The following is a 114,484-nucleotide window of genomic DNA, read 5'->3' on the forward strand; positions in this document are numbered from 1 at the left end:
TACCTGTTACTGTTTTCGGTCTCTCTCGAGACCGGTCGCTCACTCAAAGCTGACAGGTTCTGAATAAATTCAAAAACCTGACTTACTTTAGTGTGAGACTCTTGATACTTTTGCTGCTCCCGATATCGCTCCGAAGAACCACATCAGGCCGCCACCGCATCAAGCGCCCACACTTATCGGCTGTAAATTTTTAAAGATCGATCGCGAAGTCGCCGCGCAGTTTCGTTCAGACAACCACTCAACTACCGGCTTCTTTCTGCGTTGCTGCGTCAGCAGCAGAGAAACGAGATTATGAAGACTGTCTGGCGATCCGTCAACAGGTTTTTTTACTTCGTTCAACCTGCCGCTTAACTTCGAATCACCCGCAGACCCAGTCGCCACAAGGCTTTCGCCTGGGCTTCCCGTCTCCCCGCGCCTTCATCGAAAGCGCGAAAGACCGGAATTCTAGTCACGCAGGTGACATCTTGCAAGCGGTTTTTTGATGGGCTAGCAAAATCGGGCTAAACACGGCTCGCCTGCTCCATATTGCAGTCGCCGTAGTGCTTCCGGCCGATGCCTTCTGGCTGCACAGCAACGACGATCCCGCATCGCGCCCAGGCCCATCTGGCGCGCTCCTGCTGCCCAATTCGATGGCGCGCACGGAACCGACTAGAATATGGGGTTCTCTGCACCCCAACTCACAGATTTATGCGCTCGCGAATCGCCAAACGCCTTCCTCCTGACGCCGACAAGCTCGTCGGCCTCTCGCTCGCCCTGTTCGCCTCGGGCAGCCGCACCGAAGACCGCTTCTGGGAGGCAAAGCTCGACACGCTGCTAGCGAAGGTCGTGCGCAACGGCAATCAGACTACGCTCGACGCCGCGCTCGATCATCTGCAGCAGAATCATCCGGACGCCTACGGCGCGCTCGCCGACATGGCGGAGACGCACAGCGAGTCGTTCATCGTCGAACACGACGGCGCGCAATACGAGGCGCTGCTCGTCGCCGCGCCAGTGCTGGCCTGGACCCGCTATGTCATCCCTTCGGGCCCGCTGAAGGTCGAGGGAGCAGACGCCCTGCGCACCCATCTTCAGGCCCACGTGCTCGCGAACGGCACGCGCGTGGCGATGGCCCCCTATCTCTACAGCATCGACCAGTTGCCGCGCCACCATGTCGAAACCTGGCGACTCGCACAACAGCTTACGCAAGCGGCGCTGAGCGGCGCGCCGGCGAAAATCAGCTCGGGCGAACTGCCGGAAACGTCGCCGATCCTCGCCGATCCGCGTTTCCTGCTCGCCGTCGTCGCCGCACCTGTTGGCGCGCCGCTCTTCCGCTGGCAGGAAGAGGAGCACGGCTCACGCATCGAGCGCGGTCAATGCCTGGAACAATGGGCCACCCAGGGCGGCGCCAACCTTGCCGTCGTCATGCCGGGCTGCGAGTTTGAGTGCCTGCTGCCGGACGCCTACTACTCCGCCTGCCGCGACGCGGACGAGCGCGTGCGCCCGCACACGATCCGCACCGCCGTGCGCTATCTGCTCGACACGATCGGCGCAGGCGCTCAGGACTTGCGCGCGGTCGTCGCCGGCTTCGGTGAGCGCCGTATCGACGAATACCGCATCGCTTTCACGAAACGCGGCAGCAACGATGTGCTATATGGCGTGGTCTGGCCGCTCTATGGCCGCGAGAACGGCGACGCCGAGATCGACGAAGAACCGACCGAAGAGAATGTCAGTAGCGGTCCGCTCGAAGAGATCGTTGCGCTGCTGAAGGAATCGGGCATCACCGACATCCGTCGTCACGCTGGCCGCTTCGAACCGGAATATTGCGATGACTGCGGCGTGCCGCTCTATGCGGATCCGCTCGGCGAGATCGTCCACGCCGAGATGCCAGAAGATGCTGAGCCCGTACAGCCACACTTCCACTAGGACAACGCCCAAATTCCTACCCGGTCCCGCCTGAGTGCGGGACTTTTTTTTGCCCTATGTCTTATGCCTTTTGGACAGGCCGCCAGCGCGCAACCTTTTTGTCATCATGGTGCTGTTGGTCTGGTTCACCGCCGCTTAGAAGCGGTGCGCGTTTCACAACATTGCGAGAGGCCGTCAACGAGAGGAGGGCATATCCATGCGGTTCGTTGTACTCAATCCGGACGCCGAAAGGCGCGAAGGGCTCAAGGCGCTGTTAAGACAAATCGACCGTCGCGCACGCTTCAATGATGCGCCGGACTGGCGCAGCGCTGAGCGCGCCTTGCAACGGTTTACCCCCAACCTCATCGTGATCGACTGGCACGACGGCATCCGCGCCGGCGAACTGCGCCACTTTGTCATGCGGCACCGCAGCTTGCCCGTCGCCATACTGGTTGACAGCACCGAGACGCCAACGACCGTGCGCGCGCTCATCAACGAAGGCGCCCGCGGCGTCATCCGGCGCACAACGGACTTCATCCTGATCGTGAAATTTCTGGAGCTCATCATGCTTGGCGGCGATCATCTGCCGGCCGACGTGCTCGGTCCATGCACGCCATGGCCCCTGCCACCCCGGCGCAATGCCAAGGCCGCCGCACAGGCCCGCAAGGTGCGTCCGAAAGTCGACCTCTCACCACGACAGGAGCAAATCCTGCGCTGCGTCCATATGGGCAATACCAACAAGATGATCGCGAGAGCGCTCGGCATCAGCGAGGGCACGGTGAAAGTCCATCTGACAAGCATCTTTCAGCAGCTCGGCGCGCCCAATCGCGCGGCGGCCGTCGCGATCTACAACGGATTGCTCGCGAACCAGCTGCAGGTGCTGCGCGCGCGATGCGAGCGGGCGGCGAAGCCCAGGCACGGCGAGCACGGTCCGGTGCCATTGCGCACACGCGACGGTCTGGCGCATCGCTATCCGTTGCTGTCAGGCGACAGTGGGGAGGCGCTGCCCATCGCCGCGGAGCCGGTGACGCCTTATGGCGACCCCGTCGCGGCGCAGCAGATACGCCCCGTCGAGGTCGGCGAGGCCAGTGAGAGCGCGGACGAGGAAGCCCTGCTGCTCGCCCGCGCACACGGCTTGCCTTCCAACGAGTAATATGAAGCACATGGGGTTCCTATTTACACCGCTTCCGCTCTGGGTTGCTATCGGTGCCTGGGTTGTCACCGTGGGGCTGCTCGCGCTCGCGCTATGGAAGAACCCCTTCAAACGTCTTCAGGACGCAACGCTCCAGCACGTGTGGCTTGCGATCGTCGTCGCGATCTCCGTGCTGTGGGCAAGCAATGCGTGGCTCGAAGACGGCACCGTGCTGCACCTGCTCGGCGCCACGCTCGTGGTCACGCTATTCGACTGGGGACTCGCGCTCGTCGCCATGGGCGTCGTCGTCGGGCTCGCCGCGCTTGTCTTCGACGCCCCCTGGGAAGGCATCGCCCTCACCTTCCTGATATTCGGCGCCTTCCCTGTCGCAATTTCCGCGCTGCTGCAGCGCGCCTGCACCGCGTGGCTGCCGCGCAACCTCTTCATGTTCATCGTCGGCCAGGGTTTCGTGTCGCCGGCCATCGCCGTTTCGGCTGCGGCCTATCTCGCGCTCGGCACCCATGTCGCGCTCAACGGCGGATCGGCGATCACCGTGCCCGCAGGCTATGCATTCAGCGTATTTCTGCTCGCTTCGGGCGAAGCCTGGTTCACAGGCATGGCAACGGCGCTGATCGCCGTCTACCGGCCGACCTGGGTCACTACCTACGACGTGCGGCGCTATCGCCTGGGCGGCCCGCGAACCTGAGCGCTGCCTCAAGCCACGCCCCACCGCCAGCAACGTGACGACGAGCGCGACGACACGTCGCGATCGGCCTTCGGCCCACACACAGTAGCGGTTGCGCCGATTCCATCGCTCAGGCAGAAGAAAATAATTGTTTCCGGATTGAACTCGACCCGGCCGTGCAGCATCTTACGGTGCCTGACGTCTCACCCCTCATCCCTAGCAAGCAGATGGACTGCAACCATGCATCCCGCCGGCTGTTGTTCGTAGCCGGTCAACTGGCGGCGTGCGCCGCGAGCCTCATGCTCATCGCCGCGCCAGCCGCGCAGGCCGATCAACTCGATCAACACAACGATCTCGTCAATCAGTTCGTCACCCAGATGCACGCGGACCCGCTAGTCGCGGACTGCGCGGCGCATGGCGATTTCGTAGCCAGCACGTCGACGGCGCTCGATCACGTCGAGTTTCCGCCCAGTTCGTTCGACAGCGCACACGCGAGCGTGACGCCGTGGAACGACTCGTTCGACGAAGGCAAGCAGCGCGTGAAGGTCGATACGATCGTGACAGTCGACGGCATCGGCATTCCCAAAGAAAGCGGCAATTCGCCCTATGACCTGAAGTTTCGCTGCGGCTATGTCGGGCAGCAGATGCTCGCGTTCAGCTGGAACGATCCGGTCCCGCCGGCGCACGCACGCAGCGAGCGCGGCACGGCCTCGAGCGGCGCACATGGAAAGGGCAAGCATTCGACCAAGAAGGCCACTGGCAAGGGCTCGAAGAAAGCACCCGCGAGCAAGTCGGGCCACAAGTCGTCGACGAGCAGCACGAAGTCGTCCAGCAAATCGACGACGACGAAATCCACAGCGAAGAAAACGACTTCAAAGAAGAAGACGACGGCGCACTGAACCCGTCGACGTTCGCGAAGCGAAAAAAAGGGGGATGCGGCCTGGCCGCTTCCTCCTTTTCTTCATGTCTGCGTGGCGAAGGCGCGTGTTACGCAAACGCCTCCACGTGATGCAGGATAGCCTGGAGCATCGCAGCGCCAAGCGCGGCGCTACGCTCGCCGTTCCAGCCTACGCGTTCGTCGGGCAGATTGGCGTTGTCCTTGAACGGCATCTCGAGCGTCAGCGACAGGCAGCCATAGCGATGGCCGATGTACTTCGACGCGAGCTTGAGCGCATCTTCGCGGTAGCGGCTCGCCTCGTAGCCGTGCTGATCCTGGAAGTCGGGGCTCGCCACCTTGAACGCCTCGATGAACGCCTTCTGCTCCGTGCGTTGCTGATCGGTAAAGCCCGGCAGCATTTCCGAGCCCGCCACGAACACATACGGAAGCGTCTCGTCGCCGTGGATGTCGAAGAAGAGATCGACGCCCGTGGCCTCGATCGCATCGCGCACGACCAGCACTTCGGGGCTGCGCTGCGCGTCCGGCGCCATCCACTCGCGGTTCAGGTTCGCGCCCACGGCGTTGGTGCGCAAATTCCCGTGCACGCTGCCGTCCGGATTCATGTTCGGCACGATATGGAACACAGCGCGGTCGTACAGCTTGCGCGCGACCGGATCGCCCGCCCAGTCGCCCCAACCGGCGAGCCGCTTGACCAACCCTTCGACGAACCACTCGGCCATGCTCTCGCCCGGATGCTGGCGCGCGATGATCCAGACCGTCTTCTTGGGCTTGCCGTCAGGCGCGGTGTCGCCCGGCATGCCGAGCGAGAGCAGCGACATGGGCCGGCCTTCCACGCTTTGGCCGAGTTCCGTGAGCGCGGCGTGCGGCAGCTGCTGAAGCGCGCCAAGGAACTCCGAATGACGCTCTTCGCTATACGGCTCGAAGTACGCGTAGTAGATGCTGTCGAAGTCGGGCGTGTGGTCGATGACGAGTTCCTTCCCGTCATACGAGGTCGGCACGCGGAACCAGTTCACGCGGTCGTAGCTCGCCGCGGCCTGGTAGTCGCGCCAGCCCTCGGGAAATGCGCAGGCCGACGCGTTCTCGAACGTCATCACGCAACGCTCGCCGCGCGCGCCCGAGAGGCGGAAGTAGAACCATTGCGCGAACTCGGACTGGTTGTCCGCTCGCACGCGCAAACGGATGTCGTCGGCGCGCTCGCACGACAGAACCTCGATCGCGCCCGCATCGAACTGGTTGGAGATGGCAATCGTCATGGTGTTTTCCTTCCCGCTTGCTTGTTCACTTACTCGGCGATGCGCCGACGAAATACATAGGTCGAATCGTTCGATGCATCCGCATCGAACGCGTAGCCTTCCACGTCGAACGCCTTGAGCCCTTCGGGCTCGGTAACGCGGTTCTCGACGGCATAACGCGCCATCAACCCGCGCGCGCGCTTCGCGTGGAAGCTGATGATCTTGTAGCGGCCGCCCTTCCAGTCTTCGAATACCGGCGTGATGACAGGCGCGGCGAGCTTCTTCGGCTTCACGGCCTTGAAGTACTCGTTCGACGCGCAGTTCACCACCACGCGCGCGCCCTTCGCCGCTTTCGCGTGGTTGTGCTCGATCTGCGCATTGATCGCGTGCGTGATGCGCTCGCCCCAAAACGCGTAGAGATCCTTGCCGCGCGCATTTTCGAAACGCGTGCCCATTTCCAGGCGATAAGGCTGCAGCAGGTCGAGCGGACGCAGCAGGCCGTAGAGCCCGGAGAGCACACGCACGTGCTGTTGCGCATAGTCGAGATCCGCCGACGAGAGCGACTTCGCGTCGAAGCCTTCGTAGACGTCGCCGTTAAATGCGAGCACGGCCTGCTTCGCGTTGATCTGGCTGAACTGCTTCGACCAGTCGGCATAGCGCTGGAAATTCAGGCGCGCGAGCGGGTCGGAAATGCTCATGAGCGAACCGATCTGCTGCGGCGAGAGACGGCGCAGGCCCGCGATCAGCTCGGCTGCGTCGTCGACGAAATCGGGGATGGTGTGGGCTTCGATGTGCGCCGGCGTGTCATAGTCGAGCGATTTGGCCGGCGACAGAACGATTATCATAGAGGCTTGCAGGCACGATGTGCCGATGTTCAAAGGCGAAAGCCCGATTGTAGCGAATTCACGAATGACCGGCCTCACGCCCCCAACCGCAGCATCCCCCTCGCCCGCCGCCGCTCGCGCGCTTCCCGTGGTTCTCGACTCGAACGTCTGGCTCGATATCCTCGTGTTCGACGACCCGCACACGCGCCCCATTCGCGCGGCGCTCCAGCGCGGCGCGATCCAGGCGCTGATCGACGCGCGCTGCCAGGCCGAGTTGGCCCACGTGCTCGACTATCCGCAGTTCGCTGGCCGCGGCGTCGCGAAAGCGGACGCGCTCGCGGCGCTGGGCGGGCTCGTCGAACGGGTCGAACTGCCCGAGCTTCCCGCCGACGCGCGGCCCCTGCCCCAATGCCGCGACCGCGACGACCAGAAGTTTCTGGAACTGGCGCGCGCAAGCGGCGCACAGTGGCTCGTCTCGAAGGACCGCGCGGTGCTCAAGCTCGCGAGGCGCGTGGCGCGCGACTTTGGCTTTCGCATTGCGACGCCTGACGCCTTCGTCGCCGAATGCGTGCAAAACGCTGCACAAGCGGCCCAGGCCTGATGCCCCTGCGTGACGGCGCGTGCGCCCGGCCTGACCACCGCAGCCGCGCCGATTTGCCTACAATCGGACTTTGACCCAACCTTTCCCGTCCCAACGTCCGACTCCCGCCCGCGACATGAACGCACCGCATCCCACGCAGAATTCGCAGGACACCCTGCTCACGCCCTCTTTTCCGTCGCGTCTGCCGAACGTCGGCACGACGATCTTCACCGTGATGAGCGCGCTCGCCGCCGAAAAGGGCGCGGTCAACCTGGGTCAGGGCTTTCCCGACTTCGATTGCGACGCGCGCATCGTAGACGCCGTCGCGCAAGCCATGCGCGAGAGCCACAACCAGTACCCGCCGATGACAGGCATCGCCGCGCTGCGCGAGGCGATCGCGGACAAGATCGAGCATGTGTACGGCCGCCGCTACGACGCCAATAGCGAGATCACGGTGACGGCTGGCGCCACGCAAGCCCTCCTCACGGCGATTCTCGCAACCGTGCACGCGGGCGACGAAGTGATCGTGGTCGAGCCGACTTACGACAGCTATTTGCCGTCGATCGAACTGGCAGGCGGCAAGCCCGTGTTCGTGACGCTCGAAGCGCCCGATTACGCGATTCCGTTCGACCGCCTCGCCGCGGCCATCACGCCGAAGACGCGCCTCATCCTCATCAACACGCCGCACAACCCCACGGGCACGGTGTGGCGCGCCGAGGACATGCAGAAGCTCGAAGAGATCGTGCGGGGCACCAACGTGTTGATCCTCTCCGACGAGGTCTACGAGCACATGGTCTACGACGGCCAGCCGCACGAGAGCGTGGCGCGCTATCCGGAACTGGCGGCGCGCAGCTTCATCGTGTCGAGCTTCGGCAAGACCTATCACGTGACGGGCTGGAAGGTGGGCTACGTCGCCGCGCCCGCACCGCTCACGGCCGAGTTCCGCAAGGTGCACCAGTTCAACGTGTTCACCGTGAACACGCCGATGCAGTTCGGCCTCGCGCAATATCTGCGCGATCCGAAGCCGTATCTCGAACTGCCCGCGTTCTACCAGAAGAAGCGCGACTTCTTCCGCGCCGGCCTCGCCAACACGCGCTTCAAGCTGCTGCCGTGCGAAGGCACCTACTTCCAGTGCGTGGACTATTCGGCGATCAGCGATCTGCCCGAAGCGGAATTCTCGAAATGGCTCACCGCGGAGATCGGTGTGGCCGCCATTCCGGTGTCGGCGTTCTATCACGAGGCGCACGAATCGGGCGTCGTGCGCTTTTGCTTCGCCAAGCAGGAAAGCACGCTCGCGACCGCTCTCGAGCGGCTCGCGCGGCTCTGACGTCGTGCGCGCGCGATGAATCCGCGATCGGCAGTGCGTTCCCGATCATCGCGCACAACCATGTGTAAAACCCCGCAATGCTTACGAATTCGCCTCGATATACGCCTTGCGGTCGGCGTTGACGCGCTGCGCCGTCGGGCGTTCACCGATCAGCTTGATATACGACTTCCAGTCGATGCCCACGTCGGCGAGGAAATCGCTGCCGTACACCGCCTGCGTCGCGCGGCCCACGAGCGGCAGGCTCACGAACGCCGCCGCATCGGCCACGCCGAACTGCTCGCCCGCCACGTAAGGCGCGAACTTCGCGATCCGCCTGAAGGCCGCCACGTAGCGGCGCAGGCGCTTTTCCATGGTCGCCTTGACCTCGTCGGTCGCCTTGCCGCCGAAGAACGCTTCGCCGTAAAGCTCGCGCGCGTTCAACTCCAGATGCGTCTCGATGAAGACGATCAGTTCGCGCTCCTTCGCCGCCTGCCACGGATCCGCCGCGAAAATGTGCTTCTCTGGAAAGCGCGCCGCCAGATACTCGACGATCACTTCCGACTCGCACAAGAAGCCCTGTTCCGTTTCGATAAATGGCACCTTGCCGCCCGGCGACTGCGCGAGCACCGCCTCTTCGAGCGGCAGCTTGTTCGGCACCTCCTCGAACTCGATGCCCTGCTCGAGCAGCAGAAGCTTGACCTTGTTGTAGTAATTCGAAAGCGCGAAACCGTGCAGCTTGATCATCCTCGTTGCCTCCTTGAGAGGGGCAGTTCCCTTATCGAAACTGCCGAACCGTTTTCATAAAATTGTACGACCGTGCTATTCTAGGCCAATCATGGAGCCAGGCTTCCAATGACTTCACATCATTTCAACATTGAGACAATCGGCATAGTCGGCACCGGCGCGATGGGCCGCGGCATCGCCCAGATCGCCGCGCAGGCGGGCCTCGCGGTGCGCCTCTACGACACGAATCCGCAGGCGGTCGCCGCCGCGCGCGACTATCTCGCCGACACCTTCGCGAAACTCGCCGCAAAAGGCAAGCTCGACGAGACCGCCGCCAACGCCGCGCTCGAACGCGTGAGCGGCGCGCACACGCTCGATGAACTCGCGGTCTGCGATCTCGTGATCGAGGCGATCGTCGAGAATCTCGAGGCCAAGCGTACCCTCTTTCGCGAGCTCGAAACCGTGGTGCGAGAGCGTTGCCTGCTCGTTTCAAACACTTCTTCGCTCGCCATTACGGCCATCGCCGCCGCATGCAGCGATCCCTCGCGCGTGGCGGGCTATCACTTCTTCAACCCCGTGCCGCTGATGAAGGTGGTCGAGGTGATCGACGGCCTGCGCAGCGATCCCGCCGCCGGCGACGCGCTGATGACGCTCGCGCGCCGCATGGGCCACACGCCCGTGCGCGCGAAGGACATGCCGGGCTTCATCGTCAATCACGCGGGCCGCGGCATGAATACCGAAGGCCTGCGCGTGGCGGGCGAAGGCGTAGCGAGCTTCGTCGAGATCGATCGCATCATGCGCGAACAGGCGGGCTTTCGCCTGGGACCGTTCGAGCTGCTCGACCTCACCGCGCTCGACGTCTCGCATCCGGTGATGGAGTCGATCTATCACCAGTTCTATGAAGAGCCGCGCTTCACGCCCTCGCCCATTACGGGCGTGCGGCTCGCGGGCGGGCTCGTTGGCCGCAAGGCGGGCGAAGGGTTCTATCGCTATGTCGATGGCAAGCAGCAGGTGCCCGACGAGCCCGCAGCGCCCACGGCGCTGCCCGCGCGCGTCTGGGTGAGCCGCCGCAACGCCGCCGCGCGTGACGCCGTGCTCGCGCTCGCGGCGAAAGCGGGTGTGTCCGTCGACGAAGGCGATACGCCGACAGCCGACGCGCTGATCGTCGTCGCGCCGCTCGGCCTCGACGCCACGACCGCCGCGCTCGACGAGCAGCTCGACGCGAGCCGCGTCGTCGCCATCGACACGCTGTTCCCGCTCGACACCGCGAAGCGCCGCACGCTGATGACGACGCCCGCCACCACGCGCGAAGCCCGCGACGCGGGCCACGCGCTCTTCGCCGCCGAGGGTATGCCGGTCACCGTGATCCGCGATTCGACGGGCTTCATCGCGCAGCGTATCGTCGCGACGATCGTCAACATCGGTTGCGACATCGCGCAAAAGCAGATTGCCACGCCCCGCGACATCGACCTCGCGGTCACGCTGGGCCTGGGCTACCCGCGCGGCCCGCTCGCGCTCGGCGACGCGCTGGGCGCGCGCACGATCCTCACGATCCTGCGCAATATCCACACCGTGCTCGGCGATCCGCGCTATCGCCCGTCGCCGTGGCTCGCGCGCCGCGCACAGCTCGGCCTTTCGCTGACGCAAGCAGAAGCAGCAGACATCAACGCATCGAACGAGGCACCGCAATGAGCGCCGAACTCCGCAGCACCCGCCCGCAAGGCCACGAATCGACACTCGTCCTCACGCTGTCGAACCCCGGCGCGCGCAACGCGCTGCATCCCGACATGTACGCCGCTGCCGTCGAAGCCTTCGACGCCGCCGAGCGCGACTCGTCGCTGCGCGCGATCGTCCTCACGGGCGCCGACAACTTCTTCTGTGCCGGCGGCAACCTTAACCGCCTGCTCGAAAACCGCGCGAAGGACCCTTCGGTGCAGGCCGCCAGCATCGACATGCTCGCTGCGTGGGTCACCGCGATGCGCCAGTCGAGCAAGCCGATCATCGCGGCCGTGGAAGGCGCGGCCGCCGGCGCGGGCTTCTCGCTCGCACTCGCCGCCGACCTGCTCGTCGCCGCCGACGATGCGAAGTTCGTCATGGCCTATTCGCGCGTGGGTCTGACGCCCGACGGAGGCGGCTCGTGGTTCCTTGCGCGCTCGCTGCCGCGCTCGCTCGCGTTCGAGCTGATGCTGGAAGGCAAGCCGATCGGCGCGGCGCGTCTAGCGGAACTGGGCGTCGTGAACCGGCTCGCGAAGCCGCAAACGGCGCTCGATACGGCACTTGCCTGGGCCGACGAACTCGCGAAGATCTCGCCGAATTCGGTGGCGCGCATCAAGGGTTTGACGAGCGTCGCGGACTCGCAACCGCTCGAAGCACAGCTCGCTGCGGAGCGCGAAAGTTTCGTCGCGTCACTGCATCACCGCGACGGCCTCGAAGGCATTACCGCGTTCCTCGAAAAGCGCGCCCCTGTCTACAAGTAAATCCGCTTCAATCCGCACGAGCGGCACACCCATGACCGAATATCAGTTGCCCGCGCGCCGGCGCCTCTACGTGATGCGTCACGGCGACGTCACCTACTTCGACGAGACGGGTCGCGCAATCGACCCGGACACCGTGCCGCTCAACGAGAACGGCCGCGCCCAGGCCACCGCCGCCGGCGAAGCGTTCGCCTTGCAGGGGGTGCGTTTCGATCGCGTGATCGTGAGCGGACTGCGCCGCACGGTCGAGACTGCGCAGCGCGTGCTCGCGGCAACTGGTCAGTCGATCGAACTCGAGGTGCAGAGCGCGTGGGAAGAGATTCGCGGCGGCCGTCTCGCCGCCATTCCCCCCGCTGAAGTCGAAGCCGCCTTTCTGCGCGTGTTCGACGGCATCGTGCCGGAAGACACGCGCTTTCTCGGCGGTGAGACCATCGGCGAGCTGCTCGACCGCGTGCTGCCGCCGCTCGATGCGCTGCGCGCCGACCGTTCGTGGGACTCGGCGCTGCTCGTGCTGCACGGCGGCGTGAACCGCGCGATTCTCTCGCATGCGATCACGGCGGGCGGACGCGCATTCTTCGGCCATCTCGCGCAGGCCACGGGCTGCATCAACGCGCTCGATGTCGGCGCCGCGCCGCGAGACTGGGTCGTGCGCATGCTCAACCACGCGCCGCGCTCGCCGCTGCACCGCGACACCCGCAACACGACGATGGAGATGCTGTACGCGCAGTACCTGCGCTATAAACCGCGCGGCTGACGCGCGGCGACCCACAGGAGAATCAGGAGAAGGGAGACGAATATGGCGCAAGCCACCCCGGATGGAGACACGCAAAACAACGCGCAACCGCGCCCCGACTACTCGGCGTTCGAAGGTACGCGCCCGGTTGCCGAGCGCCAGCGCTTCGACACCGAGGCGCTGGGCGCCTGGCTCGCCGCTCACGTGGAAGGCTTCCAAGGCCCCCTCACGATCGAGCAGTTCGCCGGCGGCCAGTCGAACCCGACGTTCAAGCTCGTCACGCCCGGGCGCACCTACGTGATGCGCGCGAAGCCGGGACCCAAGGCGAAGCTGCTGCCGTCTGCGCACGCGATCGAACGCGAATACCGCGTGATGGACGCACTCGCCGCAACCGGCGTACCGGTCGCAAACATGCTCGCGCTGTGCGACGACGAGGGGGTAATCGGCCGCGCGTTCTACGTGATGGAGTTCGTCGAGGGCCGCGTGCTCTGGGACCAGTCTCTGCCCGGCATGACGCCTGAGCAACGCGGCGCGATCTACGACGAGATGAACCGTGTGATCGCCGCGCTCCACAACGTGAAGCCCGACGCCGTGGGCCTCGCCGACTATGGCAAGCCAGGCAATTATTTCGCACGCCAGATCGATCGCTGGAGCCGCCAGTATCAGGCCTCGGAAACGGAGCGCATCGACGCCATGCATCACCTGATCGAATGGCTGCCGCAACACATGCCCGCCGATGCGGGCTCGCGCGTATCGGTCGTGCATGGCGACTACCGCCTCGACAACCTGATCTTTCACCCGCACGAGCCGCGCGTGCTGGCCGTGCTCGACTGGGAGCTCTCCACACTCGGCGACCCGCTCGCCGACTTCTCCTATCACTGCATGGCCTGGCACGTCGATCCCGCGCAGTTCCGCGGCATTGCCGGGCTGGACTGGCAGGCGCTCGGCATTCCCGACGAGGCGCAGTACGTCGCGCGCTATTGCGAGCGCACCGGCCTCGAGATTCGCGGCGACTGGAACTTCTATCTTGCGTACAACATGTTCCGGATCGCGGCGATCCTGCAGGGCATCATGAAACGCGTGGTGGACGGCACAGCCGCGAGCGCGCAGGCCATCGACGCAGGGCGCCGCGCGAGGCCGATGGCGGAGCTCGCCTGGCGCTACGCGCAGAAGGTGCGCTGAATCCGGTTCGAGAACGACTCATTTTTCACTGTCACTGCATCGCATTGCGAGGTTACCGATGAATTTCGATTACTCCCCGAAAGTGCAGGCGCTGCGCGAGAAGCTGCTCGCGTTCTTCGACGAACACATCTATCCAAACGAAGCCGTTTTCCACGAGGAAGTCGAGCGCAATCGCGCGAATGGCAACGCGTGGGTGCCCACGGAGATCGTCGAGCAGTTGAAGGAAAAGGCGCGCGCGGCCGGGCTGTGGAACCTGTTCCTGCCTGCCTCCGAACGCGGCGCGGGCCTCACGAACCTCGAATATGCGCCACTGTGCGAAATCATGGGCCGCGTGCACTGGGCACCTGAAGTGTTCAACTGCAGCGCGCCCGACACCGGCAACATGGAAACCATCGAGCGCTACGGCAGCGAGGCGCACAAGCAGCAATGGCTCGCGCCGCTGCTGGCAGGCCAGATCCGCTCCGCCTTCCTGATGACCGAGCCCGACGTGGCCTCGTCGGACGCGACGAACATCCAGACGCGCATCGAGCGCGACGGCGATGACTACGTGATCAACGGCACGAAGTGGTGGTCGTCGGGTGCGGGCGACCCGCGCTGCGCGATCTACATCCTGATGGGCAAGACCAATCCCGATGCGCCGCGCCATGCTCAACAGTCGATGATCCTCGTGCCCTCGGACTCGGCCGGCATCACCGTGCGCCGCCCGCTCACCGTATTCGGCTACGACGACGCGCCGCACGGCCATATGGAGATCACGCTCGAAAACGTGCGCGTGCCCGCTGCGAACATTTTGCTCGGCGAAGGCCGCGGGTTCGAGATCGCGCAAGGGCGACTGGGACCGGGCCGCATTCACCACTGCATGCGTCTCATCGGCCTCGCGGAACGCGCACTCGAATTCATGGCGAAGCGCGCCCTTTCGCGTGTAGCATTCGGCAAGGCAGTCGCCCAGCAGACCGTCACGCAGGAGCGCATTGCCGAAGCGCGCTGCATGATCGAACAGGCCCGGCTGCTCACGCTCAAGACCGCGTACATGATGGATACCGTCGGCAACAAGGGCGCGCGCGGCGAGATCGCCATGATCAAGGTGGTGGCGCCGAACATGGCCTGCCAGGTGATCGACTGGGCCATGCAGGTGCACGGCGCGGCGGGCGTGAGCGGCGACTTCCCGCTGGCGTACTCGTACGCTTCGGCGCGCACGCTGCGCTTCGCCGACGGACCCGACGAAGTGCACCGCAACGCCATCGCCAAGCTCGAACTCGCGCGCCATATGGACGCGGGAGCGGCGTCGCGCGTAGAGATGCCGGTCACGCGTTCGTAGGTCCGCGCAAGTCCACAAGCGCAGCAGGGGCGCTCTTGCGCCCTCTGCGAGCGACGCCGATCTATGCTAATTTGCGCCAGATCGGGCGTCGCGGAAGACTAGCCAGACTTTCGCGGCGCCTTCTTTCATGGTGCCAAGGAGCCACGATGATCGACGTCTACAGCTGGGCCACGCCGAACGGTCACAAAGTCCATATCATGCTCGAGGAAACCGGCCTCGAATACCGGGTGCATCCGGTCGATATCGGTGCGGGCGACCAGTTCAAGCCCGAATTCCTCGCCATCAGCCCGAACAACAAGATTCCCGCCATTACCGACTCCGAAGGCCCGCGCCGCGCCGACGGCCAGCCGTTCTCGCTGTTCGAGTCGGGCGCGATCCTGATCTACCTCGCCGCGAAAACCGGCCGCTTCATGCCTGAGGACCTCGCCGCGCGCTACGACGTGCTGCAATGGGTGATGTTCCAGATGGGCGGCCTCGGCCCCATGCTCGGCCAGGCGCACCACTTCCGCATCTATGCGCCCGAGAAGATCGAGTATGCGGTCAATCGCTACACGAACGAAGCGACGCGGCTCTACAACGTGATGGAAACGCAGCTGGAAAAGACCGAGTATCTGGCCGGCGACGAGTACACCATCGCGGATATCGCCGCTTTCCCGTGGACGCGCTCCTGGCAAAACCAGGGCATCGATCTCGATTCGCTGCCCAACGTGAAGCGCTGGCACGAAACGATCGCGGCGCGGCCGGCGGTCAAGCGCGGCGTGGAAGTGCTCGCCAATGCGCGCAAGCCGCTCATGGACGACAAGGCGAAGGAGATGCTGTTCGGCGCGACGCAGTACGCCAGGCACTAACTCACTACGCCAAAACCCGCGCAATACCAAAGGGGCGCCTACCTTGCAGCGGAGCGCCCCTTTTCGTTGAGCACGCAACTACCCCTAAAAGTAGTGCCGCGTGATGAACTCGGCCACGCACGCGGGCCGCTCGCTGCCCTCGCGCTCGATGCTCACATCCCACGCGACCTGCACGCCGCCGCCCTCCACGTCGCTCACTTCTTTCACCGCGATACGTGCACGCACCTTCGCGCCCACAGGGACCGGCTGCGTGAAGCGCACGCGGTTGAGCCCGTAATTCACGCCCATGCGCTGACGCATGTGCAGCGTTGCGCCGAGCAGCACAGGAATCAGCGAAAGCGTAAGAAAGCCGTGCGCAATCGGGCTGCCAAACGGCGACTCGCGGCGCGCACGTTCGGCGTCGATATGGATCCACTGGTGGTCACCGGTGGCATTGGCAAAACCGTGCACGTCCGCCTCGCTCACCTCGCGCCAGCCGCTCACGAGCGGCCCCGCGCCGATCAGCGCGCGCAACGCCGCCGCGTCGGCAATCTGCATGACATCGCTTTCGCTCACGTTGCGCTCCCTGGATGGCGAAGGCCGAACAGCGCCTTCGAACGCACGGTCACAATCAGTTCGCCGTGCTGGTTGTGTCCTTCCCACTGCGTTTCGACGATGCCGCGATCGGGCTTGCTCGCCGAAACGCGCTTGCTCAGGATCGCGTTCGTCATCGTCAGCGTATCGCCCACGCGCGTGGGCTTGAGCCAGCGGATCTCGTCGACGCCGGGCGAGCCCATCGAGGTCGAGTCCTTGAGAAAGTTGCGCACCAGCATGCCCATCATGACCGAGCAGGTATGCCAGCCACTCGCGACGAGGCCGCCGAACATCGACGCTTCGCCGCCCGCCTCGCTAATGTGGAACGGCTGCGGATCGAACTGCTCCGCGAATTGGACCACCTCGTCGCGCTTAAACGTGTGGGAACCGATCACATAGCGCTTGCCCACTTCGAGATCTTCGTAACTCACGCCCATCCATATTCTCCGCTGATGTTGCCTGCTGCCGCCACGCGTTACGCTGCCTGCGCGAAACCGGGCAGCGAAGCGAAGCGTTCAAGATGATGATCGACATCACCGAGCGTCGTTTCGATGATCGCGAGACGCTTGAACAGATGCGCGGCCGCCACTTCGTTGGTGACGCCCATGCCGCCGTGCAGCTGCACGGCCTGCTGGCCGATGAAACGCGCCGCCTGCCCCACGCGCACCTTCGCTGCCGAGATCGCACGGCGCCGCTCTTCGACCGATTCGCTACTGTAACGCGCGGCGGCGAGGTAAGTCAGCGAGCGGGCCTGCTCGGCGTGGATCAGCATCTCCGCCATGCGGTGCTGCAACGCCTGGAAGCGCGCGATCGGCACGCCGAATTGTTGACGCGTCTTCGTGTATTCGACCGTTGCGTGATTGAGCGCGTCCATTGCACCCACGGCTTCCGCACAGAGCAGGAACGTGGCGTAGTCGGCAATCTTCTCCCACGTCGTCGCGCCGGCGTGCGCGTCGCCCAGACGGCGCGCGTGCGCTTCCTTGAAGGTCAGCGTTGCGGCGCGCTGGCCGTCGATCGTGCGGTAATCGCTCACCTCGACACCCTGCGCATCGCGCGCGACGACGAAGAGCGCAACCTCGCCCGCGAAGCGCGCCGGCACGATCCAGTAGCTGGCCTGGGCGCCGTGCTGCACGACCGATTTCGTGCCGGTGAGCGCGAAGCCGTCGCCCGTTTCCTTCGCCTGCGTTTCCAGCGAGAACAGGTCGTAGCGCGACTGCGGCTCGTGGAACGCGGCAGCAAGCTTGATCTCGCCCGAGGCGACGCGTTCGAGCAGCGCCGCGTTTTCCGCGTTTTCCGCGTTTTCCGGTTCAGCCGCACCGCCCGCGAGCTTGAGCGCCTCGACGCCCACCGCGGTTGCCCAGTACGGTTCGACCACGAGCGCGCGGCCCAGCTCCTGCATGACGACGAGCATGTCGAACGGCGCGCCGTCGAAGCCGCCCTGCTCCGCCGGCACTGGCAGCGCGGTCAGTCCGAGTTCGACGAAGGCGTTCCAGTGCTGAGCCGAGACGCCGGCGGGTGTCTTCACGATCGCCTGACGCGCTTCGAAGCCGTAGTTCTTGTCGAGATAGCGACGCAGCGCGTCGGCGAGTTGCTGTTGTTCTTCGGTGAAATTGAAGTTCATTGCGCCGCTCCTCAAATCCCCAGAATCATCTGCGAGATGATGTTCTTCTGAATTTCGTTCGAGCCGCCGTAGATCGACGTCTTGCGATAGTTGAAGTAGTACGCCGCGAGCGGGGCCGCGTCGTCGTCACCGCCGGCCGCGTATTCGTGCTCGCCTTCGAGGAAGGCCGGATCGAACGGCGCCGCAAGCGGGCCGACCGCGTCGACCATCAGCTCGGTCAGCGCCTGCTGGATCTCCGTGCCCTTGATCTTGAGCATCGACGCTTCGGGACCGGGGCCGCGCCCGCCCGCCGCGCTCGCGATCACGCGCTCGGCCGTGACTTCGAGCGCCATCAGCTCGATTTCGACGGCAGCCACGCGCGCCGCGAACACGGGATCTTCGAGCAGCGGCTTGCCATGCTTCTTCTGCCTGAGCGCGACGCCCTTGAGGAACGCGAGTTCGCGGTTCGACGCGCCCACGCGCGCAATGCCCGTGCGTTCGTGGCCGAGCAGATACTTCGCGTAGGTCCAGCCGCGGTTCTCCTCGCCAACGAGATTTTCGACGGGCACCTTCACGTCTTCGAAAAATACTTCGTTGACCTCATGGTCTTCATCGAGCGTGATGATCGGACGCACGGTGATGCCGGGCGTTTTCATGTCGATGAGGAGAAACGAAATGCCTTCCTGTTTCTTGGCAGCAGGATCGGTGCGCACGAGGCAGAACATCATGTCGGCGTACTGGCCGAGCGTGGTCCAGGTCTTCTGTCCGTTCACGACGTAGTGATCGCCTTCGCCGCTTTTCACAAGAACGGCACGCGTGCGCAACGACGCGAGGTCGGATCCCGAGCCCGGCTCGGAGTAGCCCTGGCACCACCAGTCTTCGCCGGAAAGGATGCGCGGGAGATAGCGGCGCTTCTGGGCCTCGTTGCCATATTTCATGAGCACGGGCGCGACCATCGACACGCCGAACGGCAGTACCGGCGGCGCGCCGATGCGGCCGCACTCGGCATCCCAGATATGGCGTTGCGTTTCGGTCCAGCCGGGCCCGCCCCACTCCGCGGGCCACGCAGGCGCGGACCAGCCCTGCTTGCCTAGCAGTTTGTGCCAGTTGGCAATGTCGTCGCGCGAGAGGCGTTTGTGGTTGAGAACCTTGTCGCGCATCGCTTGAGGCAGATTGGCCTCGAGCCAGGCGCGGATTTCGGCGCGAAATGCGTCGTCAGCGGGGGTGTAGTCCAGATCCATGCGCAATGTCTCCTGGCCGCGGCCGGTGCGGAGCGTTCCCCGCGCCGCGGCGAAGACCCGCATGGCGTTATTGCAGCGGACCCTTCAACGCGGCCGGAACCGGCAGCGGCATCACATCGATGCCTTCTTCGACGAGAGCTTGCGCATCGTCCGCAGAAGCGACTCCACGGATGTTGCGCGACGGCGCTTCGTTGTAGTGAATGCGCCGCGCCTCCTCGGCGAAACGGTCGCCTACGTTCTCCGTCTTCTCGAGGACCTCGCGGATTACACGCATCGCATGCGCCTGCCATTGCGCTGCCTGCTCGTGCGGCGACGCTTTCGGCGTTTCGCTCGCGCCGGACAGGTTCAGCCGGGGCGCGGACGGCAAGCGGGTCACATGGGTGGCACCGCACATCGGACATTCGACCAGCTTGCGGGACAGTTGCGACTCGAAGTCGTCAACCGATGCGAACCAGCCTTCAAACCGATGGCCGTCTGGACACTGTAAATCGAGGACCTTCATGGGGAATCGAGGCTTGCAATGAGTTTAGCGCAAATCGTAAATTTGTGAACGACCGTTCGAAAAAATTCCTGCGGCCAGCCACCGGGGATTTTCCCGGGGGTTCGATTGTAGCGCCGCTCGGGCGGGCGCGCTGGAGGTGCTTCGAGGCGTATTCTGCTTCCGGTGCGCGTAGAAGCGACAACGGCGGTCACAAGGGCCGCCGTCGATCGGGAATTGGCTGCGCCGCGTAGCGTGTCAGCCCTGCTCCGCCTTCGCGAGCGGCCACGCGCCCGACAGCGCCTTTTCGAGCCAGAACGTACCGACGATCGTCTTCACGTCGGTGATCTTGCCCGTTCGCACCCATTCGAGCAGTTCGGGAACCGTCGCCGTGAAGGTTTCGAGAAACTCGCCGTCGTCGAGTTGTGCCGCGCCTGCGGTCAAGCCGCGTGCGAGGTAAATGTCGATGAACTCGGTCGAGTACGAGATCACGGGATGGATCTGCGCGAGATACACATACTCGCGCGCCGTATAGCCCGTCTCCTCCTTCAGTTCGCGGATCGCGCAGGCGAGCGCGCCCTCCTGCGGATCGAGCTTGCCTGCCGGGAATTCGGTCATCACGCGCGAGAGGGGATAGCGGTACTGGCGCTCCATCAGCACGCGGCCGTCGTCGAACAGCGGGATGACCATCACCGCGCCAGGATGCTGGACGAACTCGCGCGTGGCGTGTTTGCCGTCCGGCAGCGCGACGGTGTCGCGCTTCAGGGTAAGAAAATTGCCCGCGTAGAGCGTCGTGCTTTCCACGCACGTCTCGGCGAGCGCCGGGTCGTGTTGATGATGTTCAGCCATAGTCAGCCTCGTGGGTGCTCAGAAAAATCGGGAAGCCGCGGGCGCGCCGCTTGAAGTGAAATCGGCCAGACTGCGGGTCGCACCGCGCGTGCCGGCCGCGGGCCGGCTACGCGCGTCACGCCGGGCGGCGTTTGACGAGATATTGCCAGGTGAAGCCGGGGAACGCGAACACGACAAAAAGACTGAAGGTGATCGCGTAGAACTGCCAGCCCTGGTCAAAACGATTGCCGGCGCGCGCCTCCAGCAGGAAGCCGAACGTACCGACCACAAAATACAGCACGATCATTTCAGCGATGCGAATCCACGCACTCTTCTTCGGTGCGCGAAGCGGCACGACGCCGAACAATCGCTGGTTGAGGAACGGTAGGTTGGCGCCCGCGAGCGCCAACAGCACGATGAACCAGCCGGCTGCCGACATTAGAGCGGCAGCGTATGCGTGACAGCCTGCAGGCAGATCGACATCAGCGGGCCAGGAATGATGCCGAGCACGAGCACCGCCACGCCGTTGAGCGTGAGCAGCGCGCGGTTGCATGCGTGGCTCTCGATCGGAGCTTCGTCCTGCGGTGCGTCGAAGTACATCAGCTTGACGATACGCAGGTAGTAGAACGCGCCGAACAGCGACGTGATCACGGCGAGCACGGCAAGCCACGTGAGGCCTGCGTTCATGGTCGCTTCGAGCACGGCGAGCTTCGCGTAGAAGCCGACCGTCGGCGGAATGCCGGCGAGCGAGAACATCATGAGCATCATGACGAACGCGAACACCGGGTTGCGCTGGTTCAAGCCCTTGAAGTCGTCGATCGTTTCCGCTTCGAAATCGCGGCGGGAAAGCAGCATGACCACGCCAAACGCGCCGAGTGTCGTGATCAGGTAGACGATACTGTAGAACATGGCCGAGCTGTATGCGCTGGCCGCGCCCGTCGCCTTGTTGTCGACGATGCCGGCGAGCAGGCCGAGCAGCACGAAGCCCATGTTCGAAATGGCCGAGTACGCGAGCATGCGCTTGATGTTGCGCTGGACGATACCCGTAATGTTGCCGACGATCATCGAAAGTGCCGCGAGGATGATCAGCATCTCTTGCCAGTCCACTGCCAGCGGCAGCAGGCCCATCACGAGGAAGCGCACCGCCCATGCGAATGCCGCGACCTTCGGGCCGCCGCCGGTGAGCAGCGTCATGGCCGTAGGCGCGCCTTGATAGACGTCGGGCACCCACATGTGGAACGGCACCGCACCCATCTTGAACGCCACGCCGGCGACGATGAACACCACGCCGAACAGCAGGACGATATCGTTGATGTGGCCCGAAGCCACGGCCTTGAACACTTCGTTCAGTTCGAGCGAGCCGGTCGCGCCGTACAGCATCGAGATGCCATAGAGCAGGAAGCCTGAAGCGAGCGCACCCAGCACGTAGTACTTCATGGCCGCTTCGTTCGACTGCGCCGCGTCACGACGCAGTGCGATGACCGCATAGAGCGAGAGCGACATCAGCTCGAGGCCGAGGTACAGCGTGAGGAAGTTGTTGCCCGAGATCATCGTGAGCTGGCCGAGCAGCGAGAACAGGCCAAGCAGGAAGAACTCGCCCCGGAACATGTCGCGGTCTTCGAGGTACTTGCGCGAGTACACGATCGACACGGCGTAGCCGAGCGTGACCACCGCCTTCATGGCGCTCGCGAACGGATCGACCACGTACATGCGCGTGAAGTAGTAGTACACGTGCGGATCGAACGCGTCCACCGCGAACCAGATACCGGCTATGACCGTGGTCAGCAGCGCGATGAAGTAGGTCGTGCGCCGGTTTTCAGGACCGGTGAACGTGTCGTTGAGCCACGCGACGACGAGGCCGGTCATCACCAGGCCGTCGGGCAGCAGAGCGTACATAGGGGCGTTTGGCATGATCTTTTGTTCCTCCGCTCGGGTATTACTGTGACAGCGGCAGTTTCGACACTGCGACGTGGGAGAGGAGGTTTTCCACGGAAACGTGCATCACATCGGTAAAGGGCTTCGGGTAGACGCCCATGAAAAGCGTAAACAGTGCGAGCACCCCAAGAATGAAGTATTCGCGACCGTCGATGTCCTTCAACTCGCGAACGTGGTCGTTCGCGATGGCGCCGAAGTACACCCGCTTGTACATCCACAACGTATAGGCCGCGCCCAGGATCAGCGTGAACGCCGCCCCGAAAGCGATCCAGAAGTTGTACTTCACAGCCGCCAGAATCACCATGAATTCGCCGACGAATCCCGAGGTGCCCGGCAGACCGCAGTTGGCCATCGCGAACAGCATAACCAGCGCCGCGAACTTCGGCATGGTGTTGACCACACCGCCGTAATCCGCGATATCGCGTGTGTGCATGCGGTCATACAGCACGCCGATGCACAGGAACATGGCGCCCGAGACGAAACCGTGCGAGATCATCTGGATGATCCCGCCTTCCATCGCGAGTTGGCTCGACGGGCCGAACATAAAGAAGCCGAGCGTGACGAAGCCCATGTGGGCAATCGACGAGTACGCGACCAGCTTCTTCATGTCCGCCTGCACCATCGCCACGAGGCCGATGTAGATCACGGCGATCAAGGACAGCGTGATGATGACCGGCGCCAGGTAGTGACTCGCGTCCGGCGTGACCGGCAGCGAGAAACGCAGGAAACCGTACGCGCCGAGCTTGAGCATGATCGCGGCCAGCACGACCGAGCCGCCCGTGGGTGCTTCGACGTGCGCGTCCGGCAACCACGTGTGGACCGGCCACATCGGCACCTTGACGGCGAACGCGAAGAAGAACGCGATGAACAGCAGGATTTGCGGCGTCATGGCGATCTTCGCGGCCTGCCAGGAGGCGAGGTCGAAGGTCCCGGTAATGCGGTACAGGTACAGCAACGCGACCAGCATGAGCAGCGAGCCGGCCAGCGTGTAGAGAAAGAACTTGAACGCTGCGTACACGCGGTTCGGGCCGCCCCACACACCGATGATGATGTACATCGGAATGAGCGTGGCTTCGAAGAACACGTAGAACAGCAGACCGTCGGCGGCGCAGAAAACGCCGATCATGATGCCCGACAGGATGAGGAACGACGCGTAATACTGCGCGACGTTCTTCGTGATGACCTGCCAGCCCGCGATCACGACGATCACGGTGATGAGTGCCGTCAGCACGACGAACCACATCGCGATGCCGTCGACGCCCAGGTGATACGCAATATTGAACCGCTCGATCCAGACCGCCTTCTCCTCGAACTGCAGGGAAGCCGTGCTCGTATCGAAGCCCGCGACGAGCGGAAGGGTGACGAGGAAACTAAGCACCGAACCGATGAGTGCGAGCCAGCGGTCCGCACTCGGGTTCCGACGGGAACCCACTACAAGAACGATGACGCCGAATACGATCGGCATCCATATCGCAATACTGAGAATCGGAGTTGCGTGCATGCGTTTCCTCGCCTTATTTTGCCTTATTTGCCGCCGAGCGTTACAAACAGGGTAAGGAGGCCAAGCATGCCAATGATCATGGCAAATGCGTAGTGGTAGATATAGCCGGATTGCAGGAAACGAATGACACTTGCAAACCAGCCGATAAACTTGGCGCTCCCGTTTACGACGCCGTCGATCACGACGACATCGCCCTCCTTCCACAGACCGCGACCGATCGCGACTGCTCCGCGAGCGAAGACGATTTCGTTGATCTTGTCGAGGTAGTACGCGTTTGCCAGCAGCTTGTAGACCGGCGAGAAAGTGCGCGACACGACGGCCGGCAGTTCCGGGCGCTTCATGTAGAAGAACCACGCCACCACCACACCCGCGAGTGCGAGCCACACCGGCAAGCCCGAGAACGCATGCGCGCCCATCGCGGCCCAGCCCTGGAATTCCTTGCCCATCTCCGCGAGCGCTTCGTGGTTCTCGCCAACGAAGATGACGTTCTGGAACGCCACGCCATGCGAGAAGAAGTCACCGAAGAGCAGCGGCTGGATCGCGAACGCACCGGCGATCACCGAGGGAATCGCGAGCAGAACGAGCGGCACCCAGATGACCCACGGCGACTCGTGCGGCACGTGCACGTGGTGTTCGTCGTGACCGTGGCCATGATCGCCGTGATCGCTGTGGGCAGCATTCGCGGCTTCGATCGCCATCGGCGACTCGGGGTGCTTCGGACCGCGGAAGCGCTCTTCACCGTGGAACACGAGGAAGTACATACGGAACGAGTACAGCGCCGTGACGAACACGCTCGCAACCACCGCGAAATACGCGAAGCCCGAACCCGGCAGGTGCGAGAGCTTCACTGCGTCGATGATCGAATCCTTCGAGTAGAAGCCCGAGAAGAACGGCGTGCCGATCAGCGCGAGCGAACCGATGAGCGAGGTGATCCACGTGATGGGCATGTACTTGCGCAGGCCGCCCATGTTTCGCATGTCCTGATCGTGGTGCATGCCGATGATGACCGAACCCGCGCCGAGGAACAGCAGCGCCTTGAAGAACGCGTGCGTCATCAGGTGGAAGATCGCGACCGGGTAAGCCGAGACGCCGAGCGCCACGGTCATGTAGCCGAGCTGCGAGAGCGTGGAGTAAGCCACCACACGCTTGATGTCGTTCTGGACCACCCCGAGGAAGCCCATGAAGAGCGCGGTAATGGCGCCGATCACGACGATGAACGACAGCGCGGCTTCGGAAAGTTCGAACAGCGGCGACATGCGCGCGACCATGAAGATACCGGCCGTCACCATGGTTGCCGCGTGAATCAGCGCGGAGATCGGCGTCGGGCCTTCCATCGAGTCCGGGAGCCAGACGTGCAGCGGGAACTGAGCCGACTTGCCCATTGCGCCAATGAAGAGGCAGATACACGCAACGGTGAGCAGGTTCCACGAGGTGCCCGGGAACGTCAGCGCGGCGATTTCATGACCCTTCGCGAAGATGTCGTTGTAGTTGAGCGAGCCGCCGAACGCGAGCAACAGGCCAATACCGAGCAGGAAGCCGAAGTCGCCGACGCGGTTCACGAGGAACGCCTTCATGTTCGCGTAGATGGCGCTTTCACGCTTGAAGTAGAAGCCGATCAGCAGGTACGAGACGAGACCCACCGCTTCCCAGCCGAAGAACAGCTGCAGGAAGTTGTTGGCCATCACGAGCATCAGCATCGAGAACGTGAAGAGCGCGATGTACGAGAAGAAGCGCTCGTAGCCCTCTTCTTCTGCCATGTAGCCGATCGTGTAGATGTGCACCATCAAGGACACGAAGGTCACGACGACCATCATGAGCGCAGTCAACGAGTCGATGAGGAAGCCAACTTCGAACTTCAGGCTGCCAACCGACATCCATTCGTAGACAGTCGCGTTGAAGCTCGCGCCGCCCATCACGTCGAAGAACGTGATGAGCGAAAGCACGAACGCAATCGCGACGCCGAGAATGGTCACCGTATGCGCGCCCGCGCGCCCGATCGTTTTGCAAAAGAGACCGGCAATCAGAGAACCGGCGAGAGGAGCCAGCGGGATCGCCAGCAGAAGAGTTTCGTTGAGAGTCGTTGCCATAAAGTCAGCCTGCCTTAGCCTTTGAGCTGATCGAGATCCTCGACATTGATCGTGTCGAGGCTGCGGAACAGGGTCACAAGAATAGCCAGACCAATTGCAGCTTCCGCCGCCGCAACTGTAAGCACGAAGAACACGAAAATCTGTCCGTGAACGTCACCGAGATAATGCGAGAACGCGACAAAGTTCGTGTTCACCGCTAACAACATCAGCTCAATCGCCATCAGGATGATGATGACGTTGCGCCGATTGAGAAAAATGCCAACGATCGAGATCGCAAAAAGGATCGCGCCGAGGACGAGGTAATGGGCCAGTGTCAGCATGGTTCGCTCCTTCGCGCTTAGCTCTTCGTTGCCGGTGCGGCCGGCGCGGCACCTGCCGCAGGCGCAGCCCCGGCCTCGGCTTGCGCCGGTTCCGCCGGCTCCGGCACTTCCACGACGGCCTGCATCTTCACGAGGCGCACGCGGTCCTCGCGACGCACCTTGACCTGCTTCGACACGTCCTGGCGCTTCGAGTCCTTCGGCTCGCGCACCGTGAGCGCGATAGCCGCGACGATCGCCACCAGCAGCACGAGGCCGGCGACTTCGAAGGCGAAGATGTAGTCGGTGTAGATGATCTTGCCGATCAGGTGCGCGTTCGAGATCGCGGCGGCGGCGGCCGGCGTGGTGTCGGGCACCGGCGTGCTCGTCGCGCCGAAGCCGTGCCACAGGATCAGCGCGGTTTCGACCACGATGATCGCGCCCACGATGGTCGCCACCGGGATGAAGCGCTTGAAGTCGCGGCTCAGCACGTCGATGTTGATGTCCAGCATCATCACCACGAACAGGAACAGCACCATCACCGCGCCCACGTAGACGAGCACCAGCAGGATCGCGAGGAATTCGGCCTCGAGCAGCATCCAGATCGCGGCCGCGTTGAAGAACGCGAGCACGAGGAAGAGCGCAGACGCGACAGGATTGCGCGAAGTGATCACCTTCAGCCCTGACAGCGTGAGCAGCAGCGCGAAGATGTAGAACAGGACGGTCGTGAATTCCATGATTACTGGTTCATCGTTGAGGCCTTCGTGAGGCGGATTGCGCGGCGCAGACTGGCGGCCAAACCAGGGAGCGTCGCGCCGCGGCGGTCAGGCTGCGGTATCGCGCGGGCGTTCGGCACACGCGTTCCCCACAGCCGGCCCGAACCGCGGGCCGATGCAGCGTCAAACTGAAAGATCAACGGTACGGTGCATCCGCTGCCTTGTTCGCCGCGATCTGCGCTTCATAGCGATCGCCAACGGCCAGCAGCATATCCTTCGTGAAATACAGATCGCCGCGCTTCTCGCCGTGATACTCGAGAATGTGCGTTTCGACGATCGAGTCGACCGGGCAGCTCTCTTCGCAGAAACCGCAGAAGATGCACTTGGTCAGGTCGATGTCGTAACGCGTCGTGCGGCGCGTGTTGTCCTCGCGCACTTCCGATTCGATCGTGATCGCGAGCGCGGGGCACACGGCCTCGCACAGCTTGCACGCGATGCAGCGCTCTTCGCCATTTTCATAGCGGCGCAGCGCGTGCAAACCCCGAAAACGCGGGGACATAGGCGTCTTTTCTTCCGGGAACTGCACGGTGAACTTGCGCTTGAAGGCGTAACGCCCCGTCAGCGCGAGCCCCTTGAGCAGCTCGGTCAGGAAAAACGTCTTGAAGAAGTTTTGGATAGCGTTCATGGTTGTGTTCGCCCCTTATTTCCAGATGCTCAACGGCGACATGTACCAGAAGCCGACCACGATCAGCCACACGATGCACACCGGAATGAACACCTTCCAGCCGAGACGCATGATCTGGTCATAGCGATAACGCGGGAACGTCGCGCGGGCCCAGATGAAGACCGACAGCAGGCAGAAGACCTTCAGCACCAGCCAGAACACGCCCGGGATGAAGTCGAGGAACGCGAACGGGGCGCTCCAGCCGCCGAGGAACAGCACCGAGGCGAGCGCCGAGATCACGATCATGTTGATGTACTCGGCGAGGAAGAACAGCGCGAACGCCATACCCGAGTAATCGATCATGTGACCCGCGACGATTTCCGACTCCCCTTCCACCACGTCGAACGGGTGACGGTTCGTTTCGGCAATGCCCGAGATGAAGTAGACGACGAACATCGGCAGCAGCGGCAGCCAGTTCCACGAGAGGAACGTGATGCCCCAGTTTGCGAACATGCCGCGCATCTGGCCTTCGACGATCACCGAAAGATTCAGGCTGCCCGACACCATCAGCACGACGACGAGCGCGAAACCCATCGAAATTTCGTACGAAACCATCTGCGCCGCGGCGCGCATGGCGCCGAGGAACGCGTACTTCGAGTTCGACGCCCAGCCCGCCAGAATCACGCCGTACACGCCGATCGACGAGATCGCCATCGCGTAGAGCAGGCCCGCGTTGATGTCGCCGAGCACCGCGCCCGCCTGGAACGGAATCACCGCCCAGACCGCGAAGGCCGGCACCACCACCATGATCGGCGCGACCATGTAGATCCAGCGGCTCGCCTGCGCGGGCTGAATCACTTCCTTGAGCAGCAGCTTCAGCACGTCGGCGATCGGCTGCAACAGACCCGCCGGGCCCACGCGGTTCGGGCCGAGACGCACGTGCATCCAGCCGATCAGCTTGCGCTCCCAGAGGATCAGGTACGCGACGCACAGCAGGATCACCACCGCGACGACGAGAATGCGCACCAGCGCCCAGACGGTGGGCCATGCCAGGCCGAGCAGCTGGCTGCCGCCTGCATTGATCGTATCGAACAAGCTCATTTACGCCTTCTCCACCAGCAGTTCACCGAACAGGCTGCCGAGCTGCGCACCGGCCGGCGTCGCCGCCGACACGCGCACCACCGTCGGCGCAAGATTCGCATCGCGCGTTGCGGGCGCCGTCACCGACAGATCACCCTGGCGCACGCGCACGGCGTCGCCTTCCTTCAGGCCGAGCTGGTCGAAGTATGCCGCCGGCAGGCCGATCGCGTTCGCCACGCGGGCAGCCATGGTGAGCTGCAGCGCTTCGCCGCGGCGCACGATTTGATCGGCGTGGTAGATCGGCACGTCGGCGATGCGCTCGAAGCGGCCTTCCGCCGCCTTCGCGAGGCTGCCGCGCGCCACCGTGGCGCCGGCCTTGTTCGACAGGCGGCCTTCGAAGCTGCCGTCGCCGAGCGCCTTGCGGCGCACTTCCTCGGCGGTGTCGTATTCGAAGCCCTTGGCGCCCAGCAGCGTGCCGAGCACGCGCAGAACCTTCCATGCCGGACGCGTGTCGCCGAGCGGGCGCACGACGCCGTTGAAGGTCTGAGCCGTACCTTCGGCGTTGATGAAGGTACCCGAGGTTTCCGTGTACGGCGCGATGGGCAGCAGCACGTCCGCGTAGTCGAGGCCCGTCTTGTACGGCGAGAACACGGCGACCATTTCGGCCTGCGCGAGCGCAGCGCGCGCGGCGGCCGGGTTGGCCGTATCGAATTCCGGCTCGACGTTCAAGAGCAGATAGCCCTTGCGCGGCTGCTCGAACGCTTCGCGTGCGTTCAGGCCGTCGCGGCCCGGCAGTGCGCCGGCGATATGCGCGCCGACCGTGTTGGCCGCTTCCGTGAGGAAGCCAAGCGTCGCGCCCGTCGTTTCGGCGATGAACTGCGCGGCTGCGTGCAGGCGCGAGAATTCCGGATGCTGGACCGCGGCGTTGCCGAGCAGCACGTAGCGGCGCTCGCCGTTCGCGAGCGACGCGGCGACCTGCTTCGCGGCTTCCGTGGCCTGTGCGCCTGCGAAGCCTTCCGGCACCGCAACGCCCTTCGCCTCGGCAACGGCCGCTGCGATCGAAGCGAGTTCGTCGAGCCATGCCGAAGGCGCGGCGACGATGCGCTGTGCGTTCGGGATCAGCGAGCCGTCAGCGGTGGCCTGCAGGAAGCTGACCTGTGCCCCGCCCTTCGCAGCCTGGCGCAGACGCGCGGCGAACAGCGCGTGGTCGCGGCGCAGGAACGAACCGATCACGAACGCCGAGTCGGCATACGAGAGCTCGGCGATCTTCGTGCCGAGCCACGGTGCGCCTTCGAGCGGTGCCGAGAAGTCGCTCTGGCGCAGGCGGAAGTCGACGTTCGGCGTGCCGATCGCGTCCGCGAACTGCTTCGCGAGATAGAGTTCTTCGAGCGTGCTGTGCGGGCTCGCGAGCAGCGCGAGCTGGTTCTCGCCGTGCTCGTCGCAAATGCCCTTGATGCCCTTCACGATGTATTCCAGCGCGGTCTGCCAGTCGGTCTCGATCCACTCGCCGCCCTGCTTGATCATCGGGCGCGTGAGACGGTCTTCGCTGTTCAGGCCTTCGTAGGAGAAACGGTCCTTGTCCGAGATCCAGCATTCGTTGATGGATTCGTTCTCGAACGGCAGCACGCGCATCACGCGGTTGTTCTTCACCTGCACGACGAGGTTCGCACCCGTTGCGTCGTGCGGGCTCACCGACTTGCGGCGCGACAGTTCCCACGTCCGCGCCGAGAAGCGGAACGGCTTGCTCGTGAGCGCGCCGACCGGGCACAGGTCGATCATGTTGCCCGAGAGTTCCGAGTCCACCGTCTTGCCGACGAACGAGGTGATTTCCGAGTGCTCGCCGCGGCCGAGCATGCCGAGCTCCATCACACCGGCGATTTCGTCGCCGAAGCGCACGCAGCGCGTGCAGTGGATGCAGCGCGACATCTCTTCCATCGAGATGAGCGGACCGACGTTCTTGTGGAACACCACGCGCTTTTCTTCGCTGTAGCGCGAGGCGGACTTGCCGTAACCGACGGCCAGATCCTGGAGCTGGCATTCGCCGCCCTGATCGCAGATCGGGCAGTCGAGCGGGTGGTTGATCAGCAGGAACTCCATCACGGCTTGCTGACCCTGCACGGCCTTGTCCGACATGGTGCGCACGACCATGCCTTGCGACACCGGCGTCGCGCACGCGGGCACGGCCTTCGGCATCTTCTCGACATCGACGAGACACATCCGGCAGTTGGCCGCGATGGAGAGCTTCTTGTGATAGCAGAAGTGCGGGATGTACGTGTCCACGCGCTGAGCAGCCTGGATCACCATGCTGCCCTCGGGCACCTGCACCTTCTTGCCGTCTATTTCAAGTTCAACCATGATGGTTAATCGTCCCTAACCTGTTACCGCTCAATTTCACAGCGGCATTCCCCGTTGCGTCGTGCTACGCGTCGATGTGCGCAACCCGGCACAACGCGCTGTCTTGACTCGCCGTCAGGCGGCCACCGTTTCCGAGGCCGCGTGCGAGCCGGCATGACCGCCGACGAGACAACGCTTGTTGTGCACGTGATATTCGAATTCGTCCCAGTAGTGCTTGAGCATGCCGCGCACCGGCATGGCCGCCGCATCGCCGAGCGCACAGATCGTGCGGCCCATGATATTGCCCGCCACCGAGTTCAGCAGGTCCAGGTCTTCCTGGCGGCCCTCGCCGTGCTCGATGCGGTTCACCACGCGATACAGCCAGCCCGTGCCTTCGCGGCACGGCGTGCACTGGCCGCACGACTCTTCGTAATAGAAGTACGAGAGGCGCAGCAGCGAGCGCACCATGCAGCGCGTTTCGTCCATGACGATGACGGCGCCGGAGCCGAGCATCGAGCCCTGCTTGGCGATGGAGTCATAGTCCATGTCCGTCTGCATCATCAGGTCGCCCGGAATGACCGGCGCCGACGAGCCGCCCGGAATCACGGCCTTCAGTTTCTTGCCGCCGCGCACGCCGCCGGCCAGCTCCATGAGCTTCGCGAACGGGGTGCCGAGCGGGATCTCGTAGTTGCCCGGACGCTCCACGTCGCCCGAGATCGAGAAGATCTTCGTGCCGCCGTTGTTCGGCTTGCCGAGTTCCATGTACGTCTGCGGACCCACGCTCAGCAGGAACGGGACGGCTGCGAACGTCTCGGTGTTGTTGATCGTGGTGGGCTTGCCGTACACGCCGAAGCTCGCCGGGAAAGGCGGCTTGAAGCGCGGCTGGCCCTTCTTGCCTTCGAGCGACTCGAGCAGCGCGGTTTCCTCGCCGCAGATGTACGCGCCATAGCCATGGTGCGCGTGCAACTGGAACGAGAAGTCCGTGCCGAGAATGTTGTCGCCGAGATAACCCGCCTGGCGCGCTTCTTCCAGCGCAGCCTCGAAGCGGCGATACACCTCGAAAATCTCGCCGTGGATGTAGTTGTAGCCCACGGTGATGCCCATCGCGTACGCCCCGATGGCCATGCCTTCGATCACGCTATGCGGATTCCAGCGCAGGATGTCGCGGTCCTTGAACGTGCCAGGCTCCCCCTCGTCCGAGTTGCAGACGAGATACTTCTGCCCCGGGAACTGACGCGGCATGAAGCTCCACTTCAGGCCGGTCGGGAAGCCCGCGCCGCCGCGGCCGCGCAGACCGCTCGCCTTCACGTCGGCGATCACCTGCTCGGGCGGAATCTTTTCTTCGAGAATACGGCGCAGCTGCTTGTAGCCGCCGCGCGCGACGTAGTCTTCGAGATGCCAGTTCTCACCGTTGAGGCCCGCGAGAATCAGCGGTTTGATGTGACGGTCGTGCAACGAAGTCATTTCGAAAGCTCCTCGAGCAGCTGGTCGATCTTCTCGCGGCTCATGAAGCTGCACATGCGGTGATTGTTCACGAGCATCACCGGTGCATCGCCGCACGCGCCCATGCACTCACCTTCTTTCAAGGTGAACTTGCCGTCGGGCGTGGTTTCGCCGAAGTCGATACCGAGCTTCTGCTTCAGGTATTCGGCGGCGCTCTCCGAGCCGCCTTCCGGGCCGAGCTGGCACGGCAGATTCGTGCAGAGCGTGATCTTGTGCTTGCCGACCGGCCTCGTCTCGAACATCGTGTAGAAGGTGGCGACTTCCTGGACCGCGACAGGCGGCATGCCGATGTAGTCGGCCACGAACTGCATGATTTCGGGAGACAGCCAGCCATGCTCTTCCTGAGCAACGGCCAAAGCCGCCATCACGGCGGACTGTCGCTGATCGGCGGGGTACTTCGTCAACGCGCGATCGATTTCTTTCAGGCCTTCAGCTGAGATCATTTTCAGACACGACTCTTTCAATTCCTACCGAACGAAAACCTGCCGCGCGTTCTCATACATTCGCTGCGACAGACGTGGCGTTCCATGCTGCGTGCGCCCGGGACCGGGCGCACCTTGCTGCGCGCCGCCTTAGCGGTCAATTTCACCGAACACGATGTCCTGCGTGCCGATGATCGTGACCGCGTCGGCAATCATGTGGCCGCGCGCCATTTCATCGAGCGCGGACAGGTGGGCATAGCCCGGCGCACGGATCTTCAGACGATACGGCTTGTTCGCGCCATCTGACACCAGGTAGATGCCGAATTCACCCTTCGGATGTTCGACGGCAGCGTATGCCTCGCCTTCGGGCACGTGGAAGCCTTCCGTGAAGAGCTTGAAGTGGTGAATCAGCTCTTCCATGTTCGACTTCATGTTCACGCGCGAAGGCGGCGCAACCTTGTGATTGTCGACCATCACAGGGCCGGGATTCTTGCGCAACCACTCAATGCACTGTTTCGCGATGCGGGTGGACTGACGCATTTCTTCGACGCGCACGAGATAGCGGTCGTAGCAGTCGCCGTTCACGCCCACCGGAATGTCGAAGTCCATCTGGTCGTAGACTTCGTACGGCTGCTTCTTGCGCAGGTCCCACTCGATGCCCGAACCGCGCAGCATCGCGCCCGTCAGGCCAAGCTGCATGGCGCGCTCGGGGCTCACCACGCCGATGCCGACCAGACGCTGCTTCCAGATACGGTTGTCGGTGAGGAGCGTTTCGTACTCGTCGACGCAACCGGGAAAGCGCGTGAAGAAGTCGTCGATGAAGTCCAGCACCGAGCCCTGGCGCGCCTCGTTCATGCGGGCGAGCGCCTTCTCGTTGTGGATCTTCGACGCCTTGTATTGCGGCATTGCGTCAGGCAGATCGCGGTACACGCCGCCCGGACGGTAGTAAGCCGCATGCATGCGCGCACCCGAGACCGCCTCGTAGACGTCCATCAGGTCCTCGCGCTCGCGGAACGCGTAGAGGAACACCGCCATCGCGCCGACGTCGAGCGCGTGCGAGCCGATCCACATGAGGTGGTTCAGCACGCGCGTGACTTCGTCGAACAGCACGCGGATGTACTTCGCGCGGATCGGCACTTCAATGCCGAGCAGCTTTTCGATGGCGAGCACATAGCCGTGCTCGTTGACCATCATCGACACGTAGTCGAGACGGTCCATGTACGGCACCGACTGGATGAACGTCTTGCTTTCGGCGAGCTTTTCTGTCGCGCGATGCAGCAGGCCGATGTGCGGATCGGCGCGCTGGATCACTTCGCCGTCGAGCTCGAGCACGAGGCGCAGCACACCGTGCGCTGCCGGGTGCTGCGGGCCGAAGTTGAGCGTGTAGTTCTTGATCTCTGACATGCGACCCTCTTAGTGTTTCTTCAGACCGCCGTAGCGATCTTCGCGGATCACACGCGGCGTGATCTCGCGCGGCTCGATCGTGACGGGCTGGTAGACCACGCGCTTCTGCTCCGGGTCGTAACGCATTTCGACATAGCCCGAAACCGGGAAGTCCTTGCGGAACGGATGGCCGATGAAACCGTAGTCGGTCAGGATGCGGCGCAGGTCGGGGTGGCCTTCGAAGACGATGCCGTACAGGTCGAACGCCTCGCGCTCGTACCAGTTGGCCGAATTCCAGATCTCGACGAGCGAGGGCACGATGGGCACTTCGTCGTCCGGCGCGAACACGCGCAGACGCACGCGCCAGTTGTTCGCGAGCGAGAGCAGATGCGACACCGCGGCGAAGCGCGGGCCTTCCCAGGCGCCGTCACCGAAGGTCTGATAGTCGACGCCGCACAGGTCGACCAGTTGCTCGAAGCGCAGCGAGGGATTGTCGCGCAGCTCCTTGGCCACCGCGAGGGACTCGCCCGCCTTGACGACCAGCGTCAGTTCGCCGAGCGCCTCGGTAAGGCTGACGATGCGCGCGCCGAGGGCCGCTTCGAGGTTCGCTTTCAGGGTCTCGAGTTTGCTTGCCATATTGTGGGGAGGCACGCGGCCTTTATTGACGGGCGATGGTGCTGGTGCGGCGAATCTTCGCCTGCAACTGGATCACCCCGTAGACCAGGGCTTCCGCTGTCGGCGGGCACCCCGGCACATAGACGTCGACCGGCACGATGCGATCACAACCGCGCACGACCGAATACGAATAGTGGTAGTAGCCGCCACCGTTGGCGCACGACCCCATCGAAATGACCCAGCGCGGCTCGGCCATCTGGTCGTAGACCTTGCGCAGCGCGGGCGCCATCTTGTTGCAGAGCGTACCGGCGACGATCATGACGTCCGACTGACGCGGGCTCGGACGGAACACCACGCCGAAACGGTCAAGGTCGTAACGGGCCGCGCCCGCGTGCATCATCTCGACCGCGCAACACGCCAGACCGAACGTCATCGGCCACAGCGAGCCAGTGCGCGTCCAGTTGATCAGCTTGTCAGCCGTGGTGGTGACAAACCCTTCCTTCAAGACCCCTTCGATACTCATGTGCTTTCCACTCCAGACGGACAGCCCACAGTTTCCCCGCAGTGCCGCCCATACAATCCGGCGATTAACCCATTATTCCCAGTCGAGACCACCCTTCTTCCAGATGTAGGCAAAGCCCAGCAGGAATTCGAGCAGAAACAGCATCATCGACAAGAAGCCCGGCCAGCCGATGTCGCGCAGGGCCACGCCCCACGGAAACAGGAACGCCGTTTCGAGGTCGAAGATGATGAAAAGGATGGCGACCAGGTAGTAGCGTACGTCGAACTTCATTCGGGCGTCTTCGAAGGCTTCGAAGCCGCACTCGTACGGCGAATTTTTTTCGCTGTCCGGCCGGTTGGGACCGAGGACCTTGCCGATTGTCACTAGCGCTATACCCAGACCAACACCCACGAGGAGGAACAGGAGGACGGGGAAATAGGCAGCGAGGTTCAAGGCTATCCTCTATATCGGTTGGTTCTGAGGTTCCGCTGGAACTTGCGTCGCTCCGCGGGAATCACTTCACGTACTTCGCGCTGCGAACAGAAGACGAACACGACGTAAGAAGCAAAAATGCCAGCCGAAGCTGAAGCAAGCGGCTGGCATTTTTTAGATAACATTGGTGCCGACGGCGAGACTCGAACTCGCACAGCTTTCGCCACTACCCCCTCAAGATAGCGTGTCTACCAATTTCACCACGTCGGCACTACATGCAATCCGGGACAACAAAATCTTGCAACCCGCGAATCGCTTCAAGACTTAAATTCTAACTTGTTTCCGTTCGTTGTTCAACGCACAAAACAAGTTTTTCAAACTTATTTCGGAACGTCGCTGCCGGGTTGCGAGGCTGCTGCAGCCGGCGAAGCCGCCGCCGGAGCGGATGCGCCAGGAGCAGATGCAACCGGCGCCGAAGCAGCCGGCGCCGAGGCTACGACCGGGGCTGGAACCGAAGCGCCAAGCAGGCCCGCCGAAGGCTTCGCATGATACGACCCCAGGTAAGTTAACGCAAGGGTGGAGCAGAAAAACACCGTTGCGAGAACTGCCGTAGTGCGCGAAAGGAAGTTCGCGGAGCCGCTCGCGCCGAACAGGCTGCCCGACGCGCCGCTGCCGAATGCGGCGCCCATGTCCGCGCCTTTGCCGTGCTGCAGCAAGACGAGGCCGATCACCCCGAGCGCCGACAGAAGCTGGACGACGATAATCAACGTTTTCAAATACAGCATCACACTCACCTGAGTCCTGGTTGAACGTCCGCCCCTCCCGGAGCAGACGCGTAAGCAGCCCGCACGACGCGTTTTGGTTCGAATGCTTCGTGCGCAAGCCTTTAGCTCGCGACGCTGGCGCCCGCCGCAGCGGCCGCGCAGATCGCGAGGAAATCACCCTCTTTCAGCGACGCACCCCCGATCAGGCCGCCGTCGATGTCAGCCTGACGGAAGAGCTCCGCCGCATTTTCCGGCTTCACGCTGCCGCCGTAGAGCAGCGGCACGTCCGCCACTTGCGCGCCCTTGGCCACGAGGCGCGCGCGCAGGAACGCATGCACCTGCTGAGCCTGCTCCGAGCTCGCACTCTTGCCCGTGCCGATCGCCCAGACCGGCTCGTAAGCGACGACGATACGCGCCGCCTCTTCGACCGACAGCACGGCCAGCACGGCATCGATCTGTGCGCCGACCACGCGCTCGGTCGCGCCCGACTCGCGTTCTTCGAGCGTCTCGCCTACGCAGACGATAGGCGTGAGGCCCGCCGCAAGCGCGCGCTGCGCCTTCACAGCGACGCATTCGGAACTCTCGCCGTGGTAAGCGCGGCGTTCCGAGTGACCAACGATCGCAAACGTGGCTTCGAAGTCGGCAACCATGCCTGCCGCGACTTCGCCCGTATAGGCACCCTGCTCGTGCGCCGAAATGTCCTGCGCGCCCCACTGAACCCGGCTGCCGCCGAGCAGTGCCTGCGCCTGCGCGAGATACGGGAACGGCACGCACACACCAACGTGCACGTCCGGGGGCAGCGGCTGCGCGCCGCGCGCAACGCCTTCTAGCAGTGCCGCATTGGCCGCGAGGCGGCCATGCATCTTCCAGTTACCGACTACGAGCTTCGATCGTTGTTTCGTCATTGTTCCGGTTGCTGTTAAAAGCGGACGCAAAACACATAATTTTACTGCGTGAAATCCAGACGGGTCAAACCGGCCCGCCCGCGATGCACAAAAATACGCGAAAAAAATCCCGAAAAATCAAGCACGAGCGGGTCGCTTGTGCCGATGCGCCGTCAGGGCGCGCTACTCCAGTCGAGCACGATCTTGCCGATATGCTCGCTGCTTTCCATCAACGCATGGGCCTCGGCGGCCTGCGCGGCGGGGAATACGCGGAACACGACGGGTTTGATGCGGCCCTCTTCGATGAGGGGCCAGACCTTCGCCTTGAGTTCCTGCGCGATCTGGGCCTTGAACTCCACGGAACGCGCACGCAGCGTCGAACCGGTCACCGTGAGCCGGCGGCGCAGGATCTCGCCCATGTTGAGTTCGGCCTTGGAGCCGCCGAGCGTCGCGATAAGCACGATGCGGCCACCGGTCGCCAGTGCGGAAAGCTCGCGCGCCACGTAGCCGCCGGCCACCATGTCGAGAATCACGTCCACGCCGCGGTCGTTCGTGAGGGCCTTCACGACCTCCACGAAATCGCTAGTGCGGTAGTTGATGGCGCGGTCGGCGCCGAGCGCCTCACAGGCGCGGCACTTGTCGTCCGAGCCCGCGGTTGCGAACACGCGAAAGCCGAGGGCATGCGCGATCTGGATCGCCGTCACGCCGATGCCGCTCGAGCCGCCCTGCACGAGCAGCGTCTCGTTCTCGCCGCCCTCGCCCTGGCCCAGGTAGGCGCGCTGGAAGACGTTGCTCCAGACCGTGAAGAACGTTTCGGGCAGCGAGGCCGCCTCGACATCGGTGAGCCCCTTCGGCACCGGCAGGCATTGCCCGAGCGGCGCGACCGCGTATTCGGCGTAACCGCCGCCCGCAATCAGCGCGCACACGCGATCGCCTATTTTCAGGCCGAACGGATTGTTCTTCTCCTCGATCGAGCCGCCGACGATCTCGCCCGCCACCTCGAGCCCCGGCAGATCGGAAATGCCCGGCGGCGGCGCATACGAGCCCTTGCGCTGGAACACGTCGGGACGGTTCACGCCCGAGGCGCTCACCTTGATCAGCACTTCGCCAGCCTTCGGCTCGGGAGTTGGCCGTTCGGCCAGCTTGAGCACGTCCGGCGCACCGAATTCCGTAATCTCGACTGCCTTCATCTCGCGTCTCCTCAGCGCTTCGCGCCCCGTCTGGATGGCGCTGCGCACGCGACAGGATTGACTCATGCGCACTGCCATTCACCCTCATTGTCATAAAAAACGGCCGGCGCGTTCTGCACGCTGCCGGCCGTTGGAGCTTACCGCTTTACTGCTGCGGCTCGCCTTGCGGTGCGCCGCCATTGGCTTGCTCGTTGAGCAGCGCCTTGGCGGACAGGCGCACCCGGCCCTTCTCGTCCGTCTGGATGACCTTGACCTTCACAACCTGGCCTTCCTTCAGATAGTCGTTGATGTCCTTGATGCGCTCGTTGGCGATCTCGGAGATGTGCAGCAGACCATCCTTGCCCGGCAGCAGGTTTACGATCGCGCCGAAGTCCAGCAGCTTGAGGACCGCGCCTTCGTACACCTGGCCCACTTCGATTTCGGCCGTGATGTTCTCGATGCGCTTCTTCGCTTCGGCCATGCCTTCGCTCGACGTCGAAGCGATGGTCACGACGCCGTCATCCGAAATGTCGATGGTCGTGCCCGTTTCTTCCGTCAGCGCACGAATCACCGAACCGCCCTTGCCGATCACGTCGCGGATCTTTTCCGGGTTGATCTTGATGGTGATCATGCGCGGAGCGTACGCCGACAGTTCGGTGTTCACGCCCGACACAGCCGAGGTCATCTTGCCGAGGATGTGCATGCGGCCTTCCTTCGCCTGCGCGAGCGCGACCTGCATGATTTCCTTGGTGATGCCCTGGATCTTGATGTCCATCTGCAGCGCGGTCACGCCAGCTTCCGTACCCGCCACCTTGAAGTCCATGTCGCCGAGGTGATCTTCGTCGCCGAGGATGTCGGTCAGCACGGCGAACTTGTTGCCTTCGAGGATCAGGCCCATCGCGATGCCGGCGACGTGCGCCTTCATCGGCACGCCGGCGTCCATCAGCGCGAGGCAGCCGCCGCACACCGATGCCATCGACGACGAACCGTTCGACTCGGTGATTTCCGAGACCACGCGGATCGAGTAGCCGAATTCTTCGGCGCTCGGCAGGCACGCGACGAGCGCGCGCTTGGCGAGACGGCCATGGCCGATTTCACGGCGCTTGGGCGAGCCAACACGGCCCGTTTCGCCGGTCGCGAACGGGGGCATGTTGTAGTGGAGCATGAAGCGGTCGCGGTACTCGCCTTCGAGCGCGTCGATGATCTGCTCGTCGCCCTTGGTGCCGAGCGTCGCGACGACCAGCGCCTGCGTTTCGCCGCGCGTGAAGAGCGCCGAACCGTGGGTGCGCGGCAGTACGCCCGTGCGGATCTCGATCGGGCGAACCGTGCGCGTGTCGCGGCCGTCGATACGCGGCTCGCCGTTCAGGATCTGCGAACGGACGATCTTCGCTTCGAGGTCGAACACGATGTTGCCGACCGTGGCCTTGTCGGCCGCCGTCGTGCCGGCCGCAGCCGCTTCTTCTTCGAGCTTGGCCGACGTCGCTGCGTAGACTTCCTTCAGCTTGGTCGAGCGCTGCTGCTTGTCGCGCAGTTGGTACGCGGCGAGCAGGTTGTCGTTGGCGATGGCCGTGACGCGTGCGATGAGCGCTTCGTCCTTCGGCGCCGGCGTCCAGTCCCACTCGGGCTTGCCGCCGTCACGCACCAGTTCGTGGATCGCGTCGATGGCCGTTTGCATCTGCTCGTGGCCGAACACGACCGCGCCGAGCATCACGTCTTCCGGCAGCTGGTCGGCTTCCGACTCCACCATCAGCACGGCGCGCTCGGTACCGGCCACGACGAGGTCGAGGCGCGATTCCTTGATCTGGGCGCGCGTGGGGTTGAGCACGTACTCGTTGTTGATGTAGGCCACGCGTGCGGCGCCCACCGGGCCGTTGAACGGCAGACCCGAGATCGCCAGCGCAGCCGACGCGCCGATCAGCGCGGGGATGTCAGCCGGAACTTCCGGGTTGATCGACAGGACGTGGATCACGACCTGGACTTCGTTGTAATAGCCTTCCGGGAAAAGCGGGCGCAGCGGACGATCGATCAGGCGCGAGATGAGCGTCTCGCCTTCCGACGGACGGCCTTCGCGGCGGAAGAAGCCGCCCGGGATCTTGCCGGCCGAATAGGTCTTTTCGATGTAGTCGACGGTGAGCGGGAAGAAGTCCTGACCCGGCTTGGCGGTCTTCGCGCCGACGACGGTCGCGAGCACGACGGTGTCTTCGACGTCGACGATGACAGCACCGCTCGCCTGACGGGCAATCTCACCCGTTTCGAGGCGCACGTTGTGCTGGCCCCATTTAAATTCCTTCACGACTTTATTGAACATGGTCATGGTCATGGTCACTCACTCCTTACTCATTTGTTATGCGCCGCCCGCACACGCGGACGATGCGGCAAGACAGGCTCCGACACCGCGCAGGAAGAGGAGTGTTATGCCATTCCAGCGGATCGCGAGGTTGCAAAACGGTTGCAATGCGGCTGTGACGCATCGCCGCGTACGATCTGCTGGAATGACACAAAGCTCTGCCCCCGAGGCCCGGCCCTGCTGCTTGTACTGCTGGTGCTACGTGGTGTTGCCTTGTGTTACGGACCGGTGTTCATCGCATCGAAGCGGCCTGAAAAGCAGCATGAAGCGCACCGTTCAAAAACAAAATGCCTGCATCAGTGGAACTGACACAGGCATCTTTGCGGAAGACCTTCCGATTACTTACGCAGACCCAGCTTCTCGATCAGCGCGCGGTAACGGTCAGCGTCCTTGCCCTTCAGGTAGTCGAGCAGCTTGCGGCGGCGGCTCACCATGCGCAGCAGACCGCGGCGGCTGTGGTGATCCTTCGCGTGCGACTTGAAGTGCGAGGTCAGTTCGTTGATACGCGACGTCAGGAGCGCAACCTGAACTTCGGGCGAACCCGTGTCATTGGTGCCGCGCGCGAATTGCGCGACGACGTCGGACTTCTTGATATCTGCTACGGACATTTTGCTTTTCCTTTAAAACAAACGAGCGGTCACGGAAGAAAGGCCGTGCCGTGGCTTGGTTCTCACTGCGTGATTGCCTTGCCGCAGGTTCGCGACAAGGGGCGTATTGTAGCACAGCCCCGATTTGCCGCGAACCCGCTTGTAAGGGGCGCCGTTAAGGCCGCTTCATCTGGCAGACCGTGGCGGGCACGGTGCGCTGCGCGGGCAGCGCCAGCACCGTGCGAAAGCCATAGCCGGAACCCTCGTTGTCGTTGCGCACGCCGGGCGTGCCCTGCTTGTCCATCTCCATGACGTAAAGGGGCTGGATCGCCTGGTGGTCGTCGGCGCGCATCCACATGGCGTGGAAGCCATTATCGAATCGCATGCCCTCGAGCGCCTTCGCGACCGCGCCGGGGCCGGCCGTGCCCGCCTTCGTCATGGCCTGCGCGAGCATCTCCACCATCATCGACATGCGCAGCACCGGGTAGTCGTCCTTAGCCGCCGGGTAGCGGGCGCGGAACGCCTTGTACCACGCGTCGGAGGCCGCGCCGCCTACGTTCGGGTGCCAGTCGGCCACGGCGATCACGCGCTTCACGCCCGCGTCGCCCAGCGCCGCCGGTGCGCCCAGGCTGTTGCCGTAGAAGGTGTAGAACTTGGTGTCGAGGCCCTGCTCACGCGCGGCCTTCACGAGCAGCGTGAGGTCGTTGCCCCAGTTTCCGGTGATGACGGCGTCGGCGCCCGCGGCGCGAATCTTGGCGATGTAAGGCGCGAAGTCCTTCACGCGGCCAATGGGGTGGAACTCGTCGCCGACGATGGCAATGTCCGGACGGTCCTTCGCCAGCGCCACGCGCGCGAGCGTGCTCACGTCGTGGCCGAAGCTGTAGTCCTGGTTGAGCAGATATACCTTCTTCACCGACTTGTCCCCCGCGATCACGTCCGCGAGCGCGTCCATGCGGATGCCCGCGTGCGCGTCGAAGCGGAAATGCCAGAAGCTGCAATTCGCGTTGGTGAGCGCGGGGTCGTCGGCGGAATAGTTGAGGAAGACTTCGCGGTTCTCCGGATTGCGCGCGGCTTGACGATCGATCGCCGTCACGAGCGCCGCCGCCACCGCCGAACTGTTGCCCTGCATCACATAGCCGATGTGGCGGTCCTGCGCCATGCGCAACTGCACGAGCGCCGCCTCGGGGCTGCCCTTGCTGTCGAGCGTGACCAGTTCGAGCGGATGCCGCCCGTCACGCAGCACGACGCCGCCACCCGCATTGACCCGCTCCACGCCGAAGCGCAGGTTGCGCTCGACGGCCGCGCCCGCATCCGCGAACGGGCCGGACATGCCTTCGATGAGCGCGAGCTGGATCGGCTTGCCGGTCGGCGCCTCATCCGCTCGTGCGCCGGTTGCGGACGCGAGCCCTGCCGCCAGCGCCGTCATGGCGACCATGATCGCCGCCGCACGCGCCATGCGTGCCGTCATGCGCTTTTTTCTCATTGTTTGATGCCAGCCCGATTGTCATTCGAAGCGCGGATCATAGGCCGCGAGGCGGGGCGACGGCAAGGCCGCGATCCTCCGCATGCGCGGACAGGGCTGCCCCGCGAGGGCCTCGCGCCGTGTCAAAATAAGGGTTCCACATTCACGGCGGTCATTGAAACCTTGCCATCGGGGGACATCATGTTCACGCGCCTATCAACCTCGCTCGCAACGCCTGTGCGCCGCGCCTCGCGCCGCTTGCGTCTCGGGCTCCTCGCGGGCGTAGGCGCACTCGCGCTCGCCGGCTGCGCACAGCCGTGGCAGCAATTCCATGCGGGCGACGACGCGCAGGCCGTGATCGCCCGCTTCGGCCCGCCGGCTGAAACCTACGACCTGCCCGACGGCGGCAAGCGCCTGATGTGGCCAACCCAGCCGATGGGCGAAACCACCACCGCCGCCGACATCGACGCCAGCGCCCGGGTCGTGAACGTGCGCCAGGTGCTGCAGCCCAATGAGTTCTATCGCGCGGAAATCGGCAAATGGACGCGCACCGACGTGCTCGTGAACTTCGGCCGCCCGGTCGAAACCTCCTACTTCCCGCTGATGAAGAAGGAAGTGTGGACCTACCGTTACCTCGAAGACAACGTCTGGTACATGCTCTACAGCTTCTACTTCGACGACCAGGGCATTCTGCGGCTCACGCAGAAGACGCCCGATCCGCTGCACGATCCGGATCGCCGCAGCCTGTTCTGATTGTTTTGATCGCGTCCCCGGCGCAGCAACAAACAAAACCCCCGCGCTCTCGCGAGCCGGGGGTTTTTGATTGCCTGGCGATGTGAGCGGGGCAAGACGCCTCGCCACCGCTTACACCGCTTCGGAGCGCTGCGGATTGACCTTGTCGCCCGAGTAGAGCTTGTTGAGCGCGGAGATATACGCCTTCGCCGATGCGGCAACGATATCCGGATCCGTGCCCACGCCATTGACGATACGGCCGGCCTTCGAGAGACGCACGGTCACTTCGCCCTGCGCCTGGGTGCCTGTCGTGATCGCGTTCACCGAGTACAGCAAAAGCTCCGAGCCGCTGCCCACTTCGGTTTCGATCGCGTTGAGCGTGGCGTCGACCGGGCCGTTGCCCGCGGCTTCGCCGGTCACTTCCTTGCCGTCGGCCGAGAACACGACGCGTGCGTGCGGGCGCTCACCCGTCTCCGAATGCTGCGCGAGCGAGATGAACTTGAAGTGCTCCTGATCCTGCGCCTGCGCCGACTCTTCCGTGACGATCGCGATGATGTCTTCGTCGAAGATTTCGGACTTGCGGTCGGCCAGTTCCTTGAAGCGCGCGAACGCATTGTTCAGTTCGCCTTCGCTGTCGAGCTGGATGCCCAGTTCCTGCAGGCGCTGCTTGAACGCATTGCGGCCCGAGAGCTTGCCGAGCACGATCTTGTTCGCGCTCCAGCCCACGTCTTCCGCGCGCATGATCTCGTAGGTGTCGCGCGCCTTGAGCACGCCGTCCTGGTGGATGCCCGACGCGTGCGCAAACGCGTTGGCGCCGACCACGGCCTTGTTCGGCTGCACCACGAAGCCGGTGATCTGTGAAACCAGCTTCGAGGCCGGCACGATCTGCGTGGTGTCAATGCCGAGATCGAGACCGAAGTAGTCCTTGCGGGTCTTCACGGCCATCACGATTTCTTCGAGCGACGTGTTGCCCGCGCGTTCGCCGAGACCGTTGATCGTGCACTCCACCTGGCGCGCGCCGCCGATCTGCACGCCGGCAAGCGAGTTCGCCACGGCCATGCCGAGGTCGTTATGGCAATGCACCGAGAACACAGCCTTGTCCGAGTTCGGAATGCGCTCGCGCAACGTCCTCACGAGGTTGCCGTACAGCTCGGGAATGCCGTAGCCGACCGTATCGGCAATATTGATCGTGGTCGCGCCTTCGTTGATGACGGCTTCGAGCACGCGGCACAGGAAGTCCATGTCCGAGCGGCTGCCGTCTTCGGGCGAGAACTCCACGTCGTTCGTGAACTTGCGCGCGAAGCGCACCGCCAGCTTCGCCTGCTCGAGCACCTGCTCGGGCGACATGCGCAGCTTCTTCTCCATGTGCAGCGCCGAGGTGGCGATGAACGTGTGGATGCGGAAGTGGTCGGCGACCTTGAGCGCGTCGGCGGCGCGCTGGATGTCCTTGTCGTTCGCGCGGGCGAGCGAGCAGATCGTGCTGTCCTTGATCATGCCGGCGATCGTCTGGATCGCGTCGAAGTCGCCGTTCGAGCTGGCCGCGAAGCCCGCTTCGATGATGTCGACCTTCATGCGCTCGAGCTGCTTCGCGATGCGGATTTTCTCTTCCTTCGTCATCGACGCACCGGGCGACTGCTCGCCGTCACGCAACGTCGTATCGAAGATGATGAGCTTGTCTGCTGCCATTTCGGGTCTCCAGGGGGACTTGTTCAGTGTCTAAAACGGATTCTGGGTGTTCGCGCCACCGATGGCGACGCTGACAATGAACGAGGCTTACGGAGGGCGAGCGAGATCAGCGCGGCAGGCGCGCTAGCGCTAGCGTGCCTGGTAGCGCGCCGGCTTGAAGGGAGAAGAGGGGGAACTGGATGCTGTCCATGCCGCCGACTATAGCCGGAATCCGCCGATAGCGCAATTGGAGGAGACCTACGTGGGCGAGCGCAAAAAGAAAAAGGGCCGCGTTCGCGCGCGGCCCTCTTTGCGGCACTCCCCCACCCGCGCCCTAGCGCTCGCGCGGCGACGAACGCGCCGGATTCGAGCGCCCGCGCACGGCCTGGTACGCCCAGAACACATAGCCCGAGAGGCCGTAGAGCACGAACAGGCCGAACAGCATCAGCGGTGGATCGGACGACACCAGCACGAACGCCACCACCACGAGCAGCGTGGCCGCGAACGGCACGCGATGGCGCACGTCGAGCGCCTTGCCGCTGTAGAACGGCGCGTTGGACACCATCGTCACGCCCGCGTAGATCGTCAGCACGAAGGCCACCCACGGCAGCCACGAGAGCTTCACGGGCACGCGGTTGTCGGTGGCGAGCCAGACGAAGCCGGCAATGAGCGCGGCCGCAGCCGGGCTTGGCAGGCCCTGGAAGAAGCGCTTGTCCACCACGCCGATGTTCGTGTTGAAGCGCGCAAGACGCAGCGCCGCGCCCGAACAGTAGACGAATGCCGCGAGCCAGCCCCAGCGCCCGAGATCCTTGAGCACCCACTCGTACATCACGAGCGCGGGCGCCACGCCGAACGACACCATGTCCGAGAGGCTGTCGAACTGCTCGCCGAACGCGCTTTGCGAGTGCGTCATGCGCGCCACGCGCCCGTCCATGCCGTCGAGCACCATCGCCACGAAAATGGCGATAGCCGCCACCTCGAAGCGCACGTTCATGGCCTGCACGACCGCGAAGAAGCCGCAGAAGAGCGCCGCCGTGGTGAACGCGTTCGGCAGCAGGTAGATGCCGCGCTTCTTCAGGAACTCCTGGCGCGCCGCGCGCCGGTTCGCGGCGACGCCCATGGGCTCCTGCACGGCCTTGTTGCGCCGGAACGGCCGCGGCAGCGGGCCGCCGGCGGGGTTACGGGGTCGACGCTGTTTGAATCCGGCCATCGCAGCCCTCCTTTATGCCGATTGGGTCGGCAGTTCGGCGAGGATCGTCGACGAGGCAGACACCTTCTCGCCAATCGACACACGCGGGCGGCTGCCCACGGGCAGGTAGATGTCGACGCGCGAGCCGAAGCGGATGAAGCCATAGCGCTGGCCGCGCGACAGCGGCTCACCGGCACGCACGTAGCAGAGAATGCGGCGCGCGATGAGGCCCGCGATCTGCACGGAGGTGACGGTCGTGCCGTCGGCCATCGTCAGGACCACGGCATTGCGCTCGTTCTCGGTCGAAGCCTTGTCGATGGCGGCGTTCAGGTACGCGCCCGGAAAGTACTCGACCTTGGCGACGGCGCCGTCCACGGGCGAACGTTGCGAGTGGACGTTGAAGACGTTCATGAACACGCTGATCTTGAGCGCTTCACGGTTTGCATACGGGTCGTGCGCGGTTTCCACGGCGACGATGCGGCCGTCCGCCGGGCACAGCACGGCGTTGGCCTGGCTCGGGATCGGGCGCGGCGGATCGCGGAAAAACTGGACGACGAAGATCAGGATCAGCCAGAAGGGCCATGCGAGTCCGAAGCCTGCGACCGCATGGATCAAGAGCGCCACGACGGCCGCAATGGCGATGAACGGCCAGCCTTCGCGCGCGATGATCGGATGAGGGTAATTCATGGTGGCTTCGCTGTTATTTTAAAAACCGTAGGATAGCAAAAGCCGCCCAGGGTTCATCCCACCTGGGCGGCTTTTTCAGGTCTGACTCAGATCAAACTGCTGCGCGACTGCCCAAAACCGCACGCGCAATCAGATTGATACCGTCAGATTAGTTCTTCGACTGGTCGACGAGCTTGTTTGCGGCGATCCACGGCATCATCGCGCGCAGCTTCGCACCGACCACTTCGATCTGGTGCTCGGCGCCGAGACGGCGGCGCGATTGCAGCGTCGGTGCGCCGGCCTTGTTTTCCAGGATGAAGCTCTTGGCGTATTCGCCGGTCTGGATGTCCTTCAGGACTTCCTTCATGACCTTCTTCGTCTCGGCCGTAATGACGCGCGGGCCCGTCACGTACTCGCCGTACTCGGCGTTGTTCGAGATCGAGTAGTTCATGTTGGCGATGCCGCCTTCATAGATCAGGTCGACGATCAGCTTCAGTTCGTGCAGGCACTCGAAGTAAGCCATTTCCGGCGCGTAGCCGGCTTCGACCAGCGTTTCGAAGCCAGCCTTGATCAGGTCGACAGTACCGCCGCACAGCACGGCTTGTTCGCCGAACAGGTCGGTTTCGGTTTCTTCGCGGAAGTTCGTTTCGATGATGCCGGCACGGCCGCCGCCGTTCGCCGCTGCGTACGACAGGGCGATGTCACGCGCTGCGCCCGACTTGTCCTGGTGGACAGCGATCAGGTGGGGCACGCCGCCGCCTTGCGAGTAGGTGCCGCGGACCGTGTGGCCCGGCGCCTTCGGGGCGATCATGATGACGTCCAGATCCGCGCGCGGGATCACCTGGCCGTAGTGCACGTTGAAGCCGTGCGCGAACGCGAGCGCTGCGCCGTTCTTGATGTTCGCGTGGACTTCCTTCGCGTAGACATCGGCGATCTGCTCGTCGGGCAGGAGCATCATGACGACGTCGGCGTTCTTCACCGCTTCGGCCACTTCCTTGACCTGCAGGCCGGCGTTCTCAGCCTTGCTCCACGATGCGCCGTTCTTGCGCAGACCGACCGTGACGTTCACGCCGCTGTCCTTCAGGTTCAGCGCGTGTGCGTGGCCTTGCGAGCCGTAACCGATGATCGTGACCTGCTTGCCCTTGATGAGGGAGAGATCGGCGTCCTTGTCGTAGAAAACTTTCATGTTGGTTCCTTGGCGAGAGTCTGGTGAATATCGGTAATGCTATTAGCTTTTGCTGCACCGGATGCGATTAAGGACGCATCCGGCCAGGTTCCGGTGCAAGATCGACTGTGGTCGGGTCACACCTTCAGAATGCGCTCTCCGCGCCCAATGCCCGAGCCGCCCGTACGGACGGTTTCGAGAATCGCGGTCGCATCGATCGCTTCGATGAACGCGTCGAGCTTCTCGCTCGCGCCCGTCAGTTCGATCGTGTAGGTCTTTTCGGTGACGTCGATGATGCGGCCGCGGAAAATATCCGCCATCCGCTTCATCTCCTCACGTTCCTTGCCGACCGCCCTTACCTTGATCAGCATCAGCTCGCGCTCGATGTGGGCGCCCTCGGTAAGGTCGACCACTTTCACCACCTCGATCAGGCGGTTCAGATGCTTCGTGATCTGTTCGATCACGTCGTCCGAGCCAATGGAAACGATGGTCATGCGCGACAGCGAACGGTCTTCGGTCGGCGCCACCGTCAAGGTTTCAATGTTGTAGCCGCGTGCCGAGAAGAGGCCGACCACGCGCGAGAGCGCGCCCGGCTCGTTTTCCAGCAGAACGGAAATAATGTGTCTCATGATGTGATCCGCGATTTATCCAGTTTGACGAGGCTACCGCCCTCCCCCGCGAACCCGCGCGCCCGTTGTGTGGACGCGCGCCGCGCGAGGTCGAAACGGCGCCGTGCAAATACCGTTACAGGTCTTCCGAGCCGAGCAGCATCTCGGTGATGCCCTTGCCGGCCTGTACCATCGGCCAGACGTTTTCGGAAGGGTCGGTCTGGAAATCGAGGAACACCGTGCGGTCCTTCAAACGCAGCGCTTCCTTGAGCGCCGGCTCGACGTCCGCGGTCTTTTCGATCCGCATGCCGACGTGGCCGTACGCTTCGGCGAGCTTCACGAAGTCGGGCAGCGCATCCATATAGGAATGCGAATAGCGCTTGCTGTATTCGATCTGCTGCCACTGGCGGACCATGCCGAGGTAGCGGTTGTTCAGCGAAATGATCTTCACGGGCGTGTCGTACTGCTTGCAGGTCGACAGCTCCTGAATACACATCTGGATCGAGCCTTCGCCCGTGATGCACAGCACGTCGTCGTCGGGGTGCGCCATCTTCACGCCCATCGCCGCCGGCAGGCCGAAGCCCATGGTGCCGAGGCCACCGGAGTTGATCCAGCGGCGCGGCTGATTGAAGCGGTAGAACTGCGCGGCCCACATCTGGTGCTGGCCCACGTCCGAGCACACGAAAGCGTTGCCGCCCGTGAGCTCCCATGCCTTTTCCACCACGTACTGCGGCTTGATGATCTCGCTCGAACGGTCGAACTTCAGGCAGTTCTTCTCGCGCCAGCCTTCGATATCCTTCCACCAGTCGGCGAGTGCGGCCGTATCCGGGCCGTGTTCGGCGTGCTGAAGCTGCTCGATGAGCTCCTTGAGCACCTCCTTCACGTCGCCGACGATGGGGATATCGACCTTCACGCGCTTGCTGATCGACGACGGATCGATGTCGATGTGGATGATCTTGCGCGGACGCGAGGCGAAGTGCGCGGGGTCGCCGATCACACGGTCGTCGAAGCGCGCGCCGATCGCGATCAGCACGTCGCAGTGCTGCATCGCCATGTTGGCTTCGTAGGTGCCGTGCATGCCAAGCATGCCGAGGAACTTGCGATCGCTCGCGCGGTAGCCGCCCAGACCCATCAGGGTGTTCGTGACCGGGTAGCCGAGCAGATCCGCGAACTGGTTCAGCTCGCGCGACGCATCCGCGAGGATGATGCCGCCGCCGGTGTAGATGTACGGACGCTTGGCCGAGAGGAGCAGCGACACCGCCTTGCGGATCTGCCCCGAGTGGCCCTTGGTGACCGGGTTGTACGAACGCAGCGTAACGTTCTTGATCGGTTCATACGTGCACGGCGTCTTCGACACGTCCTTCGGAATGTCGATCAGTACGGGGCCGGGACGGCCGGTGCGCGCAATGAAAAAAGCTTTCTTGACGGTAGCGGCGAGGTCGCGCACGTCCTTCACGAGGAAGTTGTGCTTCACGCAGGGGCGCGTGATGCCGACCGTGTCGCACTCCTGGAAGGCGTCTTGACCAATCGCGGCGGTAGGCACCTGGCCGCTGATGATCACCATCGGGATCGAATCCATATAGGCCGTCGCGATGCCCGTCACCGCATTGGTGACGCCAGGCCCCGAGGTCACGAGACACACGCCGACGTTGCCGGTCGAACGCGCATAGGCGTCGGCCGCGTGCACGGCTGCCTGTTCGTGGCGCACGAGAACGTGCTGAATCTTGTCCTGCTTGTACAACTCGTCGTAAATATAGAGTACCGAGCCGCCGGGATAGCCCCAGATGAATTCGACCTGCTCGTCCGCGAGCGCCTTCATCAGCACGGTTCCGCCGATGGAGGTATGAGCTTGAGGGTCAGATTCTTGCGAAGGGGGGACCGACGTGGAGAATTCCGCGCTGGGCATGTTCATCATTGACCTTTCGAATTTTCGGCAAAAAATTGATCGGGTGCTCTCTGCCGGGCTTGTGGCTCGGGTTCAAGCGGCGCGTCCAGTTGACAGATGAGCTTCTTGGGCCACATCCGAATTGAGACAAGTCACTTATGTTGCGAACCGTCGAAGATAGCGGCTCGATGTCTTTCGGTCAAGCAATTATTGAGAAGGCGGGCACGAACGTTGCGGCAGCGCGCACGCCTCGCGGCGCCCGCCAGGGGCCGGCTGGGAAGCCACCAGGGCCGGCGCATCCATGATGCGAAACATTCTCACGGGCTTCCCGCTACCCTGTCGGCGCGAAAATTTGCTAGGATCCGCGAGTTTTACGACATTTTTCGAACGATTACGCGTACGCTGGCGGCGGCGCCCTGCACCGGATGGCATCAGACAAGGAACTCGCCGACTTTCTGGCGGGCGTCGAAAGACGCGCGTTCAAGCAGACGGTCTACGCCGTAAGGGACGACGACGCCTCGCTCGACATCGTGCAGGACGCGATGATCAAGCTCGCGGAAAAATACGGAGACCGCCCGGCCGCAGAACTCCCCCTGCTCTTTCAGCGTATTTTGCAAAATACGATGCACGACTATTTTCGTCGGCAGAAAGTACGCAATACGTGGGTGAGCCTGTTTTCGTCGCTCGGCAACGCCGACGACGAGGAGTTCGACCCCCTCGAAACCTTCGAGGCGCAGCAGGGCACGGCTGGCGCCGAGAGCAGCGAGCAGCAGATCGAGCGCGCCCAGGTGCTCCAGATGATCGACGACGAGATCCAGAAATTACCGGCACGTCAACGGGAGGCGTTTCTGATGCGTTACTGGGAGGATATGGATGTCGCCGAGACTGCCGCCGCAATGGGCTGCTCCGAAGGCAGCGTGAAAACGCACTGCTCGCGGGCCACCCACACGCTGGCTCAAGCGCTCAAGGCCAAAGGAATCACCCTATGAGCTCCGCCCTCGAAAATAAAGAACTGGCGTTCGTGCGGGAAATGCGTCGTGCGCTCGATGAGAGCGCCGCCAACCTGCCCGCTGCTACCACCGCCCGACTCGCCGCCGCACGCAAGACCGCACTCGCCCAGAAAAAGGCCGAGGTCGTGCTCGTGCGCGCCCCGGCGCTCGCCGCGGCCGGCGTCGGCAGTCTGTCCGGCGCGCCTATGCACCGGCCCGCGCGGCGCCGTTCGGCGCTCGCGCGCTTCGCGCTCGCCTGGCCGCTCGCGGCACTCGTGGCGGGCCTCTTTGCCATCGCGTACTTCGAAGATCAGCAACGCACCGCTGAACTCGCCGATATCGACGCGGCCATGCTGAGCGACGACCTGCCGCTCACGGCCTACCTCGATCACGGGTTCAACGCGTATCTGACGCGCGCGCACTAAGGAAATCTGAGCAGGAGACTGACGGGGTGAGTTACAAGCGCGGCCTGGCCGTTGTCATTGGATGTGTGGTCGCGGCAGTCGTGTCGTATGTGGCGACCTACCCGCGCTTTCATCCCGAGCCCACCGGCGAAAACACCGCCGGCGCGCCCGCGCAGGTGAAAGCGCCCGCGGTCGATAATTCGGTCGCGACCACGTTCGCGCCGTTACCCGGCCAGTCCAATCCGCTCGCATGGGCACATTTGAGCGACGCGCAGCACGCCGCGCTCGCGCCGTTCGCCGTCGAATGGGACCGTTTCAGCGACGAGCGCAAACGCAAATGGCTGAAGATCGCCGCACGCTACCCGAAAATGTCGCCCGAAGCGCAGAAGCGCCTGCATGAGCGCATGGCGGAATGGGTCGGCATGACGCCGGAGCAACGGCGTGTCGCGCGCGAAAACTATCAGGTTTCCAAGGAATTGCCGGCGCAGGCGCGCCAGCGCGCCTGGAAGGCTTACCAGCAGCTCCCCGAAGAGCAAAAAGAACGCCTTGCCGCGAGCGAGCACAAGCGCCGGCCCACCGTTGTGAGCGCCCCGCCCAGCGGCAACAAGAGCGAAATTCGCGATATCCAGCGCCTCGTCAACGAGCGCGATCACCGCGGGCTGCCGCATGCGCCCGCAGGCGTCACCGGGGCATCGGGCGCGGCTGGCGCGAGCAGCACGGGCTCGGGTCTCGCGCCCGCCGCGCCCGGCGCGCCGAGCGAGCCGGCAGTGGCTTCGTCGTTTGCGGCGGGCATTCCTGCCGCCGGCAGCTTCGTGCCGGCCACGCCCATCCCGGTCTCGCCCGCCGAAGCACCCGCGGCGTTCAAGGGCTCCTGAAGCCTCCACCAGGCGCTCGCGGCGCCCTCCGCACCCTCGTTAACCCCGCCGCGGCGTTGCGGTCATATCGCCGCGCGCGTGTTCGAGGTTATGCTCTGGACGTCCCGTCCCCGAACTGACGCCATCGTGTCCGAAAGCGCCCAAGCCGCCGCCCTGCCGTCCGCCGTCGTCTTCCCGGTTGAACCTGCGCCCGTTTCGATTCGCCGCCGCCTCGCCGCATTCGTCTACGAAAGCGTGCTGCTGTTCGGCGTCGTCTTCGCCGCGGGGCTCGCGTTCAGCCTCGTCCTGCAGCAGCGCAACGGCTACACGCATCACAACGCGATGGCGGTCTGGATCATCTTCGTGGTCGGCGCGTACTTCGTCGGCTTCTGGCACAAGGGCGGACAGACGCTGCCGATGAAGACCTGGCGCCTGCGTGTGGTCGGCCCGGACGGCGAGCCGCCCACGCTCGCGCGAGCGACGCTGCGCTACCTCGCCGCGTGGCTCTGGTTCCTGCCGCCGCTCGTGCTGCATCCGCTGCTCGATCTTTCGATTCCGCACACGCTTGCGCTCGTTGGCTTCTGGTTCGTGATCTGGGCCGCGAGCGCCCGCCTCTCCCACGACCGCCAGTTCCTTCAGGACCGCCTTGCGGGCACGCGCATTGTCGCAATCGCGCGACAGGGCGCGAAGGCGTAGCAGTCGCACGACATCCCCCATCGGGCCGGAAAAGCGGCTGCACAGTACCACCTGGGACTGCGTAACGAGACCTTCTCGTGACTGTCATGTTGCCGTCACGGCGGCATGGCGCAATGCGCGTATTACAACCTGCCGCGCGCGCCATGGCCCAAAAGACGTCAGCGACCACCCTGTTCCGGCAGACCACCGGACGAGGCACCGACTCCGCCACGTTCCACCCATCTCCCGGCGGAGCCACCTTTCCCGTCCCGCCCCTGCCGCCCTCGTCGATCGACGACGCCCCCACCACCGGCTCCCACGACGACGACCATCCCGATCCCACCCGCTACCGCACGATCTGGCTCTCCGATATCCATCTCGGCACGGGCGGCTGTCAGGCGTCGTATCTGCTCGATTTTCTGCGCCACAACGAGTCGGAGTATCTGTACCTCGTGGGCGATATCATCGACGGCTGGCAACTGAAGAAGGGCTGGTACTGGCCCCAGGCGCACAACGACGTCGTCCAAAAGGTGCTGCGCAAGGCGCGCAAGGGCACTCAGGTCGTCTACATCCCGGGCAACCACGACGAGAGCGCGCGCCAGTTCTGCAATCTCGCATTCGGCGACATCCACGTGCGCGAGGAAGCCTTCCACACGACGCTCACCGGCAAACGCCTGTGGGTCGTGCACGGCGATCTCTTCGACGGTGTGATCCAGCACGCCAAGTGGCTCGCCTATCTCGGCGACTCGGCCTACACGCTGATCCTCCTGCTCAACCGCTGGTTCAACCGCGTGCGCGCGAAGCTCGGCTTCCAGTACTGGTCGCTCTCGCAGTACCTCAAGCATCAGGTCAAGAACGCGGTGAACTTCATCTCCTCGTTCGAGCGCGTAATGACCGACGAAGCACGCCGCCGCGGCTGTGACGGCGTGGTCTGCGGCCACATCCACAAGGCCGAAATCCGCGACATCGACGGCATCCTGTACTGCAACGACGGCGACTGGGTGGAGAGCCTGTCCGCGCTCGTCGAGACGTTCGAGGGCGAGTTACGCATCGTCTACTGGACCGTGAAGCGCGCGCCGGAAGCGCAGGTCTCGACGCGCAAGGCGCGTGTGAGCGCCGCCTGAGTGTCGACTGATTCCGCCAAGCAGCAACCATAACCGCACTACCGAACGACAAGAGGGCCGACGACCGATGAAAGTAATGATCGTGACCGATGCATGGGAGCCGCAGGTCAACGGCGTGGTTCGAACGCTGAAGAACACGGCGCGCGAACTCATCGCGCTCGGGCATCAGGTCGAGCTGCTCACGCCGCTGGAGTTCCGCACGATACCGTGCCCCACCTACCCGGAAATCAAGCTCTCGCTGTTTCCGAAGCGGCATCTGAAGGAACGCATCCGCGCATTCGGGCCCGATGCGATCCACATCGCGACCGAAGGCCCGCTCGGACTCGCCGCGCGCCGCTATGCGATCGACCACGACCTGCCCTTCACGACCGCTTATCACACGCGCTTTCCCGAATACGTGCAGGCGCGCTTCGGCATTCCGCTCGCGGCGACCTACCGCTTTCTGCGCTGGTTCCACAAGCCCTCGCTCGCGGTGATGGCGCCCACGCCCATCGTGAAGACCGACCTCGAGAAGTTCGGCTTCACGAACGTCGTGCTGTGGACGCGCGGCGTGGACCTCGACATCTTCCGGCCGATGGAATCGAAAGTGCTCAACACGGCGCGCCCCATCTTCCTGTATGTGGGCCGCGTGGCCGTGGAGAAGAACGTCGAGGCGTTTCTCAGGCTCGATCTGCCCGGCTCGAAATGGGTGTGCGGCGAAGGCCCGGCGCTCGCCGAGTTGAAGTCGCGCTATCCCCAGGCGAATTACCTGGGTGTCCTGAGCCAACCCGAACTCGCGAAGGTCTACGCTGCCGCCGACGTATTCGTGTTCCCGAGCCGCACCGACACCTTCGGTCTCGTGCTGCTCGAAGCGCTCGCATGCGGCACGCCGGTGGCCGCCTACCCGGTGACGGGTCCGATCGACGTGCTGGGCACGGGCGGCGCGGGCTCGATGAACGAAGACCTGCGCGAAGCGTGCCTCGAAGCGTTGAAGATCGACCGCGCCGAGGCGCGCGCCTGGGCCGAGCGCTTCTCGTGGCGCGCGGCCTCCGAGCAATTCGCGGCGCATCTCAAGCCGCGCTCGCGCGCGACGATGGAGCCTTCCAGCGCCGCAGCCTGAGCGCGAGGCCGGCTATGGTGCGCGCTACGATAGTCCGCGAGCGCGCCGGGGACACCGACGGCCCCGGCGCAACCGCCTCCCACGCGTGCGATACTGGGGTACTACCTGGCACCACCATGACGCCACGTCCTCCGTTACCGCCGCATAGCGCCCAGGGCGCACGCAGTCCCAATCCGCCCGCCAGCCAGCGTGCCGGCGGCTCTACGCGCGCCGCACGCGCCGCCGAAGCGCTCGATCCGCGCGCGCCCCCTTCCGCCGTTGCTGCACCTGGCGTTGCGCCGCCTGCCGCATCCGCAGCGGCGAGCGAGCACGCCAAGCCCACTGCGCCCACCGCGCCCGCTACGCCGCGCGCTGCCGCCGCGGAGCCGCCCGAGCCGCCGCATCTGCATGAACCGCTCGGTCCCGACGATCCGCTCGCCCCGTTGCCCTTCAACCCCTACAAGGGCAACCGCGGCATCACCCGTGCATGGAAGGCGCTCAAGTACTCGATCAAGGGCTTTCGCGCCGCCATCCGCGAGGAAAGCGCGTTTCGCCAGGAGCTCACGCTCTCGGCCATCCTCGTGCCGATCGGCGTGCTCATCCCGGTCGAGCCCGTCGAGCGCGTGCTGCTGCTCGGCTCGGTCATCCTCGTACTGATCGTCGAGCTGCTCAATTCGAGCATCGAGAACGCGGTGGACCGCATCGGCCTCGAGCGCAACGAGCTCTCGGGCCGCGCCAAGGACCTGGGCAGCGCGGCGGTGACGCTCGCCTTGCTGCTCTGCGTCCTGACCTGGGGGCTGATCCTCGTACCCCGTTTCGGGCCGCTGCTGCTGCACGGAATCGGCGTACTCTAGCGCCACACGCCTCCGTACCGCGGGGGCCACGCCTCTCCTCGCCACTCCTGACAGACGCAAGCTGTCGGTGCGCGCGGGCCGTCGGTTTATAATCGAACGACAGTCTTATAACGACCAACCGCGTCCGGGCCGCGCGCACCGCAACATACAAGCGGGCGCCTGAGCCCGGCACTGCATTTTCAGGGCCGGACGACATGGATGCCAAACCTCCCCGCCGTACACGCGAACGGATTCTCGAGCTGTCGCTGAAGCTGTTCAACGAGATCGGCGAGCCGAACGTCACGACGACGACCATCGCCGAGGAAATGGAGATCAGTCCAGGCAACCTGTACTACCACTTCCGCAACAAAGACGACATCATCAACAGCATCTTCAGCCAGTTCGAGCAGGAGATCGAAAAGCGTCTGCGCTTTCCCGAGGACCATCGCGCCACCATCGACGAGATGTGGGCGTACCTGCAGTACATGGTCGACTTCACGTGGCGCTACCGCTTTCTCTATCGCGACCTGAACGACCTGCTCGCGCGCAACCGCACGCTGGAGATGCACTTCAAGCAGATCATCAGCCACAAGGTGCACTTCGCGAAGCAGTTCTGCGAGCAGCTCATGGAAGACGGCGACATGGTCGCCACGCCGGCCGAGATCGACGTGATCTCGACCAATATCGGCGTGATCGCCACCTACTGGCTCTCGTACCAGTTCGTGATGAATCCGCGCAAGTACAACGACCAGGAAGCGATTCGCGACGAGCTGCACCAGGTGAGCGTGCAGATCGTCTCGCTGATGGCGCCGTATCTGCGTGGCCGCGCGCGCGAGCTGTTCGACGATCTCGTCTCGGGCAAGCTCGCCAAGCGCGAGTTCTACGACTACCTGCCGCCGCGCGAAGGCGCGGGCGCCGCCAAGGACAACCGGGAATAAAGGCCAAAGCCGAATGAAAGCAGTCTGCGTGTATTGCGGCTCCTCGACTGGAACCAACCCGATTTATACCGAAGCCGCACGGGCATTCGGCGGCGCGCTCGTCGCCGCGAACCTCGCGCTCGTCTATGGCGGCGGCAAGGTCGGCCTGATGGGCGTGATCGCCGACACCGTGATGGCGGGCGGCGGCCGCGCCATCGGCGTGATCCCCGAGCTGCTGGTGGACAAGGAAGTGGGCCACGTGGGCCTCACCGAGCTGCACGTCGTGCCCGACATGCACCAGCGCAAGAAGATGATGGCCGATCTCTCCGACGCCTTCGTCGCGATGCCGGGCGGCGCGGGCACGCTCGAAGAGCTGTTCGAGGTCTATACGTGGGCGCAGCTCGGCTATCACCACAAGCCAGTGGGCGTGCTGAACATCGGCGGCTTCTACGATCCGCTCATGGCGCTGCTCGATCACACGGTGCGCGAAGGCTTCATGCGCCAGACCTACCTCGACATGCTGCAGACCGACAGCGACCCGGTCGCGCTGATCGCCAGGCTCAAGCGCTATCACGCGCCCGCGAAGGACAAGTGGGCGGACTTGCGCGAGAACGTTTGATCCAGCCGCGTGCCGCCGGCCCCTCGACTAACCGCAGTCACTACGATGAGTCCATCGCGATGAGCAAGGTTGTCCTGATCACCGGCGCAAGCCGCGGCATAGGCCGCGCGACGGCGCGTCTGCTTGGCGCAAACGGCTGGACTGTGGGCGTCAACTATCTGCACAACGAACCGGCCGCCGACGAAACCGCCGCCGAAGTGGGCCGCGCAGGCGGCCACGCGCGCGTGCTGCGCGGCGACGTCGCGAGCGAAGCAGACGTCGTCGCGATGTTCGACGCGCTCGAATCGGCCTATGGCCGCATCGATGCGCTCGTGAACAACGCGGGCATTGTGGCGCCGGGCAGCCAGGTCGCCGACATGAGCGTCGAGCGTCTGAAGCGCATGTTCGACGTGAACATATACGGCGCGTTTCTGTGCGCACGCGAAGCGGCGCGACGCATGTCGAAGGATCGCGGCGGCGACGGCGGCTCGATCGTCAATGTGTCTTCGGCTGCCGCGCGGCTCGGCTCGCCCAACGAATACGTGGACTATGCGTCGTCAAAAGGCGCGGTCGACACGATGACGATCGGGCTCGCCAAAGAACTCGGCCCGCAGGGCGTGCGCGTGAACGCGGTGCGCCCAGGCCTCATCGACACCGAAATCCACGCGAGCGGCGGCCGCCCCGATCGCGCGGCCGTGCTCGGCGCGCAAACGCCGCTCGGCCGGCCCGGCAGCGCCGACGAAGTCGCGCAAACGATCGTGTGGTTGCTGAGCGACGCCGCCTCGTATGTCACAGGCGCCCTGCTCGACGTGAGCGGCGGACGCTGAACTCGCGCGCGGGATTCGGCTAGAACGACGAACCCCGCTCGCGCAAAAACGCGGCCTCTTCGTCGGTGGAAACGCGGCCCAGTTGCGCGTTGCGATGCGGGAAGCGCCCGAAGCGCTCGATGATCTTCGCGTGGCGCACCGCGTAATCGTAGTAGCCCTTCCCCTCGGGATCCTTTGCCAGCTCGCCGAACAGACGCAGCGATTCGCGCTGCGCTTCGGCGCTTTCGGCGTGTTCGAACGGCAGATACGCGAAGGAGCGGTGCTGCAGCGTGGGCAAGCGCAGATCCGCGCCGCTCGCCACCATCATGCGCGCGATGCCGAGCGCCTTGTCGTCCGCGGAGAACGCGTGCGGCGTGCCGCGATGGCAGTTGCGCGAGAACTGGTCGAGCACGATCAGAAGCGCGAGCGCGCCTTCGGGCGTCTCGCACCATGCGTCGAGTTCGCCCGCACACGCGGCGTCGAGCAGCGCGCCGAAGCGTTCGCGCAGCCTGGCGTCGAACGCGGCGTTCTTGCGGAACCACATCTTGCGCTCGCGGCCGAATTCCTCCGAGCCCGGCGCGCCGAACCAGAAGTCGAGCACCTCGCGCGCACGCGCTTCGAGATTCATTCCGCCAGTTCCAGAACGAGACGCCGCGTGCGTGCGCTCTTCTTCTCGAGCTTCGCCACCCGCAGCGCGCCGATCTCCCGTGTGTTGCGCACGTGCGTGCCGCCGCAGGGCTGCAAATCGACGTTATCGATACGCAAGAGGCGCACACGGCCCAGGCCCATCGGCGGCTTCACGCTCATCGTGCGCACGAGTTCGGGGCGTTGCGCCATTTCATCGTCGGTGATCCATTCGGTCGCCACCGCATGCGCGCCCGCAACGAGTTCGGCGAGCCGCGCCTCCACCATCTCGCGCTCGATCGGCTCGACGGTCGCGAAATCGAGGCGCGCATAGTCGGTCGTGATGCTGCAGCCGTCCACGGGGTATGGCAGCACCGCGCACATCAAATGGCTCGCCGTATGCAGGCGCATGTGCCGGTGACGGCGCGCCCAGTCGATCTCGGCGCGCACGCGCTCGCCCGCGGCGAGACGCGCGAGCAGCGCTTGCTGGCCGGGCGCGGGAACGTGGAGCGCGTCGTCGGGCGTGGCGCCTTCGAACTTCGCCTTGCGCGTGTCGGCAATCTCGATACGCGTGCCGTCGGCGAGCACCAGCGCGCCGGCGTCGCCGGCCTGGCCGCCGCCGAGCGGATAGAACACGGTCTGGTCGAGCCGCACGCCGTCCTCGCCAACGGCAAGCACGGTCGCTTCGCACTGCGTGAGATAGGCGTCCTCGCGAAAGAGCGCGCGGGTGGTCGTCATCGTGGGAGTCTCCTTGTTTTGCGTACCGCGGGCCATGCGCAGCCGGTCGCCCGCCAAAGGGCCATTATGGCCGCGACGCAAACCACCCCGCTGGACGGCCGCGATGCATGAGCGCCTGACTGTACCGGCCCACCGACCGGAACAATCGTGCCCAGTGAATCAGCCCGGATGATTGCGCATCCAGTCGGCGGTATCGAAGAACGAGTGCAGCAGGCGTTCGCGCAGCGGCTCCGGCAGGCCCACGTCTTCCATCGCCCAGGCCATGCAGCGCAGCCACTGGTCGCGCTCCGACGAGGCGATCGCGAACGGCAAATGGCGCGCGCGCAGGCGCGGATGACCGAAGCGTTCGATATAGTGGTCCGGGCCGCCAAGCCAGCCGCAGAGGAACCAGAACAGCTTGTCGCGCGAACCGTCGAGCGTTTGCGGATGCATCGCGCGGATGCCCGCGAAATCGGCCTCGAGGTCCATCAGGTCATAGAAACGGTCGACGAGTTCGCGCACGCGCGCCTCGCCGCCGACGAGTTCGAAGGCCGTGGGTTTCTGCGGCGCTTCGTCGGCTGGATCGGTCATACGGTTGAATCAGGAAAAAAGAGGGACGGCAGCACACTGCCCTAGACGAATGATTTTCGCATAGTGGCGCGTGGCGGGTGGCCGCGGGTTGCTGCACTACGCGTCGCGCAGCGACTGCAGCGCCGGGCGCGCGAGCACGTGCCGCAAGCTGATCCACCCGCCCACGCCCGCGCACACGACGCCTGCGGCGATGCCGGCCGGCAGGAGCCACGGATCGAACGGCAGATAGAAGAGAAACACGTGCGTGGCGAGCACCGAGCCCACCGCTTGCGCGCCGAGCGCCGCCATGAGCCCCGCGAGCGCACCCACGGAAATGAATTCGGCCACCTGCACCGCGCGCACCTGCTGGTGCGATGCCCCCAGCGCGCGCAGCAGCGCCGACTCGCGCATGCGCTCGTCGCGCGTGCCCGCGAGCGCCGCGTAGAGCACCAGCACGCCCGCGGCGAGCGTGAAGAGAAAGAGGAACTGCACCGCGCCGATCACCTGCTCCAGCACGCGCTCGATCTGCGCGAGAATCGGCGCGATGTCGATCGCGGTGACGTTGGGATAGCGGGCCACGAGACCGTCCACGACCTGGCGCTGCCCGGGCGGCAGGTGAAAGCTCGTGATGTACGTCGCCGGAAAATCGCGCAGCAGTCCGGGCGGCATCAGCACGAAGAAGTTGACCTTGAACGAGCCCCAATCGAGCTTGCGCACACTCGTGACGGGCGCCGTGACTTCCAGGCCTGTCACGTCGAACTTGAGCACGTCGCCGGGCTTCACGTTGATGAGCTTCGCGAGTCCCTGCTCGATCGAAAGCTGCGGCGTGCCCGAATCGCCATACCAGGTGCCCGCCTCGATGCGATTGTCGTCGGGCAGTTTCGTCGTGTACGAGAGATTGAACTCGCGATCCACGAGCCGGCGCGCGTCCTCGCTCTTGTACGAGTCGGGATTCACGGGCTTGCCGTTGATCGAGATGAGGCGCCCGCGCACCATCGGCTGGAGATCGCTGTCGGCAGCCCCGGCAATGCCATGCGAGCGCAGCCACGCGGCCACGGCGTCGCGCTGATCGGGCTGGATGTCGATAAGGAACTCGTTGGGCGCATCGGGCGGCGTGGACTTGCGCCAGCCTTCGACGAGGTCGTTGCGCGTCATCGCGATCAGCAACAGACACATGAGGCCGATGGCGAGCGCCGTGATCTGCAGCGCGCTTGCGCCCGGCCGCCGCTCGAGCGACGCCAGTGCGTAGCGCCAACCCACGCCTGCGCGCGCCTGGCCGGAGAGACGAGCGCTGCGCGCCACGCCCGCCGCGCACCAGAGCGCCACGCGCGCCACGCTGGCGAACACGAGAAGCCCGATCGCGAAACCGCCGGCGACGATGCCGCCGAGCTTGAGTTCGCCCGCCGCGATCACGAGCAGCCCCGCGAAGAGCGCAATGCCGACGCCATAGGCCGCCCACGCGGCGCGTCCTTCGTCGCCCCACTCGCGGCGCAGCACGCGCACCGGCGGCACGCGCGTGAGCGGCAAGAGCGGCGGCAGCGCGAAGCCGAGCAGCAGCACGAGCCCCGCGGCGATGCCTTCAAGCACGGGCAACGGCCCGGGCTGCGGCAGCACAACGTCGATGAGATTGCCGAGCCACGCCAGCAGGGCGAGATGACCCGCGTAGCCGAGCGCCACGCCCGCTGCGCCGCCCACGAGTCCGAGCCCCGCGAACTCCAGCACGAACAGCGTGCGCAACGTGCGTTGGCTCGCACCGAGGCAGCGCATCGCGGCGCAGGCGTCGAGGTGGCGGCGCGTGTAGCGATGCGCGGCCATGGCGATCGCCACCGCCGCGAGCAGCGCCGTCAGGAGCGACACGAGCGTGAGGAAGTGGCGCGCGCGGTCGAGCGTCTGGCGCACCTGAGGCTGGCCGTCCTGGAGCGATTCCAGCGCGACGCCGCGCATCTTGCCGCCATCCACGCGCGCACGCGACCAGGACGCGAACTGCGCGACGGCCGGATCGGCGCCCGCCACGAGCAGGCGGTAAGTCACGCGGCTGCCATAGCCGAGCAGACCGGTCGACGCGACTTCGTCGGCGCGCATCATGAGGCGCGGCGAGAAGTTCACGAACGAAAAGCCGCGGTCGAGTTCTTTCGTGATGAGCGCGTTCACGGTGAAGGTGCGCGTGCCGACCTTCACGCTGTCGCCGACATGGAGCTTGAGCGCGTCGAGCAGTTCGTCGTCCACCCAGACGGTGCCGGGCGGCGGAATGCCTTGCGCCGCGTGATCGGGCGCGCCCGGCGCCGCGGCGATGCGCAGCGCGCCGCGCAACGGATAGTCCGCCGAGACGGCCTTGACGGCGGCAAGGCGAGTCGCCGTTGCGCCCGGGGCGGCGGAAGCGCCCGCCGCTGCCGCAGCTTGTGGCGCCCCCGAACTCACCATGCTCGGGAAGATCGCCGTGGTCGCCGTGCGCAGCGAGAGCGACTGCGCCTCGCGCGCGAACATGGGATCGACGGGGTGATCGGCGCGCACGATGAAATCGGCGGCGATCATGCGCCGGGCATCGCGCTCGAGGCCGCGCTGCAGTCGGTCGGCGAGAAAACCGACGCTGGCGAGCGCCGCCACGGCCAGCACGAGCGCGAACAGCAGCATGGTGAGTTCGCCCGCGCGCCAGTCGCGCGCCGTCATGCGCGCGGCAAGATGCGCGAGATCGGACCAGCCCGGCGTAGTGCGCACGGCCACTGGCCCGCGCGGGCCGACCGGACCGCCCGGGCCACCAGCGGCACCCGGCGACTCAGCCTGCACGAACCCCGGCCCGCCTTCGCTGCGCGGAGGCTTTGCGTTGGAGGGAGAAGGCGCGCCGCCGCTCAATCGTGACGACCTCGCAACGAAAGCCGCGAAACCATGTGCGTCGCCATGCCGCGAAAACCGCCCTGCACGCCGCGCCACAGGCGCGGCAGCGCCCAGGCCGCGAGCACGAGGAACGCCACGAGCATGACGAGGAAGAGCAGCGGCACAAAGAACGCGAGCAGCACGCCCACGAAGGTCATGCCGTCCTCCGCGCTCGATGTGACGACGTTCGACACCGGCTCAGGCGACAGATTGATGAGCGCGCGCGTGCCCGCCTTGGCGAGATGCGCCGTACCCGCGAGCGTGCCGCCCGCCAGCGCGGCGACGGTCAGCAGCGCCGGATCGGCATGGCCGAGCGCGCCGGCCGCGAGCACGGCCCCGGCCGGGATGCGGATGAAGGTATGCACCGCGTCCCAGAGCGAATCGAACGCGGGGATCTTGTCGGCGAGAAATTCGAGCACCGTGAGCGCGGCGGCGATGCCGATCACCCACGGCGAAGCGAGCACGGCAAGCGTGTCGGGCAGGTGAATCAGGCCAAGACGTTGCAGGACGCCGGCCATCAGCACCGTGAGATAGAGGCGCAGGCCGCTGCCCCAGGACAGGCCCGCTGCTAGCGAAAGTGGTTCCAGCATGGCTGCCTCCTCGCGCGGCGCGGCCGGGGCGCCGGCGCTCCGCGCGGGGAAGCGGGAGAGCAGGCGCTGTGCGCACACGCTCGCCGCTCATGCGGCGCGGAGTGTTATCGGGTTATGACCGTTCCATTATAGCCACGCTCGCTGCGGTGCCGCAGCGGTGTTGCGCGGCCGCGGCATAGGGTCCGGACCGATGTAGGCGCAGCGAATGTAATCAGGCAGCCGAAGAAAGCTTGAGTCCGATGAGGCCGAGCACGATCAGCGCGGCGCTCGCCACGCGCGCGGCGCTCACTGCCTCGCCCATCATGACGATACCGAACACGAATGCGCCGACCGCGCCAATGCCCGTCCACACCGCATAGGCGGTGCCGAGCGGCAATTGACGCATGGCCATGGCGAGCAGGACGAAGCTGCCCAGCGCCGTGACCACGGTGAACACCGAGGGCCAGAGCCGCGTGAATCCTTCGGAAGATTTGAGACCGGCGGCCCACGCCACTTCGAGCAGGCCGGCGACAAGAAGAAGAAACCAGGACATGAGGAACGCTCCATTTAAAAAATGGGGCCGTCCCCGATGACGTCAAAATCCGTAAGGCCGTCCTTACAAAACTGTAATTATAGCACCAGCGCGGTGGAGGCTCGCAGTGCGGCCTTACTGCACGCCGACCAGCCGATACCCCACGCCCGTCTCCGTGATGATGTGCTCCGGCTGCGCAGGATCGCGCTCCAGTTTTTGCCGCAGATGCGCCATGTAGATGCGCAGGTAATGACTGCTCTCCACGTGCGACGGCCCCCAGACCTCGCGCAGCAGTTGCCGGTGCGTGAGCACACGCCCCGCGTCGCGCACGAGGGTGGCGAGCAGGCGGTACTCGATCGGTGTGAGATGCACGGGCGCGCCTTCGCGCGTGACCTGGCGCAGGCCCAGATCGACGTTCACGGCGCCGAAGCTCACCTGCGGCGCCTCGTTCGCCCCGCCGCGGTTGCGCCGCCGTAGCTGCGCGCGAATGCGCGCGAGCAACTCGGACACGCCGAACGGCTTCGTGAGGTAGTCGTCGGCGCCAGCGTCGAGCGCGGCCACCTTCTCGCTTTCCTGGGTGCGCGCCGACAGCACGATCACGGGCAGATCGCTCCAGCCGCGCAGTTCGCGAATCACGTCGAGGCCGTCGGTGTCGGGCAGGCCCAGATCGACGATCACGAGGTCGGGCTTGCGCGTGGCGGCCTCCACGAGGCCCTGCTTGCCGGTCTCGGCGTCGTGCACGACGATGCCCTCGCCCTCCAGCGTTGCGCGCACGAATCGGCGAATCTGTTTTTCGTCTTCGATCAGGACGACGGCGATGCTCGGGTCACTCATTTGCGGGTTTCGGATCGATGGTTTTGGGGGGGACGGCCTCCCGTGCGGCGGGCATCCGCGGAACGGCCTCCCGTGCGGCGGGCATCCGCGGGACGGCCTCCTCTGCGGCGGGCTCGAGCGGCTCGAGCGGCTCGAGCGGCTCGAGCGCTTCGCGTGCCTCTGGCGCATCGGTCACATCGGCGGGCAGCGGCGGCGGCGACTCTACGGGCAGCGCGAACCAGAACGTCGCGCCTTCCACATGGCCATCCGCGGCAACGCGATTGGACGCGCCGATTGTACCCCCGTGCGCCTCGACGATCGCCCGGCAGATGGCGAGTCCGAGCCCGATGCCGGGCTTGGCCGACTCCTTCTCGCCACGCGTGAACTTCTCGAACACGCGCTCGCCCATGCCGGGCGGCAGTCCCGGCCCGTTATCCTCGACCGAGACGCGCACGAACGGCTGGCCGCCCTCCTCCACGCGGCGCGCCGCGATGGTGAGCGGCGTGTCGGCGGGCGTGTACTTGGCCGCGTTCTCCAGCAGGTTCGAGAAGAGCCGCTCCATCAGCACGGCGTCGAGCTGGAGCAGCGGCAGGCCTTCCTCCAGCTTCACCTGCACGGGATGCCGCGCGAGCACGCGGCGGCAAGCAGCGAGCGCGGCGCCCACGGTTTCCTCGAGCAGCGTCCACTGACGATTGAGATTGAGGCTGCCCGCCTGCAGCCGCGCCATGTCGAGCAGGTTCGTGACGATGCCCGTCATGCGTAGCGCCTCGTCGTGAATCGCCTCGATCAGCTCGCCCGAGCGCGAGTCGCGCGCATCCTCGGGCTCATGCGTTTGCGCGAGCATCGACGAGAAACCGACGATCGTCGTGAGCGGCGTACGCAGGTCGTGCGAGATGGCCGAGAGCAGCGAATTGCGCAGCCGCTCCGACTCCATGTTGACGAGCGCGTCGCGCGCGATGTCCACGTAGTGCACGCGCTCGAGCGCGAGCGCGATTTGCGCGGCGAACGCGTCGAGCATGCGCTGCTGCTCGGGCACATGGAGTTCGCGCGCGTCGCGCGTCACGACGGCGAGCACGCCGCGCGTGCGCATCGGCGCCTTGAGCGGCAAGTAGCGCGCCACGGCCGCCGGCAGTGTGTCGGTGCCGTTGCCCGCGGGCTTTTGCTGGTCGTACACCCACTGGCCCACGTCGATGTCGAGGTTCCTGGCTTCGAGCATGATCTTCGGATCGGGCTCCTCGATCTTCTGCTGCACCTTGTCGACGCTATCCGGCAGGAGCAGCGCCACGCGCGCGCCGAACACCTCGCTCACGTGGCGGCTGCCGATCGCCACGATCTGCTCGGTGGTAAGCGCCGCGGCCAGCTCGCGCGCCATCGCGTACATCGCGCCGGTGCGCTGCTCGCGCCGCTGCGCGACGCTCGCCTCGCGGCGCAGGCTCGACGTGAGATGGCTGATGACGAGCGAGGTGAGCAGCATGCCGACGAAAGTCAGCAGATATTGCGTATCGGAGACCGAAAACGACATGCGCGGCGGCACGAAGAAAAAGTCGTACGCCGCGACGCTTGCAAACGAGAGCATCACGCCCGGCCCGCGCCCGAGCTTCGTCGCCGCGAAGATCACGCCGAGCAGATACAGCATGACGAGATTCGCGAGATCGATGCGGTCGATCAGCTGGTTCGCGATGAGCGTCACGCACGCGCAGATCACGAGCGCGGCCCCGTAGGCGCGCGGCGGCGAGCGCTCGGTGCCCCCGGCCGCAAGCGCATCGCGCCAGGCGTTGGCAGCTCGCGTGGCGGCACTGGCCGCAGCTCCTGGCTCGGTGCCCCCACGCACGGCTTCGCCCGCGCTCGCCCGCACGAGCGTGAGATCGACGTCGCCGGCTTTCTCGGCCAGGCGCTCGCCGAACGGGCGCTTCACCCAGCGTGACAAGCCCGTGCGCAGCGACCCGCCCGCCACGAGCTTCGACACATTGCGCAGCCGCGCGTAGCCGACCAGCGTGGTCGCGGCGTCCGCGCCTGCGAGCGTCGCCGTTTCGGCGCCGAGTTCGGAGGCGAGCTTGAGCGCGCCGAGCGTGCGCTCGCGCGTCGCATCGGGCAGACGCTGGAGCTTCGGCGTCTCCACGTACACGGCGATCCAGTCGGCCTTCAGACTCGCGGCGAGCCGCGCGGCGGCGCGCACCAGCGCGTTCGCCTCAGGCCCCGGCCCCACGCAGACGACGAGGCGCTCGCGCGCCTGCCACACATGCTGGATCGAGCGGTCGGCACGGTACTCGCGCATCTGCGCGTCCACCCGGTCGGCGGTGCGGCGCAGCGCAAGCTCGCGCAGCGCGATCAGGTTGCCCTTGCGAAAGAAGTTGCGCACCGCGCGCTCGGCCTGCGCCGGCATGTAGACCTTGCCGTCGCGCATGCGGTCGAGCAGCTCTTCGGCGGGCAGGTCGACGAGCGTGACTTCGTCCGCGCGGTCGAACACGCGGTCGGGCACGGTCTCCCAGACGCGAATGCCCGTGATCTGCCCCACCACGTCGTTGAGACTTTCGAGGTGCTGCACATTGACGGTCGTATAAACGTCGATGCCCGCGTCGAGTAGTTCGTACACATCCTGCCAGCGCTTCATGTGACGCGCGCCGGCCACGTTCGAATGCGCCAGCTCGTCGACGAGCACGAGCTGCGGCTTGCGTTCGAGCGCGGCGTCGAGATCGAACTCCTCGAGCAGCCGCCCGCGATAGGCAATGCGCTGGCGCGGCATCACTTCGAGGCCGGCGGTGAGCGCGGCGGTCTCGCTGCGCCCATGCGTCTCGACAATGCCGACCACCACGTCCACGCCCTCTTCGGCGCGGCGGCGCGCGGCCTGCAGCATTGCATAGGTCTTGCCGACGCCGGCTGACGCGCCGAAGAAAATCTTCAGCTTGCCGCGGCGGCGTTTTTCTTCGTCGCGCTGCAGCCGGTCGAGCAGTTCGTCGGGATCGGGGCGGTTCATGCGGAAATCGGGATGAATATCAGGTGGGTTGCGCCTCGCGCACGAAAGATCGTCTCACCGTGGCACGGAAATGGCAAACCGCACGCTGGACGCGCCAGGCGTCGAGCGTGCGGCGCGGCTCAGCGCTCTCGTTCAGCTCACCTCTTTGCCGTCGAGCGCGAGGTTCAACTCGAGCACGTTCACACGCGGCTCGCCAAAGAGGCCGAACTGGCGGCCCTTCGTATTGCGGTCCACGAGCGCCTGCACGTCGTTCGCGCTCATATGGCGCGCTTGCGCCACGCGCGCCACCTGGTAGGCGGCCGCGGCCGGCGAGATCTCGGGGTCGAGTCCGCTGCCCGAAGACGTCACGAGGTCGGCGGGGATGGGCTGCGAGATATCGGTACCCGCGGCCTTGAGGGCGGCGATGCGGCCTTTAACCTCGTCGGCGAGCGCCGGGTTGGTCGGCCCGAGGTTCGAGGCGCTCGAGCTCGTCGCGTTGTACGGCATCGGCGAGGTGGCCGAGAGACGGCCCCAGAAGTACTGGGGCGCGTCGAACTGCTGGCCGATGAGCGCGCTGCCCACCACCTTGCCGTCGACTTCGACCAGACTGCCGTTGGCCTGGCGGTGGAACGCGGCCTGGCCGAACGCGGTCATCACGGCCGGATACACGAGGCCGGTGATGACCGTTAGCACGGCGAAGATCACGATCAGAGGACGAAACTGCGATTTCATTTTGGCTTCCTATGTATCTATCCGTGTGTGTCTGTCTGCGCGGCTCAGACCCAGCCCAACGCGGCGAGCACCATGTCGATCAGCTTGATGCACGGGAACGGCAGGAGAATGCCGCCGAGGCCGTAGACCAGCAGGTTGCGGCGCAGCAGCGTCGCGGCGCCGAGCGGCCGGTACTTCACGCCCTTGAGCGCGAGCGGAATCAGCATCACGATGATGAGCGCATTGAAGATCACCGCCGAGAGGATCGCCGACGAGGGCGACGTCAGATGCATGACGTCGAGCACGCGCAGTTGCGGATACGTCGAAGCGAACGCCGCCGGAATGATCGCGAAGTACTTCGCGACGTCGTTGGCGATCGAGAACGTCGTGAGCGAGCCGCGCGTCATGAGCATCTGCTTGCCGATCTCGACGATCTCGATGAGCTTGGTCGGGTTCGAGTCGAGGTCGACCATGTTGCCCGCTTCCTTCGCGGCCTGGGTGCCCGTGTTCATCGCCACGGCCACGTCGGCCTGCGCGAGCGCCGGCGCGTCGTTGGTACCGTCGCCCGTCATCGCCACGAGCTTGCCTTGCGCCTGGTGCTCCCGGATCGTCGCGAGCTTGGTTTCGGGCGTGGCCTGCGCGAGAAAGTCGTCCACGCCGGCTTCGGCGGCGATCGCGGCGGCGGTCAGGCGGTTGTCGCCCGTCACCATCACGGTCTTGATGCCCATCTTGCGCAGCTCGGCGAAACGCTCCTTGATACCGCCCTTCACGACGTCCTTCAGCTCGATCACGCCGAGCACGCGCGCGGTGCCGCCATGCATTTCGGCAACCACGAGCGGCGTGCTGCCGCGGCGGGCCACATCGTCCACGGCGTTGTCGACTTCGGCGGGGAAACGGCCGCCATGGGTTTCGACGTAATGCTTGACCGCGTCGGCGGCGCCCTTGCGAATCTCGCGGCCGGGCATGTCCACACCGCTCATGCGCGTTTGGGCGCTGAAGGCGAGGAACACGGCGTGCAGCGAGTTCATGTCGCGCTGGCGAATGTTGAAACGCTGCTTTGCGAGCACGACGATGCTGCGGCCTTCCGGCGTTTCGTCGGCGAGCGACGAGAGCTGCGCGGCGTCCGCGAGCACTTCTTCGGTCACGCCAGGCGCAGGCACGAACATCGACGCCTGACGGTTGCCGAGCGTGATCGTGCCGGTCTTGTCGAGCAGCAGCACGTCCACGTCGCCGGCGGCTTCCACCGCGCGGCCCGAAGTCGCGATCACGTTGGCCTGCATCATGCGGCTCATGCCGGCTACGCCAATCGCCGAAAGCAGACCGCCGATGGTCGTCGGAATCAGGCAGACGAGCAGCGCCACGAGCGCCGTGATTGTGACCACGTGGCCCATCTTCGCGGCTTCGACCGAGAACATCGAGAACGGCAGCAGTGTCGCCGTGGCAAGCAGCAGCACGATGCTCAGCGCGACGAGCAGGATCGTGAGCGCGATTTCATTGGGCGTTTTCTGGCGCTTCGCGCCTTCGACCATCGCGATCATGCGGTCGAGGAACGCTTCGCCCGGGTTCGCCGTGACGCGCACGACGATCCAGTCGGAAAGCACGCGCGTGCCGCCCGTCACCGAGGAAAAGTCTCCGCCCGACTCGCGGATCACCGGCGCGGATTCGCCCGTGATAGCCGATTCGTCAACCGATGCCACGCCTTCGATCACTTCGCCGTCGGCCGGAATCGTGTCGCCGGTCTCAACGAGCACCACGTCGCCGCGGCGCAGATCGGACGCCGTCATGATGCGGATCGGCGCCTTCGGATGCGGCTCGTTGAGCTTCTTGGCCATGACGTCTTTCTTGGCCTGGCGAAGCGATGCCGCCTGCGCCTTCGAGCGCCCTTCGGCGAGCGCTTCCGCGAAGTTCGCGAACAGCACTGTGAACCACAGCCAGAGCGCGACTGCGAGGATGAACCCCGCGGGCGCTTCGGCCTGCCCCACGAGCGCCGCGATCCAGAGGATCGTCGTGAGCACGCTGCCCACGTAGACGCAGAACATCACCGGGTTGCGCAACTGCGTGCGCGGATTGAGTTTTCTGAACGAGTCCACGATGGCCGGACGCACCAGCGCCGGATCGAACATGGACCGAGTTGCACTATGCTGATTCATTTTCGTTTCGCTCATGTTGCGAAGGCCCCGGTTCAATGCACGCCCATCATGATCAGATGCTCAACGCCGGGACCGAGCGCGAGCGCGGGCACATAGGTGAGCGCACCGACCAGCAGCACCGTGCCGAGCAGCAGCACGACAAAGAGCGGGCCATGCGTGGGCAGCGTGCCGCCCGTCACTGCAATGCGCTTCTTGCTCGCGAGCGAACCCGCGATGGCGAGCACCGGCACGATGGTCCCGAAGCGGCCGAACCACATGGCAATGGCGAGCAGCCAGTTATAGAACGGCGTGTTCACGGTAAGGCCGGCGAACGCGCTGCCGTTGTTGTTGGCGGCCGAGCTGAACGCGTACAGGATCTCGGAGAAGCCATGCGCGCCCGGATTGGCGATACCTGCCTTGCCCGCGTCGGCGAGCACTGCGATCGAGGTGCCGAGCAGCACGAGCAGCGGCGTGAGCAGCACGACGATCGAGACCATCTTCATCTCGAACGACTCGATCTTCTTGCCGACATATTCCGGCGTGCGGCCGATCATGAGCCCCGCCACGAACACCGCGAGCAGCGCGAACACGAGCATGCCGTAGAGACCCGAACCGACACCGCCGAAGATCACCTCGCCGAGCTGGATGAAGAGCATCGGAACGAGACCGCCAAGCGGCGTGAGCGAGTCGTGCGCCGCGTTCACGGCGCCGCACGAAGCCGCCGTGGTAGCGACCACGAAGATGCCCGTTTGTGCGATGCCAAAGCGCGTTTCCTTGCCTTCCATGTTGCCACCGGCCTGCAGCGCGCTTGCGTGCTGGTCGACGTTGAGCGTCGTGAACATCGGATTGCCCGACTGCTCGGCGGATAGCACGCCGCCCACGGCCATGGCGAACGCAACCGTCATCACCGCGAGCACCGCGACGCCTTGCCTGCGGTCGCCCACCACGTTGCCGAACACGAGACACAGTGCGGCTGGAATGATCAGGATCGACAACATTTCGATGACGTTCGAGACCGGCGTGGGGTTCTCGTACGGATGCGCCGAGTTCGCATTGAAGAAGCCGCCGCCGTTGGTGCCGAGCATCTTGATCGCGACCTGCGAGGCGACCGGGCCCATGGCAAGCGTTTGCGACGTGACCTTCGTGTCCACCGTCTCGGGATTACCCTTCGCGTCCTTCACCGGGTTGCCCTGGGCATCGACCTTCGGCGCCGCATAGGTCGTGGTTTGCAGCACCGGCACGTCCTGATACGCCTTGAAGTTCTGAATCATGCCCTGGCTCATCAGGAGCGCAGCGATGATCGCCGACATCGGCACGAGGATGTAGAACGTCGTGCGCGTGAGGTCGACCCAGAAGTTGCCGATGGTCTGCACCGAGTGGCGCGCAAAGCCGCGAATCAGAGCGATCACGACCACGATGCCCGTCGCCGCCGAAAGGAAGTTCTGCACAGTGAGGCCGAGCATCTGCGTGAGATAGCTCACCGTTTGCTCGGGCGTGTAGTCCTGCCAGTTGGTGTTGGTGACGAAGCTCACGGCCGTGTTGAACGCGCCGTCGACGGTCATCGCGCCGAACTGCTGCGGGTTGCCAGGCAGCCAGCCCTGAATACGCAGCAGCACATAGAGAAAGCCCACGCCGAGCACGTTGAACGAGATGGTGGCGAGCGCATAGCGCTTCCAGTTCATCTCGGCCTGCGGATCGACGCCGGCGATGCGATAGAGGAAGTTTTCGAGCGGCGCAAAGAGCCGCACGACGCGCGAGCGCCCGTCGAGCACGCGCGTCATGTAGCCCGATACGGGCACCGCGAGCGCGAGCAGGATGACGAGGAAAAGCCCCGCCTGGAGCAGCGTGTTGGTGTTCATTCGATATCCTCCGCGCGCAGGAGCGCATGGACGAGATAAACGAACAGCAACAGCGTTGCCGCCCCCGATAGCCAGAAGATCCAGGTCATGGGCGCCCCCCCTTCGCACCTTGATCGCGGCGGTACTGCATCAGCTTCTCGCAGCCCGCGATCAACGCGTATGTGAGCGCGGCGAAAACCACCAGCCCCCCGATATACAGCACATCCATTGTCGTGTTCTCCATTCGCGGATGACGGATGGCTGAAAGTTACCCGCTGCGGCATTAAATCCGGATCAAAGGTTTTGGCGCTTGTATAAAAAACGCGTAAACGCGGGCGCAATCACGGGCCGGGCCGCAAAGAAAAAAGGCGCGCAACGGTGGCGTTGCGCGCCTTTTGGGTCTCCATGACGGAGTCACGGAACGTAAAGGTCGAATCAATGCGCCAGCGCCGATGGCATGCCCCGTGCGGCGCGGCAGTGCATCAATTGTTATGTCACGGGATCAGCACGGTCGAACCGGTGGTCTTGCGCGCTTCGAGATCGGCATGAGCCTGCCCGACGTCCTCGAGCGCGTAGCGCTGGTTGATCGACGTCTTGACCTCGCCCGAAGACACCACGTCGAACAACTCGGCGGCCATCGCCTCGTAGTCGGCGCGCTTCGCCATATACGTGAAGAGCGTCGGACGCGTGAAAAAGAGCGAGCCGCGCCCGGCGAACTCCGACGAATCGATCGCCGGCAGCGGCCCCGAAGCATTGCCGAAGCTCACGAACATGCCGAGCGGCGCAAGACAGTCGAGCGATTTCGTGTAAGTGTCCTTGCCGATCGAGTCGTACACCACGGGCACGCCCGCACCGTTCGTGATCTCGCGCACGCGTGCCGTGAAGTCCTCGCGCGTGTAGACGATCGGATGATCGCAGCCGTGCGCCTTTGCAATCGCGGCCTTCTCGTCCGAGCCCACGGTGCCGATCACGGTCGCCCCTAGCGCCTTCGCCCACTGGCACACGAGCAGGCCCACGCCGCCTGCCGCCGCCTGAATGAGGATGGTGTCGCCGGCCTTCACGCGATACGTGCGGCGCAGCAGGTATTGCGCGGTGAGGCCCTGCAGCATGATCGAAGCGGCCGCTTCGTCGCTGATCGCGTCGGGCAGCTTGATCACCTGGTCGGCGCGCAGCACGCGCTCCTGCGCATAGGCACCCGGCGGACGCGCGACGTAAGCCACACGGTCGCCCAATTTCAGCGCGCTCACGCCACGGCCCACCGCCGTCACCTCGCCGGCCGCTTCCATGCCGAGCCCGGCGGGCAGCGCCTGCGGATAGAGTCCCGTGCGGAAATACACGTCGATGTAGTTGAGGCCGCACGCGGTCTGGCGCAAGCGCACCTCGCCCTCGCCCGGCTCGCCCACGTCGACATCCACCCACTTCATCACTTCGGGGCCACCGGCCTTGTCGTATCGGATTGCCTTGGTCATCACGTCTCCTTGGTGTTGTCCTGGCTGGTTTCCTGAAATCGGGCTACGCGGCGCGCGCGTCAGACCGCGTTTTTCTGGCGCAGCGTGAGCACGTCGAGCAGCATGCGCGCCGTCGAGATGTTCGTCGCGCACGGCACGTCATGCACATCGCATGCGCGCACGAGCGCGTTGATGTCGGGTTCGTGAGGCTGCGGAGTCATCGGGTCGCGCAGGAAGATCACGATATCGACGTTGCCTTCCGCGAGCCGCGCGCCGATCTGCAGGTCGCCGCCGTGCGGGCCCGAGAGCATGCGCTCGACGTTCAGACCCGTCGCGGCCTCGATGCGCGAGCCGGTCGTGCCGGTCGCGATGATCTCGCATTGGCGCAGCGCATCGACGTATTCGCTCGCCAGCTTGACGATGTCTTCCTTCTTGTGGTCGTGCGCGATCAGTGCGACGCGGGTTGGCATGGCGTAAGTCTCCTTGACGTAGGGTTTGCGTGCGGAATAGTCGTGATGCGTGTCGTGAGGCGGCGCCAGCGGCGCCGCGGCTGCCCAGCGCTGAGTCGGATATCAGTAGGTGCCCGGATAAGCCCCGCCGTCGATCAGCCAGTTCTGCCCGGTGATATAGCCCGCGTGCACGCTGCTAAGGAACGCGCAGGCGCGGCCGAATTCCTCGGGCGTACCGAAACGTCCGGCCGGAATCGTCTTCATGCGGCGCGCGCGCGCTTCTTCTTCCGAAATCTGGCTCGCCTTCGCCTGCGCGACGATGGTGGCCTGGATGCGGTCGGTGTCGAACGCGCCCGGCAGCAGGTTGTTGATCGTGACGCCCGTAGCCGCGACCTGGCGCGCGACCCCCGCGACGAAGCCCGTAAGGCCCGAGCGCGCGCCGTTCGAGAGGCCGAGCACGTCGATCGGCGCCTTCACCGAGGAGCTGGTGATGTTGACGATGCGCCCGAAGCCACGCGCGATCATGGCGTCGATGGTGGACTGGATCAGCGCGATCGGCGTAAGCATGTTCGCTTCGAGCGCCGCGATCCACGCCTCGTGGGTGTACTTGCGGAAGTCGCCCGGCGGCGGCCCGCCCGCGTTGTTCACCAGAATGTCCGGCGACGGGCAGGCCGCTAGCGCGGCGGCGCGGCCCGCTTCGGTCGTGATGTCGCAGGCCACCGCCTTGACGTCCACGCCCGTGCTCCTGCGGATCTGCGCAGCGGTTTCCTCCAGCGTCTGCGCGGTGCGCGCGACGATCGTCACGTTGACGCCTTCGGCGGCGAGCGCCTCGGCGCAGCCGCGCCCGAGTCCCTTGCTGGCCGCGCACACCAGCGCGTTGCGTCCTGCGATGCCCATGTCCATCGTTTTCGTGTCCTTTTTGCGTGGATGACCGTCCTGTGGCAAGGCGGACACGGCCAGGCCCTGCGCCGCACCGCCCTGCGACCTTTTTGGGATTCTAGAAGAATCGGGCGCGGCGCGTGGAAGGCCGATGGCGCGAGGCCCGGCAACCGGTCCGCGAAGTGGTGTCGCAACGCGCCATGCGCGCGCCGGTGCGCGCGTGCTTACCGTATACTTGCGCCTGTAGCGCGGCCCGGCGCCCTCGCAAGCCTTGAGCGCTTGCCGCGCGCGGCGGGCCGTGTTCGCCGCAACCGCGCAACCCGGGCGTGCGCTTCGGGTTCGCGCGGCAGCGGCACGACCGATTCTCCGATTCCCTTGCAGCCTTGTGCGCCCCGCCATGAAACAGGACAGCCGTTTCCCGAATCTCTTCATCCTCGATCACCCGCTGATCCAGCACAAGCTCACGCATATGCGCGACAAGGACACGTCCACGCGCACGTTCCGCGAGCTGCTGCGCGAGATCACACTGCTGATGGGCTATGAAATCACGCGCGACCTGCCGGTCGCGTCGCGCCGCGTGCAGACACCGCTCGTCGAAATCGACGCGCCTGTGATCGCGGGCAAGAAGCTCGCCATCGTGCCGGTGCTGCGCGCGGGCGTGGGCATGTCCGACGGCCTGCTCGAGCTGGTGCCCTCCGCGCGCGTTGGCCATATCGGCGTGTATCGTGCCGACGACCATCGCCCAGTCGAATATCTCGTGCGCCTGCCCGACCTCGAGGACCGCACCTTCATCCTGTGCGATCCGATGGTCGCGACGGGCTACTCGGCGGCGCACGCCATCGACGTGCTCAAGCTCCGCGGCGTGCCCGGCGAGCGCATCCTGTTCCTCGCGCTGGTGGCCGCGCCCGAAGGCGTGGACGTGTTCCAGAAGGCGCACCCGGACGTGAAGCTCTACGTGGCTTCGCTGGATTCGCATCTGAACGAGCACGCCTACATCATTCCGGGCCTGGGCGACGCCGGCGACCGGCTCTTCGGCACGAAGAACTAACAGCTGCGCCGCGGTTGTTCAGGGGCGGCAGGGGGAAACTGGCCGCCCTCGCCCCCTTCCCCGCCTTGCGCGGACACACCCGATCCCGCCCCCTTAGCACCCCCTGCGGGCGGCGTAACCGGCCATCGTCCGGCGTTGCGTTACGTAGGCAGGCGAAGCCGGTCGGTCCCGGCGTGATAAAATTCAGATCCACCTGAACGGGCGCTGCGTGCCGTCCTGCCGGCACGTGGTGCTACGCGGGCGTGACGCGCGCGGCACGCGCAAAAATCACGCGCGCCGCGCGAACGACGCGTGAAGGCCGCGCCCGGGAACATCGCAACGACAACAGCACATTGCACACTGCACGCGCATGGCGCGTGAGACGGAGAAAGGTATGGCGGGTCATTCGAAATGGGCCAACATCAAGCACAAGAAGGCTGCTGCTGACGCGAAGCGCGGCAAGGTCTGGACGCGGCTCATCAAGGAAATCCAGGTCGCGGCGCGCATGGGCGGCGGCGACATCGACTCGAACCCGCGCCTGCGTCTGGCTGTGGACAAGGCGTACGACGCCAACATGCCCAAGGACAACATCAACCGCGCCATCCAGCGCGGTGTGGGCGGCGTGGACGGCGCGAACTACGAGGAAATCCGCTACGAAGGCTACGGCATCGGCGGCGCGGCCGTCATCGTCGACACGATGACCGACAACCGCACCCGCACGGTCGCGGAAGTGCGCCACGCGTTCTCGAAGTTCGGCGGCAACATGGGCACGGACGGCTCGGTCGCGTTCATGTTCGATCACGTCGGCCAGTTCGTGTTCGCGCCGGGCACGCCCGAAGACGAACTCATGAACGCCGCGCTCGAAGCGGGCGCCGACGACGTCGTGACGAACGACGACGGCTCGATCGAAGTGGTCTGCCCGCCGTTCGACTTCACGAAGGTCAAGACCGCGCTCGAAGCCGCGGGCTTCAAGGCCGAAATGGCCGAAGTCACCATGAAGCCGCAGAACGAGGTCGAATTCACGGGCGACGACGCCGTGAAGATGCAAAAGCTGCTCGACGCTCTCGAAAACCTGGACGATGTCCAGGACGTGTACACCAACGCGTCGATTGCCGAGGAATAAGGCGTCGGCCCGGGAGGCCGCGTCGAGGTCTGTTTTGGCCCCGCCTCCTGCTTGCGATTTTCACGGCCGGCGCACTGTGCGCCGGCCGCAACTGTTTCTGGTCTTGGTCTTTCGGGGATTCTCATGAAGTTACTCGTCGTCGGTTCTGGCGGCCGCGAACATGCGCTGGCGTGGAAGCTCGCGCAGGCGCCGCGCGTGCAGCTCGTCTACGTCGCACCCGGTAACGGCGGCACCGCGCAGGACGAGCGGCTCGCCAACGTCGACATCACGGACATCCACGAGCTGGCCGATTTCGCCGAGCGCGAAGGCGTCGCCCTCACGGTGGTCGGCCCGGAAGCGCCGCTCGCGGCCGGCATCGTCAACGTGTTCCGCCAGCGCGGCCTGAAGGTGTTCGGCCCGTCGAAGGAAGCCGCGCAGCTCGAAAGCTCGAAGGACTTCGCCAAGGCGTTCATGAAGCGCCACAACATTCCGACCGCGGCCTACGAGACCTTCTCGGACGCCACGGCGGCGCACGCCTACGTCGAGAAGAACGGCGCGCCCATCGTCATCAAGGCCGACGGCCTCGCAGCCGGCAAGGGCGTGGTCGTGGCGATGTCGCTGGAAGAAGCGCATCAGGCCATCGACATGATGCTCGCCGACAACAAGCTCGGCGACGCCGGCGCGCGCGTGGTGATCGAGGAATTCCTCGCAGGCGAGGAAGCGAGCTTCATCGTCATGGTGGACGGCAAGCACGTGCTCGCGCTCGCTTCGAGCCAGGACCACAAGCGCCTGCAGGACGGCGACCAGGGCCCGAACACGGGCGGCATGGGTGCCTACTCGCCCGCGCCCATCGTCACGCCGCAACTGCACGCACGCGTGATGCGCGAAATCATCCTGCCGACCGTGGCGGGCATGGAGAAGGAAGGCATCCGCTACACGGGCTTCCTCTACGCCGGTCTGATGATCGACGCGCAGGGCAACCCGAAGACGCTCGAATTCAACTGCCGCATGGGCGACCCCGAAACGCAGCCGATCATGGCACGCCTGAAGGGTGACTTCTCGAAGGTCGTGGAGCACGCCATTGCCGGCACGCTCAACCAGGTCGAGCTCGAATGGGACCGCCGCACGGCGCTTGGCGTCGTGCTCGCGGCGCACAACTATCCGGACACGCCGCGCAAGGGCGACCGCATCAGTGACATTCCTGCGGAGACCGCCGATTCGGTGACGTTCCACGCGGGCACGCAGAGGGTGGACGGCAAGCTCGTGACCTCGGGCGGCCGCGTGCTGTGCGTGGTGGGTCTCGCCGATTCGGTGCGCAGCGCGCAGAGCGTGGCGTACGAGACCGTGAACCGGATCTCGTTCGACGGCATGCAGTATCGCAACGACATCGGCTATCGCGCCGCGGGGCGCAAGCAGTAAGCGCAGCGCCTGGTTGGGGCCGCCTGCTTCGATGCGGCCCCAAACGAAGCGGGCGGCTATGCGACCCCCGCCTGGCTACGTGCCGTGGCCGCTACGCAACGGCGCTCTCGCGGCGTTTTTGTCTGGCCGCCTGCGCGCCGAAACGCCATCCACCGCGCAGCAGCCCGAAACGCGCGCGACAGGCAGCCCGCGCGGCCGCCGTTGGCGCCGGGGGTCGCACCAATCGGCGCTACACTGCCGCTGTCAGGCCGCCCCGGGCGGTCTATCCGAATAACCCAACGAATAACGCGACGAATAACCGATTCCAGTGCCCGCGCGCTGCCGTCCCCATTTCATCGATGACCGACACCCCTAACAGCGCCTACCCCGACAGCGCCGCCGTCCGCGCCTGGCTGGCCGGCCTGCAGACGCAGATCGCCGACACGCTCGGCGCCTTCGACGGCAAGCCGTTCGCCACCGACAACTGGCAACGCGGGCCTGGGGAGAAGCTGCGCGGCGGCGGTTGCACGCGCATCATCGAAGGCGGCGAGTTCTTCGAGCGCGGGGGCATCGGCTTTTCCGACGTTTCCGGCGACGCCTTGCCGCCCTCGGCAACGGCGGCGCGCCCCGAACTCAACGGCCGCGGCTTCGAGGCGATGGGCGTCTCGCTCGTGCTGCATCCGCGCAATCCGTATTGCCCGACCGTGCATATGAACGTGCGCATGCTGCTCGCCACCAAGGCGGGCGAGGCGCCGGTGTTCTGGTTCGGCGGCGGCATGGATCTCACGCCCTATTACGGCTTCGAGGAAGACGCGCAGCACTTTCACGGCGTGTGCCGCGACGCGCTCGCGCCCTATGGCGCGGACCTGTACCCGCGCTTCAAGCGCTGGTGCGACGAGTATTTTTTCCTGAAGCACCGCAACGAAGCGCGCGGCGTGGGCGGCATTTTCTTCGACGATTACGCCGCCGGCGGCTTCGACGAGGCGTTCGCCATGCTCAGGAGCGTGGGCGACGGTTTCCTGAAGGCGTATCTGCCGATCATCGAAAAGCGCCGCGCAACGCCCTATGGCGAAGCCGAACGCGAATTCCAGGCGTACCGGCGCGGCCGCTACGTCGAATTCAATCTGGTCTGCGACCGCGGCACGCATTTCGGCCTGCAAAGCGGCGGCCGCACGGAATCGATCCTCATGTCGATGCCGCCGGGCGCGACCTGGCGCTACGACTGGCAGCCGCAGCCGGGCACGCCGGAAGCGCGCCTCTACAGCGACTTCCTGCCCGTGCGCGACTGGGTCTGACGCCGTGACGCAAGCTTTCACCGTCCCGCCCACCGCGCTCGACCGGCGCGTCGGGCTGCTCGGCGGCACCTTCGATCCGATCCACGAGGGCCACCTCGCGCTCGCGCGCCATTTTGCGCGTGTGCTGGGCCTCAACGAGCTGATCCTGCTGCCCGCCGGGCAACCGTGGCAGAAGCCGGGCGTGACCGCGGCGCAGCATCGGCTCGCCATGACGCGCGCCGCGGCGGCCTCGCTCGCGCTGCCGGGCGTGACGGTGACGGTGGACGCCGACGAGATCGAGCACCACGGTCCGACCTACACGGTCGACACGCTGCGCCGCTGGCGCGCGAGGCGCGACGTCAACGGCGAGAGCAACGCAAAAGCGGCGCTCACGCTGTTAATGGGTGCCGATCAACTGCTGCACCTCGATTCGTGGCACGAATGGCGCGAGCTTTTCGCGCTCGCGCATCTGGGCGTGGCGAGCCGCCCGGGCTTCGATTTTTCCGCACTGCCGCCTGAGGTCGCGCGCGAAGCCGCCGCGCGCCGTGCAGGCGCCGGCGCGCTTGCGACCACGCCGCACGGGCACCTGCTGGTCGACGACACGCTCGCGCTCGACGTTTCGGCGACCGAAATCCGGCGCGACCTGCCGGCCTGCGTGGCACGCGGGCAACGTCGCGGCACCGCCGCCGACAAGCTTCCCGCGGCCGTGTGGGACTATATCCTTCAACATCATCTCTATCTGCATCACGGGTAACTATGGACATCCGCAAACTTCAACGCGCCATCGTCGACGGTCTCGAAGACGTCAAGGCACAAGACATCCGCGTCTTCAACACGAGCCATCTGACCGAGCTGTTCGACCGCGTGGTCGTTGCGAGCGGCACCTCGAACCGCCAGACCAAGGCGCTCGCCAACAGCGTGCGCGAGAAGGTCAAGGAAGCGGGCGGCGACATTATCAGCACGGAAGGTGAGGACATCGGCGAATGGGTGCTCGTGGATTGCGGCGACGCGGTCGTCCACATCCTCCAGCCCGCGCTGCGCCAGTACTACAACCTCGAGGAAATCTGGGGCGACAAGCCGGTGCGCGTGAAGCTCACGGCCAATACGGGCTTCGTGGGTGCGCGCCCGAGCGAGCCGATGGACGACGAGGACGAAGACGAAGAAGCCGCGCCGGCCGTCAAGAAGCCCGCGCGCAAGAGCGCTGCGCGTAAAACCGCGAAGTAAGCGCAGCGCGTTCGCGAACGACAATCGACCCGCACGATGAAACTGCATATCGTCGCCGTCGGCCACAAGATGCCGGACTGGATCGCCGAGGGCTTCGAGGAATATACGAAGCGCATGCCGCCGGAGCTGCGCATCGAGCTGCGCGAGGTGAAGCCCGAGCAGCGTTCGTCGGGCCGGTCCGCCGAAAGCGTCATGGCGGCCGAGCGCACGCGCATCGAAGCCGCGCTGCCGAAGAACGCGCGCATTGTCGCGCTCGACGAACGCGGCCGCGACTGGACCACGATGCAGCTCGCCAAGGCGCTGCCGCTGTGGCAGCAGGACGGCCGCGACGTGGCGTTCCTGATCGGTGGCGCAGACGGCCTCGACCCCGAACTCAAGTCGCGCGCCGACACGCTCTTGCGCCTGTCCTCCCTCACGCTGCCGCATGCGATGGTGCGCGTGCTGCTCGCCGAGCAGCTTTACCGCGCGTGGACCATCACGCAGAATCACCCCTATCATCGCGTGTGATGCAGGTTTAAAGCGCGCCCGCGCCGCTTTTCGTCGTGCGCCGGCGCCCCGCTTGCGCCCCCGCTTGAGCCCGGAATGGCAGGCGCGCACGTCAACCCGAAGTCCGTAACGACAAAGACGCTCCGATGCCCACCAACGCGCCCTATCCGTTCGTCTATCTCGCCTCGCAGAGCCCGCGCCGCCAGGAGCTGCTGCAACAGCTCGGCGTGCGCTTCGAGCTGCTGCTGCCGCGCCCCGACGAAGACGCCGAAGCGCTCGAAACCGCGCTGCCCGGCGAGCAAGCCGCCGTCTATGTCGAGCGCGTGTGCGCCGCGAAAGCCGACGCCGCCCGCGCGCGCCTCGTCGCGGGTGCGCACCAGCACGCGCCGATTCTCACCGCCGACACCACAGTCTCCATCGACGGCCATATTCTCGGCAAGCCGCACGATGCAGCCGAAGCCTATGCGATGCTCGAGCGCCTCGCCGGACGCGAGCACGAAGTGCTCACCGCGGTGGCCGTCGTCAATGCCGAAGGGGTTTGTCTGCCCGTCACGGTCTCGCGTTCGCACGTGCGTTTTGCCCCTGCGATGCCCGCCGCGATCGCGCGTTACGTGGCGAGCGGCGAGCCGTTCGGCAAGGCCGGCGCATACGGCATACAGGGCCGGGCGGCGGAATTCGTCGAGCGAATCGACGGGTCCTATTCGGGTATCATGGGTTTGCCACTATTCGAAACGGCCGCCCTCCTGCGCGCCGCGGGCATCGACTTCTAGAACAAACCATGAACGAAGAAATCCTGATCAACGTCACGCCCCAGGAGACGCGCGTCGCATTGGTCCAGCAAGGCGCAGTACAGGAGCTTCACGTCGAGCGCACGCTGTCACGCGGGCGCGTCGGCAACGTCTATCTCGGCAAGGTCGTGCGCGTGCTGCCGGGCATGCAGTCCGCGTTCATCGACATCGGTCTCGAGCGCGCCGCGTTCCTGCATGTGGCCGATATCTGGCATCCGCGCATTGCCGGCGAAGCGCATGCGCCCGTGCATCATCAGCCCATCGAAAAAACCGTGTTCGAAGGGCAATCGCTCATGGTGCAGGTCGTGAAGGATCCGATCGGCACGAAGGGCGCCCGGCTTTCCACGCAGGTGAGCATTGCGGGCCGCACGCTGGTCTATTTGCCGCAGGAACCGCACATCGGCATCTCGCAGAAGATCGAGAGCGAGGCCGAGCGCGAAGCGGTGCGCGCGCGCCTCACGGCCGTGCTGCCCGCCGACGAAAAAGGCGGCTATATCGTGCGCACGATCGCCGAAGACGCCACGAGCGAAGAGCTTGCCGCGGACGTCGCGTATCTGCGCAAAACGTGGGCGACGATACTCGCTCAGGCGCAGCGCGTGCCCGCCACGAGCCTGCTGTATCAAGACCTGAATCTCTCGCAGCGCGTGCTGCGCGACTTCGTGAACGACGAGACCTCGCGCATTCAGGTCGATTCGCGCGAAACGTTCCAGAAGCTCACCGAGTTCGCCACCGAATTCACGCCCGCCGTGCTGCCGAAGCTGCATCACTACTCGGGCGAGCGGCCGCTGTTCGATCTCTACAACATCGAGGCCGAAATCCAGCGCGCGCTCTCGCGTCGCGTGGACCTCAAGTCGGGCGGCTACCTCGTGATCGACCAGACCGAGGCGATGACGACCATCGACGTGAACACGGGGGGCTACGTCGGCGCGCGCAACTTCGACGACACGATCTTCAAGACCAATCTCGAAGCGGCGCATACGATCGCGCGGCAATTGCGTCTGCGCAATCTGGGCGGCGTGATCATCATCGATTTCATCGACATGGAGAACGTCGAGCATCGCGACCAGGTGCTCGGGGAGCTGAAGAAGGCGCTTTCGCGCGACCGCACGCGCGTGACCGTGAATGGCTTCTCGCAGCTGGGGCTCGTGGAAATGACGCGCAAGCGCACGCGCGAATCGCTCGCGCACGTGCTGTGCGAGCCTTGCCCGATTTGCCTCGGCAAGGGCCAGGTGAAGACCGCGCGCACCGTTTGCTACGACGTGCTGCGTGAAATTCTGCGCGAGTCGCGGCAGTTCAATCCGCGCGAGTTTCGCGTGGTCGCATCACAGCAGGTCATCGACCTCTTTCTCGAGGAAGAGTCGCAGCATCTCGCCATGTTGATCGACTTCATCGGCAAGCCGGTTTCGCTGCAGGTGGAGTCGAATTTGAGTCAGGAACAGTACGACATCGTGCTCATGTAGCGCGACGCCGTTGCAGGCATCACCGGAGCATCGCAGTTGAATCACCAGCGCGTCACCATTGAACAGATCGGCGAATTCGACGAGATCGTCGACGTACGAACGCCGCTCGAATTTGCCGAGGACCACGTTCCCGGCGCGATCAACGCGCCCGTGCTCAGCAACGAGGAGCGCGTGATCGTCGGGACCATGTACAAGGACTCGCCCTTCGAGGCGACGCGCGTGGGCGCGGCCATGGTGGCGCGCAATATCGCCATGCATCTCGACACGCTGTTCGCCGACCGTCCGCGCAACTGGCGCCCGCTCATCTACTGCTGGCGCGGCGGCAAGCGTTCCGGCTCGATGACGGCGTGGTTCAACATGATCGGCTGGCGCGCGCGTCAACTGGACGGCGGATACAAGGCGTACCGGCATACGGTCGTAGAGGCGCTCGGCACGTTGCCCGAAGGGTTTCGCTATATCGTGCTGGCCGGGCCGACCGGCAGCGGCAAGACGCGCCTGTTGAAGGCGCTAGGACAAGCCAACGCGCAGATGCTCGATCTCGAAGGGCTCGCCGCGCATCGCGGTTCGTTGCTGGGTGCGCTGCCCGAGCGGGCGCAGCCGTCACAGAAGTCGTTCGATACGGCGCTCGTGCAGACGCTGCGCGGCTTCGACGCCACGCGCCCCGTGTTTGTCGAGGCCGAGAGCCGGCGCATCGGCGTCATCACGCTACCGCCCGCGCTCGTCGAACGTCTGCACGCCGCGCCTTGTGTCGTACTCGACGTCGCGCGCAACGAACGTATCGACTTGCTGCTCGAGGAGTACGGGCACTTGTTCGACGAACGCACCTATTTCCGCGAGCAACTGAACAAGCTCACGCCGCTGCACGGGCGCGAGCGTATCGAATCGTGGTGCAAGCTGCTCGACGAAGATCGACGGGCGGAGCTTTACGAGACGCTCGTCGCGCAGCACTACGATCCCGCCTACACGCGCAGCACGCGGCGCAACTTCGCGAAGCTGGAAAAATCGCCGCACTTCGCGTTCCAGCCGATGACGGGCGACACGCTCGTGCAAGCCCGCACGCTGCTCGCGCGGCTGGAGGAAACGTCGTACGCCGCGGAACCTGCGTGCAGCGAAGCCGAAGCGCCTCGCGCCGTCTGACGCATCCCCTTCCCCTGCGCGGACTTCGCATCCAGCGCGCGCCGCGATGACTTAGCGCGAGTACATCGCGTTCCAGTCTTCAGGCGAAACCGTGGCGCGGCCGCCCGATTGCGAGGCGTTCGCCACGCCGCCGTAGCTGCTGTTTGCGCCATTCAACGCGGCGACCTTCGCCTGGGCGGCCTGGATCGCTTCGGGATAGTGGGCGTTGTCGCCATCGCCAACGCGGTAGCCCACCTGCTGAAGCTGCACGAGTTCGGCGCGCACCTGGGCGCGCGTGATGGTCGAGTGCGACTGCGCGAACGAAGCGGTAGGCAGAGCGGCAGCGGCAAGAACGGCGGCGACGGCGACGGCTTGAATCAGGGACTTCATGGAAACGACCTCCAGTTGGATCAGGCGGTCGACGTGCGACGGTATGTGCATGCGACCGATGTATGCATCGTATGCCCACGACTCCCTAGGGTTAACCCCTAGAATCCTAAGGCACTGTTCCAATTCGAGGTAAAGTCCGCGCGATCCGGCACCGAAGGGCGCCGTCGGCGTTAGCGCGATTAGCGGCGCGGCGTGGCGGGTTGAGTCAATGAGACGGTGTGTTGAAGCTGCGCGGGCAGATCGGGCTCCCAAGCTTCGAGATCCTGAGTCGGGTAAAGGCCGAACGCGTAGATCACCCGCTTGAGACGGCTCACGAAGTTGGGCCGCGGCACGTTGGGAAGCATGCCCGGCGCGGCGTCGGCCGTGCGGGCCATGTAGTTGTACTTGAAATCGCGCTGCGTCACGCCCCACTTCAGGAGGAATTCGCGGCCGCCGCGATTGCGGCGTATGCGTCCCGTCGTACGGCAGCCGAAATGGTAGATGCGGCTCGCGCCAATCGAGCGGAACGTGCGGCAGCCGACCAGCCAGAGTTTCATCAGGAAGTCATCGTCGCTGCTCATGCCCGGCCCGAACTCGATGCTATAGCCACCCACGCGCAGCCAAAGCTCGCGGCTCACGAGCGTCGGCTGCAGCGCGATGCCGTTGCGGTCGGCCGTGTTCATCTTCGCGGCGAACTCGAGCAGCCCCGCCTCGTTGAAATCGGCAGGACCCGTGCCGAAGTGGGCGACCGTCACGAGGCCGTTGCCGGTGTCGGTCGGCTCGATGATCTGCGAGGCGAGATAGGCAGGCGCCTCGCCGATTTCGCGCAGTGCGTCGACGAAGGCCGAATCCCAACCGGGCGTGCAGAACATGTCGTCGTTCATGAACAGGATCCACTCCGTCGTGGCGAGGCGCGCCACGTCGTTCACGGCGAGGCATACACCCACGTTCCCCTTGCTCCACGTATGGCGGATGCCCTGTTCACGGACCCAGTCGAGCGTGCCGTCGCTGCCGTCGTTGACGTGCACGAGAATCTCGTGCTCGAACGAAGAATGGCGCCGGATGCTGTCGACGCACATCTTGAGGTACGGCAGGTTATTCCAGGTCGGGATCAGAATACTGAACATGAAGGTTTGCCCTAGAAAGGGTCAGATTTGGCATCCGTGCGTTCCGTGCTCGCCGCGAGAACGGTCAGCACGGACGCGTGGAAAATGGGTTCTCTCATAATGTCCTGACTACGCGGCTTTTTGGGTGCGAAGCATGACGAGAAACGCGATATTGTACGCATACATTCTTCTTACCCGAACCCGCCGCGGAAGTTCGTATCCCGCAGTGCCCGGCAATTCAGCCGCCCCTAATTCTTCGTAAAGCGCGCAGGCCACTATCGTGTGATAATAAGAGGTTATCTTGAAGACCAAGTAGACCCGTGTTTCAGCAGACCAACTCAAACACTTCGTGGGTTTCGCCGGCAAGCTGGCTCGATCGGACCGTTTCCCGGTCCTGCATGATCCCCTATGCGGGCGTGCCTTACGAGCCGGAGCCATTTCTTCGCAGCACCAGCCGCATCAAGATCGCGAAGAAATACCTGCACAAGCAGTTTCTCCTGAGGGCGCACCGCCAGATGCGCCTCGAACAGGCGCATCTGGCCTCTTCGCAGCGAATCCTGTGGGTCTACGCCAAACGCAACTTCGGCGACGCGACGATGGACATGGCCGGCCGCGCCCTGCTCAAGGACCCCGGCATGCGCATCGATCTGCTCGCGCTGCCGTCGCTGGCGCCGCTATTCAGCGAAGACGACGTGTTCGGCAAGGTCTACGGCGACCCGGACGAAGTCGATGCGAGCCGCTACGACGCGATCCTGCTCTCCGAGTACAACCTGCCCTCGATTCGCATCAAGACCCGGCACTTCGCGAAGCTGCCGTTCGCGGGCCTGTTCCGTTACTTCAACGGCCCCGACCGCAACCAGACCCGCTTCAGCTTCGCGAGCGTCAACGACGTGTTTTCGCTCGGCCACGACGCCGACACGCTCGCCGCAATCAGCAAGCCCTATCTCGCCAGCAAGCCTGCAACGCGCGAGTCAGTTCGCGGCCTCCTGCCGGCGCGTCCGTTCATCGCGATCGCGGCGGGTGGCGTGGACCCCGATCGTACCTACAACCGCTGGCCCGAAGTCGTCGAATTGCTGAACAAGTACGACCACGCGAGCGCCGCGAAGGAAATCGTCGTGCTCGGCTCGGACAATGGCACGCAAATCGCGGAACACTTGTGCGCGAGCGCGCCCGCCAACGTGCACATCCGCTCGCTGACCGGCAAGCTCGCGTTCCTTCAGGCACGCGAGATCGTGGCGCACGCCGAGCTGTTCGTGGGCGCGGACGGCGGCCTCATGCACGTCGCCCACACCACGCAAACGCCCAGCGTCTCGCTGTTCAGGCATCAAGAGCCGCCGTATCTGCGCTTGACCGAAGCCTGCCGATCCATCGGCCTGCAGGGCAGCGGCAACGTGGACACCATCCCGCCCGCGCAAGTCGTTGGCGCGATGCTGCGCCAACTCGCCGCTCGCGCTCCCGCGACAGCGCCCGCCGCCGCCTGATCACCCCAAACATATAGCGGCTCAGGCCCATGCCGCGCGCCGGCGCGCCTTCATGTGCGCAGCGCGACTGAACTCGCGCGCCGCGTCATCGCCCTGAAGGATCAGGCAGCGCTCTGCTGATACTGGATCTTGTGCAGGTGCGCGTACACGCCGCCCTTCTCAAGCAGCTGCTGGTGCGTGCCGGATTCGACGATATGGCCGCCATCCATCACGAGGATGCGGTTCGCGCGCTCGATCGTCGACAGGCGGTGCGCGATCACGAGCGTCGTGCGCCCGCGCATCAGCGTTTCCAGCGCCGCCTGCACGTGGCGCTCCGACTCCGAATCGAGTGCCGAGGTCGCCTCGTCGAGAATCAGGATCGGCGCATCCTTGTAGATCGCACGGGCGATCGCCAGGCGCTGGCGCTGGCCACCCGAGAACTTCATGCCGTTATCGCCGATCAGCGTGTCCATGCCCTCGGGCAGCGCCGAAATCGTCTCCCACAGGTTCGCGGCGCGCAGCGCGCGCTCCACGCGCTCGCGGTCGGCGGTCTGGCCATAGGCGACGTTGTTCGCGACCGTGTCGTTGAACAACACCACGTCCTGGCTCACCATCGCGATCTGGTTGCGCAGCGCATGCACGTCGTAATCGGCGATCGACACGCCGTCGACCATCACCTGGCCGCCGCTCGGATCGAAAAAGCGCGGCAACAGATTCACGAGCGTGGTCTTGCCGCTGCCGGACGGGCCGGCGAGCGCCACCATTTCACCGGGGTTGATGCGGAACGACACATGGTCGAGCGTCACGCGATGGCTCGCCCCATAAGCGAACGACACGTCGCGGAACTCCACCTCGCCGCGCGCGCGTTCGAGCGGCAAGCCGCCGCCCGCGGGCTCGGGCGGCTCGTCGATCAGCCCGAAGATCAGCTCGGCCGCGGTCATGCCGCGCTGCAGCGGCTGATTCACGTCGATCAGGTGCTTGAGCGGCGAGATCACGAGCAGCATCGACGTGACGAACGCCACGAAGCCGCCAACCGTCGTCTGGTCGTTCGAGGCCTGGACAACGGCAATGGTGATGACGATCGCCAGCGCGATCGAAGCGAGGAACTGCGTGAGCGGCTGCGCGAGCCCGCCCGACACCGTCATGCGCATCTGGTAGCCGCGCAGGCGGCGGCTCATTTCGCCGAAGCGCTCCCTTTCGTAGCGCTCGCCGTTGTGAACCTTGACGACCTTGTAGCCGCCGACCGTCTCCTCGACGATATAGGACAGGTCGTTTGTGAGCATCTGATGCTCGCGGTTCAGCCGGCGCAGACGCCGGTTGATCTTGCTGACGAGCCAGCCGATAGCCGGCAGCAGCACCGCGACGATCAGCGTGAGCCGCCAGTTCAGATAGAACAGGTAGCCGAGCAGGAAGACCACCGTGAGCGAGTCGCGCACGAGCGTGACGAGCACGCCGAGCAGCACGCCGAGAATCTGGTTGACCTCGAACACGATCGCGTTGATGACCGTACTCGCGGTTTCGCGCTGAAAGAAGCCGACGCTCGCGTGAATCATGCGCTCGAACATCTTGAGCCGCAGCGCCAGCAGCACGCGGTTCGACACGTACTGCAGCAAGTAACCGGACGCGTATTGCGCGAGGCCGCGCACGAGCGCCAGCCCGATGACGGCGGTGGGCACCAGCCACTTCGCTTTCGCATCGCCGCGCGTGCCGAAGCCGTGATCGAGCAGTGGCTTGAGCAGCGCGGGAATGCCGGCTTCGGTGGCGGCCACCACGGCCATCGCGAGCACGCCTGCAAGGAGCACCCACATAAGCGGCTTCACATACGGCCACAGCCGCCGACCAATCACGATCGGCGACGACTTGGTGTCGGAGCCGATCGGCTTGCTCAAGGTTGATCTCTCGCCCAAAATTTCCTCGAAAAAAATGCGGGTAGTCTGCCCGCCCCCCGGCAAACAGGTACGCCATTGTAAACGTTCGGCCCAGGAGGCGATGTATCCGCCCGGCCGGGGTCGGCGCCCGAGCGGTTTCGTAGCCACCGGTGTTTTTGTATATACTCAGCGATTCGGCTTCGGGGCACGAACGCGCGCGCAGCAGGCGTCAGCGCGATCTCTTCGAACGCGAGGCCGGCTCCAGCCGGCCTTCCCACCCTCTTCACCTTGTTCCAGCCATCGCGAGCCAGCGCCGATGAACGACAGCGCCAAACCCGATGCGATCAGTGTCATCGTCATCGTCAAAAACGAAGCACACGATATTCGGGACTGCCTTGCTTCCGTGCACGGCTGGGTCAACGAAATCGTCGTGCTCGATTCGGGCAGCACGGACGGCACCCAGGCCCTCTGCCGCGAGTTCGGCGCGACGGTCGTCGAAACCGACTGGCCCGGTTTCGGCCCGCAAAAGCAGCGCGCGCTCGACGCCGCCCGCGGCCCGTGGATTCTCTCGCTCGACGCCGACGAACGCGTTTCCGCCCTCCTTCGCGACGAGATTCTCGCAAGCGTGAAGACGAAGGGCGCCGACCTGTTCCGCGTGCCTCGCCAATCGAACTACTGCGGCAAGTGGATCCGTCATTCCGGCTGGTCGCCCGACTACGTGACGCGGCTCTTTCGCCGCGACGCGGCGCGCTTCTCGAACGATCTCGTGCACGAACGCGTGATCGCCGCGCCCGAGGCGCGCGTCGGCACGCTCGCTCAGGCGCTGATTCACTACAGCTTCCGCGACTTCTCCGAAGTGCTCGGGAAAATCGACAGCTATTCGACCTACGGCGCGACCCAGGGCGCGGCGCGCGGCAAGCGCGGCGGCCTGCGCAAGGCGCTGCTGCACGGCTTCTGGTCTTTTGTGCGCAGCTGGATCATTCAGCGCGGCTTTCTCGACGGCAAGATGGGCTTCGTGCTGGCGATCTCCAACGCCGAAGGCACCTACTACCGCTACCTGAAGCTCATGCTCCTCGAGACACAGCAGTCCGCCGCCGCAAAAGCCCGCGACGCCGCACCGGAGAGCCGATGAGCGCGCGTCGCGACATGCTGATTTCGGTGATCGTCAGCACCTATAACCGGCCCGATGCGCTCGAACGTGTGCTGGCCAGCCTGAACGCGCAGTCCGACACGCACCATGAAATCATCGTCGCCGACGACGGCTCGGCCGATGCGACCCGCGCAACCGTAGAGCGCTGCGCGGCGTCGAGTCCGGTGCGCATGGAGCACGTGTGGCACCCGGACGTCGGCTTTCGCCTCGCCGAAATCCGCAACAAGGGCATCGTGGAGGCTCGCGGCGATTACCTGATCTTTCTCGACGGCGACTGCGTCGCGCAGCACGATTTCGTTGCGCGCCATCGGCAGCTCGCAAGCGAACACGCCATCATCACCGGCAGCCGCATCCTGCTCGACGAAACGCTCACGCAGCAGGCGATCGCGCAGACGATCCCGCTTGCGGACCAGGGCTTCGGCTTCTGGATGCAGCAACGCCTCGCCGGCCACGTCAACAAGATCGCGCCCCTCTTCGTCAAGCTGCCGGATCGCAAGTGGCGCGTGATCGAGCAGTTCAAGTGGCGCGGCATCAAGGGCTGCAACATGAGCGCCTGGCGCAGCGACATCGAGCGCGTGAACGGGTTCGACACCAGCTTCACCGGCTGGGGGCACGAGGACGCCGATTTCGTGGCCCGGCTCGCCAATTGCGGCGTGCACCGCAAGCTCGGCGCCTATGCCACGGAAATCTTTCACCTGTGGCACCGCGAGCAACCGCGCGCGCAGGCAAGCTCCAATGAGGAAAGGGTCAAGGTGCGTATCGCGGACGGTACCGTGCGCGCCGAACGCGGTCTGGCCGAACTCGCGAGTTAACCGGGCGTTTCGCCGAACGACGCGACGGCGTGGCAGCGCGAAAACTGCCATGCCGCCCGCCGCCCGATCCCGTCAGTACACGATCTCGATTTCACTGCCCGCGAACTCGCCACGCAGCGCGGCGAGCAGGTCGTCGGTGGGCTTGACGCGCCAGGCGTCGCCCAGACGCACTTCGCCTTCCGCCCGATCGTTGCGATAGGCGATCTGCACCGCGAGCCCGTTCGGAATGACCGCTTGCGCGCGCTCGCCGCGATCGCGCCCGAAGCCGCCACGGCCGCGCGTTTCCGTGGCAGGAGCCGGCAGCGAGTCGTCGAGCTTCGCGCGATACGCTTCGAGCACCGTGCGCAGCGCGCCGGCATCGGCATTGCCGTTCATCTGCAGCTTCACGGCTTGCGCATAGCGGCTACGCGCGCGCTCCAGATCCATCACGGTATCCACGGTGAAGCGAATGCCGCCCGTGAACGCGTCATTGCGCGCCCCGCCCTGCACGACGAGCAACTCGTCTTCCTTGAAGAGCGCCTTGTGCGCCTCGAACTGCTCGTTGAAGACCGTCACTTCGCACTGGCCGGTGCCGTCGTCGAGCAGCGCGATCAGCATTTTGCCGCGCTGGGTCATTTGCGTGCGCAACGACGCGATCACGCCCGCGATCAGCTTGTCGCGCCCTTCCTTCAGCTCGCCGATCTTCTGGCGCACGAAGCGGCGCACTTCGTCCTTGTAGGCGTCGAACAGGTGGCCCGAGAGGTAGAAGCCCAGCGCCGCCTTCTCTTCCTGGAGCTTGCGCTTCTCGCCCCACGCCGGCTCGTCCACCAGTTCGTGCGCGGCGAGCGGCGCGTCGCCCATATCGAAGAGGCCGGCCTGCATGGCGTTGGCGCTCGCCTGGTCGGCGGCTTCCATCGCCATCGGCACGGACGCGAGCAACTGTGCACGGTTCGCGTGAATCGTGTCGAACGCGCCGGCGCGGATCATCGCTTCGATGGTGCGGCGATTCACGAGACGACGGTCGATGCGCTCGCAGAAGTCGAACAGGTCCTTGAACGGACCGCCCTCTTCACGCGCACGCAAGATTTCTTCGATGGCGTTCTGGCCGCTGCCCTTGATCGCGCCGAGACCGTAGCGGATCGTGCGCGAGCGCTTGCCTTCGGCCACGCTGGCGTCGGCCACCGGCTCGAAGCGGTACGCCGAGGCATTCACGTCCGGCGGCAGCACGACCATCTTGTTGGTCAGGCAGTCCTCGAAGAGGATCTTCACCTTGTCGGTGTCGTCCATGGCGAGCGACATATTCGCCGCCATGAATTCCGCCGGATGGTGCGCCTTGAGCCACGCTGTGTGATACGCGAGGAGCGCGTAAGCGGCGGCATGCGACTTGTTGAAGCCGTAGCCCGCGAACTTCTCCATCAAGTCGAAGGTCTCGTCCGCCTTCTCGCGCGTGAGGCCATTCTTCGCCGCGCCTTCCGCGAAGATCTCGCGGTGCTGGGCCATTTCCTCGGGCTTCTTCTTGCCCATCGCGCGACGCAGCAAGTCCGCGCCGCCGAGCGAGTAGCCGCCGATGATCTGCGCCATCTGCATCACCTGCTCCTGGTAGACCATAATGCCGTAGGTCTCTTTCAGAACAGGTTCGACACGCGGATCGGGATACTCCACCACTTCGCGGCCGTGCTTACGCGCGCAGAAGCTCGGGATCAGGTCCATCGGGCCCGGACGATACAAGGCCACGAGCGCGATGATGTCCTCGAAGCGGTCAGGTTGCGCGTCCTTGAGCATGCCCTGCATGCCGCGGCTTTCCAGCTGGAACACGGCGACCGTATTCGCTTTCTTGAGGATCTGGAACGACGGTGCGTCGTCGAGCGGCACCTGGGCGAGCGACCAGTCCTTTTTCGACGGATCGAGCATGCGGATATAGCGCTCGGCCCAGTCGAGAATCGTGAGCGTGGTCAGACCCAGAAAGTCGAACTTCACGAGGCCGACGGCTTCCACGTCGTCCTTGTCGTACTGGCTCACGACGCCGCTTTCGTCGCCCTGCGTGTAGAGCGGGCAGAAGTCGGTGAGCTTGCCCGGTGCAATTAGCACGCCGCCCGCATGCATGCCGACGTTACGCGTGAGACCTTCCACGAGCTGCGCGAGGTCGAGCAGCTGGTGCACTTCGTCTTCGTTGTCGTAGCGCTCCTGCAGGAGCGGCTCTTCCTTCATCGCGTCGGCGATGGTGACGTGCTTGCCCGGCTTGAACGGAATCAGCTTGGCCACGCCGTCGGTGAAGTTGTAGCCGAGATCGAGCACGCGGCCGATGTCGCGCACCGCGGCCTTCGCGGCCATGGTGCCGAAGGTGGCGATCTGCGACACCGCGTCGGCGCCGTACTTCTCCTTCACGTACTGAATGACGCGGTCGCGCCCGTGCTGGCAGAAGTCGATGTCGAAGTCGGGCATCGACACGCGTTCCGGATTCAGGAAGCGCTCGAACAGCAGGTTGTAGCGCAGCGGATCGAGATCGGTAATGCCGAGCGCGTACGCGACCAGCGAGCCCGCGCCCGAACCCCGGCCCGGCCCCACCGGCACGCCGTTGTTTTTCGCCCAGTTGATGAAGTCCGCAACGATCAGGAAGTAGCCCGGAAAGCCCATCTTGATGATGGTCCCGCACTCGAATTCGAGCCGCTCGTTGTAGCGCGCGCGTTCCTGCTCGCGTTCGGCTTCGTCCGGATACAGCTGCACGAGGCGCTTTTCGAGACCTTCTCTCGAAAGCTGCACGAGATAGTCGTCGAGCGAGAGGCCGTCCGGCGTCGGGAACAGCGGCAGCTTCGGCTTGCCGAGTTCGAGCGTGAGATTGCAGCGCCTCGCGATTTCGATGGTGTTCGCGATCGCCGAAGGAATGTCCGCGAACAGCGCGGCCATTTCTTCCTGCGTGCGAAAACGCTGATCGGTCGTGAAGCGCTTCTGGCGGCGCGGATTCGCGAGGATGTCGCCTTCCGAGATGCACACGCGCGCTTCGTGCGCGGTGTATTCCTCGTCGGTCATGAACTGCATGGGGTGCGTGGCGACCACCGGCAGCTTCAGTTGCGACGCGAGCGCCACCGCCTGCCCGACATACTGCTCGCCGCCGGGCTGACCGCAGCGCTGCAACTCGATGTAATACGCGTTCGGAAACAGCTTCGCCCAGCGCTGCGCATGGCGCTTCGCGCTTTCCGCATTGCCCGCCGCGAGCGCGAGACCCACATCGCCCTGTTGCGCACCCGAGATCGCGAGCAGGCCCTCGGCCAGCCCTTCTTCGAGCCACGCGACGTCGACTTCCGCGCGGCCGCGATACTGGTTCGTGAGCCACGCCTTGGAAAGCAGCTCGCACAAATTCAGGTAGCCGCGCTTGTTCTTCACCAGCAGCAGTAGGCGCGACGGCTTGTCGCGGTCGGCGGGATTCGCGATCCAGACGTCGCAGCCGGCGATGGGTTTGACCCCTTTGCCGCGGGCTTCGGTGTAGAAACGGACGAGGCCGAATGCGTTACCGAGGTCGGTGAGCGCGAGCGCGCCCTGGCCGTCTTTGGCCGCCGCCTTGACGAGGTCGTCGAGGCGCACGATGCCGTCGGCAATCGAGAATTCGGAGTGGACGCGGAGATGGACGAAGCGGGGATCTGACATGGCCGTCATTGTACCTTCAGGGGCACGCGATTTTCGGCGCACGCTCGCATGAGCAAGTGATGTTGGCCGGGGCGGCCCAACCGCTCTGGCCAGGACCTTGCGCGGGCGCAGGGCCGCCGCACGGCATGACGATTACGCCGCAGGCGGCGCGAGTCGCGATTGAGGGATAATAACGGATTGCGCCCGCCGCGCGCCCTGCCCCAGTTCCGTTTGCGGGGGACCCGCAGTTCGGACCCGACGTTGACGGGCAGCATGCGCGCCCGGCTCCGGTTTCACGCGCCTTTTTGTGGCGCCTTTCCAGTTGCACCATGCGTATCCTCAATCTTTCCGCTTACCAGTTCGCCACGCTCGACAAGGCCGCCGAGTGGCGTCCGCTCGTGCTCGAGCGCTGCCAATCGCTCGATTTGCGGGGCACGATCCTGCTCGCGCCGGAAGGCATTAACCTGTTCGTTGCCGGCGATGAAGGCAACGTGCGCGCCTTCATGGACTACATCAACCACGATCCGCTCTTCGAGGGCAAGTTCGCGACGCTGCGGTTCAAGGAAAGTCTCTCCGAAACGCGGCCCTTCAACCGCATGCTCGTGCGCCTGAAGCGCGAGATCATCACGATGAAGAAGCCCGCGATCCGCCCCGAGGAAGGCCGCGCGCCTTCCGTCGCGCCCGTCGTGCTCAAGGAGTGGCTCGACCGCGGCTTCGACGACGCAGGCCGCCCGGTTGTCATGCTCGACACGCGCAATGCGTTCGAAATCGACGTCGGCACGTTCGACAAGGCGCTCGACTACCGCATCGACAAGTTCAGCCAATTCCCCGGGGTGATCGAGGCGAACCGCGCCGACCTCGAAGGCAAGACGGTCGTGTCGTTCTGCACGGGCGGCATTCGCTGCGAAAAGGCGGCCATCCACATGAAGGAAGTGGGCATCGAGCACGTGTACCAGCTCGAGGGCGGCATTCTCAAATACTTCGAGGAAGTGGGCGGCGCGCATTACAACGGCGACTGCTTCGTGTTCGACCAGCGCACCGCGCTCAATCCGCAGCTCGAACCGACGGACACCGTGCAGTGCTTCGCGTGCCGCGCCGTCGTGACGCCGCAAGAGCAGGCTTCGCCGCTTTACGTAGCGGGCAAGAGCTGCCCGGCGTGCCATCCGGAGCGCGCGAGCGCGACGGATGCAGCAGCTCAGGCTGCCGCTTAAGCCGCGCGCGTGAGCGCAACGCCGCAAGGGTATCGCGGGCGCTTCGCGCCCTCGCCCACTGGCCCGCTGCACTTCGGCTCGCTCGTTTCGGCGCTCGCGAGCTGGCTCGACGCGCGAGCGCATGGCGGCGTGTGGCTCGTGCGCGTGGAGGACATCGACGGCCCGCGCACGGTGCCGGGTGCAGTCGAGGACATTCTCGCGACGCTTGCGGCCTTCGGCTTTCACGCCGACGAACCACCCGAATGGCAGAGCCGCCGCATCGATCTGTACCGCGCGGCGCTCGACCGGCTGATCGCCTTAGGCCACGTCTACCCGTGCGGCTGCACACGCAAGGAAATCGCCGATTCGCAACTGCGCGCGCACCAGCGCAACACCACGCTGATCTATCCGGGTACCTGCCGCAACGGCCTGCACGGCAAGCCCGCACGCGCATGGCGGCTGCGCGTGCCTGACCTGGAAGCTGCGGGCGAACCCCACGCCGAAGCTGCCGGCGTGCACGCCAATCCCGCACTGATCCGCTTCGACGACCGCTGGCAAGGCGCGCAGCACCAGAACCTCGCAACCGAAGTCGGCGATTTCGTGCTGCTGCGCGCGGACGGTCAATGGGCCTACCAGCTGGCCGTCGTCGTGGACGACGCCGACCAGCGCATCACGCACGTGGTGCGCGGCGCGGACCTGCTCGACTCGACGGCGCGGCAAATCTGGCTCCAGCAGTGTCTCGGCGTGCCGACGCCCGCGTATCTGCATGTGCCGGTCGTCAGGAACGCGGAGGGAGAAAAGCTCTCGAAGCAGACCGGGGCGCAGGCGCTCGATGCGTCACGCCCTCTGGAAGCGCTGATGGCCGCGGCGCGGCACCTGGGCCTCGATTTGCACGATCCCGCGCCCGCGACGCTCGCAGCGTTCCAGTTCGACGCGATCGATGCGTGGAAGCGGCGGCTCGCGCAATTGCCGGCCGCATAAGCAAAAACGGCATGCCGCCCGGAGCGACATGCCGTTTTTCTCTGCGCCGCGCGAATCTCTCGCGCTCGAACTCAGCTCGACGAAGACGACGTCGGCTTGTTGCGCCACGACGACCCGAGGCCGCCCAGCAGCGCCGCGAGCGGCTGCTTCGACTGCTGTTTTTGCGGCGCGGCGTTCGCGGGATTGTCTTCCGCCTTGCTGCGCGCACTCGCCGAGGGCTCGTAGGGCTTCAGGAAAAAGTCGTCGATCGGCTGCGAACGATGATGATGCGGGCGCTCGAACGACGCCGCCCGGCGGTGCGTGCCGCGCTCGCCACGCTCGCCGCGGCCTTCGCGGCTTTCATGCCCGTCGCGCTCGCGGCGGCGGGCGCCACCCTCGTGATGCGGCACCGGCACGTCGACCACGAGGCGCTCGACAGTCAGCGGACGCTTGATGAGCTTCTCGATATCGGCGAGCTGCTTCTTCTCGTTCGGGCTGCACAGCGAAAGCGCGTCACCCGAGGCGCCCGCACGGCCCGTGCGGCCGATACGGTGCACGTAGTCTTCGGCGTTGAAAGGCAGGTCGAAGTTGATGACAGCGGGCAGCTCGACAATGTCGAGGCCGCGCGCAGCCACGTCGGTCGCCACGAGCGCTTCGATTTCGCCGCGCTTGAAGGCGTCGAGCGCCTGCATGCGCTCGCCCTGCGTGCGGTCGCCGTGGATCGCGGACGCGACGATGCCCTGCTTTTCGATCTGGCGCGCGAGGCGGCTCGCGCCGATCTTGCTGTTGCAGAACACGATCACCTGCTTCAGGCCCCGGTCGCGAATCAGCTGAACGACCGCGCCGGTCTTGTCGCCCTCGGCGACTTCGTACACCACCTGGGTGACGTTGGTCGCGGTGGAGTTGCTGCGCGCCACCTCAATGGTCTGCGGCGTGCGCAGATAGGTCGCGGCAAGTTTCTTGATCTCACCCGAGAACGTGGCCGAGAACAGCAGCGTCTGGCGCTCCTTCGGCAGCAGGTTCAGGATGCGCTGCAGGTCGGGCAGGAAACCCATGTCGAGCATGCGGTCGGCTTCGTCGAGCACGAGCATCTGCACCTGACCCAGGTTCGTGGTCTTTTGCTGCACGTGGTCGAGCAGGCGGCCAGGCGTCGCAATCAGGATTTCCACGCCGCGGCGCAGCTCGTCGGACTGCGGATTCATGTCGACGCCGCCGAACACCACCGCGCTGCGCAGCGGCGTGTGCTGCGCGTAGGTGCGCACGTTGTTGGCGACCTGGTCGGCCAGCTCGCGCGTCGGCGTGAGAATCAACGCACGCACCGGATGGCGGGCGGGCGAAGCGCTCGTGCTCGCCATCGGCAGGAGGCGTTGCAGGATCGGCAGCGAGAAGCTCGCCGTCTTGCCCGTGCCCGTTTGCGCGGCGCCCATCACGTCGCGGCCCGTGAGCACCACGGGAATCGCCTCCGCCTGGATCGGCGTGGGCGTCGTGTAGCCCTGCTCCTTGACGGCCCTGAGAATTTCGGGGGCCAGACCAAACTGGTCAAAGTTCGCAGTGCTGGGCGTGACGGCTGTGTCGGACATGGTGGCTTCGCTATAAAGGCGCTATTCGCGCAAGGCGCGGGAGCGCCTCAAATGGTCACTGCTGGGCATTGCAGGTCGATGCAAAGGCGCCGGACAACACGTCAGGCGCCCTCCTGCGACGGGCGGAACACACGCCCGCGAGGGCTTCCCGGCAAACGGATGGCCCGGGATGGCCCGTGGACGACGAGACAATCTGCCGGGGACGGGGCGCTGGCTGCATCGCCGCGCTCGCTCGGGTTCAACCCAGCCAGACTCGCTCGATTCCAGATGGTTCCGGCGCCGTCCTCGTCTATTGACTGGCGTGCGCACCGGATATGTTAAAACGGCTCGATCGGCTTTTTCAGGCCGATCCAGCAAGCCTCGGGGCGGCTTGCCGCCTGCTCGCTGCCGTTCTGGCCGCCCTTTGCGGCAGGCGCAAAGGGCCGAAAGGCCGGTATTGTAGCACCTTGGCATAAATCCCTATGGCAGCGGGCCATGCGTTCTGCAACATGGCGCACGAGGAAAACCCGCGCGCCATGCGGCGACGCATCGCACCCTTTTTCCGCCAGCCCGCTGCTCACCACTCACCACGTCTCGCGCATCACCATCAGCCGCAGTTCGGTCATATCCTCGATCGCGTAGCGTACGCCCTCGCGCCCGAGGCCCGAGTCCTTCACGCCGCCGTACGGCATGTTATCGACGCGAAATGACGGAATGTCGTTGATCACCACGCCGCCCACGTCGAGCCCGTCCCACGCGCGATGCGCGTTGGCGAGCGAATCCGTGAACACGCCCGCCTGCAGGCCGAAATCGCTGTCGTTGACGATCTCGAGCGCACGGCCGAAGTCGTCGAAACGCTCCAGGATCGCGACCGGCCCGAACGCCTCCTTGCGATAGAGGTCGGTGTCGCGGCGCACGTCTTCGAGCAGTGTGGCCTCGAACATCGCGCCGTCCACCTTGCCGCCCGCGACGATCTTCGCACCCTCGAGCACCGCGCTCTCCATCCAGCCCGCGAGGCGCTTCGACTCGGACTCGGAGATCATCGGCCCGACGAAGGTCGTCTCGTCCTTCGGGTCGCCCATCTTGAGCGTCTTGACCTTGGCGATGAGCTTCTCGCGCAGCGCGTCGTAAATCGACGCGTGCACGAGAATGCGCTGCACGCCGATGCAGCTCTGTCCCGACTGGTAGTACGCGCCGAACGCCAGGCGCTCGACCACGTAATCGAGCTTGCCGCCCTGATCGCCGTCGACGATGGCCGCCGCATTGCCGCCCAGTTCCAGCACCACCTTCTTCTTCCCGGCCTTCTTCTTGAGGTCCCAGCCCACCGCGGGCGAGCCTGTGAACGAGAGCAGCTTGAAGCGCTCGTCGGTGGTGAAGAGGTCGGCGCCGTCGCGGTGCGCGGGCAGGATCGAGAACGCGCCCTTGGGCAGGTCGGTTTCCGCCAGCACCTCGCCGATGATGAGCGCCCCCACCGGCGTGCGGCTCGCGGGCTTCAGCACGAACGGCACGCCTGCGGCGAGCGCCGGCGCGACTTTGTGCGCAGCCAGATTGAGCGGGAAATTGAACGGCGAGATGAACGAGCACGGCCCGATCGGCACACGCTTCACGTAGCCGTGATAGCCCTTCGCGCGCGCGGAAATCTCGAGATTCACGATCTCGCCATCGATGCGCACGCTCTCTTCGGCGGCCACGCGGAACGTGTCGATCAGGCGCGTGGCCTCGCCGCGCGAGTCGTTGATCGGCTTGCCCGCCTCGATGCACAGCGCCATCGCCAGTTCGTCGAAGTGCTCGCGAAAACGCGCCACGCAATGATCGATCACGGCCTGGCGCTTGTACGGTGGAAACGCGCGCATGGCGGGCATGGCGGCTTCGGCTGCCGCGATGGCTTTGTCGATCGCTTTCGCGTCGGCGAGCGCGACGCGCGTGGCGACTTCGCCGCTGTATTTATCGGTGACTTCGAGGTCGGTGTTGGCGGCGACGGCCTCATTGGCCAGATAGTACGGATAAGTCGGTTTGAGCATGACGGGTTCTCCGTAAGTGCGGCGTCAAAGCTGCGCGCTCAGGCGCTTGATGTCGCGATTGAGCACGCGCTCGTTGTCCGAATAGTCGATGGGCACGTCGATCACATGCACGCCCGGAAGCGCCAGGCACTGCTCGACGAGCGGCTTGAGTTGGTCCGCCGAGCCCACGCGGTGTCCATGCGCGCCGTAGCTCTGCGCATAGTCGACGAAATCGGGGTTCTGCAGCGTCATCCCGTAATCGGGGAAATTCATGTTCTCCTGCTTCCAGCGGATCATGCCGAACGCGTCGTCGCGCAACAGCAGCACGACGAGATCGAGCTTCAGGCGCACCGCCGTCTCCAGCTCCTGCGAATTCATCATGAAACCGCCGTCGCCGCACACCGCCACGACCTTGCGCTGCGGATGCACGATCTTCGTGGCGATGGCCGAGGGCAGCCCCGCACCCATCGAGGCGAGCGCGTTGTCGAGCAGGATCGAATTGGGCTCGCGCGCGCGGTAGTAGCGCGCGAACCAGATCTTGTACATGCCGTTGTCGAGGCACAGAATGCCGTCCTCGGGCATCGCGCCGTACACGTCGTGCACGAGCCGCACCGGATACATGGGAAAGCGCTCGTCGTGCTGGCCTTTGGCGAGATGCGCCTCGAAATGGCGCTTGATCTCCTCGAAGCGCGCGAAGTCCCACGCGTGCTCGCGCGGTTTCAGGCTTTCCTTGAGCTGCCACACGGCGTTGGCGATGTCGCCCACCACCTCGATCTGCGGGAAATACACGGGGTCGACTTCCGCGCCGAGAAAATTCACGTGGATGACGGTTTTCTCTTCCGCGCTGCGCATGAAGAACGGTGGCTTTTCGATCACGTCGTGGCCGACGTTGATGATGCAGTCGGCGTGCTCGATCGCGCGGTGCACGAAGTCGCCGTCCGACAGCGTGGCGTTGCCGAGCCAGAGCGGATGCGACTCGTCGATCACGCCCTTGCCCATCTGCGTGGTGAAGAACGGGATGCCGGTTTCGTCGACGAACTCGCGCAGCACGTTGCGCGTGGTTTTGCGATTGCCCCCCGCGCCGATCATGAGAAGCGGATGGCGCGCCTTGCAGATCGCCCCGACCGCGTGCGCGACGGCCTTTTCCTCGGCCACGGGCCGGCGGCTGAAGCTCTTGGGAATGGGCTTGCCGTCGCCTTCCTCGTCGGCCACATCTTCGGGCAGTTCGAGATGCACGGCGCCGGGCCGCTCCTGCTCGGCCTGGCGAAACGCCTCGCGCACGAGCGCCGGAATATTGCCGATGGAGACGATCTGACGCGCGTACTTGGTGAGCGGCTCCATCATGCGCACCACGTCGACAATCTGGAAGTGGCCCTGCTTGCTCGACTTGATGGGCTTCTGGCCCGTGACCATCAGCATGGGCATGCCGCCCAGCTGCGCATAGGCCGCGGCGGTCACGAAGTTGGTGGCGCCGGGGCCGAGCGTGGCCAGACACACGCCGGTGCGGCCCGTCAGCCGTCCGTAAGTGGCGGCCATGAAGCCCGCGGCCTGCTCGTGGCGCGTGACGATCAGACGAATCTTCGAGCGCCGCAGCGATTCGAGCAGATCGAGGTTCTCTTCCCCTGGAATACCGAACACATAATCGACGCCTTCGGCTTCGAGCGCCTTCACGAACAGATCCGATGCTTTCATCGACCACCTCGCTGACAAGCGCTTGGCCGACGGCGCGGGCGGCAGCCGACCTTCGCGAACAGGCCGACAGGTTACTCCCGCCAGGCGGAATGTGTCGTGAAGCGTGCGTTCGGCGTTAGCGCATGATCGTCGCGCAGCCCGAGAGCACCGGCTTCGGACTCGCGTCTGACGTCACGTCGTAGAGATCCGCGCCAGGGCCCTTGGTCCACCACGTGTAGCGGTCGGCGACGTACTTCACGCCCGAGGCCGCGATCACACCGACGAAAAGGAGCTTGCGGCCCGCCACGGGCACGAGCGCGAAGCTCTGGCCGTTGGCCGCGTTGAGATAGGTGACCTTGAAGGTCTTGCTGTTGGCGCAGGTGTAGCTGAACGTGTGGCGCGACTGCACCTGGATGTCACGCACTTCGAGCGGGGTCGCCGCATTTGCCGCATATGCGGCGCCCACGTGCAGCGCGGCGGCGAGACCGCACGCAGCCGCCAGCCGGATTGCACCGCTTCGAGCATCGATCATTGTGTTCTCCGTGGGTTGCGTTGGCGTTGCGCCGGCCCCGCGCCGCACGCTCACTGTGCCGCGTCGCCCGGCACCGGACGCACCGCCGCGGCCGCTTCGCGGGCGCGCGAGCGGGCCTCGTCGGTGTCGGCGCCCGTGGCGAGCGCGACGCCCATGCGGCGCTTCACGAAGCTCTCGGGCTTGCCGAAGAGGCGCAAATCCGCGCCCGGCACGGCCAGCGCTTGTGCAATGCCTTCGAACGCGATGCCGCGCGCGTCCATGCCGCCGTAGATCACGGCCGAGGCGCCCGGACCGCGCGCCGTCGTATCGACGGGCAGGCCGAGAATCGCGCGCGCGTGCAGTTCGAACTCGGAGAAGCGCTGCGACGCCAGCGTGACGAGCCCCGTGTCGTGGGGGCGCGGGCTCACTTCCGAGAACCACACCTTGTCGCCGCGCACGAACAGCTCGACGCCGAAGAGACCGCGCCCGCCCAGCGCCTCGGTCACCTTGTGCGAGATTTCGCGCGAGCGCTCGAGCGCCTTCGCGCTCATCGGCTGCGGCTGCCACGATTCGACGTAGTCGCCGTCCACCTGGAGGTGGCCGATCGGATCGCAGAAATACGTTTGCACCTGGCCGCTGGCCGGGTCGATGGCGCGCACGGTGAGCTGCGTGATTTCATAGTCGAAGTTGATGAAGCCCTCGACGATCACGCGCCCGCGGTTCACGCGGCCGCCCGCCAGCGCATATTCCCAGGCGCGCGCGACGTCGGCGTCGCTGCGCACGACCGACTGCCCCTTGCCCGACGACGACATCACCGGCTTCACCACGCACGGATAGCCGACCTTGGCGACGCCCGCCTTCAGCTCGTCGAGCGAATCGGCAAACGCATAGGGCGAGGTGGCGAGGCCGAGTTCCTCGGCGGCGAGGCGGCGGATGCCCTCGCGGTTCATCGTGAGCTGCGCGGCGCGCGCAGTAGGGATCACCTCGGCGACACCCTCGGCCTCGACGGCGGCGAGCGCGTCGGTGGCGATCGCTTCGATTTCGGGCACGACGAGATGCGGGCGTTCCGCTTCGATGAGCGCGCGCAGCGCTTTGGGATCGGCCATGTCGATCACATGCGCGCGGTGCGCGACCTGATGGCCGGGCGCGTTTTCGTAACGATCGACGGCGATTACCTCAACGCCGAGACGTTGCAGCGCGATGATCACTTCCTTGCCCAGCTCGCCCGCGCCGAGCAGCATGACACGGGTAGCGGAAGCGGAAAGCGGCGTGCCGATGCGGGGGCGGGTTTGCATGATGTCTCCAGAATGACGGTATGGCGCAAATGCGTAAGAGCGCCGATGTTAACACGCGGACTTGCCGTGGCGAGGCGCTCTGGGCCGTGGCCGGCCGCCCGCTTCAGGCGCGGCGTACGCACGTTTGCGCTCGCATGCTGCAGCGCGGTGCGTTACGCTTACGCCTTCGTCGATTACGAGGAACGATGCGATGCCTAATAGCCAGACGGCGAGCCAGACGCCGAGCCAGGCACCGAGCCAGGCACCGAGCCAGAGTCCGCGCGTGAAGATGCGCCTGCGCCCTGCCCGAGGCGTATTCGCGCGAAAACTGGCCTCGCGCACGGCGATGCTCGCTGCGGCCCTGCTGGTGTGCGCGTGCAAGCTGCCCGTGCATACGGACGCCTCCGCGCCGCTACCCGATCCGTTCAACCCCGCCACGACGCAGCTGCTCGACAACACGCACTGGCAGCTCGCGGAATGGAAGCGCGCCGACGGCACGATGCGCGCCCTGCCGGGCCGCAACGCCGATGCCGGCAACACCGAAAGCCCCGACGCTCGCCCGATCACGCTCGACCTCTCGACCGAGAGCGGCCAGCGCCGCGCAAGCGGCTTCTCGGGCTGCAACCGCTATTTCGGCGCCTATACGCTCAAGAACGGCCTGCTCTCGTTCAGCCAGCTCGGCGGCACGCGCATGGCGTGCATAGGCGCGGGCGGCGATATCGAGGGCGCTTATCTGGAAGCGCTCTCGCATATCGCGCGCTCGGGCGTGCAGATGCGCCATCCGCAATCGCTCTTTCTCGTGCTCGAAAACGGCGACCGCCTGACGTTCGGCGAGCAGGGTGCCGAGCCGGCCCCGACGCCCGCCTCCGAAGCCAAACCGGCGCAGTGAACGCTGCGCGCATGAGCCGCCGCGCCCTTGCCCGGCGCGGCGCTTTTTTTGTTGCGCGCGAACCAAAGCGGCGCGCGCAAGGTCCTTGGCGTGTCGGGCGCACAACGCCTGCCGTGCCGCGCGCAACACCGCCCTCAAGTGGATGGCGGCGCGCAGGGGCCGAGCGGTTACACTCCACACGTCGCACACCTTCTCTACGTACATCTTCGGCATGCACACGGTAGTTCCTGGCTGGTTCGGCGTTTCGGCCGTCTGGTTCATCCCTCTGATCTGGCGTCTCGTCAAGTCCGTGCTGCCGGGCGGCGCGGGCCTGCGCGGCCCGGGCACGATCCGGCTCTGGCTCGGCTTCGTCGGCGTGCTCGTGGCGAGCTGCGCGCTCGAGGCGACGCTTATCGACATCGCCGGTTTCGACGCGCTCGGCCACGCGCTTTCGGGCGGGCTCGGCAAGCTCATCGGCCACGTGGCCGCGCCGCTCGCGATGACGGCGCTCTTCCTCGTGAGCTTGCCGTGGCTGCTCGACTTCCATTGGCGCGAATTCCTCGCCTGGGCCGATATCTCGCTCGGGCTCGGCCTGAACATCCGCGCCGCGCGTGAGACCGAAGACAGCCCGCGCCGCGAACGGCGCAGCCGCCGCGCCGCGGCCGAAGAGGGACTTCCCGCGCATAGCGCCGCCACCTTCAATCCGCCGATGCCTGGCGACAGCGCGCGACGCAAACGGCCGACGATCTGGCGCCCGCCGGCGCGTGACGCGCGCGAGGGTCGCGATAACCCGCGCACAGCCGGCGCGATGGCCACGGGATTCGGCGCAGCGTCGGCCGCTGCCACCGCACAGGACGCGTTTGCGGATCCTGCGTCGTGTCGTGCCGAACCGGGCTTCCGTGGTCCCGCCGATCCCTCCGCGGCATGGGCGCGCACCGAGCCGACCGCGGCCGCCGACTGGCTGCGCGGCACGCGTGCGCCGGTGCAAACGCCGCCTGCGGGTGCGTCGCGGGCAGCGATGGAGGCGCCGCGCGCGCCGTTGCCGCCAGGCGCGCCGCTCGGCGACGCGCGCCGCCAGCCGGCGCGCGGTGCGAGCGCGGTGCAGGACGTGGCGGGTATGCACGGGGCGCAGGGCGTCCCTGCGCAGCCCAATGCGCCGTGGCGGGCAGAGACGGCGCACACGCGGCCGGCCATGGCCGCCGCGATGACGGGCGCGGGTGCGCGCACGGCTTCGGCCTCGGCGGCGGTGCACGGCGCGCCGCTCGCGGCCGGCGCCGCCGCAGCCGCGGCCGCCGCGCGCAGTGCCGCGTTCGGCACGATGCCGGCACCGCTCGATCCGCTGACTTCGCCGTTCGCACAACCCGTCATGCCGCGCCGCACGACACCGCCGCCCGCGGCGGGCAGCACGGCAGCACGCGCTGCGGCCGCCGCGCCGCCGCGCGTCGCGAAGCCGCCGAAACCGTACGTCTGGCAGGGGCAGCCCGCGCGCGTGAGCCCTCGCCCGCCCATGGGTGCGCCGCGCACGGCGCCGTTCGGCTCGCATCCGGCCGAAACGCCGCCCGCGACGCCCGCCTACTCGCGCCCCGCGCCCACCAGTGCGCCGCAGGCGGAGGCGCCGCTCTCGATGAGCGTGCTCGAAACGTTGCGCTCGATCGAAGAGAATGCCGCACGCTGGACGACGCTCGCCGGCGCGAGCCTCGCACGCCGCACCCTGGACGAAGCGGGCGCGCTCGCGGGCGAGGAACAAACGCACGGGCAATTCCCGAGCGCATCGCCGGACCTCGCGACGGCGGCGCTGCCGGTGACGTTTTCGGGCGGGTCGCTGGAAACGACGTCCGCACCGGTCACGCAGCTGGACGGTGGCTACGTTGCGTCAAACCCGGGTGTGCAATCGTTCGAGGAAGCGCACGCCGCACCGCAACCGGGCGACACGACGACAGACGCGACGCCAGCTACGCACGCCGCCCCCTACCCTGCTGCGGCTCAGAGCCCGGTATCGTCCGAGCCGAATTGGGTCAGCGCCGGCTACACGACTGCGCCGACTGCCTGGCAATCGATGCCGGCCCACGCGGTCGAAGCCACGCAAAACGCCTCGAGCGAGGCGATACACCTCGAGCCTATGCAAGCGGCGGCGGAGGAAGCTGCAACGCCCTCGCCGTGGCCAACGCTGGATCACGGCATGCCGTGGATCCTGCTTGACGACGAACCGTCGGCCGCCGCCCCCGCCGAGACGCACGCCGCCGAACCGTTCTTCACGTTCAGCCCATCGACGGTGCAAGAGCAGGCACCTGCGCCGGCCGTAGCGGTTTCTCCTGTTGTGGCAAGCGCGCCAGCGCCCGCAGCGACGCAAACGCCGGTTGCAGCAAGCGCGCAGGCCGAGCAACCCGCTCCGGCCGAATCGCACGAATCGCACGATGCGCACGAAGCACACGACCAGCTCGACACATCGGCCGCGTCGAACATCGTGCACTTCCCCCGCGTTGCCCGCGAGGCGCAACCCGACGCCACCGCAACGCCAGCTCAGCACGCAGTGCCCGTTAGCGAGCAACCGCTCGAAGCAAGCACCCGCGCCGACGTAGTGGTCGATCCGGCGTCGACGCCGGCCCGCGACGAATCGGCGTACGGCACGTACGGCAGTACGTTCGAAACCTCTGCGCGCGCCACGCCTGCACATGTCGCGCCGACGGTTGCGCACGCGGCTCCCGCGACACCTTTCGACGCAGCGCCATCGCCTGTGGCCGAGCAGAAGGCGAGCGAGTCTTTCGCGCCCGTCGCGCGCAGCGAATCCGCCGGCGTCGACGAGCACCCCGCGTCGATGGATGAAGGGCAAGGCGTTGCGAAAGAAGCCGCTGAGGCCTTGCCGGCACCCGGCGCGCCGGCAACCCAGGCAGCGGCTTTCGAGGCGACGCCCCTGCCCGCAGCGCAAGCGCGCGCACCCGCAGCAACGCCGCCGTGGGTTGCCGAATCGCAGCCGGAAAGCCGTCCCGCAGTTGCCGAGGCCACGCTCACGCCGAATCGCGCGCAGCCCGCGACGTCGATCGCCGCCCCGATTGCGGCGCCCTACCCCGCCATCGCGACCGAGCCGAGCGCCGCGAAGCCCGACTTCGAGTCCGTATCAGAAGCCATCGAAGCCCCCGAAGCGGTCGAAGCCCCCGAGCCCGCAGTCCAGCGCGCTCCCGTGCGCGGCCACGCGCCCACGTCCTTCGTGTTCGAGCCGCTCAGCGCATCGACAGTCGAACTGCCCGGGCTCGATCTGCTCGAGCGCGCATCGTCCGAGATCGAGCCTGTCTCCGAGCAGAAGCTCGCCGAAACGAGTCAGCTCATCGAGCAGCGTCTCCAGGAGTTCAAGGTCCCCGTGACGGTGGTCGGCGCCTCGGCGGGCCCGGTCATCACGCGCTTCGAAGTGGACCCCGCGCTCGGCGTGCGCGGCAGCCAGATCGTCGGCCTCATGAAGGATCTCTCGCGCGGCCTCGGCCTCACGTCGATCCGCGTGGTCGAAACGATCCCCGGCAAGACCTGCATGGGCCTCGAACTGCCGAACGCCCGCCGCCAGATGATCCGCCTCTCGGAGATCCTCGAATCGGCGCCGTACCATCGCTCGCAGTCGAAGCTCACGATCGCGATGGGCAAGGACATCGTCGGCCATCCGATCGTCACCGATCTCGCCAAGGCGCCGCACATGCTCGTGGCGGGCACAACCGGTTCGGGCAAGTCGGTCGCGATCAACGCGATGATCCTGTCGCTCCTCTACAAGGCGACGCCAGAGGACGTGCGGCTCATCATGATCGATCCGAAGATGCTCGAGCTTTCCGTGTACGAAGGCATTCCGCATCTGCTCGCGCCGGTCGTGACCGACATGAAGCTCGCCGCCAACGCGCTCAACTGGTGCGTGGGCGAAATGGAGAAGCGCTACCGGCTGATGTCGGCGGTGGGCGTGCGCAATCTCGCGGGCTTCAACCAGAAGATCCGCGACGCCGAAGCGAACGAAAAGAAGATCGGCAACCCGTTCTCGCTCACGCCGGAAGCCCCCGAGCCGCTCTCGCCGCTGCCGATGATCGTGGTCGTGATCGACGAACTCGCCGACCTCATGATGGTCGCGGGCAAGAAGATCGAAGAATTGATCGCGCGTCTCGCCCAGAAGGCGCGCGCCGCCGGCATCCACCTGATTCTCGCGACCCAGCGACCTTCGGTGGACGTCATCACGGGTCTCATCAAGGCGAATATTCCGACGCGGGTGGCGTTCCAGGTGTCGTCGAAGATCGACTCGCGCACGATTCTCGACCAAATGGGCGCCGAGTCGCTGCTCGGCCAGGGCGACATGCTGTTCCTGCCGCCGGGCACGGGCTACCCGCAGCGCGTGCACGGCGCGTTCGTCGCCGACGAGGAAGTGCACGCCGTGGTGGAGTATCTGAAGCAGTTCGGCGAGCCCGAATACGTCGAAGGCATTCTCGACGGCCCGGCTGCCGAAGGCGCGCCGCAGGACCTGTTCGGCGACTCGCCCGACGCCGAAGCCGACCCGCTCTACGACGAGGCAGTCGCATTCGTCGTGCGTACGCGGCGCGCGTCGATCTCGTCGGTGCAGCGGCAACTGCGCATCGGCTACAACCGCGCCGCGCGTCTGGTCGAACAAATGGAAACGGCGGGACTCGTTTCGCCGATGGGCATCAACGGCAGCCGCGAAGTACTCGCGCCCGGCGGCGGCCAGGGCGAGTAAGGAAGAAGGTGCGCCTCGCGCCTTCTTGCGTCATCTCGAGACGCTATTGCTCGACTATTGCGCGACGAACTTGAAATCGACCGGCGAGCCGATGTCGATGCGCTTCGGGTTCGGCTCGAGCAAACCCGTCTGCTGATCGCGGCGGAACACGTAGGCGGTATCGCTGTTCTGGTTGCCGACGATGAGCCACTGCCCGGTCGGATCGATCGCGAACTCGCGCGGCGACCTGCCGAGGCTCGACTGGCGCCCCACGCGCTTGAGCTTGCCGCTCTCGCCATCGACGGCAAAGATCGAAATGTCGTTGGCGTCGCCGCGATTGGAAACGTAGAGGAACTTGCCGTCCGGCGAAAGATGGAGCGCCGCCGCGCCCTGCGTTCCCTTGAAGCCCGGCTCCGCGAGCTTCTCCACTTGCTCGAGCTTCATGTGGCCGTCGTGATACGCAAACACCGTCACGGTGGCGGCCAGTTCGCTCGTGAGATACGCGTGACGGCCGTCATTGCCGAAGATCAGATGGCGCGGACCGCTGCCTGACTTCACATCGGTATAACGCCACTCGGTGGGGCTCACCAGGCCGCGGCTGCCGTCCGGAGTGTAGAGATACGTCCAGAGCTTGTCGGTGCCGAGATCCTGGGTGAAGAGATAGTGCCCATCCGGCGAAAACACCGTCGAATGCACGTGCGCGTTGTCCTGACGCCCCTTCACGGGGCCGCCGCCCTCGTGGTGCACGGTGAGCACGGACTCGCCCAGCTTGCCGTCCTGCTGCACGGGCAGGACTGCGAAGCTACCGCCCGGGTCGGCGGCGACCGAGTAGTTCGCCACGAAGAGATAGCGTCCGTCCGGCGAGAGGCTCAGGTAGCACGGATCGTTGCCCTGCGCCGACACCTTGTTGAGAAACGTGAGCTGACCGCTTGCGGCGTCGAAGCCGAACGCGCTCACGTCGCCGCGCAGGCTGGCGGGACCGTTGTCGCCCGGCAGTTCGTTTACCGCGTAGACGAAGCGGTTGTCCTTGCTCACCACGAGAAACGAAGGGTTCACCGTCTTCGCCACGCTGACCGGCTGCATATCGCCCGTCTGCGTATCGAAGTGATAGACGTAGAGGCCCTCGCTCTTGCCGCCCGTATAGGTGCCGACGATCAGGTTGTAGACACCGCCCGCGGGCGCGGTCGTGGATGCGGATTGCGCGAACGCCTGCGTCGCGGCGACGGAAGCCATGATGACAACACCTTTGACGAACAGGTTGAGGAGATGGGCGGGTCGGCGCTCAGTGCGGCGCGATCGGGACAGGCTACCTGAATCGGCAGATGACCGGGAGGGCACAGGCACGGCGTTTGCGGCGGCACGGCGAAGGAACATGTCGACCTCCTTTTTCTTGTCGATGCAGGGGAGCGGGTCGGCCCTCGTCGCCATGCCGACCGTATTCGTCTCGCTTTCGTCTGATACATGGGACACCGGCCCAGTATAAGAGAGGTCGCGAGCGCCCGCCCCGCAAGCGCACAGCGACGCGTCCAGGCCAAAGTCGAAGCAACAACAAGCAACAAAGGCATCTACGCAAAGGTTCGAAACCCGCCGCAACCAGGGAGCCGTCATGAACATTCACGTCGCCATCGGGCCGCTCGTCGCGCTCATCGCAGGCATTCTGATTCTCGCCGTGCCGCGTCTGCTCAATTACATCGTCGCGCTGTACCTGATCATCATCGGGGTCATCGGGCTTTTCGGCGTGGGCGGGCATCTGTGACCCGTTCAGGTCACGCTCGACGGCGTTTGTTGACACAGGCGAGATGAGTATTTGCGCGTGCTGCCGCGCAAAACGCATTGCGCTGGCGGCCCCGCTGCCACTACTCTTGTGCGTGCATGCCGCACCGCTGCGGCAAGCGGCTTTCGTTTTCGAGCAACGCTGTCAATCTGCTTACTATGCCCGCACCCATTGAAGACTACGCATTGATCGGCGACGGCCACACGGCCGCGCTCGTTTCCCGCACTGGATCCATCGACTGGCTCTGCTGGCCGCGCTTCGACTCCGGCGCCTGCTTCGCCGCCCTCCTCGGCACCGAGGAAAACGGCCGCTGGCTCATCGCGCCCGCGCAGCCCGAAGATGGCGCGAAAGTCGAGATCAAGACCACGCGCCGTTATCGCGGCGACACGCTGATCCTCGAAACCGACTTCGAAACGCCCGATGGCGCCGTGACGCTGATCGACTTCATGCCGCCCGGCAACGGCTGGTCCGAACTCGTGCGCATCGTGGTGGGCCGGCGCGGCACCGTGCGCATGGAAAGCCAGCTCGTGCTGCGCTTCGACTACGGCTTTTCGGTGCCGTGGGTGAGCCGCCTCACCTACGAGAGCGGCATCAAGGCCACGGTGGGCCCGGACACGGTCGTGCTGCGCACGCCTGTCGACCTCGAGGGCGAGAACATGCACACGGTGGCACAGTTCGACGTGAAGGAAGGCGAACGCGTGCCGTTCTCGCTTTCGTATGCGGCCTCGCACTTGCGTCTGCCGCCGCCGCGCGACCCGTTCACGGCGCTTGCGCGCACGGAGAACTTCTGGACCGAATGGGCCTCGCGCAGCACCGTGGAAGGCCGCTGGGCCGAACCCATCCGCCGCTCGCTCATCACGCTCAAGGCGCTGGCCTACGAGCCCACCGGCGGCATCGTCGCGGCGCCCACCACGTCGCTGCCCGAACAGCTGGGCGGCACGCGCAACTGGGACTACCGCTACTGCTGGCTGCGCGACGCGACCATCACGCTCCTCGCGATGATGCGCGGCGGCTACTACGACGAGGCGCGAGCCTGGCGCGCCTGGCTGGGCCGTGTGATGGCAGGCTCGCCCTCACAGTTGCAGATCATGTACGGGCTCGCCGGCGAGCGCCGGCTGCCCGAATTCGAACTCGACTGGCTGCCCGGCTACGAAGGCGCGAAACCGGTGCGCGTGGGCAACAACGCGGTCGGCCAGCTGCAGCTCGACGTGTACGGCGAAGTGATGAACGCGCT

104 protein-coding genes and 1 tRNA gene (1 of these 105 cut by a window edge) are annotated in these 114,484 nt (G+C 65.4%); 42 read left to right on the top strand and 63 right to left on the bottom strand.

The features are described 5' to 3' along the window. Window positions 1–687: 687 nt before the first annotated feature. The 4 genes from M3A49_RS20350 (at window position 688) to M3A49_RS20365 (ending at window position 4,597) form a co-directional block, all read left to right on the top strand. Window positions 688–1,902, top strand: a complete 1,215-nt coding sequence (locus M3A49_RS20350; protein WP_266230493.1) for a DUF2863 family protein — start codon at window positions 688–690, stop codon at window positions 1,900–1,902. 196 nt (window positions 1,903–2,098) lie between these two features. Beyond that, window positions 2,099–3,034 carry a LuxR family transcriptional regulator gene (locus M3A49_RS20355; RefSeq protein ID WP_266230495.1) on the top strand — a complete coding sequence of 312 codons (936 nt, stop codon included), beginning with the start codon at window positions 2,099–2,101 and terminating at the stop codon, window positions 3,032–3,034. Window positions 3,035–3,044: 10 nt separating this feature from the next. Beyond that, complete coding sequence (locus tag M3A49_RS20360) at window positions 3,045–3,719, top strand: energy-coupling factor ABC transporter permease (RefSeq protein ID WP_028205647.1); 675 nt, start codon at window positions 3,045–3,047, stop codon at window positions 3,717–3,719. Window positions 3,720–3,925: 206 nt separating this feature from the next. Continuing rightward, window positions 3,926–4,597 (top strand): BspC domain-containing protein, encoded by a 672-nt coding sequence (locus M3A49_RS20365; RefSeq protein WP_266230497.1) that lies wholly within the window; start codon window positions 3,926–3,928, stop codon window positions 4,595–4,597. Window positions 4,598–4,685: 88 nt separating this feature from the next. Here the strand turns inward: M3A49_RS20365 and M3A49_RS20370 are convergent, their stop codons facing one another. Both M3A49_RS20370 and yaaA read right to left on the bottom strand, forming a co-directional pair. Next, window positions 4,686–5,849, bottom strand: a complete 1,164-nt coding sequence (locus M3A49_RS20370; RefSeq protein WP_028205649.1) for a M14-type cytosolic carboxypeptidase — start codon at window positions 5,847–5,849, stop codon at window positions 4,686–4,688. 29 nt (window positions 5,850–5,878) lie between these two features. Continuing rightward, window positions 5,879–6,673 (bottom strand): peroxide stress protein YaaA, encoded by a 795-nt coding sequence (yaaA, locus tag M3A49_RS20375; RefSeq protein WP_028205650.1) that lies wholly within the window; start codon window positions 6,671–6,673, stop codon window positions 5,879–5,881. Window positions 6,674–6,737: 64 nt separating this feature from the next. Between yaaA and M3A49_RS20380 the strand changes: the two genes are divergently transcribed. Then, a complete protein-coding gene (locus tag M3A49_RS20380; RefSeq protein ID WP_266230501.1) occupies window positions 6,738–7,253 on the top strand; it encodes a putative toxin-antitoxin system toxin component, PIN family in 516 nt (171 codons plus the stop codon). 115 nt (window positions 7,254–7,368) lie between these two features. Continuing rightward, entirely contained in the window at window positions 7,369–8,559 is a 1,191-nt protein-coding gene (locus tag M3A49_RS20385) for a pyridoxal phosphate-dependent aminotransferase (RefSeq protein WP_266230503.1), read from the top strand. 81 nt (window positions 8,560–8,640) lie between these two features. Here the strand turns inward: M3A49_RS20385 and M3A49_RS20390 are convergent, their stop codons facing one another. Continuing rightward, window positions 8,641–9,282, bottom strand: a complete 642-nt coding sequence (locus M3A49_RS20390) for a glutathione S-transferase (RefSeq protein ID WP_266230505.1) — start codon at window positions 9,280–9,282, stop codon at window positions 8,641–8,643. 108 nt (window positions 9,283–9,390) lie between these two features. Between M3A49_RS20390 and M3A49_RS20395 the strand changes: the two genes are divergently transcribed. The 6 genes from M3A49_RS20395 (at window position 9,391) to M3A49_RS20420 (ending at window position 15,816) form a co-directional block, all read left to right on the top strand. Continuing rightward, window positions 9,391–10,953, top strand: a complete 1,563-nt coding sequence (locus tag M3A49_RS20395) for a 3-hydroxyacyl-CoA dehydrogenase (protein ID WP_266230507.1) — start codon at window positions 9,391–9,393, stop codon at window positions 10,951–10,953. Next, entirely contained in the window at window positions 10,950–11,738 is a 789-nt protein-coding gene (locus M3A49_RS20400) for an oxepin-CoA hydrolase, alternative type (protein ID WP_266230509.1), read from the top strand. Before M3A49_RS20395 ends, M3A49_RS20400 begins: the two co-directional genes overlap by 4 nt. A gap of 31 nt (window positions 11,739–11,769) precedes the next feature. Next, on the top strand, window positions 11,770–12,489 hold the full coding sequence (locus M3A49_RS20405) for a histidine phosphatase family protein (RefSeq protein WP_266230511.1): 720 nt from the start codon (window positions 11,770–11,772) through the stop codon (window positions 12,487–12,489). A gap of 42 nt (window positions 12,490–12,531) precedes the next feature. Beyond that, window positions 12,532–13,650, top strand: a complete 1,119-nt coding sequence (locus M3A49_RS20410; RefSeq protein WP_266230513.1) for a phosphotransferase — start codon at window positions 12,532–12,534, stop codon at window positions 13,648–13,650. Window positions 13,651–13,708: 58 nt separating this feature from the next. Next, complete coding sequence (locus tag M3A49_RS20415) at window positions 13,709–14,968, top strand: acyl-CoA dehydrogenase family protein (RefSeq protein WP_266230515.1); 1,260 nt, start codon at window positions 13,709–13,711, stop codon at window positions 14,966–14,968. Between the two features lie 146 nt (window positions 14,969–15,114). After that, window positions 15,115–15,816, top strand: a complete 702-nt coding sequence (locus tag M3A49_RS20420; protein ID WP_266230517.1) for a glutathione binding-like protein — start codon at window positions 15,115–15,117, stop codon at window positions 15,814–15,816. An 84-nt stretch (window positions 15,817–15,900) separates the two neighbouring features. Here M3A49_RS20420 and M3A49_RS20425 read toward each other — a convergent pair whose 3' ends face one another. From M3A49_RS20425 to M3A49_RS20560, 28 genes are all read right to left on the bottom strand, one after another. Next, complete coding sequence (locus M3A49_RS20425; RefSeq protein ID WP_266230698.1) at window positions 15,901–16,353, bottom strand: MaoC family dehydratase; 453 nt, start codon at window positions 16,351–16,353, stop codon at window positions 15,901–15,903. A gap of 14 nt (window positions 16,354–16,367) precedes the next feature. Then, window positions 16,368–16,826 carry a MaoC family dehydratase gene (locus M3A49_RS20430; RefSeq protein ID WP_266230519.1) on the bottom strand — a complete coding sequence of 153 codons (459 nt, stop codon included), beginning with the start codon at window positions 16,824–16,826 and terminating at the stop codon, window positions 16,368–16,370. Between the two features lie 38 nt (window positions 16,827–16,864). Next, entirely contained in the window at window positions 16,865–18,010 is a 1,146-nt protein-coding gene (locus M3A49_RS20435) for an acyl-CoA dehydrogenase family protein (RefSeq protein WP_266230521.1), read from the bottom strand. 11 nt (window positions 18,011–18,021) lie between these two features. Then, a complete protein-coding gene (locus tag M3A49_RS20440; protein WP_266230523.1) occupies window positions 18,022–19,230 on the bottom strand; it encodes an acyl-CoA dehydrogenase family protein in 1,209 nt (402 codons plus the stop codon). Window positions 19,231–19,297: 67 nt separating this feature from the next. Then, window positions 19,298–19,732, bottom strand: a complete 435-nt coding sequence (locus M3A49_RS20445) for a DUF1178 family protein (RefSeq protein ID WP_028205664.1) — start codon at window positions 19,730–19,732, stop codon at window positions 19,298–19,300. Window positions 19,733–19,966: 234 nt separating this feature from the next. After that, the gene (locus tag M3A49_RS20450; protein ID WP_028205665.1) at window positions 19,967–20,557 is read right to left on the bottom strand and encodes an NUDIX domain-containing protein; all 591 of its coding nucleotides are present in this window, start codon (window positions 20,555–20,557) and stop codon (window positions 19,967–19,969) included. Between the two features lie 115 nt (window positions 20,558–20,672). Next, window positions 20,673–20,975, bottom strand: a complete 303-nt coding sequence (locus tag M3A49_RS20455) for a DUF2818 family protein (RefSeq protein ID WP_028205666.1) — start codon at window positions 20,973–20,975, stop codon at window positions 20,673–20,675. Next, window positions 20,975–22,447 carry an NADH-quinone oxidoreductase subunit NuoN gene (gene nuoN / locus M3A49_RS20460; RefSeq protein ID WP_266230527.1) on the bottom strand — a complete coding sequence of 491 codons (1,473 nt, stop codon included), beginning with the start codon at window positions 22,445–22,447 and terminating at the stop codon, window positions 20,975–20,977. Before nuoN ends, M3A49_RS20455 begins: the two co-directional genes overlap by 1 nt. 25 nt (window positions 22,448–22,472) lie before the next feature. Further along, on the bottom strand, window positions 22,473–23,972 hold the full coding sequence (locus tag M3A49_RS20465) for an NADH-quinone oxidoreductase subunit M (protein ID WP_266230529.1): 1,500 nt from the start codon (window positions 23,970–23,972) through the stop codon (window positions 22,473–22,475). A gap of 23 nt (window positions 23,973–23,995) precedes the next feature. Continuing rightward, the gene (nuoL, locus tag M3A49_RS20470) at window positions 23,996–26,059 is read right to left on the bottom strand and encodes an NADH-quinone oxidoreductase subunit L (protein ID WP_266230531.1); all 2,064 of its coding nucleotides are present in this window, start codon (window positions 26,057–26,059) and stop codon (window positions 23,996–23,998) included. A 14-nt stretch (window positions 26,060–26,073) separates the two neighbouring features. After that, a complete protein-coding gene (gene nuoK, locus M3A49_RS20475) occupies window positions 26,074–26,379 on the bottom strand; it encodes an NADH-quinone oxidoreductase subunit NuoK (protein WP_006052894.1) in 306 nt (101 codons plus the stop codon). A gap of 17 nt (window positions 26,380–26,396) precedes the next feature. Next, window positions 26,397–27,092, bottom strand: a complete 696-nt coding sequence (locus tag M3A49_RS20480) for an NADH-quinone oxidoreductase subunit J (RefSeq protein WP_254357568.1) — start codon at window positions 27,090–27,092, stop codon at window positions 26,397–26,399. A gap of 175 nt (window positions 27,093–27,267) precedes the next feature. After that, window positions 27,268–27,756, bottom strand: a complete 489-nt coding sequence (gene nuoI / locus M3A49_RS20485; protein WP_254357569.1) for an NADH-quinone oxidoreductase subunit NuoI — start codon at window positions 27,754–27,756, stop codon at window positions 27,268–27,270. A gap of 15 nt (window positions 27,757–27,771) precedes the next feature. After that, a complete protein-coding gene (gene nuoH / locus M3A49_RS20490; protein WP_266230543.1) occupies window positions 27,772–28,836 on the bottom strand; it encodes an NADH-quinone oxidoreductase subunit NuoH in 1,065 nt (354 codons plus the stop codon). Next, window positions 28,837–31,170 (bottom strand): NADH-quinone oxidoreductase subunit NuoG, encoded by a 2,334-nt coding sequence (nuoG, locus tag M3A49_RS20495; protein WP_266230545.1) that lies wholly within the window; start codon window positions 31,168–31,170, stop codon window positions 28,837–28,839. Between the two features lie 114 nt (window positions 31,171–31,284). Continuing rightward, window positions 31,285–32,613 carry an NADH-quinone oxidoreductase subunit NuoF gene (gene nuoF, locus M3A49_RS20500; protein WP_266230547.1) on the bottom strand — a complete coding sequence of 443 codons (1,329 nt, stop codon included), beginning with the start codon at window positions 32,611–32,613 and terminating at the stop codon, window positions 31,285–31,287. Then, a complete protein-coding gene (nuoE, locus tag M3A49_RS20505; protein ID WP_028205675.1) occupies window positions 32,610–33,095 on the bottom strand; it encodes an NADH-quinone oxidoreductase subunit NuoE in 486 nt (161 codons plus the stop codon). Before nuoE ends, nuoF begins: the two co-directional genes overlap by 4 nt. A 129-nt stretch (window positions 33,096–33,224) precedes the next feature. After that, a complete protein-coding gene (locus tag M3A49_RS20510) occupies window positions 33,225–34,478 on the bottom strand; it encodes an NADH-quinone oxidoreductase subunit D (protein WP_028205676.1) in 1,254 nt (417 codons plus the stop codon). Between the two features lie 9 nt (window positions 34,479–34,487). After that, window positions 34,488–35,093, bottom strand: coding sequence for an NADH-quinone oxidoreductase subunit C (locus M3A49_RS20515; RefSeq protein ID WP_254357572.1), 606 nt, complete (start codon window positions 35,091–35,093; stop codon window positions 34,488–34,490). Window positions 35,094–35,115: 22 nt separating this feature from the next. Continuing rightward, window positions 35,116–35,595: a NuoB/complex I 20 kDa subunit family protein gene (locus M3A49_RS20520; RefSeq protein ID WP_027819582.1), complete on the bottom strand. Its 480-nt coding sequence runs from the start codon at window positions 35,593–35,595 to the stop codon at window positions 35,116–35,118. Window positions 35,596–35,667: 72 nt separating this feature from the next. Next, on the bottom strand, window positions 35,668–36,027 hold the full coding sequence (locus tag M3A49_RS20525; protein WP_028205678.1) for an NADH-quinone oxidoreductase subunit A: 360 nt from the start codon (window positions 36,025–36,027) through the stop codon (window positions 35,668–35,670). A gap of 164 nt (window positions 36,028–36,191) precedes the next feature. Continuing rightward, window positions 36,192–36,276 (bottom strand) — tRNA-Leu (locus M3A49_RS20530). Window positions 36,277–36,386: 110 nt separating this feature from the next. After that, on the bottom strand, window positions 36,387–36,791 hold the full coding sequence (gene secG / locus M3A49_RS20535; protein ID WP_028205679.1) for a preprotein translocase subunit SecG: 405 nt from the start codon (window positions 36,789–36,791) through the stop codon (window positions 36,387–36,389). A gap of 101 nt (window positions 36,792–36,892) precedes the next feature. Further along, window positions 36,893–37,675, bottom strand: a complete 783-nt coding sequence (gene tpiA / locus M3A49_RS20540) for a triose-phosphate isomerase (protein WP_254357573.1) — start codon at window positions 37,673–37,675, stop codon at window positions 36,893–36,895. A gap of 152 nt (window positions 37,676–37,827) precedes the next feature. Continuing rightward, a complete protein-coding gene (locus tag M3A49_RS20545; RefSeq protein WP_266230571.1) occupies window positions 37,828–38,844 on the bottom strand; it encodes an NAD(P)H-quinone oxidoreductase in 1,017 nt (338 codons plus the stop codon). Window positions 38,845–38,989: 145 nt separating this feature from the next. Further along, entirely contained in the window at window positions 38,990–41,137 is a 2,148-nt protein-coding gene (pnp, locus tag M3A49_RS20550; RefSeq protein WP_201693548.1) for a polyribonucleotide nucleotidyltransferase, read from the bottom strand. 371 nt (window positions 41,138–41,508) lie between these two features. Then, window positions 41,509–41,778, bottom strand: a complete 270-nt coding sequence (gene rpsO / locus M3A49_RS20555) for a 30S ribosomal protein S15 (protein WP_042271770.1) — start codon at window positions 41,776–41,778, stop codon at window positions 41,509–41,511. Window positions 41,779–41,932: 154 nt separating this feature from the next. Continuing rightward, window positions 41,933–43,225 (bottom strand): branched-chain amino acid ABC transporter substrate-binding protein, encoded by a 1,293-nt coding sequence (locus tag M3A49_RS20560; RefSeq protein WP_266230574.1) that lies wholly within the window; start codon window positions 43,223–43,225, stop codon window positions 41,933–41,935. 195 nt (window positions 43,226–43,420) lie between these two features. On the opposite strand from M3A49_RS20560, the gene M3A49_RS20565 reads away from it, so the two are divergent. Then, entirely contained in the window at window positions 43,421–43,972 is a 552-nt protein-coding gene (locus M3A49_RS20565; protein ID WP_254343188.1) for a hypothetical protein, read from the top strand. 111 nt (window positions 43,973–44,083) lie between these two features. Here the strand turns inward: M3A49_RS20565 and M3A49_RS20570 are convergent, their stop codons facing one another. The 6 genes from M3A49_RS20570 to M3A49_RS20595 all read right to left on the bottom strand — a co-directional run bounded on the left by M3A49_RS20570 (window position 44,084) and on the right by M3A49_RS20595 (window position 51,156). Then, the gene (locus tag M3A49_RS20570; protein ID WP_266230578.1) at window positions 44,084–45,637 is read right to left on the bottom strand and encodes a 2-isopropylmalate synthase; all 1,554 of its coding nucleotides are present in this window, start codon (window positions 45,635–45,637) and stop codon (window positions 44,084–44,086) included. 313 nt (window positions 45,638–45,950) lie between these two features. Then, window positions 45,951–46,826 (bottom strand): CDP-diacylglycerol--serine O-phosphatidyltransferase, encoded by an 876-nt coding sequence (gene pssA, locus M3A49_RS20575; RefSeq protein WP_028205687.1) that lies wholly within the window; start codon window positions 46,824–46,826, stop codon window positions 45,951–45,953. A 12-nt stretch (window positions 46,827–46,838) separates the two neighbouring features. Next, entirely contained in the window at window positions 46,839–47,492 is a 654-nt protein-coding gene (locus M3A49_RS20580; RefSeq protein WP_266230580.1) for a phosphatidylserine decarboxylase, read from the bottom strand. A gap of 148 nt (window positions 47,493–47,640) precedes the next feature. Then, entirely contained in the window at window positions 47,641–48,657 is a 1,017-nt protein-coding gene (gene ilvC / locus M3A49_RS20585) for a ketol-acid reductoisomerase (protein ID WP_028205689.1), read from the bottom strand. A 116-nt stretch (window positions 48,658–48,773) separates the two neighbouring features. Beyond that, window positions 48,774–49,265: an acetolactate synthase small subunit gene (gene ilvN, locus M3A49_RS20590; protein ID WP_028205690.1), complete on the bottom strand. Its 492-nt coding sequence runs from the start codon at window positions 49,263–49,265 to the stop codon at window positions 48,774–48,776. Window positions 49,266–49,380: 115 nt separating this feature from the next. Beyond that, complete coding sequence (locus tag M3A49_RS20595) at window positions 49,381–51,156, bottom strand: acetolactate synthase 3 catalytic subunit (RefSeq protein ID WP_266230699.1); 1,776 nt, start codon at window positions 51,154–51,156, stop codon at window positions 49,381–49,383. Between the two features lie 398 nt (window positions 51,157–51,554). On the opposite strand from M3A49_RS20595, the gene M3A49_RS20600 reads away from it, so the two are divergent. The 10 genes from M3A49_RS20600 (at window position 51,555) to M3A49_RS20645 (ending at window position 59,428) form a co-directional block, all read left to right on the top strand. Further along, entirely contained in the window at window positions 51,555–52,118 is a 564-nt protein-coding gene (locus tag M3A49_RS20600) for an RNA polymerase sigma factor (RefSeq protein WP_254357578.1), read from the top strand. Continuing rightward, complete coding sequence (locus M3A49_RS20605; RefSeq protein ID WP_266230581.1) at window positions 52,115–52,543, top strand: DUF3619 family protein; 429 nt, start codon at window positions 52,115–52,117, stop codon at window positions 52,541–52,543. The genes M3A49_RS20600 and M3A49_RS20605 overlap by 4 nt, the downstream gene beginning before the upstream one ends. A 26-nt stretch (window positions 52,544–52,569) precedes the next feature. Next, the gene (locus tag M3A49_RS20610) at window positions 52,570–53,397 is read left to right on the top strand and encodes a DUF3106 domain-containing protein (RefSeq protein ID WP_266230582.1); all 828 of its coding nucleotides are present in this window, start codon (window positions 52,570–52,572) and stop codon (window positions 53,395–53,397) included. A gap of 90 nt (window positions 53,398–53,487) precedes the next feature. After that, entirely contained in the window at window positions 53,488–54,072 is a 585-nt protein-coding gene (locus tag M3A49_RS20615; RefSeq protein ID WP_416338985.1) for an RDD family protein, read from the top strand. 143 nt (window positions 54,073–54,215) lie between these two features. Further along, window positions 54,216–55,175, top strand: coding sequence for a UDP-2,3-diacylglucosamine diphosphatase (locus tag M3A49_RS20620; RefSeq protein WP_028205696.1), 960 nt, complete (start codon window positions 54,216–54,218; stop codon window positions 55,173–55,175). Window positions 55,176–55,242: 67 nt separating this feature from the next. Next, a complete protein-coding gene (locus tag M3A49_RS20625; RefSeq protein ID WP_266230584.1) occupies window positions 55,243–56,274 on the top strand; it encodes a glycosyltransferase family 4 protein in 1,032 nt (343 codons plus the stop codon). Window positions 56,275–56,390: 116 nt separating this feature from the next. Next, window positions 56,391–57,107: a diacylglycerol kinase gene (locus tag M3A49_RS20630; protein ID WP_266230586.1), complete on the top strand. Its 717-nt coding sequence runs from the start codon at window positions 56,391–56,393 to the stop codon at window positions 57,105–57,107. A 194-nt stretch (window positions 57,108–57,301) separates the two neighbouring features. Beyond that, window positions 57,302–58,024, top strand: coding sequence for a TetR/AcrR family transcriptional regulator (locus M3A49_RS20635; RefSeq protein WP_028205698.1), 723 nt, complete (start codon window positions 57,302–57,304; stop codon window positions 58,022–58,024). Window positions 58,025–58,037: 13 nt separating this feature from the next. Continuing rightward, window positions 58,038–58,622 carry a TIGR00730 family Rossman fold protein gene (locus M3A49_RS20640; protein ID WP_266230589.1) on the top strand — a complete coding sequence of 195 codons (585 nt, stop codon included), beginning with the start codon at window positions 58,038–58,040 and terminating at the stop codon, window positions 58,620–58,622. Window positions 58,623–58,681: 59 nt separating this feature from the next. Further along, window positions 58,682–59,428 carry an SDR family oxidoreductase gene (locus M3A49_RS20645; RefSeq protein ID WP_266230591.1) on the top strand — a complete coding sequence of 249 codons (747 nt, stop codon included), beginning with the start codon at window positions 58,682–58,684 and terminating at the stop codon, window positions 59,426–59,428. Between the two features lie 19 nt (window positions 59,429–59,447). On the opposite strand, the gene M3A49_RS20650 is transcribed toward M3A49_RS20645, so the two are convergent. From M3A49_RS20650 to M3A49_RS20725, 16 genes are all read right to left on the bottom strand, one after another. Next, entirely contained in the window at window positions 59,448–60,035 is a 588-nt protein-coding gene (locus M3A49_RS20650; RefSeq protein ID WP_266230593.1) for a DUF924 family protein, read from the bottom strand. Further along, entirely contained in the window at window positions 60,032–60,769 is a 738-nt protein-coding gene (locus tag M3A49_RS20655; protein ID WP_266230595.1) for an alanyl-tRNA editing protein, read from the bottom strand. Before M3A49_RS20655 ends, M3A49_RS20650 begins: the two co-directional genes overlap by 4 nt. Window positions 60,770–60,928: 159 nt before the next feature. Next, the gene (locus M3A49_RS20660) at window positions 60,929–61,339 is read right to left on the bottom strand and encodes a group II truncated hemoglobin (protein ID WP_158757369.1); all 411 of its coding nucleotides are present in this window, start codon (window positions 61,337–61,339) and stop codon (window positions 60,929–60,931) included. Between the two features lie 96 nt (window positions 61,340–61,435). Beyond that, on the bottom strand, window positions 61,436–63,985 hold the full coding sequence (locus M3A49_RS20665; RefSeq protein WP_266230700.1) for an ABC transporter permease: 2,550 nt from the start codon (window positions 63,983–63,985) through the stop codon (window positions 61,436–61,438). Between the two features lie 179 nt (window positions 63,986–64,164). Then, window positions 64,165–64,779: a DUF4126 domain-containing protein gene (locus tag M3A49_RS20670; protein ID WP_042272294.1), complete on the bottom strand. Its 615-nt coding sequence runs from the start codon at window positions 64,777–64,779 to the stop codon at window positions 64,165–64,167. A gap of 211 nt (window positions 64,780–64,990) precedes the next feature. Next, a complete protein-coding gene (sugE, locus tag M3A49_RS20675) occupies window positions 64,991–65,311 on the bottom strand; it encodes a quaternary ammonium compound efflux SMR transporter SugE (protein WP_028205705.1) in 321 nt (106 codons plus the stop codon). A gap of 114 nt (window positions 65,312–65,425) precedes the next feature. After that, a complete protein-coding gene (gene kdpE / locus M3A49_RS20680; protein WP_028205706.1) occupies window positions 65,426–66,124 on the bottom strand; it encodes a two-component system response regulator KdpE in 699 nt (232 codons plus the stop codon). Then, on the bottom strand, window positions 66,117–69,077 hold the full coding sequence (locus tag M3A49_RS20685) for a sensor histidine kinase (RefSeq protein ID WP_266230603.1): 2,961 nt from the start codon (window positions 69,075–69,077) through the stop codon (window positions 66,117–66,119). Before M3A49_RS20685 ends, kdpE begins: the two co-directional genes overlap by 8 nt. Window positions 69,078–69,209: 132 nt before the next feature. Continuing rightward, complete coding sequence (kdpC, locus tag M3A49_RS20690; RefSeq protein WP_266230605.1) at window positions 69,210–69,788, bottom strand: potassium-transporting ATPase subunit KdpC; 579 nt, start codon at window positions 69,786–69,788, stop codon at window positions 69,210–69,212. Window positions 69,789–69,832: 44 nt separating this feature from the next. Continuing rightward, on the bottom strand, window positions 69,833–71,917 hold the full coding sequence (gene kdpB, locus M3A49_RS20695; RefSeq protein WP_266230607.1) for a potassium-transporting ATPase subunit KdpB: 2,085 nt from the start codon (window positions 71,915–71,917) through the stop codon (window positions 69,833–69,835). A 32-nt stretch (window positions 71,918–71,949) separates the two neighbouring features. Continuing rightward, on the bottom strand, window positions 71,950–73,755 hold the full coding sequence (kdpA, locus tag M3A49_RS20700) for a potassium-transporting ATPase subunit KdpA (protein WP_266230609.1): 1,806 nt from the start codon (window positions 73,753–73,755) through the stop codon (window positions 71,950–71,952). After that, on the bottom strand, window positions 73,752–73,844 hold the full coding sequence (gene kdpF, locus M3A49_RS20705) for a K(+)-transporting ATPase subunit F (RefSeq protein ID WP_027819619.1): 93 nt from the start codon (window positions 73,842–73,844) through the stop codon (window positions 73,752–73,754). The genes kdpA and kdpF overlap by 4 nt, the downstream gene beginning before the upstream one ends. Further along, window positions 73,841–73,963: a potassium ABC transporter ATPase gene (locus tag M3A49_RS20710; protein WP_266230611.1), complete on the bottom strand. Its 123-nt coding sequence runs from the start codon at window positions 73,961–73,963 to the stop codon at window positions 73,841–73,843. The genes kdpF and M3A49_RS20710 overlap by 4 nt, the downstream gene beginning before the upstream one ends. Window positions 73,964–74,228: 265 nt before the next feature. Continuing rightward, window positions 74,229–75,203, bottom strand: a complete 975-nt coding sequence (locus tag M3A49_RS20715; protein ID WP_266230612.1) for a quinone oxidoreductase family protein — start codon at window positions 75,201–75,203, stop codon at window positions 74,229–74,231. Between the two features lie 59 nt (window positions 75,204–75,262). Further along, window positions 75,263–75,652: a methylglyoxal synthase gene (locus M3A49_RS20720; RefSeq protein WP_028205712.1), complete on the bottom strand. Its 390-nt coding sequence runs from the start codon at window positions 75,650–75,652 to the stop codon at window positions 75,263–75,265. Window positions 75,653–75,754: 102 nt separating this feature from the next. Continuing rightward, a complete protein-coding gene (locus tag M3A49_RS20725) occupies window positions 75,755–76,534 on the bottom strand; it encodes an SDR family oxidoreductase (RefSeq protein WP_266230613.1) in 780 nt (259 codons plus the stop codon). A gap of 373 nt (window positions 76,535–76,907) precedes the next feature. Between M3A49_RS20725 and upp the strand changes: the two genes are divergently transcribed. The 10 genes from upp to mnmH all read left to right on the top strand — a co-directional run bounded on the left by upp (window position 76,908) and on the right by mnmH (window position 86,406). Then, on the top strand, window positions 76,908–77,558 hold the full coding sequence (upp, locus tag M3A49_RS20730) for a uracil phosphoribosyltransferase (RefSeq protein WP_254336501.1): 651 nt from the start codon (window positions 76,908–76,910) through the stop codon (window positions 77,556–77,558). 373 nt (window positions 77,559–77,931) lie between these two features. Continuing rightward, window positions 77,932–78,660 carry a YebC/PmpR family DNA-binding transcriptional regulator gene (locus M3A49_RS20735; protein ID WP_028205715.1) on the top strand — a complete coding sequence of 243 codons (729 nt, stop codon included), beginning with the start codon at window positions 77,932–77,934 and terminating at the stop codon, window positions 78,658–78,660. A 123-nt stretch (window positions 78,661–78,783) separates the two neighbouring features. Beyond that, entirely contained in the window at window positions 78,784–80,058 is a 1,275-nt protein-coding gene (gene purD, locus M3A49_RS20740; protein WP_266230617.1) for a phosphoribosylamine--glycine ligase, read from the top strand. A 338-nt stretch (window positions 80,059–80,396) separates the two neighbouring features. Then, the gene (hemF, locus tag M3A49_RS20745) at window positions 80,397–81,332 is read left to right on the top strand and encodes an oxygen-dependent coproporphyrinogen oxidase (protein WP_266230619.1); all 936 of its coding nucleotides are present in this window, start codon (window positions 80,397–80,399) and stop codon (window positions 81,330–81,332) included. A 4-nt stretch (window positions 81,333–81,336) separates the two neighbouring features. Beyond that, on the top strand, window positions 81,337–82,065 hold the full coding sequence (locus M3A49_RS20750) for a nicotinate-nucleotide adenylyltransferase (protein WP_266230620.1): 729 nt from the start codon (window positions 81,337–81,339) through the stop codon (window positions 82,063–82,065). A 2-nt stretch (window positions 82,066–82,067) separates the two neighbouring features. After that, window positions 82,068–82,535, top strand: a complete 468-nt coding sequence (gene rsfS / locus M3A49_RS20755; RefSeq protein WP_254355834.1) for a ribosome silencing factor — start codon at window positions 82,068–82,070, stop codon at window positions 82,533–82,535. 36 nt (window positions 82,536–82,571) lie between these two features. Then, window positions 82,572–83,042 (top strand): 23S rRNA (pseudouridine(1915)-N(3))-methyltransferase RlmH, encoded by a 471-nt coding sequence (rlmH, locus tag M3A49_RS20760; protein ID WP_254355833.1) that lies wholly within the window; start codon window positions 82,572–82,574, stop codon window positions 83,040–83,042. 125 nt (window positions 83,043–83,167) lie between these two features. Beyond that, window positions 83,168–83,791: a Maf family protein gene (locus tag M3A49_RS20765; RefSeq protein ID WP_254355832.1), complete on the top strand. Its 624-nt coding sequence runs from the start codon at window positions 83,168–83,170 to the stop codon at window positions 83,789–83,791. Window positions 83,792–83,799: 8 nt separating this feature from the next. Beyond that, on the top strand, window positions 83,800–85,269 hold the full coding sequence (rng, locus tag M3A49_RS20770; protein ID WP_028205722.1) for a ribonuclease G: 1,470 nt from the start codon (window positions 83,800–83,802) through the stop codon (window positions 85,267–85,269). Window positions 85,270–85,305: 36 nt separating this feature from the next. Continuing rightward, window positions 85,306–86,406: a tRNA 2-selenouridine(34) synthase MnmH gene (mnmH, locus tag M3A49_RS20775; RefSeq protein WP_266230624.1), complete on the top strand. Its 1,101-nt coding sequence runs from the start codon at window positions 85,306–85,308 to the stop codon at window positions 86,404–86,406. Window positions 86,407–86,457: 51 nt separating this feature from the next. Here mnmH and M3A49_RS20780 read toward each other — a convergent pair whose 3' ends face one another. Together M3A49_RS20780 and M3A49_RS20785 are read right to left on the bottom strand one after the other, a co-directional pair. Next, complete coding sequence (locus M3A49_RS20780) at window positions 86,458–86,775, bottom strand: DUF4148 domain-containing protein (RefSeq protein WP_028205724.1); 318 nt, start codon at window positions 86,773–86,775, stop codon at window positions 86,458–86,460. Window positions 86,776–86,954: 179 nt separating this feature from the next. Then, a complete protein-coding gene (locus M3A49_RS20785) occupies window positions 86,955–87,881 on the bottom strand; it encodes a glycosyltransferase family 2 protein (RefSeq protein WP_266230626.1) in 927 nt (308 codons plus the stop codon). Window positions 87,882–88,258: 377 nt separating this feature from the next. On the opposite strand from M3A49_RS20785, the gene M3A49_RS20790 reads away from it, so the two are divergent. Continuing rightward, the gene (locus M3A49_RS20790) at window positions 88,259–89,341 is read left to right on the top strand and encodes a glycosyltransferase family 9 protein (RefSeq protein ID WP_266230628.1); all 1,083 of its coding nucleotides are present in this window, start codon (window positions 88,259–88,261) and stop codon (window positions 89,339–89,341) included. 101 nt (window positions 89,342–89,442) lie between these two features. On the opposite strand, the gene msbA is transcribed toward M3A49_RS20790, so the two are convergent. Continuing rightward, window positions 89,443–91,227: a lipid A export permease/ATP-binding protein MsbA gene (gene msbA, locus M3A49_RS20795; RefSeq protein WP_266230630.1), complete on the bottom strand. Its 1,785-nt coding sequence runs from the start codon at window positions 91,225–91,227 to the stop codon at window positions 89,443–89,445. A gap of 277 nt (window positions 91,228–91,504) precedes the next feature. On the opposite strand from msbA, the gene M3A49_RS20800 reads away from it, so the two are divergent. Next, window positions 91,505–92,320: a glycosyltransferase family 2 protein gene (locus tag M3A49_RS20800; RefSeq protein ID WP_266230632.1), complete on the top strand. Its 816-nt coding sequence runs from the start codon at window positions 91,505–91,507 to the stop codon at window positions 92,318–92,320. After that, the gene (locus M3A49_RS20805) at window positions 92,317–93,150 is read left to right on the top strand and encodes a glycosyltransferase family 2 protein (protein ID WP_266230634.1); all 834 of its coding nucleotides are present in this window, start codon (window positions 92,317–92,319) and stop codon (window positions 93,148–93,150) included. Before M3A49_RS20800 ends, M3A49_RS20805 begins: the two co-directional genes overlap by 4 nt. Before the next feature lie 72 nt (window positions 93,151–93,222). Here M3A49_RS20805 and dnaE read toward each other — a convergent pair whose 3' ends face one another. Further along, the gene (gene dnaE / locus M3A49_RS20810; protein ID WP_266230636.1) at window positions 93,223–96,780 is read right to left on the bottom strand and encodes a DNA polymerase III subunit alpha; all 3,558 of its coding nucleotides are present in this window, start codon (window positions 96,778–96,780) and stop codon (window positions 93,223–93,225) included. Window positions 96,781–97,079: 299 nt separating this feature from the next. Here dnaE and M3A49_RS20815 point away from each other — a divergent pair, with 299 nt between their 5' ends. Both M3A49_RS20815 and gluQRS read left to right on the top strand, forming a co-directional pair. Next, window positions 97,080–97,961: a sulfurtransferase gene (locus M3A49_RS20815; protein WP_266230638.1), complete on the top strand. Its 882-nt coding sequence runs from the start codon at window positions 97,080–97,082 to the stop codon at window positions 97,959–97,961. Window positions 97,962–97,970: 9 nt separating this feature from the next. Beyond that, window positions 97,971–98,921, top strand: coding sequence for a tRNA glutamyl-Q(34) synthetase GluQRS (gene gluQRS / locus M3A49_RS20820; protein WP_266230640.1), 951 nt, complete (start codon window positions 97,971–97,973; stop codon window positions 98,919–98,921). A gap of 71 nt (window positions 98,922–98,992) precedes the next feature. Here gluQRS and M3A49_RS20825 read toward each other — a convergent pair whose 3' ends face one another. The 5 genes from M3A49_RS20825 to purT form a co-directional block, all read right to left on the bottom strand. Continuing rightward, window positions 98,993–100,480 (bottom strand): DEAD/DEAH box helicase, encoded by a 1,488-nt coding sequence (locus M3A49_RS20825; RefSeq protein WP_266230642.1) that lies wholly within the window; start codon window positions 100,478–100,480, stop codon window positions 98,993–98,995. A 563-nt stretch (window positions 100,481–101,043) separates the two neighbouring features. Continuing rightward, a complete protein-coding gene (locus M3A49_RS20830; RefSeq protein ID WP_266230644.1) occupies window positions 101,044–102,480 on the bottom strand; it encodes an aldehyde dehydrogenase family protein in 1,437 nt (478 codons plus the stop codon). A 24-nt stretch (window positions 102,481–102,504) separates the two neighbouring features. Continuing rightward, the gene (locus tag M3A49_RS20835; RefSeq protein ID WP_254355820.1) at window positions 102,505–104,151 is read right to left on the bottom strand and encodes an acetolactate synthase large subunit; all 1,647 of its coding nucleotides are present in this window, start codon (window positions 104,149–104,151) and stop codon (window positions 102,505–102,507) included. Between the two features lie 115 nt (window positions 104,152–104,266). After that, a complete protein-coding gene (locus M3A49_RS20840) occupies window positions 104,267–104,662 on the bottom strand; it encodes an MliC family protein (protein ID WP_266230646.1) in 396 nt (131 codons plus the stop codon). A 50-nt stretch (window positions 104,663–104,712) separates the two neighbouring features. Next, on the bottom strand, window positions 104,713–105,936 hold the full coding sequence (gene purT, locus M3A49_RS20845) for a formate-dependent phosphoribosylglycinamide formyltransferase (RefSeq protein ID WP_266230648.1): 1,224 nt from the start codon (window positions 105,934–105,936) through the stop codon (window positions 104,713–104,715). 268 nt (window positions 105,937–106,204) lie between these two features. Here purT and M3A49_RS20850 point away from each other — a divergent pair, with 268 nt between their 5' ends. Next, entirely contained in the window at window positions 106,205–106,804 is a 600-nt protein-coding gene (locus M3A49_RS20850) for an META domain-containing protein (protein WP_266230701.1), read from the top strand. A 211-nt stretch (window positions 106,805–107,015) separates the two neighbouring features. Next, window positions 107,016–111,497, top strand: a complete 4,482-nt coding sequence (locus tag M3A49_RS42520; protein WP_323183233.1) for a DNA translocase FtsK — start codon at window positions 107,016–107,018, stop codon at window positions 111,495–111,497. Between the two features lie 54 nt (window positions 111,498–111,551). Here the strand turns inward: M3A49_RS42520 and M3A49_RS20860 are convergent, their stop codons facing one another. Next, a complete protein-coding gene (locus tag M3A49_RS20860; RefSeq protein WP_416338986.1) occupies window positions 111,552–112,709 on the bottom strand; it encodes a lactonase family protein in 1,158 nt (385 codons plus the stop codon). 373 nt (window positions 112,710–113,082) lie between these two features. Here M3A49_RS20860 and M3A49_RS20865 point away from each other — a divergent pair, with 373 nt between their 5' ends. Next, window positions 113,083–113,232, top strand: a complete 150-nt coding sequence (locus M3A49_RS20865) for a DUF3096 domain-containing protein (RefSeq protein ID WP_081771773.1) — start codon at window positions 113,083–113,085, stop codon at window positions 113,230–113,232. A gap of 176 nt (window positions 113,233–113,408) precedes the next feature. Beyond that, window positions 113,409–114,484, top strand: the 5' portion of a protein-coding gene (locus M3A49_RS20870) for a glycoside hydrolase family 15 protein (protein WP_254355815.1). It continues 787 nt past the right edge of the window; the window shows 1,076 of its 1,863 coding nt (coding positions 1–1,076); its start codon is at window positions 113,409–113,411; the stop codon falls past the right edge of the window.

This window comes from Paraburkholderia sp. CNPSo 3076, assembly GCF_026343935.1.
GTDB lineage: Bacteria > Pseudomonadota > Gammaproteobacteria > Burkholderiales > Burkholderiaceae > Paraburkholderia > Paraburkholderia nodosa.

Bases quoted from the DNA above. Each gene is read 5' to 3' on its own strand.
- kdpF (WP_027819619.1), bottom strand. From the start codon at position 73,844: ATGACCTGGATCTTCTGGCTATCGGGGGCGGCAACGCTGTTGCTGTTC.
- M3A49_RS20800 (WP_266230632.1), top strand. From the start codon at position 91,505: ATGAACGACAGCGCCAAACCCGATGCGATCAGTGTCATCGTCATCGTC.
- M3A49_RS20790 (WP_266230628.1), top strand. From the start codon at position 88,259: ATGATCCCCTATGCGGGCGTGCCTTACGAGCCGGAGCCATTTCTTCGC.
- M3A49_RS20835 (WP_254355820.1), bottom strand. From the start codon at position 104,151: ATGAAAGCATCGGATCTGTTCGTGAAGGCGCTCGAAGCCGAAGGCGTC.
- M3A49_RS20720 (WP_028205712.1), bottom strand. From the start codon at position 75,652: ATGCCAACCCGCGTCGCACTGATCGCGCACGACCACAAGAAGGAAGAC.
- M3A49_RS20860 (WP_416338986.1), bottom strand. From the start codon at position 112,709: ATGGCTTCCGTCGCCGCGACGCAGGCGTTCGCGCAATCCGCATCCACG.
- M3A49_RS20645 (WP_266230591.1), top strand. From the start codon at position 58,682: ATGAGCAAGGTTGTCCTGATCACCGGCGCAAGCCGCGGCATAGGCCGC.
- M3A49_RS42520 (WP_323183233.1), top strand. From the start codon at position 107,016: ATGCACACGGTAGTTCCTGGCTGGTTCGGCGTTTCGGCCGTCTGGTTC.
- nuoG (WP_266230545.1), bottom strand. From the start codon at position 31,170: ATGGTTGAACTTGAAATAGACGGCAAGAAGGTGCAGGTGCCCGAGGGC.
- M3A49_RS20620 (WP_028205696.1), top strand. From the start codon at position 54,216: ATGGCCCAAAAGACGTCAGCGACCACCCTGTTCCGGCAGACCACCGGA.
- M3A49_RS20665 (WP_266230700.1), bottom strand. From the start codon at position 63,985: ATGACGGCGCGCGACTGGCGCGCGGGCGAACTCACCATGCTGCTGTTC.
- M3A49_RS20480 (WP_254357568.1), bottom strand. From the start codon at position 27,092: ATGGAATTCACGACCGTCCTGTTCTACATCTTCGCGCTGCTGCTCACG.
- purT (WP_266230648.1), bottom strand. From the start codon at position 105,936: ATGCAAACCCGCCCCCGCATCGGCACGCCGCTTTCCGCTTCCGCTACC.
- M3A49_RS20725 (WP_266230613.1), bottom strand. From the start codon at position 76,534: ATGGACATGGGCATCGCAGGACGCAACGCGCTGGTGTGCGCGGCCAGC.
- secG (WP_028205679.1), bottom strand. From the start codon at position 36,791: ATGCTGTATTTGAAAACGTTGATTATCGTCGTCCAGCTTCTGTCGGCG.
- M3A49_RS20830 (WP_266230644.1), bottom strand. From the start codon at position 102,480: ATGCTCAAACCGACTTATCCGTACTATCTGGCCAATGAGGCCGTCGCC.
- M3A49_RS20625 (WP_266230584.1), top strand. From the start codon at position 55,243: ATGAAAGTAATGATCGTGACCGATGCATGGGAGCCGCAGGTCAACGGC.
- nuoF (WP_266230547.1), bottom strand. From the start codon at position 32,613: ATGACTTCGTTGCACGACCGTCACATCAAACCGCTGATTCTCGCGGGC.
- M3A49_RS20780 (WP_028205724.1), bottom strand. From the start codon at position 86,775: ATGAAGTCCCTGATTCAAGCCGTCGCCGTCGCCGCCGTTCTTGCCGCT.
- kdpB (WP_266230607.1), bottom strand. From the start codon at position 71,917: ATGAATCAGCATAGTGCAACTCGGTCCATGTTCGATCCGGCGCTGGTG.
- M3A49_RS20850 (WP_266230701.1), top strand. From the start codon at position 106,205: ATGCGCCTGCGCCCTGCCCGAGGCGTATTCGCGCGAAAACTGGCCTCG.
- dnaE (WP_266230636.1), bottom strand. From the start codon at position 96,780: ATGACGGCCATGTCAGATCCCCGCTTCGTCCATCTCCGCGTCCACTCC.
- M3A49_RS20445 (WP_028205664.1), bottom strand. From the start codon at position 19,732: ATGAAGGTCCTCGATTTACAGTGTCCAGACGGCCATCGGTTTGAAGGC.
- M3A49_RS20715 (WP_266230612.1), bottom strand. From the start codon at position 75,203: ATGACCAAGGCAATCCGATACGACAAGGCCGGTGGCCCCGAAGTGATG.
- M3A49_RS20785 (WP_266230626.1), bottom strand. From the start codon at position 87,881: ATGTTCAGTATTCTGATCCCGACCTGGAATAACCTGCCGTACCTCAAG.
- M3A49_RS20405 (WP_266230511.1), top strand. From the start codon at position 11,770: ATGACCGAATATCAGTTGCCCGCGCGCCGGCGCCTCTACGTGATGCGT.
- nuoE (WP_028205675.1), bottom strand. From the start codon at position 33,095: ATGATCTCAGCTGAAGGCCTGAAAGAAATCGATCGCGCGTTGACGAAG.
- pnp (WP_201693548.1), bottom strand. From the start codon at position 41,137: ATGACCATGTTCAATAAAGTCGTGAAGGAATTTAAATGGGGCCAGCAC.
- M3A49_RS20355 (WP_266230495.1), top strand. From the start codon at position 2,099: ATGCGGTTCGTTGTACTCAATCCGGACGCCGAAAGGCGCGAAGGGCTC.
- M3A49_RS20465 (WP_266230529.1), bottom strand. From the start codon at position 23,972: ATGCACGCAACTCCGATTCTCAGTATTGCGATATGGATGCCGATCGTA.
- M3A49_RS20570 (WP_266230578.1), bottom strand. From the start codon at position 45,637: ATGGCAGCAGACAAGCTCATCATCTTCGATACGACGTTGCGTGACGGC.
- M3A49_RS20360 (WP_028205647.1), top strand. From the start codon at position 3,045: ATGGGGTTCCTATTTACACCGCTTCCGCTCTGGGTTGCTATCGGTGCC.
- M3A49_RS20425 (WP_266230698.1), bottom strand. From the start codon at position 16,353: ATGCAGATTGCCGACGCGGCGGCGTTGCGCGCGCTGATCGGCGCGGGG.
- nuoI (WP_254357569.1), bottom strand. From the start codon at position 27,756: ATGAACGCTATCCAAAACTTCTTCAAGACGTTTTTCCTGACCGAGCTG.
- M3A49_RS20545 (WP_266230571.1), bottom strand. From the start codon at position 38,844: ATGAAGGCAGTCGAGATTACGGAATTCGGTGCGCCGGACGTGCTCAAG.
- hemF (WP_266230619.1), top strand. From the start codon at position 80,397: ATGACCGACACCCCTAACAGCGCCTACCCCGACAGCGCCGCCGTCCGC.
- rpsO (WP_042271770.1), bottom strand. From the start codon at position 41,778: ATGTCCGTAGCAGATATCAAGAAGTCCGACGTCGTCGCGCAATTCGCG.
- M3A49_RS20350 (WP_266230493.1), top strand. From the start codon at position 688: ATGCGCTCGCGAATCGCCAAACGCCTTCCTCCTGACGCCGACAAGCTC.
- upp (WP_254336501.1), top strand. From the start codon at position 76,908: ATGAAACAGGACAGCCGTTTCCCGAATCTCTTCATCCTCGATCACCCG.
- M3A49_RS20380 (WP_266230501.1), top strand. From the start codon at position 6,738: ATGACCGGCCTCACGCCCCCAACCGCAGCATCCCCCTCGCCCGCCGCC.
- kdpA (WP_266230609.1), bottom strand. From the start codon at position 73,755: ATGAACACCAACACGCTGCTCCAGGCGGGGCTTTTCCTCGTCATCCTG.
- rlmH (WP_254355833.1), top strand. From the start codon at position 82,572: ATGAAACTGCATATCGTCGCCGTCGGCCACAAGATGCCGGACTGGATC.
- M3A49_RS20600 (WP_254357578.1), top strand. From the start codon at position 51,555: ATGGCATCAGACAAGGAACTCGCCGACTTTCTGGCGGGCGTCGAAAGA.
- M3A49_RS20455 (WP_028205666.1), bottom strand. From the start codon at position 20,975: ATGTCGGCAGCCGGCTGGTTCATCGTGCTGTTGGCGCTCGCGGGCGCC.
- nuoK (WP_006052894.1), bottom strand. From the start codon at position 26,379: ATGCTGACACTGGCCCATTACCTCGTCCTCGGCGCGATCCTTTTTGCG.
- M3A49_RS20615 (WP_416338985.1), top strand. From the start codon at position 53,488: ATGCTCTGGACGTCCCGTCCCCGAACTGACGCCATCGTGTCCGAAAGC.
- kdpC (WP_266230605.1), bottom strand. From the start codon at position 69,788: ATGAAATCGCAGTTTCGTCCTCTGATCGTGATCTTCGCCGTGCTAACG.
- M3A49_RS20400 (WP_266230509.1), top strand. From the start codon at position 10,950: ATGAGCGCCGAACTCCGCAGCACCCGCCCGCAAGGCCACGAATCGACA.
- M3A49_RS20825 (WP_266230642.1), bottom strand. From the start codon at position 100,480: ATGTCCGACACAGCCGTCACGCCCAGCACTGCGAACTTTGACCAGTTT.
- M3A49_RS20670 (WP_042272294.1), bottom strand. From the start codon at position 64,779: ATGCTGGAACCACTTTCGCTAGCAGCGGGCCTGTCCTGGGGCAGCGGC.
- M3A49_RS20655 (WP_266230595.1), bottom strand. From the start codon at position 60,769: ATGACGACCACCCGCGCGCTCTTTCGCGAGGACGCCTATCTCACGCAG.
- M3A49_RS20510 (WP_028205676.1), bottom strand. From the start codon at position 34,478: ATGTCAGAGATCAAGAACTACACGCTCAACTTCGGCCCGCAGCACCCG.
- kdpE (WP_028205706.1), bottom strand. From the start codon at position 66,124: ATGAGTGACCCGAGCATCGCCGTCGTCCTGATCGAAGACGAAAAACAG.
- M3A49_RS20650 (WP_266230593.1), bottom strand. From the start codon at position 60,035: ATGAATCTCGAAGCGCGTGCGCGCGAGGTGCTCGACTTCTGGTTCGGC.
- M3A49_RS20415 (WP_266230515.1), top strand. From the start codon at position 13,709: ATGAATTTCGATTACTCCCCGAAAGTGCAGGCGCTGCGCGAGAAGCTG.
- M3A49_RS20430 (WP_266230519.1), bottom strand. From the start codon at position 16,826: ATGGGCGTGAGTTACGAAGATCTCGAAGTGGGCAAGCGCTATGTGATC.
- M3A49_RS20390 (WP_266230505.1), bottom strand. From the start codon at position 9,282: ATGATCAAGCTGCACGGTTTCGCGCTTTCGAATTACTACAACAAGGTC.
- ilvC (WP_028205689.1), bottom strand. From the start codon at position 48,657: ATGAAAGTTTTCTACGACAAGGACGCCGATCTCTCCCTCATCAAGGGC.
- M3A49_RS20370 (WP_028205649.1), bottom strand. From the start codon at position 5,849: ATGACGATTGCCATCTCCAACCAGTTCGATGCGGGCGCGATCGAGGTT.
- purD (WP_266230617.1), top strand. From the start codon at position 78,784: ATGAAGTTACTCGTCGTCGGTTCTGGCGGCCGCGAACATGCGCTGGCG.
- M3A49_RS20395 (WP_266230507.1), top strand. From the start codon at position 9,391: ATGACTTCACATCATTTCAACATTGAGACAATCGGCATAGTCGGCACC.
- M3A49_RS20365 (WP_266230497.1), top strand. From the start codon at position 3,926: ATGGACTGCAACCATGCATCCCGCCGGCTGTTGTTCGTAGCCGGTCAA.
- M3A49_RS20605 (WP_266230581.1), top strand. From the start codon at position 52,115: ATGAGCTCCGCCCTCGAAAATAAAGAACTGGCGTTCGTGCGGGAAATG.
- nuoH (WP_266230543.1), bottom strand. From the start codon at position 28,836: ATGAGCTTGTTCGATACGATCAATGCAGGCGGCAGCCAGCTGCTCGGC.
- nuoN (WP_266230527.1), bottom strand. From the start codon at position 22,447: ATGCCAAACGCCCCTATGTACGCTCTGCTGCCCGACGGCCTGGTGATG.
- M3A49_RS20630 (WP_266230586.1), top strand. From the start codon at position 56,391: ATGACGCCACGTCCTCCGTTACCGCCGCATAGCGCCCAGGGCGCACGC.
- rng (WP_028205722.1), top strand. From the start codon at position 83,800: ATGAACGAAGAAATCCTGATCAACGTCACGCCCCAGGAGACGCGCGTC.
- M3A49_RS20815 (WP_266230638.1), top strand. From the start codon at position 97,080: ATGCGTATCCTCAATCTTTCCGCTTACCAGTTCGCCACGCTCGACAAG.
- M3A49_RS20385 (WP_266230503.1), top strand. From the start codon at position 7,369: ATGAACGCACCGCATCCCACGCAGAATTCGCAGGACACCCTGCTCACG.
- M3A49_RS20735 (WP_028205715.1), top strand. From the start codon at position 77,932: ATGGCGGGTCATTCGAAATGGGCCAACATCAAGCACAAGAAGGCTGCT.
- M3A49_RS20710 (WP_266230611.1), bottom strand. From the start codon at position 73,963: ATGGATGTGCTGTATATCGGGGGGCTGGTGGTTTTCGCCGCGCTCACA.
- M3A49_RS20840 (WP_266230646.1), bottom strand. From the start codon at position 104,662: ATGATCGATGCTCGAAGCGGTGCAATCCGGCTGGCGGCTGCGTGCGGT.
- M3A49_RS20765 (WP_254355832.1), top strand. From the start codon at position 83,168: ATGCCCACCAACGCGCCCTATCCGTTCGTCTATCTCGCCTCGCAGAGC.
- pssA (WP_028205687.1), bottom strand. From the start codon at position 46,826: ATGGCCGGATTCAAACAGCGTCGACCCCGTAACCCCGCCGGCGGCCCG.
- tpiA (WP_254357573.1), bottom strand. From the start codon at position 37,675: ATGACGAAACAACGATCGAAGCTCGTAGTCGGTAACTGGAAGATGCAT.
- M3A49_RS20560 (WP_266230574.1), bottom strand. From the start codon at position 43,225: ATGACGGCACGCATGGCGCGTGCGGCGGCGATCATGGTCGCCATGACG.
- M3A49_RS20805 (WP_266230634.1), top strand. From the start codon at position 92,317: ATGAGCGCGCGTCGCGACATGCTGATTTCGGTGATCGTCAGCACCTAT.
- M3A49_RS20565 (WP_254343188.1), top strand. From the start codon at position 43,421: ATGTTCACGCGCCTATCAACCTCGCTCGCAACGCCTGTGCGCCGCGCC.
- M3A49_RS20440 (WP_266230523.1), bottom strand. From the start codon at position 19,230: ATGGATCTGGACTACACCCCCGCTGACGACGCATTTCGCGCCGAAATC.
- M3A49_RS20420 (WP_266230517.1), top strand. From the start codon at position 15,115: ATGATCGACGTCTACAGCTGGGCCACGCCGAACGGTCACAAAGTCCAT.
- sugE (WP_028205705.1), bottom strand. From the start codon at position 65,311: ATGTCCTGGTTTCTTCTTCTTGTCGCCGGCCTGCTCGAAGTGGCGTGG.
- nuoL (WP_266230531.1), bottom strand. From the start codon at position 26,059: ATGGCAACGACTCTCAACGAAACTCTTCTGCTGGCGATCCCGCTGGCT.
- M3A49_RS20865 (WP_081771773.1), top strand. From the start codon at position 113,083: ATGAACATTCACGTCGCCATCGGGCCGCTCGTCGCGCTCATCGCAGGC.
- M3A49_RS20635 (WP_028205698.1), top strand. From the start codon at position 57,302: ATGGATGCCAAACCTCCCCGCCGTACACGCGAACGGATTCTCGAGCTG.
- rsfS (WP_254355834.1), top strand. From the start codon at position 82,068: ATGGACATCCGCAAACTTCAACGCGCCATCGTCGACGGTCTCGAAGAC.
- M3A49_RS20660 (WP_158757369.1), bottom strand. From the start codon at position 61,339: ATGACCGATCCAGCCGACGAAGCGCCGCAGAAACCCACGGCCTTCGAA.
- M3A49_RS20515 (WP_254357572.1), bottom strand. From the start codon at position 35,093: ATGGCAAGCAAACTCGAGACCCTGAAAGCGAACCTCGAAGCGGCCCTC.
- yaaA (WP_028205650.1), bottom strand. From the start codon at position 6,673: ATGATAATCGTTCTGTCGCCGGCCAAATCGCTCGACTATGACACGCCG.
- M3A49_RS20640 (WP_266230589.1), top strand. From the start codon at position 58,038: ATGAAAGCAGTCTGCGTGTATTGCGGCTCCTCGACTGGAACCAACCCG.
- M3A49_RS20580 (WP_266230580.1), bottom strand. From the start codon at position 47,492: ATGAATTACCCTCATCCGATCATCGCGCGCGAAGGCTGGCCGTTCATC.
- ilvN (WP_028205690.1), bottom strand. From the start codon at position 49,265: ATGAGACACATTATTTCCGTTCTGCTGGAAAACGAGCCGGGCGCGCTC.
- M3A49_RS20410 (WP_266230513.1), top strand. From the start codon at position 12,532: ATGGCGCAAGCCACCCCGGATGGAGACACGCAAAACAACGCGCAACCG.
- M3A49_RS20595 (WP_266230699.1), bottom strand. From the start codon at position 51,156: ATGAACATGCCCAGCGCGGAATTCTCCACGTCGGTCCCCCCTTCGCAA.
- M3A49_RS20450 (WP_028205665.1), bottom strand. From the start codon at position 20,557: ATGGCTGAACATCATCAACACGACCCGGCGCTCGCCGAGACGTGCGTG.
- M3A49_RS20685 (WP_266230603.1), bottom strand. From the start codon at position 69,077: ATGAACCGCCCCGATCCCGACGAACTGCTCGACCGGCTGCAGCGCGAC.
- M3A49_RS20520 (WP_027819582.1), bottom strand. From the start codon at position 35,595: ATGAGTATCGAAGGGGTCTTGAAGGAAGGGTTTGTCACCACCACGGCT.
- M3A49_RS20435 (WP_266230521.1), bottom strand. From the start codon at position 18,010: ATGAACTTCAATTTCACCGAAGAACAACAGCAACTCGCCGACGCGCTG.